The organism is Facklamia sp. P12950 (genome assembly GCF_050409465.1).
Taxonomy (GTDB): Bacteria; Bacillota; Bacilli; order Lactobacillales; family Aerococcaceae; genus Facklamia.
In genome coordinates this window covers 57,672-172,200 of the sequence record NZ_JBNUPK010000004.1, presented here as the reverse complement: position 1 = coordinate 172,200, position 114,529 = coordinate 57,672, and the positions used below count along the sequence as shown (strand labels likewise).

The following is a 114,529-nucleotide window of genomic DNA, read 5'->3' as shown; positions in this document are numbered from 1 at the left end:
CTCCTTTGTCGCCTTTTTCGCCTGGATCTCCTTTGTCGCCTTTTTCGCCTGGATCCCCTTTTTCGCCTTTTTCGCCATCTTTTACAGTAATTATAGTAGGAGTTTCACCTGGATTGGTAATCGTAATGGTATGAGTACCATCGCCATTATCTACGACTTCTGCAGTTGGTGATTTTCCATTTTGTCCATTTTGACCATTTTGTCCATCTGGTATAAAGATAGTTTTATCAGATTCATAGTCATCAGTGTTTGGATTGTAAATTTTAATTGTAACATAATTACCATTTCGCCCATCTTCTTCACCCGGAGTAATTTCCACAATTGGTTGGGATGGTAAAAGCGGCTTTTCAGGATCAGCAGGTTTTTCAGGCCCTGGTATCACGGTAGACGTTCCATTATTATAATGAATCTCTACCCCACCGTCTTCTTTTTTAGTCGTTTTAGTAATCGTTACGAAATTATATTGGAAAATGTCTGGTCTGGCTTCTTGGATCGTCTCACGTGAAACTTCTTGCCAATATTTTCCATTTATTTCTACAAAGTTTTCATAAAAACTTCCATCTGAGTGTGTTGGTATTTCCTCTGGGTTAACATGCTTATATAAAACACGATATCTACCAGATCGACCCTCTTGAATCTTTTTGATAGTTCCAGGAGCTAAGTCTTTATTATATTGGAACTCAGAACCAAAACCTTCATCTTCAACTGTCATCTCATAAAGTTCATCTTTGACACTCGGATTAGGATCGGGTTCAGGCGTTGGAGTTTCGTCTTTTTGATACACATAGGTTATTTCAATTGTCTTCTCTGGTTTATAACTTCCTGTAGCAGGGCTACCATCCTCATTATATTTTGGATTGTTAATTAAATTTTTTATCTCAACAAGTTGATAGCCCTCTTTATCTTGTTTTTGCGTTCGATAAAACTCGTTCCATTTACCAGTTTGAGCCGACTTATCATCTTTTAAATCAATCACAATCGAACCGTCTGATTTTTTTGTTTGATAAATATGATGTTCTATGAATGATCCGGTTTCTTCTGTACTTTCACCTGTAGAGGATACACTTGTTTTGCCTATAAATGAACCACCCTGATCAATAGGGTTACCGCTTGGATTAGAGTCCTTATGAAGATAAGTGGTTACTCTTGGTTTTTCAAGTACATCAGAAGCACCTGGCGCATCCTCTACAAAGGTCATAGTGACTATGTAACGTTCATTTGCTAACATTGTTCCTAAATGGATACGGCTTTTATTGCCGTCATTCAAAATGTTACCTTTTTCTTTAGTTACCCTATAATTCTCACTATCGCCATTAAGGTCAGGGATTAGGCTATCGCGCATAATTTGAGAAGGATAGGCTGAATTATTTGATTTCTTAGGTTTCACTTTGTGAACTTCCAACGAATCAGGGTCAATATGGAATTTATCAGCTAAAAGTCGAATATCTGAATACCTTCCAACTTCTTCCCCACCATTGTTTAGATAAATAGTATATTTAAATAACTTCCGACCCTCTGAATCTTTCCCTAATTCACTAATTGCTTGAACTACTTTTTTATTCTTATTATTTCCATAATCCACAATTATATCTTGACTCTTGGTTTGATTTCCAATAATTACTGTAACAGGATACGATTTCTTATCAACTACAGCTGTATCTCGATTGGCCACCAGTTGATCATTAAAAGATCCTTTTATATCCTTGTTATGATCCACATATTGAGTGAATATGTAACGAGTGGTATTGGATTCCGGATCATAAAATGCTTGTGCAATTAAATTGCCTTGACTATCTAGCAAATGAACACTATTTCGAGGTACATCTATGCCTCCAGGTAATACATATTCGCCGTAGTTAACATCAAAAAAATCGCCTGCTTTAATAGCATTGTCTAATTGGTACTTACCAGTAAACGCAATTTTCCCCTGTGAAGTCGGTTGCAATTCATTTGGGTTATTCCCACCAAGTATTTTAAATTGCAAATCACTAAATTGGATTAAATCCTTTACATCTCTTCCTGTAGCATTTTGGATAGCAAACATTTGAAAGCCAGAGTGTTTTTCAGCATAATCAATCCCAGCTTGAGTAATTTTCTCCATCAAAACTTCTGCGGACGCATTTTGAAGGGTCTCTTTATCAACGCCTGAAAGGATTCCTTCAATTTCTTCAGCACTGTATATCTCTGCTAATTGTTGACGGATCACCGCCTCGCGATCAATTTCACCATCAATTAATTGATGAAGTTCACTTAAGTGACCATCTGATTCTGCCAAACTTTTTTCTTCTGAATTAACGATGGAGTCTGACTCATTGACTACACTTTCTTCAATCACAGCGGCTTCTTCATCAATGATTAGCTCTTCCTCTGAAACTATTTCTTCTTCAGTAGATATAGATTCTTCAGTAGAACTCTCAGTTGTCTCTTCAACTAAGCTGCCGACTGTTTCTGGAATAGAAGTTGAGACGCTCTCCTGCTCTACTGTTTTCTCATCAGTTGATGATTCCACACTCATTTCGGTACTGTTAGTCTCTGCTAACACTTCTTCACTATGAATCTCGTTAGAATCAACTGATTCTACAGTTTCTACAATTGCTGTTGATAAACTCTGATCAACAGCCGATATTTCTGCATCATCAATTTTAATGACTGCAGGGGTTTCAACTTGTTTTTTTACCTCAACCGGCTTACTTAAAGGTTGAATACCTTGCTCCTTATCATCATATCCTAATTCTTCAATTTGGGAAGTTTCCGTAGTGTTTTCTGCTGCTAAAACACTATTCGAACCCAAAAAGAACATACTTGAAATAGCAACGGATGCTAAGCCTGCACTATATTTTCTTAAACTATAGATTTTTTTCTTTCTAGCATTTTTCTTTTGTAACTCTGTAACGTTATTCTTTCCTAACATATTATTCCTCCTTAAAATATAAAATTAAATAATTTATGTAATCTTATTTTACTCCAAGCATTTGATAAAGTCCATATCATTATACTGAATAAAAAATAATGTCTCTAAAACATTGAACAACACCGAACTTTTTTAATTTAAGAGAAGAAAAAATCGTCGGATACTTTCCCAAAGTCTTATGTTGCGATTGGATAAATGATAAAGACGCGCCTCTCAAATAAGTAAAATACATTACTTTAAGCGCCCTAACTAGTCCAATCTATCAACCACTTCCAGTCGATAAATCTTTTATGAATGTGCGAACGACTGACTTCGTTAAAAGACTCTTTCGTCCTAATTCTCAAACTGCTGAATTAACAAGAACGATGATTGAATCTGCTTATCAAACCAATGTGATTGCCGATCACTCAAAAACTAATAATCAGACCCTACTCACTCATACAGCCACCCTCTTCTTTTGCTGGCTTCTTAGGCAGACTTTATCAAACCAAAAGACCCCCAACCGTTAGACAAAAAGCTAACGGTTGGGGGTCGGTTCCTATTTGCTAGACATAAAACTTATTGATCAGATCGAGCATAGGCATTCTTCATGCCATTGGAAGCAATATCTAATACCTTTTTAAGCGTCTGATGTGTTTCTTCTTGTAACATAGCGACCAGTTTATGATTGGCTTGCTCACATACTTGCTGACTTTGAGAGCTAGGGCTTGTTGCAAGTTTTTGATCATAGGCTTTAATGATTGCTAAAGCTTGATGGTCCACCTTGGACTGATAAGACTCTATCACTGTTTGCGTTTGATAATAATGCGCGTCCGCTAAAGCAGCAATCATTCTAGCAGACCAATACAGACTGTCCGTTGTGATTTGATCATCCGTCTGACTAAGATAGGCTGGAAATTCACTCGCTTGAGGATATAGAGGAATCATGGCGTTAAAGACATTTGATCCAAAAGCCATCCATTGTAGACTGCGATTGTTTTCCGGTATATAAGGCCGAATTTGAGTTAGACCTAAAAAATTATTGCGATTGATTCCAATTGTCCGGTAAGCGCCTCGCATTTCGCTTGAGCCCTTAGTAAGATATGGATCATACGGGGTTCCTTGGTAATGATTGGAAAGGATCTCTTTTATTTCTTGGACAGTAATTTTATGTTCAGGCACAAAGGACCATGGGATATCAAAGGATTGTGGTGTGTAATCTGCCTCTGAGCCTTCCCACTTATAAGTTGTTGGATTGAAAAAGCGTCCCATTACCCAAGCTCGTGGCGTGTTATATACTAAATCTGCGCCAGTTCTTGAGCCAAAGGCCAAACGTGGCTGAAATGGACCATCTTTTGATAAATCTAAGTGATTTTCTTGAATAAACTCTTTTAAATCAGCTGAACACATATGCTCTTTTTGTTGACCGAATGCATCTTCTAAATCAAAGGAATCTATTCCAAATTGATTAGGCATCACTACATAGGAATCATCTGGTACCCGTTTAGCTAACCAATGATGACCCCCTATTGTTTCCAACCACCAAATTTCATCGACATCTTGAAAAGCAATCCCATTCATCTCGGAAGTGCCGTATTCTTCTAACAAACTTGCCAACCGCTTTACCCCTTCACGAGCAGACCGTATAAAAGGTAAGACGAGCGATACCATATCTTCTTCTGAGATACCTCCAGGAATTTCTGCTTGATAACTATCGCTCCCCTGCTCACCCCTAGCTTCTTGGTAGCTTACCAATGGGTCAGCAGCTAACACTCGCGCATTGGAAGTGATCGTTTCGGTCGCAGTCATGGCAACATTTGCGGCATTGACCCCACACGCTCCCCAAACTCCCTGGTCTCCTACAGCATCAGGGGTCATACTATAAGCTAATGGGTCACTTGGCAACTCAATTTCTAAGTGAGCTAACACCGACCGATAGTGAGACGGATGTCCTTGACTATCGACTTTGACCATTTTTTTAACATTAAATTGTCCCGAAACAGAGTCTTCGTTTCGTGCGACAAGCGTTGACCCATCATAAGAGGCTTTTTTACCTACTAAAATTGTTGTACATCCCATATTAATCCCTCACTTTCATACTCCTATCTTATGCTTCTTACTTCTAAAAATAAAGTCTGAATAATGTATTTATTCTTAAGTATTAAAAAACTCCTCATTAGTTAGGTCGCTGGCTAACTAATGAAGAGCTTATTACAGTGCTATTTTTAGCTTTTAATCTTATCGGAATATATTTTATCAATAAAAACTGCTATGGCATTATCTCCTGAAACATTCGCTGCAGTACCAAAAGAGTCTTGAGTTAAATACAGCGAAATCATTAATTGTTGCATAGCATCTCCAACAATTCCTACCATTGGTAAGAATGGTACAGCTGACATAATAGCTCCTCCAGGTGCTCCTGGAGCTGCTACCATCGCAATACCTAACATGCAGATAAAGCCAAAAATTACACTAAAGCTGTGCGGAAGATCATACATTAATAATAAGGCTGTCGCACAGGAAGTAATAGTAATCATCGAACCTGCTAAATGAATAGTTGCACATAGAGGGACAACGAAATTACGAATTTCTTCAGATACACCATTATTTTCTGCACAATCTAAGTTCACCGGAATAGTTGCAGCAGATGACTGGGTCCCAACTGCCGTCATATAACCTGGAATTTGATTTTTAATGAGTCGTAATGGGTTTTTTCCAGCATAGCTTCCTGCACCAATGAATAATAAACTAACATAAAGTAAATGCATAATGATGACAATAACGAATACTTTCCAGAAGATAGATAGTACTGCAAATACCGATCCAGAATAAGACATATTTGCAAAATTTCCTAGAATATAAATTGGCAACAAGGGAATAATTACCGTTTCTAATACTTTAACTACCACTTCTTCAAACTCAACAGTCAATTGGTAAAGTACCTGTCCAGAATTTCGATTAGCCCGTAACCACGAAATAACAAGCCCCATCATAAAAGCCAGCACAACCGCTGTTGTAACTTCTAAAATAGGCGTTATCGGAACCGTAAAGAATGGAGTAGCTCCTTCTCCTGCTTCAGTAATCTTATTGACTAAATCACTGGTAATAAAACTAGGGAAAATACTTGTTGCCACAAAGTAAGCAAAAGTCCCCCCTATAAGGGTTGATCCATAAGCTGTTAAAGCTGTCATACCTAGTAATTTGCCTGCTCCTTCTGTAAGATCTGCAATTCCTTTAGTTACTAAACCAATAATCATTAAAGGAATAAAGAAACCTAAAAAGGCTGAAAACAGGCTAGATAAAGTAACTAAAATTCTAATAAACCATTCAGGAACAAATGGCAAACGCCCAATCAAAATACCCATTGCAATAGCTATCAGCAACCGACCGACTAAACCCGTTTTGATTTTAATTCTGTCATTTTTATTCTCTGACATTTTTTCCCCTCCATTTGGAATTTTTTAGCAAACTCGAGTTATTACTATGCTTATATTATACACGAAAAAAAGTTATATGAAAGCGTTTTTTAAATTATCTTATTTTTTAACTGTATTTTGCTGAATAGTAATAATTGTAGCTCTTTTTAAGAAATTTTATTTTAAAAACAGTAATAAAATACTCTTTTTAAAATGTTTCCTATCTCATAAAATTCTTTAAATTATTTTCGCTATTGACACGAACATCCGTTCGTATTAAACTGTTGCTTACAGGAGGAATTTGTAATGACTATTATTGATTATAGCCGTGAACCTAAATCTGATATTGCTTTTATCGATATGAAATCCTTCTATGCGAGCGTAGAGTGTGTTGAGCGTGGCTTGCATCCTCTAAGAACAAGCCTTTGTGTCATGAGTCAAACAGACACTTCTCAAGGTCTGATTTTGGCTTCTTCTCCCATTTTTAAGCAAGTTTTTGGGCGTAGCAATGTGGGACGAACTTATGATTTACCCTTCTCTCTTCATAATCGACGATTCAACTATCGCAACGCTCGACGTAATGGCTTACGAACGGATCCTGCCTATGTTCGTTATATTGAATCTTGGGCCAAACGTTCATTATTTGTGCCACCCAGGATGGACCTTTATATTAAAAAGAATATCGACATTTTAAAGCTGTTAACCCAGTATGCTTCTGAAGAAGATATTCTCCCCTATTCAATTGATGAAAGCTTTATTGATTTAACGCATGTTTTGAACTACTTTATTCCTGATCGTCAGGTGTCACGTCGAGACAAATTAGAAATGTTAGCTAGTAAAATTCAACTGGATATCTGGCGTAAAACAGGAATCGCTTCAACCATTGGTCTTTCTAATGCCAATCCTTTATTGGCTAAGCTCGCTTTAGATAACGAGGCTAAAAAGAAGCCGACCATGCGAGCAAATTGGTCCTATGAAGATGTTGCAAGCAAAGTATGGGCCATTCCAAATTTAACTGATTTTTGGGGGATTGGTAAGCGCACAGCCAAACGACTCAATCAGTTAGGGATTCATTCCATTTATGATCTAGCCCATGCTAATCCTGAACAATTAAAAAAGGAGTTCGGTGTAATTGGCTTGCAATTATTCTTTCATGCTAATGGGGTCGACGAAAGTAAAGTTAGTGAGCCTTATCGTCCGAAGTCTAAAGCTATCGGTAATTCGCAAATTTTACCCCATGATTATACTCAGCAAGCAGATATTGAATTGCTTTTGAGTGAAATGGCAGAACAAGTGGCCATTCGTTTAAGACGGGCTGGCAAAAAAGCACAGCTGGTCTCTGTCTCTGTCGGTTATTCCAAAGCAGTTGACCTATCTCCTCTTCGAGCTCAAACCAAAATCGATCCTAGCCAGCAAACAAAAGTCTTAACAGCCACTGTGATTGAGCTCTTTCGCTCTAAATATAAAAACGGACCCGTTCGCCATATTGGTGTTCGTTATTCGGGCTTGGTAGAAGAAAACATCCATTACTTTTCGCTTTTTGAAGAGCCAAGACAAATATCAAAAGAAGAGCGCCTCGATAAAACAGTAGATGCTATTCGAAAACGTTTTGGCTACGTCTCTGTTTTAAAAGCTAGCGCCTTACTAGAAAGTTCTCGTTCCATTGCTCGAAGCAAGTTGATGGGTGGTCATGCAGCAGGCGGAGCAGGCGGATTGGATGGTTTAGAATGAGTGTAGATCGGTCTTACTTATCATCTAAAGCTGCACGTCAATATCAAGATCGCAAAATGGCTAAATGGATGGGCTTTTTCTTATCAGAACATAGCTCTGCTCTGTCACACAGCTTTACTGACTCAAGCCCGGCCAGACTGTCTCCTAAGGAGAAATTTCTTTTACTCAGCCAAGCCTATGTTCAAAAACTCTCCATTAGCCTTATTTATCAAGGCAATCATCCAAATAAGGCCCACCAATCATTTACCGGCACTCTTAAAGAGCTAAATCTAGACCATTGTGCGATTGAAGACCCCCTTTCTAGAAACTATCTCCTTTTAGCTTTTGAACAAATTATCGATATTACACTTGCTGAGGAGGTGGAATAATGAAAACCAATGACTACCACCATAATCAAACACAATTTGATTATTTCAGTGAAAATTATCAACGATTTCAAGAGGATTTCTATCGTTATTCTAAGCTGAAAGTTCCTCTTGCTTTTCTAGAGGATGAGTTATTACGAATGATGTCGGCATCAACCATTAATTATTTTCGTATCCCTCAAAAACACAGTCTCGACCAACGTACTCACACTTTTGTTTTCAAGGTGCGTACCGATAAGCGCAACCATTTAATTCGCATTTACCAATATCAGTATCATTATGTTGATTAAAGTTCTACCCTCAATCCCAGCCTATCAAGCTAGGATTTTAGTGCTATCCATCTTTCTATTCAAAAAGCCCACTCATTTGAGTGAGCTTTTTTCTAAGCTTGATTAGCAAACTGACTTTAATAGCCGTCTGCATAACATCCATTAGCTACTTAAAGCAAATCATGTTTCCTTTTTCACTAATATTACCATTCTTCATCAACAAGATAATATCGGCATTACAAATGGTCGATAAGCGGTAAGGCATTACGAAGGAGGTCCCCCTCCCTTACCTTATCCATACCTTCTTCATTTAATCTTTCTAAAAAACTATCGACTGAAGAACGTACTTCATCCAATGCTAAGATGGCTGGATTAAAGAGCACAGCTCGATCAATGGTATCCATTGCTTTTGAAGCAGGGAAATATTATTAGCTTCTTCATTTATTTCCTTATGTAGCAAGATAAAAACTCGATTAAAAAGGGGGCTTCACCTTTCAATCGAGTTCCTTAGATCAATTAATTACTAATGGTTAATGGTATCTATTTTTGTGTGGACTTTCATAGGAAAAGAAGGTGAATCCTTCACCAATCACTTGTTGAACGTCTGAAATAGTGACGAAGGCTTTGGGGTCAATTTGAGTCACTAATCTTTGTAATTGAACAACCTGATTACGATTCACTATTGCCAGTAAGACTTCCCTTTCTTGCTTAGAATAGTAACCATATGCCCTAAATACAGTGATACCTCGCACCATCTCTTTAATTACTATATCCGCAATTTCTTCTTTCTTAGAGGAGAATATCATCACGGACTTTCGACGGTTGACCCCATCTGTCACAAAGTTTACGGTCTGACTCGCAATAAACATCATCATGATCGTCACAATCGTCATATCTACTCCAATAATGAAGCTGGAAGCCAAAATAACTAGCATATCACACATTAACAAACCAGCAGAGAAACTGATTCCTAGATACTGCTGCATAATCATTGCGACAATGTCCGTACCAGCAGTCGTCCCGTTGCCTCTAAGAACTAAACCAATACCTGCTCCTAAAAGAACTCCACCCGCTACAGCTGGAATAATAATATTAGTTGCAATATAAGGGGCTGGTTGGATAACATTTAAACAAAAACTTAAACAAGTTGAAGCATAAATTGTATAAAGCAAGGTTCGCCTACTTAGATATTTCCATCCAACCACTAATAAAATGGCATTAACGATGAAGTTGCTTGTACCGGTTGGTATTTTAAGTAAATAATAGGCCAACATAGAAACACCCGTTACACCACCGTTACCAAAATGATTAGGAATGAGGAAATAATTAACCCCATAGGCATAAACAATGCAACCTAAAGTCATTATCAAAACAGAATAAAGAATCCCTTTCGGTGTTATTTCAAAATAGTCCATTACTTTTTTTACCATTGCCACCACTCCTTTACTATCAAGGATATTATACCCTTTTTTGACAAGAATGTAATCACTTTCAAGTAGGTTTTTAAAATCTTAGTAAATTATAATCAATCATTAATTTATTTTATTGTTTCAATAGTTATTGACAGCGCTGAGTTACCATTCCTAATAATTTGCAAAAGTAATGATGGTATATTTTTTCTCTTGTTAAGACTTTTATTTAAGTTAAAAACAATAAATTTTTATACAACAAATTTAATTATTTATATTTTTTAAAAAAAGAATTGTTATATCTGATTTTTTTGTATATACTATTAACAATAAATTTTTGAAAGATGGTTGGTGTTGATGTGTGCAAAGAATAAGTTGAGTGTGATAGCAGTAAGTTTAATGATAATGGTAAGTTCTCTCTTTAATTTTGATGTTAATGCCCATGCAAGTACTTCAATAAAGGAAACAGCTAATGTTAATGATAATGTTGTAATGGATTTTTATAAAGAAAATTCAGAGTATTTTGACACTTCGGAAAATGGTGATGAGACAGTTGTAACTATCACAGATGATAAACTTATAAAGTATTTTAATGATCTAGGAATAGATACTTCTAAATTTTCAAATGATAGTACTAGCATGTTAAGAAGACAAAGTAACGGGGTAACAAAGTTGGTATGGCATGGAAAAGCATCAAAAGGTAATGTGGATGTATATATAAGTGTGTCAACGTTTAGTATTCTAGGTGGAGCTGGTACGGGAGTTGCAACAAGATTTATACTTATGTTGTTACCACCACAATTTAAACTTGCAGCAGCGGCTATAGATGGAGCTATTGGTGCTATCGGTTTTTCTGACTATGCAAGAGTATTTGTTGTAAGAGGATTTCGTTATCAATACAATTATTTACAATAATCGTAACTTAAAAGGATCATTAGGTGAATTTTATGAAGAAACTAAGCAAAATAATAAATGAGTTACTTTTTGTAGGAGTATATATTTTGGTAAGCGTATTAATATCATTTTTCCAAGGGAAATTAACGATTTCATATTTTTTTGATAACTTATTGTATAGAATAATAGGATTTGTGTTTGTGTATTCATTATTTTATTTTGTAGATAAAAAACATAGAAAGGAAAATAATTATGAAAAAAAATAATTATATAAAATCAATATTAATTCTAACTATATTTTTAGGTCTATCAACTATATCTGTTTCTGCTGAGGAAAACGATCTAACAAAAGAGGATTATATAACTACATAATCTGTTTCTGTTGAAGATAATGATCTAACAAAAGAGGATTATATAACTACATAATCTGTTTCTACTGAAGATACAGATGTAACAAAAGAGGATTATATATTCAGGTCGAAAGTTTGGCCTCCGCGTACTCTTTTTGTAGAAGTATGGAAAGTGGTACCAACTGACCCGGGTCCGGTCCCTAGATCCTATAAACAATGGTATGTAGAGTATAAGAACGGCATAAAATATGAAGGATATATATCATGGACAGGTGCTAAAAAAATATATACTGTCGCTCCTGTTAAATTACAATTTTTATTTAGAGGTATCATAAGATTAGCAAAAATTTAGCAATACTAAAAAGCAAGATAAATTATTAATTTAATTCATCTTGCTTTTTTAATATTTATTTTTTCAAAAAATGGCTTTTCGAATTGACACTATATTAAATAGCTTTATTTTCGGTGTTACGACAAACTTCTTTTGTCATTTTTCCCTTTTAATAAATGTATCATAAGCTAATCATTCGTCTTAATCCACTTTTTTAGTTTTACATAATTAGTTTATTTGTTGGAAAAGCCCGCTTACATCGTTGACATCGATAGTAAAAAGGATTCCCTTACCCGGTTGGTCAATATCCATGGCTTTAGAAACTTTTTCAATGATTTCAGGCACTTTTTGTGTCTCAACAATCATTAAGACAAGCTCTTTTTCCGGTTCAATTTGAACATTAAAAATCTTAGGAGCTTTCTTCGAACCTAGTCCTCGACCATGGAGGATAGTTGCTCCACCTGCTCCTTCTTCACGAGCAGTTTCCACTACTTCATCCCCTGAATCACGATCAACAATTGTAGCTACTAATTGATACTTACTCATTTCTTGACCTCCCTCATTAAATTCATGCATTAACTGGTGACTGCCATAGACACTACTTGTATTAATTGAAAAGAGAATGCCCTTTCCTTTTTTAGGTAATTCACACTTTTCGGTTAAGACTTGATGAATTCTTTCTTCATTTGAATGATCAACCAACATCAATAAGGCTTCACGCTTGGAATCATTCAAACCTAATAAATCTAAGAAAGGATTGGCAACTGTTCCTTCTGCTTGAAAGATCGTTCCACCGGTGGCTCCTGCCAGGCGTGCCTGCTCAAGGTAATAGGAGGCTGTACCCTTCTTAACAATTGCAAAAAATAAGACTGTCTGCATAAATACCCTCCTATGCTATTTTTTCTTGTTTTAATTTCCACTTATAGATGATTCCGAGTAATAATATCATGACGATTGGCGCCATTGCAACCGTTGCGATGACACCAAAGCCATCCGTTACCACATCTGCCGTTGGAATCCGATCCGCTGCCCCTTGTGCAAAGGACAGGATGAAAGTTGCCGTCATTGGTCCGGAAGCTACGCCTCCCGCATCAAAAGCAATCCCTCCAAATAAATCATCTACAAAAAAGGATAAACAGATGGCTAAAAGAAAGCCAGGTAATAAATAATACCAGATTTGAATACTAGGCACTAGGATACGAACCAGTGACCCACTGACAGCTAGGCCTACTCCAATAGATAGAAAGACAAGTAAAAGTTTATTCTTAATAAAACCACCCGTTACCGCTTCAACTTGGTCTCCCAATACGTGAACGGCTGGCTCAGCCAAAACAATCACCAAGCCCATAATCAAACCAATTACGGGTAACCATGCCTGATAGTCACGCGCTAACATATTACCTAGAAAACGCCCCATATCCATAAAGCCTTGATTGACACCTATTAGAAAGAGAACCAGTCCAATCAAAGTGTAAGTAACCCCTTTGATAATCCGTTTGAGTTCACGCTTTTTGAGCTTAAATTGTTTCCAATTCATAATCGCAAACAAAATGGCTAAGGGAGCGAGGGCCATTAAAGACTCAAGCAAGGTGTGTCCAATAGCCAAAAAGAATGGGGCAATAATTCCCTCCGTATAACGATAAACTTCTGCTTGCCCTTGGAAACTTACTCCTGTAATAACTGATAATAAAATAACTGCTAAAATTGGCCCGACACTCATGGCACCTACTAAACCAAAAGAATCTTCCTCAGCCATGTGCCCCCCTTTACGAGATGAAACAGCCGCTGACAATGCTAAGATAAAAGGTGTGGTTAAGGCACCTGTCGTGGCACCTGACGCATCGAAAGCAATGGCTATAAAATCATTAGAAACCAATAAGGCCATTAAGGCGATCAACCCATAAGCAATTAAGAAAAAATACTTAATCGAAAAGGAAGACAAAATCCGCACGATACCAAAAGCAATTAAGAAGCCGACACCAAGTGAGACCATTGCAACAATCACCGTTGAAGTAAGAGCTCCTCCCATCGCATCAGCCACCTGTTGGCCTAAAATAAGTAAATCAGGTTCTGCGACCGTGACCGAAAAACCAATTACAAAGGCTAGCCCTGTAATGGCCCAAATATTGGGAGCATCTGCTACACTTTTCCCCATCAAATCTCCTATAGGACTCATACCAACTTCCACACCAAATAAGAAGATCGTTAAACCTATAATTAAAAAGACAGCCCCTATTAAAAAACGAATCATCATATCTGCCGACACATTGACCATGGTCAATGAAATGATCACAACTATAAGTATAATAGGCAGTACAGAAGCTAACACTTCTTTTAATTTATCGACTAATAAATCCATAACATTCCTCCTTCATAAATATTATTTCTCCTTCATCATACCATAGCTTAGCTTGACTTTTGCTTAAATCTTTATCACCATTCATTCCGTTCATCTTTTACTTGCATTTTTACCTTCATACCTTGACTTAAAAGTGTATGACTCGTATAATACACTTAAACAAGCTGTATTATGATTGTGGGACACATCTTGGAATATAATAAAGCTTTAATGGAGGTAAAATAATGAAACTTGCACCCAATCTACCCATCTATACCCAAATTATTACTTGGGTAAAAGATCAGATCATCACAGGCAAATATACGCCGGGTTATCAATTGCCCTCAAGAAGACAATTAGCAAAGGAATGGAAAGTCAATCCCAATACCGTTCAAAAGGCATTTAAAGAAATGGAGGACTTAGGTATGATTGTTACTCAAGCTCAAAGACCTAGCACCATAACAACTGACACGCAATTAATTTCTCAACTTAAATATGAATCCATTGATCAAGCCATCGAAAACCTAGTCGATGTTTTAATTCCCATGGATTTGCAATTAGAAGATATCATCCAACGCCTTACCCATAGCTATCAAATTAAAAAGGAGGCCATTAACCATGATTAAAATCGAAAACCTCAACAAGTCTTTCAGTAAGCATAAGGTCCTTAAAGACATCAATTTAGAAGTTAAACCAGGTGAAATCACTGGATTGATCGGCATTAATGGTACAGGAAAATCGACCCTCATTAACTGTATTGCCAGACTTTTGCCTTATCAAGGGGAAATTTATATTGATGAAATAAAATTGCGAGATGCTAAAGCTAGAATATGGCATGTTCCCGATTACCTCAACTTTCCCCCTTCGATGACGGTTAAAGCATGCAAAGAATTTATGTACAATCTCTATCCTGCTTGGAATCCTACTAGAGCACAAGATATCCAAGATTTTTTCCAATTAGAAGATAGTAAGCGCATTAAAGAACTATCCAAGGGGAATCAAGCAAAACTTAATTTAATGTTAGGCTTATCTTTAGAGGCAGATTATCTTCTGTTAGATGAACCCTTTGCTGGCATCGATGTCTTTAGCCGGGAAGAAATTCTTGAACTCTTTGGTTCATTTATCCAAAAAGACTGTGGTGTCTTAGTAACCACTCATGAACTTTACGATGTCGAACACTTTATCGACCGAGCCGTTTTAATGAGTGAGGGCCAAATCAAACACTCTATCTATTTAGAAGATATGCGTGAAAATGAAGAACTATCCTTAGTTGAATGGTTAAGAAAGGAGTTAAATTAAATGAAAGAAATATTAAGTTTAACTTATTTTGAAATACAAAGACAGAAACTTTACTGGTTATCCATCGCTTTAATCTATCTCGTCCTATCCTTAATTTCTATTAATAATAATATACAAAGCAATTTTCAACAAAATATGGTTATTCAGCCAAGTATATTGCTGAATATCATAAATATCGCCTTTATTATCGGAGTTATTAGTACGGCCATTGCGACCCTTTTAGTCTGGTTAAAAGATTGGTTTAGCCAAGGTAAAATGATTTCTCGCTGGTTAGCTGGCCCTTTTAAACGCTCCAGCCTCTACCATGCAAAATTTCTAAGCCTCGTCTTTTATTTTTTCCTGAATATTTTATTCGTTTATTTTACAGTATATGTTTTTCATTTTCTCTTACAAATGATCTTACAAGAGCGGTATTCAAATGATATGCCCCTCTATCTCGTTTTCAACTTTTCTTATTTCACCAATCTTTTCACCGAATCCATCTGGGTATCGCTTGTTAATATCTTAGCCTGGCTTGCCTTGATTCCAATCACCCTTCTATTTGTACTGCTTGAACGCGCCTATTCCTGGAAATGGTCTGTCCTCTACTTGCTCATCCTAGTAGCAGGAACATATCTTACTGGAAAACTCATAGCTTTTGGTATGCTACCTACTAATCTCGAGTTTCATGCGTTTTATCCACTCAGTTTTATCCTTGTAGGAAGTATCACTTACTGGATTGGCAGTCAATATGTCGCAAAAGATCTGCATATTTAAAGGAGGTAGACAGATGAATTATTATAAACAAATGATTAAATACTTTGCAATCATTGGCATGGGTTTAATCTTATTAGTAGGAAGTCTCTATGGTCTTAACTCGCCGATTATTGGGAAATTAACCTCAATAAAAGGAGATGAAAAACTAACCAATCTACCTGAAGAGTATGTCCAACTAAGTAGTCAAAACAGTTTCTTCTCTCTGCCAGAAGAAATGTTCCAAAATAAAAGTGGAGATTTTCAGTTGAGTCGTTCAAATCTTAAATTCAAAAGCCTTGATTTTGAGGGAAATAAAGAATTAAAAGCATTAGCTAAAGAAGCCCCCAACTTTTTCAAAGGAATAGATTCACTAGAACAAATCTATCAAGGAGATAAGCACTATTTCTGGATTGAAAGTGATTTGTTTTCTAATGAAGAAAAACCCATCAAAGTTCACTTTTTAGACTTTACAAATAAAAAGGAGCTTATCAAAGATATTCCTACAATCAAATCTTCAATTAAGGACTCGAATAAAATCTATCTGCAAAATGTTCAAGTCCGACAAGTTGATGGTAAATATTATCTAATGTGTCTTTACAATATCGAATCGGGAAACAGCAATAGCGACAAATTTTCCTTTAAAAACAAAATTACAATTTACCAACTTGATGAAGTCAACAAAGAAAACCAATTTAAACTCATTAATGAAGAAGACTATACTGTATATAGTGATGAGGAAACTCTAGCTAAAGATGTTTGGTTCAATAGTCCATTCTTAAGTAGTAACCTCTCTCTTGATGCTCCCTTTATTCAAACTAGCTATAATCTTGAAAATGACGAGAATGGTCCCTTCTTTCTGTTTGATTTTAAAGACCAATCATGGCAAGAAACTAAAGTAACCATTCCAAGTTCAAATAGCTTCGAAATCCTGACTGCTGACTCTAACCATATTTATATCATCGAATATCAAAAAAATAAGCCTCACTTTGGCCGCTACTCAATAAAGGAAGATAATTATATCGGTGAGATTCCGATTGAACATTTTGAATCTTTGGAAGTTGGGCTAGGCATTCAAGTGATTGACTATAACAGTAAGGGGCCATCTCTTCTCTCCCTCAATGATTCTGGCAAGAAATATTATGGCTATTACGATTTAAACACCGGACAAAGCCAGTCACTCTTTAGAATCGATTTTCCTAAAGAGTATCAGAATTATTTAGATCTTTTAATTTGGAATTAAAGAATCATACGCACCCATATTGTACTTTAAAGGAGGCTGACTAATGTCACAGCCTCCTTTTATTTTAAAAAAGTTATGCCTTTAATTTTAAAAGAAAACCATTTCCTTTTTATTACTTAAAGTTACATTATAATTAGATATTTATTTATGCTTCTTAGCTATATTCCCCATCAAATAGTCACTTTAAATTACTGGAAATATTTTAGCCATCAACTATTTAAAGAGGAAGTGAAATGAAAGAGGCTTTTACGGCTGGTGAGCATGATGACCTCGGGTGACACAACTGCTTTGCGCAAGGGAAAAAGAAAGCAGAAAACTAGAGGAAGAAATTTCAAAATTTGAGAAAATACTTCAATCAAAAAAGAGCAATTAAACAGTCAACAGAAGATGAGTTAATAGCCGATAAAAGCAAAGAATCAGAAAGTATTATTTTAATTGATAAGACAGACTTTTATAATATAGCATTCAAAGAAATTGAAATAAACGACCAATGATGACTACGGCTTAACTATCACTTCAACAAATCATTAGACAAACAAAAAAGCAGTCTTAGTTTAACTAGGACTGCTTTTAAGATGTTAGGCATTTTAAAAACTTCGATTAAGCTTCAACAGCTACTGGGTAAACTGAAACTTTCTTAGCTTTTTTACCCTTGCGTTCGAATTTAACGATTCCATCAATTTTTGCAAATAATGTATCATCGCCACCACGGCCAACATTTTCGCCTGGATGGATTTTTGTTCCACGTTGACGGTAGATAATTGATCCACCTGTTACTTCTTCACCGTCGCCAACTTTAGCGCCTAAACGCTTAGCAATGGAATCACGACCGTTCTGAGTAGAACCTCCACCTTTTTTAGTAGCGAATAGTTGTAAGTCTAATTTCAACATAGAGAGCACCTCCTATAGTATAGTTTGTTTAATCTGGATATATTCGGGATAAGCTTGTTCTGTCACTTCTAAAGCTAAAATTAAATGACGCATCAAAAGTTGCACATCATGTTTTAACTTCTTTTGTTCAATCCATGGTAGTACGAGCTTGAGATAACCACCTTCCATTTCATTAACAGTGGTTTCTACAGGCACTTGCAAGAGTTGGTAAAGAGAGTTTTCTACTGAAATAACTTGGCTAGATACTGCGGCACAGACAATATCTTGTCCATGTTCACCATAACCAGCATGTCCTGTCATTTCGATTTCTTTAACTTCTTGACCCTCTTTTGAAAGGCTGATTTGTACTTGAATCATGATTAAGCCTTAATCGCGTTAACAGTTAATTTAGTGTATGGTTGACGGTGTCCTTGCTTACGGTGAGAATCTTTACGACGTAAATATTTGAAAGTAACCACTTTCTTTTCGCGTCCTTGTTTCTCAACAGTCGCTTCTACACTTGCTCCAGCAACTAATGGTGAACCTACCTTTGTTTCACCTTCACCACCTACTAAAACGACTTCATCAAAAGTTACTTTATCGCCTTCAGCAACGTCTAGCTTCTCAACGAAGATTGTTTGTCCTTCTTCTACCTTAATTTGCTTGCCGCCTGTTTTTATAATTGCGTACATTCAAGCACCTCCTATTATTAGATTTTCGGTATAAATACCTACACTTAGACTCGCCAACTTGAGTGGCTAATGCACTTAAACTCAAGGATGAGCGGTTGCAGTTGTGGTGCTACACAAATACAACATTAGTAGGATATCAGAATTACTTTAGACTGTCAATAATTCTAAGGAAAGATATCTTTGGTAAATTACCAAATGCGAACGCGCTCCTCTGGAGCTAGCCACATGCCGTCCCCTTCTGACGTTTCAAATGTTTCATGAAATTCATCAAGATTCTTCACTTGGACATTGGCGCGTAATTCTGCCGGTGCATGAACATCTACTTGAAGCAACATTAATTCATACTCTGGACGCGCTTTTTGACACCAAATACGGGCCCAATTGATAAAGAACTCCTTATAATCTGTTTCTCCTTCATTTTTTAAGGCATTTAATGCAGCTGTCAAACCACCTCCATCTGCAATGTTTTCAGAAACGGTTAACTTGCCATTTACTTTCCCTTGGCCAAACGGTATACCATCCCATTGATCAACCACCGCTTGAGCTTTTTGGTTAAAAGCTTCAAAGTCTTGCTCAGCCCACCAGTTATTCAAGTTACCATTTTCATCAATTTTAGCGCCATTATTATCGAAAGCATGCGAAATCTCATGAGCTATGACAGCTCCAATTCCTCCATAATTCGCCGCTCTTGATTGATCCAGACTATAGAAAGGAGCTTGTAAAATAGCGGCTGGGAAACAAATATTGTTTAAAGTGGGATTGTAATAGGCGTTCACTCTATCTGCTGGCATCAACCATTTATCTCGGTCCACCGCTTGCTTGTATTGTGAAAAATGGTCCTTTTGATGAATCCTCTTTAACGATAAACAATTTTTAAAAAGAGAGCTCTCTGCATTCACTTTTAAGTCTTTATAATATTCTGGATAGTCGTTTGGAAAGCCAATTAGATAGTTAAATTTTTCTAACTTTCTAATTGCTAATTGAATGGTTTCATCACTTAACCATTGGTTCTTTTCCAATCTTTTTTTGTAAACTTCAATCATCGCTTTGACCATGCTCTCTATATCCCTACGAGCTTCGAATCCTAGATATTTTTTGCCATAATAGGTGCCTATCACTTGATCAAACAGATCCCTTACTAGGTAAAAATAAAATTTTTTCGCTTTCATCGGTTCAGGCGTTCCCGATAGAGCCAATGAAAACTCACTGCCTTTTAAACGAAAATCTTCACCTAACACTCCGGATAGGTCATTAATTGTGCTTACTATTATCCAAGATTTAAGAAGTTCAATATTATCCGACTGAACAATTTCATCTAGATGTTCAAAAAAAGAAGGTTGAGTAACAATAATTTTTTCTGGCACTTCTTTGATAATCTGCTTAATAAAAGAATCAATTGCAATTTCTTGACAATAATCTTTCACTTCAGCAATGGATCGTACATTATAATTTTGGGTATAGTCCGCTAATTCTTCTTGCGTTTTCTGATAGCTAGCTAATTTACGATCAAATTCTATACAGTTTTTTACCCATTGTTGACTTTGGTCCTTATTATAACCAAGACTTATTAATAATTTTTCGCTTTGTTTTTGGTATATGTTCAAAAGAAATTGTCCTTTTTCATTTTCTTCATCGTAATATGGAGTATCTGGCAAAATTAACCTTGGGACATCCATATAAAGGCAATTTTGTTCCGCATTTTTCATGTCTGGTTCAACGGATAAGTTAATTAACGAAGGTAATTTATAGTTTAATAGTTCCACCATTTTAGCTGTAATAGCTTGATAATCTGCTTGTGAAAGGATACTATTTAAAAAGTCTTTAGCTTCTGCCAAATTGTCTTTCTCTTGATGTTCAAAATCAAGTGCTTTTTTATAAAGCTTGATAAACTCTAACATTAAAGGATCCGTAGTAGTTAGTTTCCCTTCAACTAACGCGTTGATATCCTTCAAACAAACTTCTTCAACTTTCTCGGCTAATGACATAAATCCACCTGTAGCTGGTTTGTCTGAAGGAATCACCGCTTCTTCTAGCCATTCCCCATTTACCGCTTGATATAAATCATCTTTTAATAAAGAGTGATTGATCGCCATAATAATTCCTCCTCTTTTGTTGTTTTATTCTCTTAATTATAACATTTTATTTCAAATGCATAAAAAAACCGGGAAATAGTTCCCGATCTTCTTTTAAAAGATAATATGATCATCATAACCTAACCAACGCACAAGCAACCGATTAGGAAGATACATGAAAAAGGTTAAGGCCATATTAAAGATTAGAGTTGGTCCTAAACGCATCACAACATAGTCTTCAAAAAGAAGCCTACTTAGTCCTACTTGTTGATAGAAAAGATAAACAATGAAATCAATAATAGTTATTGAAACGATAAATAACATCATATGGATAATAGCGTTGCGTGGAAAGTGACGCCTGATTGAAAGAATAAAATATGCGATGAGAAAATAAAGAATGGCGTATAGGCCTAAAATGGTTGAATTATAAGCATCTGCTATTAACCCTATAAAGAAAGCATAGATCATAATTGAAGTATTACGTAAATAAAAGGAAAAGGTTACAATAAAATAGAGCAGTAGATGTGAAACAATGATTTGTTCATTTCCTAAAAAGGCTGTGGGAAAGATAGAGGGCAGGGCTGAATCGATTACTAAGGCAAAGAGTAAGACAAGTGGAACAATACCCACAATGTTTCTTTCTCTTTGATAGCCAAATTTAGTCGAAAAATTATTCATCTTGCTGAGCTCCTTCACGTAAGATCACTGTTACAAATCGAATATCAGTCATCTCTCCAGCCGGTTTTACTCTTACCGTTTGGAATAATCCTTGGGCATCCATTTCTGTTTGGGTAACTTCTCCAACAAAGAGCGAGGATGGTATTACCCCCCCTAAACCAGAAGTAATGACCATATCTCCCGCTTTTACTTTAGCATCTGGCAAAACTTGAGTCATGATGAATTCTTTGTCCTTCGGGTCATAGTCACTGATCACACCAATTGCAGAAGATCCATCTTTATCCGTTTGAACACGAGCCGATACCATACCGTCTTTTGATTGGTTGCTAGTTAATAAAAGAACCTTAGAAGATGAAGGATATACCTCTATAATACGTCCAATCAGACCGTTTCCAGCCATAACAGCCATATTTTCTTCCATACCCTGTTTGGAGCCTAAATTGATAATAAGGGTTTCTGTCCATTGATCAGGGTTTCTTGAAATAACAGTACCATGAATACTGGTGAATTTAGAAAGAGTTTCTGACAAGTCAAGTTCTTGTCGTAATTTTTCATTTTCAGTCTCCAAATCGGCAATACGCACTTGCATTTCATAAGATTTATCAATTTTTGATTTGAGTGCTTCATTTTCTTCAAAAGTATTGACTAAATCGTCCACAGAATTCACAAACTGAACCACCATGCTTACTGGTTCAGAAAAAACTCTACCGGTCCAGGAGATTGTTTCATTAACAGCTATTTTGACCACATTATTCGTTCCATTGAAAAGAGAATAAGCGATTAAACTGCTAATGACAATCCCACCCAGAAGAATTCCAATTAACTTCTTATTATTAAGCATATTTTGCCTTCTTTCTACTAGTAAACAATTATCTTAAACTCCGCTCAATCGCTGATGATTGACGATCCAACTCATTAAACATACGTCCTGCACCCATAGCGACACAGTCGATGGGTAAATCGGCTCTTCGTACAAAAAGGCCTAATTCTTTTTCAATTCGTTCTGGTAGATGTTTAAGTAAAGACCCGCCACCAGTCAAAATAATACCTGTTTCCATGATGTCTGCAGATAATTCAGGGGGGGTTAATTCTAACACCTGTTTTATTCCTAAAATAATTTGATGAATTACTACATCAATTGCTTTTGCAACTGTCTGAGTGGATACTTTGGCTTCATTGGGCACGCCGGTTATAACATCTCTACCTTTTACAATTAAATGATCATTTTCTTCTTTAGGATCATACAAGGCTTCCCCTATCACTATTTTTAAAGTCTCTGCCGTATAATTTCCTATAATTAAATTGTGTTCTTGGCGAACTTGAGATTGAATTTCTTCATTCATATTATTACTGGCTGCACTAAGCGTTAAGGAATCTACAATCTCGCCATATGATAAAGTGGCGATGTCGGTAGTACCTCCACCGATATCCACAATCATTTTTCCTCTTGCTTCTTCAATTGCTAAATTCGCTCCTAGAGCTGCTACAAAAGCCTCCTCAACAATCATTGCTCGGTTGATTCCTAATGATTTGATTGCATCAATTAGTGCCTTTCTTTCTACTTTAGAAATTTGGCTTGGCGAACTAATGACAACTTCTGGTTTTGAGAAGGAATGACGTAAGGCTTGAGTAATAAAATGGCCCAACATCATTTTGGTCATTGAGAAGTTAGCGATAACGCCCTTACGAATGGGGTAAATCATTTCATAACGGTTTGACGTTCTTCCAACTAGTTTCGATGCTTCTTTTCCATAGGCAACAACTTCTCCTGATTCTTTGTCAATTGCTACTATAGAGGGTTGGCGCAATGCAATACCCTTTCGTGCAATGTAAATGATGGTTGTTGAAGTGCCTAAGTCAATTCCAATTTGCTGTTTGCCAAAAATCCCCATGCATTCATCCGCCTTTCAAACAATAGCAATAGCTTTGTAAATTATAGCAAAAAAAAAGTTTAAAAACTAGCGAACCCTTTCTTTGCTCAACTGAATTTTAAATTTTAGAAATTTCATTTGGTTTTTAAACAACTGCTTGAGCACGATTATAGCTATCAAAAAATACCGCAAGGTTATTTAGTTCCCTTACGGTATTTTTTGATTCGATAGATTAGATTGGTCGAAAGTCTAGGCTAATTTTTCAACATTAACTGCTTGAGGTCCACGAGCGCCTTCCTCAACTTCGAATTGAACTGCTTGTCCTTCTGCTAAAGTTTTGAAGCCTTCACCTTGGATGGCTGAGAAGTGTACAAATACGTCTGAGTCACCCTCACGTTCGATAAAGCCAAAACCTTTAGATTCGTTAAACCATTTTACTGTACCTTGTTCCATTTACAAATATCCTCCTCGTGCCTAAGCACCTGTATTAATTATATTCTTGCTCTTGGTACGAAGTGGAATTCCCAAACTATGATACCCCTTACAAAAACATATCTAAATTCTAACATAGCTGGCTATTCTATTTCAATAGTTTTCAAGTATTTTATCATTTAGCATTTAAAGATAACTAAATAAAACAATCACTCGCTTCACGCAAACTCAAATAGCGATCGTTTCCAATAATCAAATGATCCAAAAGTTCAATCCCCATCATCTCCCCACACGCTATCATTCGCTTGGTAAATAGTAAATCTGCCTGTGAAGGATCTGGATTACCAGAAGGATGGTTGTGAGCAATAATTAGCCTTGCAGTTGGATATTTTACCGCTTCTTTAAAAATTTCTCTTGGGCAAGCTACCGAACTATTGACCGAACCGATAAAGATGGTTTGTTTTTTGATAATTTCATTCTTACTATTTAGAAAAAGAGCGACTAAATGTTCTTGATGAAGGTCTCCCATCTCTTTAATCAACCATTGCCCTGCTTGAGAAGTTGAAGTTAGAACGCCCTGTTTTTTAAATTGGGCATCTTGCACTCTACTCCCAAACTCAATCGCTGCTTTTATCTCAACTGCTTTAGCAGGACCAATTCCTTTAATCGATTGGAGTTCACTAAGTGAGGCAATTTTTAAAGTGTTGAGTGGTTCAAAATGACTAAGCAAACGAATGGCTAAGTTTAAGACATTTTCTTTTTTGCTTCCTGTTCTAAGGAGAATAGCCAACAATTCATGATTGGATAAATTTTTAGCACCGTATTGTCTGAGACGTTCGCGCGGCTGGTCTTGCTGGGTCATTTGACGGATACAAGAGTTATTCGATGACAAAAGAATTCCCCCTTACTGCTAGTATCAATAAATACAAGAAGTAAGGAGGAAAAGTGCTCGCTATTATTCAATAAGTTAAATCATTTGGTGAGCTAAGAGATAGGCTCTAGCTTCTGAGACAAAGTATAGAGAGCCCGTTATTAATAAGAGGGCCTGCTTATTATTTTGATTATTTAATTGATAATCATTCATCCAACTTTTCCAATCATCAACGTAATGGGCTTTATGACGATTGACAATTGATTTGGCTTGTAAAACTTCTGCAAAATCTTTTTCTTTCATAGCTTCGAAATGGTGGAAGGAAGTCAAATAAACTTTTTCGGCATGAAAATTCAACAATAAAGGAACTTGTTCTGCTTGATTTTTCTTCTTTAAACCTCCATAAATAATGGTGATCTCGAAAGCAGAAAAATTCTCATCTACCACACTTTTCAGTGCAGTCAGCCCTTCCATATTATGCGCCCCATCTAAAAAGATGTATGGATTTTCAAAAATCTTTTCTAATCGACCAATCCATTTTGTCTTTTGCAAAGCCTCTCTCGCTTTGGGCCAATCAATCGTTTGCTTTTGGTGAGCCATCCATGAAATAAATACTTGCAAAGAAACGGCCGCATTTCTCACCTGATGATCTCCCACCATATTTATTTCAAAAGCTTCTTGTGGAATTGCTTGACTGTCAGTCCAAAATTGGAATTGAGTCTTAAAAGGGCTTAACTTGTTAATATTTTTGACACCGAAAGTTTGGTCATAAGAGTGGTGGACAGCTGTGCGAGCATTTGCCCATTTATCAATAATGCTTAGAGGACTTTTTTGAATAAGTCCTGTGACAACCTCTTTTTGCGGCTTGATGATGCCCGCTTTTTCAAGAGCAACGGACTCTAAGGTGTCTCCTAACATATCCGCGTGATCCATACCAATAGAAGTAACAACGGCAATCTCTCCGTCTAAAACATTAGTACAATCCGACATGCCTCCGATTCCTGCTTCAATCAAGCAAACATCCGGTTTTTTTTCTTGAAAATATAAGCACATCATAATAGTAAATAGTTCAAAATATATTAAACGACCATAAGGAGAGTAGGCTTCCATGTAATCATTTAATTCAACCAATTGATTGGTTAAACGAATGAGCGCTTCGTCACTAATTTGTTGACCATCAAAAGTAATTCTCTCATTAAACCGCTCAATATGTGGCGAGGTGAAAGATCCTACTTTATAGCCCTGGCTCGACAGTAAATCTCTTAAATAAGCTACCGTTGATCCTTTACCATTAGTCCCGGTGATATGGATAATTGGTAAACCTTTGTGAGGATTTCCCACATATTCCAAAGCTTGATATATTTTAGTCATATCAGGTCTTGGGATAGGATTGATTTGGTTTAACAACCAATGAGTCGCCTCATCAACATTTGTAAACGTCATTTTGATTCCTCTTTTTCTAACTATTTAGATTAATGGTTTTAATTCTTCAATTCTTTCTTGCACTGCTTTTAACCTTTGTTCATATTCAGCTAATTTAGTGCGTTCACCTTCAACTACTTGAGCAGGTGCTTTAGCAACAAATCCTTCATTCGAAAGTTTCTTCACTAGACGTTCGACTTCTTTTTCTAACTTAGTGACTTCTTGCTCCAAGCGCTTAATCTCATCCTCTATTTTGACTAATCCAGCTAATGGGATGAAAATTTGTGCAAATGAAAGTGTCTGTGTAACCATTTCTCCTTCTATTTCAGGATTAGCGGCAATTTCTAAGTGGTCTGTGTGACAGAAACGATTAATGTATGCCCGGTTACTTTCTAAACTTTCTTCAATACCCTTATTTTGAACTTTAATAATCATTTTTAAAGCTTTAGATAATGGTGTGTTCATTTCATTTCTGATTTGACGCACCGCTGTAATGACTTCAATCAATTCCTGCATTTGTTTTTCAGCAATATCGTTTTTGTATTCTTCTTTAACGGTTGGATAAGCTGCTGTAACGATTGATGCAGCTTGTGGAGCAATTTGCTGCCAAATTTCTTCAGTTACAAAGGGCATAATTGGATGTAATAGACGTAAGAATTGGTCCAAGACATAAACAAGAACTGATTTAGTGGCAAAATGATCATGTTCTTGATCTTGCAACTGTTCTTTAGTCATTTCGATATACCAGTCACAGTAATCATCCCAAATGAAATGATATAAGACCCTACCTGCTTCTCCAAATTCAAAGCGTTCAAATAAACGGCTTACTTCTTCAATTGTTGTTTGTAAACGGGAAAGAATCCACTGATCGGCAAGTGTCAAATCTTGCTTGTTTTCTAAATTTTCAATGGTTAAATCACCCACATTCATTAATACATAACGTGAAGCATTCCAGATTTTATTAATAAAGTTCCAAGCTGCTCCCATCTTTTCAGTGGAGTAACGAATATCTTGTCCGGGAGTCGACCCTGTGGCTAAGAACCAGCGAAGGGAATCCACCCCATATTCATCAATAACGTCCATTGGATCAATTCCATTGCCTAGCGATTTTGACATCTTACGCCCCTGGCTATCACGGATTAATCCATGAATTAAAACATTTTGGAAAGGTCGTTTACCCGTAAACTCTAAAGATTGGAAAATCATACGCGACACCCAGAAGAAAATAATATCATAACCGGTCACTAGGGTACTGGTTGGGAAGTAGCGACGATAATCGTGACCTTCTTCTGGCCAACCCATGGTTGAAAATGGCCACAAGGCAGATGAGAACCATGTATCTAAAACATCCGGATCTCTTAACCAATTTTCTTCATCACTGGGGGCTTGTTCGCCAACATAAACTTCACCTGTTTCTTTATGGTACCAGGCTGGAATTTGATGTCCCCACCAAAGTTGACGTGAGATCACCCAATCATGAACATTTTCCATCCAAGTTTGGAAAGTTTGATTAAAGCGTGGTGGGTAAAATTCAACTGCTTGATCGGTTGCTTGATTAGCCAAAGCTTGCTGGGCTAAAGGTTTCATCTTGACAAACCACTGAGTAGATAGATAAGGCTCTACGACCGCCCCAGAACGCTCAGAATGGCCCACTGAATGCGTATGTTCTTCAATCTTAACTAAGTAGCCTTGCTCTTTTAAATCTTTTACAATTTGCTTGCGTGCATCGAAGCGATCCATGCCTGCATATTTTCCACCTAATTCGTTAATAGTGCCATCTTTTTTCATCACATTCATTCGTGGTAGATGATGACGGTTACCGACTTCAAAGTCATTCGGGTCATGAGCTGGGGTAATCTTCACTACACCTGTACCAAATTCTCGATCCACATACTCATCTGCTACGACAGGAATTTCACGATTCATTAATGGTAAGAGTACTTTTTTACCGATCAAATGTTGATAACGCTCATCAGCAGGGTGTACAGCAATCGCTGTGTCGCCTAAAAGTGTTTCAGGACGGGTGGTGGCAATTTGAACCACTTCATCACTACCAACCATTGGATAATTAACATGATAAAAAGCACCTGGTACATCTTTATGGATCACTTCAATATCGGATAGAGCCGTTTGGGCTTTTGGATCCCAGTTAATAATATATTCTCCCCGATAGATAAGTCCTTTTTCATAAAGTTTAACAAAGACTTTATTAACTGCTTTGTTTAAACCGTCATCCAGCGTAAAACGTTCACGCGCATAATCGACTGAAATACCCATTTTCCCCCATTGCTGGCGGATAATGGTTGCATATTCTTCCTTCCAAGACCAAGTTTTTTCTAGGAATTTCTCTCGCCCTAAATCATGACGACTTAAGTTTTCATCTTCTGCTAAACGCTCTTCCACTTTAGCTTGAGTCGCAATTCCAGCATGGTCCATACCAGGTAACCATAAAGTATCATAGCCTTGCATTCTTTTAGAACGGATAATCATATCCTGCAAAGTCACATCCCAAGCGTGACCTAAATGTAATTTACCCGTTACGTTAGGGGGTGGAATTACAATTGAATATGGCTCTGCTTTAGAATCTCCTGAAGGCTTAAATACACCTTGTTCTATCCATTTTTGATATTTACCTGCTTCAACCGTCTGAGGTTGGTACTTACTTGGCATTTGCTTCGTATTTTCTACCATCGTTACACCTTCCTTAATTCATTTTCATAAAAAAAATCCTATGCTTTGCATAGGACGTCAATTACGTGGTACCACCTAAATTTAATCAAGTAAAAAAGTTACTTAATCACTCTTTCTTGTTAACGGAGCAGACTCCGTAAGACACTATTGTTGATTTCTCATGTCTTATGACTCCAAGCTACCTTCATTCATCGAGAAACTTTCAGCGCAAGGTTTCCTCTCTGGATGGTGATGAATTACTCTTCTCTTCTTAGTCAAATTAAAATTTAAGTTGGACTTATTTTATCATTCTTTACAGCTTTGAACAAGGCCTTCGCCATTTAATCATTATTTGCTAAATAATCTTTCACTAACTGAAAAACTGCCTCAATTTTATCTTCAAAAATCAAAGAATTGGGCTTGCTAATTAGAATTGGTGTCTGATTAATGATTACTTGAGAATTTCCTCTAAAATAATGAATAAATGAAGCGGCCGGATAAACATTTAAGGAAGTTCCTGCGATAATCATGAGGTCTGCTTGACTAATGGCTTGGATTGATTGATTAATGGTCTCTTCATTCAAGCTTTCTTCATATAACACCACGTCCGGCTTAATAATCGCTTGATCTTTAGGACAGCGTGGAATGCCCTGAGCATCTTTTTCTAATTGATCCAGAGCATAGTAGCTACCACATTGCGTACAATAATTATTTAAAACAGACCCATGAAGTTCTAAGACTCGACTTGAACCAGCCTTTTGATGGAGGCCATCGATATTTTGGGTGACAACTGTCACTTCTTTTCCTTTGTTTTCTAATTCTTTTAGAAAAAAATGAGCCAAATTGGGTTGTATTTCTGGATAGACTAAATGCTCAAAATAGTATTCAAAAAAGATTTGAGGATGTTGTTTATAGAAGGAATGCGAGATTATTTCTTCCGCTGAGTATTGGTAATTGGTTTCTTGCATAAACAAACCATCTGCAGAACGAAAATCTGGAATACCAGATGCGGTTGAAACACCGGCTCCACCAAAAAAGACAATCTTGCGACTTTTCTGAATGATTTGAGCAAATTCTTTGATCTGATTTTCGATCATTATTTTCAATCTCCTTTAAATTTTAAAAAAGAACCGTCAACAACCACTTACATCAGTCGTTAGACAGCTCTTTTTAATATCTTATAAATTATAAACTAGCGATTACTTCAATTTCTACTAAAACATTCTTAGGTAAGGTCTTAACAGCCACTGCTGAACGAGCTGGTTTGGATGTGAAATATTCAGCATAAATTTCATTAAAAACGGCGAAATCACCCATATCTGCCAAGAAACATGTGGTTTTTACAACATTTTCTGCAGAGTATCCTGCTGCATTTAGTAGAGCATCGATATTAGCAATTACTTGCTTTGTTTGATTTGTTATTTCTTTTGCTTCTATTTCACCTGAGGCTGGATTGATTGGGATTTGACCTGAACAGAAAAGTAGCTCTCCTACTTGTTTTGCTTGAGAGTATGGTCCAATTGCTGCTGGGGCTTTTTTTGTATTGATTGTTTTAATTTCTGTCATAATTACTCCTCTTTCTTAATGAATTCTTGCGACAACAACTTATAGTAAATCATTGAAGGCTGTAGCCGCTTCGCTTTGATAACTAGCAGTGATTTCACTTGTCTTGATATTTTCCAAGGCTTCTTTCACTAGTTGGTCAATTGGTAAGAGCGCCTCATACTCTTTAACAGTATGAAGTCTAGGCTTAGTCCAAGGTGACTTTGGTGCAAAGACCGTACAGCAATCTTCATAGGGCTCATTAGAAATATCGTAAGTTCCAATGGTTTCAGCCATTGCTATTATATCATTTTTATCAACTGCAATTAAAGGTCTTAATATTAAAGAATGGGTCACTTCATTAATCACTTGCATCGATTGTAAAGTTTGTGAGGCAACTTGACCTAGCGACTCCCCATTAACAATTGCTCGGGCTTTATGCTCTTTTAACAAAGCATCCATTAGGCGTAACATGATCCGACGCATAATAGTCATGGATAAATTGTCGGGAACATGTTCTCGAATCGCCAACTGAATATGAGCAAAAGGAACCTCGTGAAAAGTAATCGCAGTGGCGTACTGAGCGAGAACTGCTGTTAATCGTTTAGCTTTTTCAAGCGCTTGTAAAGAAGTATAAGGTGGACTGGCAAAATGAACCATTTCCAACTTCATTCCCCTTTTTATCATTTGATAACCAGCAATCGGTGAATCAAAACCACCCGAAAGCATTAATAAGCCTTTCCCACTTGAACCATAAGGTAAGCCACCCATACCTGGATAATTTTTTAAACTGAGATAGGCTATATCTTGATGGATGGATATGACCACTTTGTGTTTAGCTTTTCTCAGATCAACCGTTAATTCCGGATGGGCTTGCAGAATGATGCTCCCTATTTCTCTTTGAATGGCAATACTATCATGCTCAAAGCTTTTATCCGATCGCTTAGCAATTACTTTAAAGCTATCTCCCGGTTGAGCATTTAACTCAGCAAAAAGTTCAAGGGCTTTTTTTCCAATTTCTTGAAGATCCTTTTCAACAGGAAAAACAGGTTCAAACCTTTGAATTCCTGGAATTGTTTTAATGATTTCAATCAGTTCATCGTAAGCTGTTTCGTGCCAATAAAGATGCATGAAATCATGATGTGCATGTATTTTAATTTTCTCTAAATGTTTGGTTTTATAGCGTATATGCTCAGCAATTTTATTTTGAAACATTTTACGGTTACGCCCTTTTGTTGAGAGCTCCCCATAGTGAATTAACATCTCTTTCAATCTTTTAGGCTCCTTTCAAATCTTGCTTAAACTTTGTTGAAATCTCATGGATTGGTTTAATTAATTGATCTACTTCTGCTTGGCTGGTTGTCTGCGATAAAGAAATTCTTATTGAAGAATTAGCTAAATTGTTATCAATGCCCATCGCTTTAAGGGTATGATGGTCATTTTTCTTACGACTTGAGCAAGCAGAAGTTGTCGAAATCATGATATCAGCATTGGAAAAAGCTTGAAGTAATACCTCGCCTGGCACACCTGGAAAGGCCGCACAGATAATATGTGGACTCACTTGCTCCTGGCTACCACCAAAGACTTGCCAATTCATTTTTTTAAGTGCTTGAGTTATTTGAGTGCGATAATGATTTATGTGTTTGATACTTTCTGCTTGGTTTTCCCAAGCTAATCTTAAAGCTTTGGCCGTTGCTACAATCGCTGGTAGGTTTTCAGTAGAAGAGCGCATACCAAACTCTTGACCGCCTCCAAATAATAAAGGTGCTTTCGTAACACGTTGGCGAATGGCTAAGAGTCCCACCCCTCTTACCGAGTGAAATTTATGGCTAGAAAGAGTTAATAAATCAATTCTACTATGATGCATAGCTTTCATCCTACAAGTTATGGCTTGAACAGCGTCAACATGCCAAAGGATTTGTGGATAGTTTTCTAATTTTTGTGCCAATGGTTCAACTGGTAAAAAAGATCCTACCTCATTATTGACTAACATAGTAGAAACAAGTAATACTTGATCACTCAGTAGATTTTCAAAGCTGTTTAAATCCAATTGACCATTATGATCCACCGGTGCTAGGATTACTTCAAAGCCTCTTGTTTTTAAGTGGTCAATTTGCGAGCGAATAGAAGGGTGCTCAATAGCTGATAGGATAATTTGTCGCCTATTAGGATGAAGCTTAGCGTGAGCTGATAATAGACTTTGAAGTGTCCAATTGTTAGATTCAGTCCCTGATGAGGTACAAAAAATTTCATTGCTTTTAAAAAGTAATAAGTCTGCAATTTGTTGGCGAGCATTATTCAACAGACTGTTGGCCTCTTGACCTAATTTGTGGGCACTTGAAGGGTTAGCAAAATATTTTTGAGCTACTTGATTGTAGGTGTCTAAAACAGTAGCACGAGCTGGAGTGGTTGCGGCATGATCAAAATATAACATCTGTAATCCTTTCTTACTTCTATTTAGTAACGACAATTGACTCAAGAAAAAACCGAACAGATCCCAAAACCAAGGAATCTATTCGGACTTTACTTTTAATAAAATCGGATTTGTTTTTCTTGATGATACATCCTTCGAACTTGCGTCGGTGCATCTGGATCGACTTGACGAAGGACTTTTTCAATGGTTGCCAAAGCTTCACGGTAACGGAATTCTTGGTGGAAGTAGTATTGCGCTTCTTTAATTGCTTGGTCTACCTCTGGGTAATCGTAGCGAAAACGATTGGAATGTTGAATCATATATTCGGTGAGCATGGCTGAATCGATGGTTTCTTCAGTCATAGCCTCCAATTCATCTAAACCTTGTTCTAAATTACCTTCCATCTCATCAATTTGATTCATATCCACTCGGACACGATTGAGTTGTTGAGAGAGGTTCTCAATATGATCAGTTACCTTATAAAACAATTCATAATAGCTATCATGTAAGCCAGGTAAATGGTTTTTTTCTAACTTACGCTTCATATTTCTAAGGTCTAATTCATATAAATCAAGATTTGATTTAGCTTCTTTCTCTCGACTGGTTAAGCCAGCTATCGATTTTACTAACTGATTTTGTTCATCTGCTATTTCTTCAATAGAACGCTCGATTTTACGCATTTTGCTTTCTATTTGAGTAAATACGGCATGATTTTGTTCAATATCAACTTCCATATCTTTGAATTTTTGATACTCTAAGCGAATTCTTTCGGTTAAGTCATTGACTTGGTCTAATTCATTATTATGTAAGATGTAAGATTGAGAGATCCGATCGACTTCTATTCCTGCATAACGATTGTTTTCAGTTACTGCTTCAATTCGTCCCTTCAATTGATGAAGGTGACTATTCACATATTCTTTAGCCATAATTTCTGATTCTAACTGATCGTATAAGGAATTAATTTCACGCTCTGCTTTGTCCATTAAGGTTTTAGCGTCAGCTAAATCAGCATTTTTAATCTCGTTTTTGGCTTGGTTTAACTGCTCTTGAATTTTATCAATTTCTTCTAAAACATTAATATTATCAAAGTTAAAGCGACTAGCCACCATTTTTTCGTAGCCATCTCTAATATCTTCAAGTGAATCTTCATATTCACTTTGAATCTTATCGTACATACTTGGAATTTTTTGTAAGATTTCTTCAAATGACGATAAGTCAGCCTCTAAGTTATCTAGCATATCTTGAGCATCTAGATGATCACCGTTAGCAGTTAGTTCATTATATTTAGTGAAGTTCAACTCTAAATATTGAAGGTTTTTTTCAAGCGTTTCAATCGCTGGCCCATAATCAAAAGAATGATTCACGACACTTTTGCGAGCAGTTTGATAACGTTCAAGTAAGGCTTCATAACGTTCTTGATTTTCATCCTCTGTTGCCAATAATTCTGTTAATTCCTGGTGCAATTGATGAACTTGAATTTCTGTTTCATCAAGAATTTCACGTGCTTGATTTAGTGCGTTTTTTGCTCTCACTAGATTCATTTGTTCTACAAATTGTTCAGAACCTACCAAAGCGGCTTCTATTTCAGTAAATTGAAAGTTGGTAATGGTTTGCCAAGTAGCCACTAAACTTTCATATTTTCTTTTTGTTTGACCAGATAGATTCATATTCTTCAAAGTAAAGAGCTGGTCAGCAACAGAAATAGACATCATTTCATCTTTACGTTGTTCCAAATCTTTAATTTCTTTCTTTCTCTGTGTACGGAAATAATAAATTAATCCATAGATTAAGAGTATTGCTACAATGATCAAGAACAGGATGTCCGTGAATTTAATACTCATTCCTTTTCGCTCCTCTACTTATTTCTAATCCCCTGCCTATTGGCCTTTTGCATAAATAATCACCATACATTATAACATTTGAAGGCTTTCTTTTAAAGGCATTGTTCAATAAAAAAACTTCCTTAGGCTCTAATGGAAAAAAATAAGATTGGGAAAGCTCCCAATCTTATGTAACAATCTCTTTAAGATTTAGCCTAATTTATTGTAGTATTCTACGACTAGGGCTTCATCAATTTCAGCATTTAATTCGCTACGTAATGGTAAACGAACTAAGCTACCTTCTAATTTATCAGCATCAAAGTTCACAAACTCTAAACGAGTAACTGTTGTTTCTAATGCTTCCTTGATGATAGCTAAATTACGTGAGCGTTCACGAACACTAATTACTTGTCCTGGTTCAACAATATATGACGGGATATCTACACGCTTGCCATCAACAGTAATATGGCCGTGATTTACTAGTTGACGTGCTTGACGACGAGTAGTAGCTAAACCTAATCGATAAACTAAGTTATCTAAACGACACTCTAACATAACCATGAAGTTTTCACCATGTTTACCTTCGGAGATTTTGCCAGCGCGATTAAATAAAGTGCGGAATTGGCGTTCATTTAATCCATACATAAAGCGTAATTTTTGCTTTTCATTTTTTTGTAAAGCATATTCTGATAATTTTTTACGTTGATTACCGTGTTGTCCTGGTGGGAACGGACGTTTTGATAACTCCTTACCAGTTTCAGTTAATGAAATTCCTAAACGACGAGATTGTTTCCATGAGGGTCCTGTATAACGTGACATTAAAATTCCTCCATAAAATATGTATTGGAGTAAAATAAGTGGTTAGAAAATCGAATGCGTGCAGTTAGTTTTTCACCTTGTGCAGCCGTGGTTACTCATTAACGTTGACGTTACTAACTGTTGACGCGCTTTCTTTTTCTATGCTGCATTATTTTACACTCTTTTTATTATACCGATTAATAAAAGATTAGCAAGTTTTTTTAATCAATTTTACTCAGTAAATCGATTACCATCTCAGCTGATTTGCGTCCGGCCAATAAAATAAATTCATCAAAACTTATTCCAGCTTCTTCATCTGCTTTATCGGAGATTGAACGAATGATAATAAATGGTGTTTTTAGAATATAGGCAGCTTGTGCGATAGCCGCTGATTCCATCTCAACTGCTTTTACGTTAGGAAAAACTTGACGAATATTGTTTACTTGTTGACTGTCACTAATGAATTGATCTCCTGAAGCAATCAGTCCTCTAATTGCGGTTTGTCCTTTCTCTTTAGCCAATCGATAGGCCAATTGACTGGTATCTTCATCTGGTTGATATATTGTCGGCATGCCAGCCATTTGACCTTGGTCGTATCCAAAGACTAAAAGGTTTACATCGTGGTGGATTAAACCATCAGCAATCACCAAGTCACCCACTGATAAGTCTGGTGACAGACCTCCGGCACTTCCAGTGTTTATAATTAAATCCACTTCAAAATGATCAACCATTAAAACAGTTGAAAGGCTAGCATTAACTTTTCCAATTCCTGATTGAACTAGAACAACTTCTTTACCACTCAATCTTCCTTGATAAAACTCAAAGCCATAGTAATTATGAACTTCTAAATTTGATAGTTCATTTTTTAAGAGACGAATTTCTTCTTCCATTGCACCAATAATTCCAATTTTTTTCATCTAACCACCCCTCCTATGCCAAAAAAGCGATTAACAAAACTAAGACTAATAGAACACCTACTATGATAATGCCATTATTTAAAAAACGGTCAATTTTAGCTGAATATTTAGCTCTTTTTCTAATAGAACTAATATCTTCCCCCATTGATTGATGGTGATAATCCTCGAGTGAACTTGCTTGGTCTTTATCAACTGATTGCTCATTAAAAGCTTTGTATACTCCATCTCCTTCTGCATCCATCTCATTAGTCATGTCAAAGTCATTCTGACTATCAAATTGTGAAGTCACTTCCTCATAATAATTTGGATAAGGTTGTGAATCATCCATGGCTTCTGCCCGATTAATAAATTCATGGTAGAGCTCACTATCTTCTGAATAGATCGACCGATCAAAGCAATCCACTTGGTTGTTTGAAGAAGGCTGATGATTTAAACGATCATTTCCTTCTTGCTCATAATTTAAATAAGCTTGATAATCGTCGTGTTTTTTCTTTTTGCTTGAAAATAGTCCCATAACTAAACCTCCAAACTATTTAACCAAATGCTTAAAGCATATAAAGTTTTTAAATCAATGATTTCACCATTCTTAATCATTTCCCTCACTTGTTGGGCCGTAAATAAGTAATGCGAAACTTCTTCATTTTCATCTTGATCTAGCTTTTCTTTTGCCTCTTCAATGGATTTAGCAAAGAAAAGGTATATGGCCTCATCAATATAACCCGGTGAAATATAAAATTTAGAATTAAATATCCACTCTGCTGAAGCGTAACCAGTTTCTTCATTTAACTCACGTTTGGCAGCTATAAGAGGCTCTTCGAGTTGACCTTCTACTTGATCGATAATTCCAGCTGGAATTTCGTAAATTTCATCAGCAATAGCAGGACGATACTGTTTAACCAGGACAACTTCATTATTTTTTGTTTCAGCTAATATACCCACTGCTGGCAGGTGATGAATCAACTCACGTTTTGCCGTTTGACCGTTGGGTAGACGTACTTCATTTTGATAGAGTTGTAAAATGGCCCCATCGTAGATTTGGTTAACAGATAGTGTTTCATTATTTTTGATAAATGAAATTGTCTCTGCCTTATCTTTCATAATTTTCACCTCTTAAAACTATTTCCTTAGCTATTAATTCCTACTTAGTTTAGCGACTACTATTCTTTCTTTCAAGTCTTTTCAATGGTTAAGTTTAAGAATAGGCCTCAAGTCCGATAAGACTTTTTTCTAGTTATGATATTCTAAAATTAAGAAAAGGGAGGTTGCAATCATGTTAGCTTTAATCAATATAATTTTTATATTCTTATTAGCAGGCCCTCTGCTAAATATTGTTCGCAAATTCAATCATTTTGTTAAAAAAGGAAATCATTTATCCGATATTTGGACGGTTACTTTGAAGAAAAATATCCTTGCCTTACTTACTTTAATTGTGATGGAGCATGTTTTAACATTCATTTTTTATAATAGCCACTATATAATGGCCCTCGTCTATTCCACTTTAGCTATTGTTGCCGGATGGCTTCTCTTAGCCTTTCTCTTTTACTTTATTCGTAAAATAAATTCTGCGGCATGGATTTGGTTTTTCTATTATGTTGGTCAAGTCCTTACCTTATTAGTGGGTCTGGCTATTGCTAGTAAATCTTATGGTTATATTGGTTTAGAGAGTTATTTTACTGCTTCTGCCATTAGCTTATATTATCTAAGCATTGCTATTCTATTTTGTTCAGCTGGGGTTGCTTTTTTAGCGCTTATAACAAAACCGAATACATTTAAAACCCACAGGAAGTCATTTTTCCATCCTACTCACAAAAAGCCTAGTCGCAACATGCTAGAGCATTATCAAGCAGCAGGCTTAAGTAAACAAGAAATTGAAGCTTTCAGAAGTCAAATGGCTGATTCGCGTAAACAGATTATTAATATTGAAGCCAACTTTCAAAAAACGGCTAAAATGCGCGCCATTGAAATCCGACACAATATCGTCAAAGTTTCAAAGAATTACTTTAAAGATATCGTTGAAGAGCCCAATCGTCGACTGGATGCTTCTGATTTCCTCATCAATTATCTTCCACAGTTAGACGATCTATTAGAAAAATATAATGAAATTAATTCACATGTGGCAAAAAATAAGCAAAGCTATTTAATTTTAGAAAAAAGTGCCCAAACAATCGATCAGTTGAGTCAAGAAATTGTTGAGGATTATTTGAAATTTCACTCCGAAACCTATCAAGAATTGGAAGATGGCTTGAAACTAGCCGACCGAATGTTACATAATGAATCTAATAATCAAACAAATCGATTCAGCCAAAATTCAAAAAAATCTAAAATGGATAATTTTGATATGGATGACCCTTTTGAAGAGCTTAAAGAACTAGATAATGAAGGAGAATAAAGCGATGAATGAACTAAACTCAAATAATCAGGATTTAACTCAAACCACTTCTTTTGATGAAATTGATGATCTTCTGACGGATCCCTTTGACCAAGAAGAAGATCGGATTGAACCCATTCAATCTTTGCAAAGCGAATTATCAAAAGCTTCAATTCTTTCACAGAAAAAAGTTACCAATGAGAAAACAATTGACCGCTTGAGTAAAAATCGTCAAGCTCAAGCACGTAAACTCGCCCAGCAGATTGACGAGAAAAACCTTTCTGCTGTTATCACCTATGGGGCTAAAGCACAAAAGCGTTTGTCAGAATTCTCCCATTCAATGCTACATAATGTCCAACTTAAAGATACGGGTGAAGTCGGTGATGTTTTAACGGATTTAATGACTACCTTACAACAGTCGAATCCTAAGGAGTTAACCAGTCGACCTAATCTTTTTCAAAAAGTTTTTGGCCAAGTCCGTACCTCCATCTCTGATACCCAAATGAAATATCAAAAAATCGGTAATCAATTAGACAAAGTCGTTATTCGTTTAGAAAGAGAAAAAAACGAATTACTCAATGACAATATGATGTTAGAAACACTCTATCAAAAGAACAAAGACTACTTTGAGGCTTTAAATGTCTATATTGCAGCGGGTGAAGTTAAAATTGAAGAATTACAATCCAAAACGATTCCTCAAGCTATTAAAAAAGCTCAAGAAAGCAATAGCCAAATGGATGTGCAGGAAGTCCATGACCTTAACCAATTTTTAGATCGTTTAGACAAACGCACCCATGATCTAAGACTTACCCGTCAAATGACTATCCAGCAAGCTCCACAAATTCGGATGATTCAAAATACTAACCAAGCCTTGGCTGAAAAAATTCAAGCCTCTGTTCATACCTCTATTCCTCTTTGGGAAAATCAAATTACCATTGCCCTTGCACTTTTGAGACAGCAAGACGCTGCCACTTCTCAAAGAATGGTCTCAGAAACAACCAATGATTTGTTACGTCGCAATTCCGCTATGTTGAAACAATCGGCCATTGATACAGCTAGAGAAACTGAAAGAGGTATTATCGATATCGAAACCTTACAAAAAACGCAGGCTGATTTGATCGAAACGATTGAAACAACATTACAAATTCAAGCTGAAGGACGACAGCAAAGACAAGCCGCTCAAATAGAATTAGAATCAATGGAAAGTCAACTGCAAGAACGGTTATTAGCTATTTCAAATGAACAAAAACAACAAGCTATGAATCCTAAAACGTCACAAGATAATTATTTTGATGATTTTTAATTTTTACTTTAAACACTCTTTAGGAGTATTAAAAGAAACTAGGTAAAAAGTCCTAAATACGACAAAAACAGTGGCGAATCTCATATCAATTCGCCACTGTTTTTTAGGGCTTTGGCCCTGTCTTTTTTTATAAAGTTATTCCTTATTCTCAAAATATTCAGGATAGTCCGCTTTCACAATTTCATGGCAGCGATGACAAAGTTCTTCTGCTCCTTCAATTGTGCCGACTTCTGGTCTTACTGCACGACAACGATCACAAACATCTCCTTTTGCAAAATCAACTTTCACGGCATAATCTTCAAACGAATGTGCATCTTGTGGTGCTTGATTAATGGATTGAACGTTTAATTGTGATACAGTAAATAATTGTGCAGGCTGATCACTTAGTAAATCGAAGGCTTTTTGATCTTCTTCATTAATATATAGTGAAACGGCTGCCTCAAAGGATTTCTTAATTGCCTGTTCTGGCTGATTCTTAGCTTCTTCGAGAGCCTTGTTTACTCCTGTTTGTAATTTAAAAAAGACATCCCATTTAGCAACAATCTCTCTAGCTTGCTCAAGCTGTTCTGCCTTAGGCATTTCAGCTAATTGAATAAAACCATCTACCGCTGGTAAATCTTTCCATGCTTCTTCAGCTGTATGTACAATTAATGGTGTCAATAAAATTAACATATCATGAACTATTTGATAAATCACTGTTTGCATAGAACGACGCGCATGGCTATCTTTAGCTTCAATATATACAATATCTTTAGCCACATTTAAATAGAAAGCTGAAAGATCAGAAGAAATAAAGTTCATAGTGCGCTTATAAAGTTCTGGGAACCTATACTTGTCATAAGCTTCTAAGATATCCGCTTTAAACAAGTTAAAGTTAGCATTCATATATTGATCGAGATTGGTGAGTTCTTCCTTAGGAACGGCATTTTCAGCTGGATGATAATCATTCACAAGACCTAACATAAAACGAAGCGTGTTACGAATCTTACGATAGGATTCAGAGACTTGTTTGAGGATTTCATTAGAGACACGTACATCAGCTTCATAGTCCACAGAAGCGACCCACAAACGAATAATATCTGCTCCTAAATCATTCATTACTTCAACTGGATCAATAACATTTCCTAAAGACTTAGACATCTTTTGACCCTTACCGTCATTTACAAAACCTTGTGAAAGAACCGCCTTGTACGGTGGAAAACCATTGACAGCCACAGAGGTAGTGAACGATGAGTTAAACCAACCACGATATTGGTCAGAACCTTCAAGGTATAAATCAGCTGGGAAGTTTAAATCTTCTCGCGCTTGTAAAACGCCAGCATACGATGTACCCGAATCGAACCATACATCCATAATATCCATTTCTTTTGTAAATTGACCATTTGGCGAAGCAGGATGTTGGAAGCCTTCTGGTAAAAGGTCTTTTGCCTCCCACTCAAACCAAATGTTCGTTCCATGTTCTTCTACTAAATCGGCTACATGATTGACAATATCTAATTCTAAAATAGCTTCTCCGTTTTCTGCGTAGAAAATTGGTAAAGGCACTCCCCAAACACGTTGACGAGAAATTACCCAGTCGCCACGGTCACGAATCATATTATAAATACGACGTTTACCCGATGGATGGTGCCAAGTGACTGCATTTTCAACATTATCAAGCAGTTCTTCACGGAATTTATCAATCGAAGCAAACCATTGAGGCGTTGCACGGTAGATAACCGGCTTTTTAGTTCGCCAATCGTGCGGATAAGAGTGAACAAATTCTGAATAATGCAAGAGGCTACCATTTTCTTTTAAGGTCTTAACAATTTGCTTTTGACCTTTCAGATAAAAGACACCTTCCAAACCAGGCGCTTCTTTTGTAAAATGTCCTCTGCCATCTACTGGCGACAAAATATCCAAACCGTACTCTAAACCAATCCAATAGTCATCTTCACCGTGACCAGGAGCCGTATGAACTAATCCCGTACCTGTTTCTAAAGTAACATGATCGCCTACCATTAGTAAGGATTCACGGTCATAGAATGGGTGTTGAGCAGTCAAACGGTCAAAATCTTGCCCCTTATAATGTGCTTCGACTGGATAATTTTCCCATTCAAGCGTCGATGCTACTACTTCTAATAAATCTTCAGCGACAATAAAGTGACGGCCGCCAACTGCGACTTGCACATAATTAGCCTGTCCTAAAACAGAAATCCCTAGGTTAGCAGGTAATGTCCAGGGTGTAGTCGTCCAAATAATAAATTCTGCTTCTTGAGGAAGGATGCCACCACCGTCTTTCACTTTGAAAGCTACATAAATTGAAGGTGAGCTTACGTCTTGATATTCAACTTCAGCTTCAGCTAATGAAGATTCTGACGACCAGGACCAGTATACCGGCTTCGCACCTTTATAGATATAGCCTTTATCAGCCATTTGTCCAAAAATACGTAATTGCTGTGCTTCATATTTAGGTTGCAAAGTTAAGTATGGGTTTTCCCAATCTCCATTAACTCCCAAGCGCATAAAGCTTTCTTTTTGACCTTCAACTTGTTTTAAAGCATAGGCTTCGCAAAGTTTACGAAATTCTGCTGTTGAGTGTTCTTTACGGTTCACACCTTCATTCTTCTGTAAGGCTGACTCAATTGGTAAACCATGAGTATCCCAACCAGGGACATATGGAGAATAATGGCCTGTCATTGAACGAAAACGTGTAATAAAGTCTTTTGAAACTTTATTGAAAGCATGTCCCATATGTACGCGACCATTGGCATATGGCGGACCATCGTGTAGAATCCATGGTTCTGAATCCATATTTTTTTCTAACATTTTGTGATAAACATCAGCTTCTTGCCATTCCTTTTGTAAGCTTACCTCTTTAACAGGAAGATTCGCTCGCATATCAAAGGATGTTTTTCCAAGGTGCAAAGTATCTTTTAATTTCATTAGTTTTCTCCTCTCTATAAAAAAAGCCCCTTCCTAAGAAGGGACGTCAAATACGCGGTACCACCCAATTTAATAGTTAAACTATTCACTCTTCATGATAACGCTTTTGAAGCGGATCTAGCTAGTCAACTTTGACTCACTAGTCATTGAATAGAATGATAAAGAAAGATACAGGGACTCTTGAGCTTGCACCATCCTCAAGTCGCTAATGTATTATATCCATCTTCTTATTTCTATCTCAGCTTTTACCAATAATTTTCTTAATTATATTAGTCTTCTGTTGGAAGGTCAATACGAATTGTTTCACCATGTAAGGCTTCATCAGATTTTTCTGCTTCATCAGAGTCTCTTTCTGATGAATGATTTCGTTCAAAAGCCTCTAATTCTTCACGACTTAAAGGCATAGTTTTCATAGACTCAGAAGAATCTTCATCTTTTTCATCCACATGAATTTCCCTTAAGTCATTCAAATCAAAAACTTGCGTCATAGATAAATCTTCATTTTCTTCACTATCTATGGCTTCAAGCTTAGCATTTTGTTCTAAATCTTCCAGACGATTACTCGTTACTGATCTTTGTTCACGTGTCTGAGCAGGTGTTAAAGCTGTACCATCAAACAAATCTTCAAATGAAGTGTTATTTACAATGGATAATTGATTTTCAATTAAACGACGTAATTCTTGACGATATTTTTTCGTTACACTTCTCAACCTCTCTGCCTCTTCAAAAATTTCATTTGATTGCGCATTCGCTTCATCAATTACTCGTCCTGCTTCACTTTCAGCTTCATAGAGAATTAATTCTGCTTCCTTACGAGCATTTTGTTTTAGACGTTCTGCTGCTTCTTGTGCAATAATAATTGAAGAATTTAAAGATTCTTGTAATTGTGAAAAATAGTCAATTTTATCTTTAGCTTCTGCTAAATCACGCGTTAAATTGTGATTTTCTTCTAGTTTTTTCTCTAACTCTACGCGCACAATATCTAAAAAATCATTTACTTGTTCTGGATCATAGCCACGGAACTTATTATTAAATTCTTTTTCTAAAATATCATTTGGTGTAATTGTCATAAAGATCCTTCCTTTTTTATAAATTTTACGATACTTTTAACAAATCAATGGATAGTCTAAAATTATCTTTTTTCGTTTTACCATCTACTGACTGAATACGAAAGCGCCCAAAATGCCTGAGTGAAACAATATCAGAAATACCAACCAAAGTATCACTTCGATCTATCTCAGTAAAATTAATTTTAACTTGTCCTGCTTTAACTGCATCCTTGGCTCTTTGGCGCGAAATATTATATACCTTAGATATTAAACTATCTAATCTCAGAGAAGATACAATGACTGTTGCTTCTTCCCATTCATCAATCGATTGCAAAAGGTTCCCTCGTTTTATGGGGTTCAAATGGACTCCTACATTGGCTATCTTTTTTACTTCATCCATTAAATAAGTTTGCATTTTTAAATCAACTACTAGCTGCCATGCCTGACTATCAGTGATAATATCTCCTATCCTTCCCCGCTCAATCCCTGTTGAGAGAATGGTTCCAAGTATTTTACCATGAGACAGTTCAGCAAATTTAATAGGGTAAGTAATTTCTAAGAATCCTAATTCTAAATCTGCTAAATCCAATAGATAGTAGTTAGGATAGATTAAGGCTCTCTTACGCTCACTATCTTCATATCCTCCATCTAAATGATAATTCATCTCATCACGGCCGTTAACAATGTTTTTTAGAATAGTTGCTTCTCTCGGCGTTAAAAAAGATGTTAAGACGGGAGTATAAAGACGGTCAACTTGATCGATCCAATCATAAACTTGGTCTACAAAAGGAATTTCTTCCTTACGATAATGCTGATAAATAGACTCTTTCATTTACTAGCCTAAAATGGTAATAATCAGCCAAATGACGCCCTGCTCAATAAAAGTCAATGTGAAGAGAGCGATGATCACATTGATTGAAATAGGACCAATGGGTGGAATATAGCGATCAAAAATATCGAGATATGGACTTGCCAGACAATCAATCATTCGTCCAATCGAACTTTCTCTTGCTCCAGGTAACCAGGAGAGTAAGGCATAGAGTATCAAGACCCATTGATAGACACGAAAAATTGTAGACACAAATTGGATAATTGCATTTATATTCATAATACCTCCGACTTTATTGCTAAAAATTGGTGAAAAGAGGAAACACTGCTGCTTCCTCTAAGAAAATTAATGACGATTTCTTTTACGGAAGAAAGGAGGTGTTTCTAATTCGTCTTGCTCGTCAGATTCCGCTTGACGTACCTTACTTTCTGATTCCGATCTTTCAAAGGTTCTTTCAACCTTTTTTTCCTTAGGTTCAATATCTGCCACATCACGGGTAATTTGTTCGCGTTTAATATCCCAATCACTGAATAAATCACGTTCAGTCTCTTTTTGATTTGCTTGTTTTAAGTTGATTGAGCGGTCAGATGAATTCATCGATGGGGAACTTGATGCAGATGGGGTACTTTCGTTTGTCGGGAAAGTGTTGTTATGAGAGAAATTCGGACGGTTTTGACGCATTGCTTGTTGTTTATTGATGGTATTCTTTTCAGCATCAATTCCGGTAGCAATTACAGTAACAACCACCTCATCACCTAAGCTCTCATTAATTGAAGTACCAAAGATAATATTGACATCTTCGCTAGAAGCAGAAGAAATAATATCACTTGCATCTTGTGCTTCAAATAAGCTTAAGTCCGGTCCACCTGTTACATTCAGTAGAATTTGTTGAGCTCCATCAATTGAAACTTCTAATAATGGAGAAGAAATAGCTTTCTTAGTCGCTTCTGCTGTGCGATTTTCCCCGGCAGCTGTACCAATTCCCATTAAAGCTGTTCCTTGATCCTTCATAACGGTTTTCACGTCTGCAAAGTCCAAGTTAATAAAACCAGGAGCGACAATCAAATCAGAAATCCCCTGAACACCTTGGCGTAAAACATTATCTGCTTCAGAGAAAGCCTCCATCATTGGTGTTTTTCGATCTACCACTTCTAGCAATCGATTGTTTGAGATGACTACTAAAGTGTCAACAGCTTCCTTGAGGTTTTGTAATCCTTCAGCAGCAAAGCGACCGCGTTTTGGACCTTCAAAAGTGAAAGGACGGGTTACGACTCCAACTGTCAAAGCACCTAATTCTTTTGCAATACGAGCGACAACAGGCGCAGCACCCGTTCCAGTTCCTCCACCCATTCCAGCAGTGACAAAAACAAGGTCTGACCCTTCAAGGACTTGTCGTAATTGCTCTTCTGATTCTTCAGCAGCTCTTAATCCTATTTCAGGAATCGAGCCAGCTCCTAAGCCTTTAGTAACTTTTGGACCTAATTGAATTTTAGTTTCTGCTTGAGAACTTTTTAAAGCCTGTGTGTCAGTGTTAGCGACGATGAATTCAACTCCTTGAACATCTTCGGAAATCATTCGGTTGACAGCATTGCCACCCGCTCCCCCTACACCAATAACTTTGATAACTGCTCCTTCAGGATTAACCGTTGGATCAAATGATAATTCCATTAATAAATTCCTCCTCTTGTGCTGTCTTAATTAGTCAAAAAACGTTTGAAAATATGCTCTTAATTTATTTACAAAACCACCTTCGTTAGTTGATGGGTTTTTAGTCGAAGCATCCATCCATTCTTCTTCAGAATATTGGTCTTCTGATGGATAATTATTATAAGATTGCGCTTGGCTATCGTTGTAGGCATAATAATCTGAGTGACTGGAATTATTTGAAAAAGCTTGACCATTAGGATGGGGTTGCGATAATGAAGGACTTTTAGGTTTTTGTCGAGCTTGACTTTGATTACTAAATCCTCCTTGAAGCCCTCCTCGTTGTCCGCCGCCATTACGAGCTTGATAATATGAGTTATCTGACTCACCATAAGGACGACCTTGGCCCCCGTCATACGGATTGGAAATTAGTGGACCAGCATCCCTAGCTGCAGCGTGCTGAACCCTTTGTGCTCGGAAAGTTGCCTGAGCGATTTGATGCACTTCGTCTAATTTTGACACATATTCAACCATCCCCATACTGGTCGTATAGACAGGGTTGCGCAGTCCCATTTGTTCTGGGATATATACACGAACTTGTGGCCCAAAGTACTTTTTGGCCAATTCTAATACGCCTGGTAAAGAAGAAGCGCCCCCAGTTAAGACAAAGCCTCCCGGTAAATCCAAAGCATCAACAGCTTCAAGATCCTCATGAATAGTTTCAAAAATTTGAACTAAGCGAGCTTCAATAATTTCAGATAAATAGCGCTCGTCTACACGAACAGGTTCTTTACGGCCGACTGTTTCAACCGGGAAATACTCTTCTGGTGAAGTTTGACTAGAAATGGCATAGCCGTATTCACGTTTTATGCGTTCAGCAGAATCTAGTGAAGTATTTAAAATAACCGATATGTCCTTAGTGACATAGTCTCCGCCTTCTTGATCTACAAAGGAATATTTCAATTGATTATCGTAAATAATTGAAGCTGAGGTTTGGCCGCCCCCCATATCAATAATCACTGTACCAAATTCTCGCTCATCTTGATTTAAAGCGGTGGTTGCAATTGCTTGAGGCTGAATAACAAACTCAGAAATTGAAAGACCTGCTTTTTCAACACACCGTCTAATATTATGAATAATGGTACGTGGCCCTGTCATTAACCGGGCATAAAGTTCTAAACGAACGCCAATCATTCCGCGAGGATCACGAATACCATTGAAACCATCAACAATGAACTCTTCGGGTAGAATGGCAATTACTTCTCGCTCAGGTGGAACAGAACGTACTTTTGCTGCCGAAATAACATTATCTACATCGCGCGAGGTTATTTCGCGGTTCTCACTTGCTACAGCTATCATGCCATGACAGTCATCAATAGCTAACTTGTTACTAGGCACCCCAACGACCACTTCATTAATTTTAACATTGGCTTTACGCTCTGCTTGCTCAATAGCTTTTTGAATCGAAAGAACTGTCTCATCGATATCGACAATAACTCCACGACTTAAGCCACGTGATTTTTCATTACCTACACCAATTATATTTACATGTCCGTTCATATACTCAGCAACAACAACTTTAATCGATGTTGTTCCGATATCTAAACTAACAATTATCTCTTGATTTCTCATCCAGGTGATGAACCCCCTTCATTTGCACAAAACATGAGTTTTTATCACATTATAGTACTTTTATATTAACACACCCATAAAGCCAATGAAATTAAAAGAAGTCCTTGTTATCAATTCGTAATCATACTTATCTTAATTATTATTAAGCTTGACTGAATTAGTTTCATTTGCCATAGGCGTAAAATAAGCTCCCACTTCAAGATCAATAATTCCTTTACGATTGTTGAGTTGTTCTAACATTTTAGGATAATAATTTATTTTTTCCACTACTGTTGAACTCACTGCTTTTATGAGATTACCATCCTTCATCTTGATTTCGATATATCCCTCTTTACCTGGTTTGGAAGAAGGTGTTATTTTCTCAACCCTTTCTAAAATGCTTGTGTCGAACTGATCTAAAGCAATAGCAAGTTGTTTAAGTGCTGTTTCTGAAAACTCCCCTTCAATTAGAGGAAGTTGAGCCATTTGTTCAGCAATTAATTGATTTTGAATAACAGCTTCATCTGAAGTATAACCTTTACTCATCAGCGCATAATTTTTACCATTGCTAGAGTAAATACCAACAATTTTTTGTTCTTTAACAATAATGTTTATTGCCTTCCAATCGTCGCGCTGAATACGAACATCCTCCAATAAAGGATTGTTAGTGAGTATATGGTCTTCAATTTCTTTGCGCCATTTTAAAATATCTTTTGCCTTATCCATCGAATGAATCTTAACTCCATTGAGAATTGACTCACTCTGAAGGATTTGATTGCCCGAAACACTTAGTGTATTAACATTATCATAAGGTAATATTTGCCATCCAGACCAAACCATTAAACTGTAAATAATTAAATAGAGAATAAAAATTTTTCTCTTTCCTTTAGGAAACCCTTTTAACAATACTTCTTTACTTGGTAATCCATCTAACCAATAGCTAGGAGTGGGATTATGAGGGGTTATTCTTTGACCATCTTGTCTATTTTTAAAAACAAATGACTCTTGAGAATTAGCGTCTATACGATAATTTTGTGAAGATCTTACTCGATAATAAGGCTCATTCATCGAGCTATTGTAATAATCAAGCTGTTGACTATCTCGATAATCATTTAAGGAATATATATTGGATCGATTTAAACGCTCTTGATTAAGCGAATGTTCAAAAGAAGTCGGAAGAATAGGTTTACCTTGAGAATCCAAACGATAATTCCCCATAGGGGCTGTTACTGGCTGATTATTTCTTTCTGAAATTGTCCTTTTATTCTGCCGATTCTGGTTCTTATCTGGTAACCGGTAATTAACCATCCCTATTCCTCCTCTCTTTTAAAATAGTTATACCATCTCGTTCATCATTTGAATGATTCGATCACTTGCATCCGTAATTCCCATGCTTTTAGCCGCCTGACCCATTACTTTTAAATCTTCAGGGGCCACCATTAATTGGCTAACTTCTTGATATAAAGACTGTCCACTAAGCTTTGACTCCTTTATCATAACAGCCGCCTTGTTATTTACTAAAGATAAGGCATTATGTTCTTGGTGATTATCTGTTACATAGGGACTAGGTATTAAAATACTTGGCAAGCCAAGAGCTGTTAACTCAGTTAAAGTTGTTGCTCCAGCTCGACAAACAACCAAATTAATAGCTTGAAAAACACTTGGCATATTATCGATATATGGAACGATTCGAACATTATTACTCTGATTAATTTCTTCAACCATCTCTTCATTCAGTTCTTGGAAGTGATTTTGTCCCGTTGCAATAATCACTTGATAATTAGCGCTTAACCATTTATCCAGCGACTCAATTCCTGCTTGATTAATAGCTGGTGCTCCACGAGAGCCTCCAAAAATTAAGACTGTCGGTTGATTATCTTTTAACTCAAATTGTTCAGACAAACAGTGAGGCATTGCCGGTGTCGATATCACTTCTTGCCCTCTAGGGTTTCCTGTTAAAACTACTTTATTTTGGTTTTTGCCAAATTGATGGCTCGCTTCTTCAAAACAAACAGCAATTTTATTAACAAAACGAGCTAAAAATTTATTCGTAATTCCTGCTACTGAATTTTGCTCATGAATAATAGTCGGAACTTTAAGCATACTGGCAGCTAATAAAACAGGTCCACACACATACCCACCTGTTCCAAGTACAATGTCCGGTTGGAAATCACGGATCATTTGCTTTGCCTTATGAGTAGAATGAAACATTTTAAAGATTAATTTTAAATTATCTATACTAATTGACCTTTTTAAACCTGTAATTTCGACTGCTTTAAAAGGTATTCCCGCTCGAGGAACAATTTTCGACTCCAATCCTCTTTGTGTTCCAATATAAAGCACTTCCACATCGGATCGTTCTTTCAATACTCGATACAAAGCTAATGCTGGATAAATGTGCCCTCCGGTTCCACCACCCGAAAGAACAATTCGTTTCACTTTATTCATTTCTTTCTCCTTTATTTTGATGCACTTTTAAAAGACTCGACCTGCTCGATAAACCGATCACCTCTAATTTCATAATTCTTAAATTGATCCCAAGAAGCACATGCTGGTGAAAACAAAACAATTTGTCCTTCTTTAGCATAAGCAAACGCTGCTTGACTCGCTTGGTCTAAATTTTCAAATAAATTGATTGTTTCGATTTTAGCTTGTCTAAAATCTTTTGCCATTTTTTCTCTCGATTCACCGTATAAAAAGGCTGCTTTCACTTTGTTTAAATAAGGTATTAAGTCCTGAAAATCATTTCCACGATCTAGACCCCCACCAATATAAATGATGTCTTGGTCAAAACTTTTAAGGGCTGTAATGGTTGCAGCCGTATTGGTTGCTTTGGAGTCATTATAAAATTCAATCCCCTTGATTGTACCCAGAGCTTGGATACGGTGACGAATACCAGTAAAGTTTGCTAATTTTTCTTGAATAGCTGTATTATCTACCCCTTGAATTTTTGCAATAGCAATTGCGGCTAGCGCGTTTTCTAAATTATGCTGGCCAGGTAGATTAAACTGCTCGATTAAAGCGACTTCTTGACCTCGAAAATAAAAAGAATGATTTTTAATATAGGCACCCGCTTTTACTTGTTTGTGACGAGAAAACGGAACCTTTATCGCTGGAGAATGCTTCAACCATTCTTCAAGTTCAGCTTGATCGGCATTATAAATTAAATAATCTCTCTCGGTCATTTGCTGAATTAGTTTTAATTTTGCTGCAATATAGTCTTGCCTGGTTCCGTGGTAATCTAAATGTGCTGAATGAATATTGGTAAAAACCGCAATATGTGGATGAAATGAATGGATACCCATTAATTGGAAAGAAGATAGTTCCATTACGATTAAGTCCGTTTCATTTACTTCTTGAGCCACTTCAATTGACGGTACGCCCACGTTTCCTGCTAATTCAACTTTACCTTTCCATGAACCTTCTAGAAGATGGTGGGCTAAGCAAGTCGTGGTTGTTTTTCCATTAGAGCCTGTAATGCCGATAATAGGCGCTAGACTTTCACGATATGCTAGCTCAACATCCGTATAAATAGGTATCCCACGATGCTCAGCTTCTTGAATAAGCTCTAATGAATAAGGTATCCCAGGTGTCTTAACGATAAAGTCAATTCCTTCTAATATTTCGAGCGGGTGTCCCTTATCCACTACTCTAACTCCTGACTTTAATAGCAAATTAACCGACGGGTCCTGAGAAAGGTCCCCTCGGTCATTAAGCGTAATTTTTGCGTTTTCTTTTTGTAAGTAATTCACAACACTCTTGCCAGTTAGGGCATAACCCATAACTAGAATATGTTGGCCAGCGTATTTATTTGTCATTTGTTTTCACACTTTCTCGCTTATTATGCCTATTATAAAATGAAATAGAGTAAGCTAGCAAGTAATCCTACTGTCCAAAAAACAAGCACGACTAGCTCTTCAGACCAGCCAATCATTTCAAAGTGATGGTGAATGGGTGACATCTTAAAGATCCGCTTTCCTCTGGTCTTGAAAGAAGCAACTTGTAAGATAACAGATAAAGTTTCTATTACAAAAACCATGCCGATGATTAATAGGGACCATGGGTTGTTTAAAAGTATTGAAATAATTGCTAATCCTGCCCCTAAAGCTAGCGAACCCACATCCCCCATGAAAATTTGAGCAGGTTTGCGATTAAATATTAAAAAAGATAAAAGGCTTGCTGTAACAATTAAGCAAGCCATAGCAACGGATGCTTGCTCTAGGCGAATAGCCAACATAAAGTAGGCTCCATAGGCAATGATATTTAACCCTGTGGCTAAACCGTCTAATCCATCGGTTAAGTTAACAGCATTGGAAAAACCAGTAATCCAAAAGAAGGCAAAAGCTATTACAACTATTAAATAGTTAATTTCCAAAGAGAAAATAGGCAATACAAATCTTTTACCTAAAACATAACCCGCTAGAACGACGATACCAGAAAATAAAAGCTGTAATAGAAATTTTTGTTTAGCAGTTAGCCCTTCATTTTTACCGGTAAAAATAGATATAAAATCATCGGCAAACCCAATGCCACCAAAAAATAACCAAGTTAGCACAATCATCAAGAGATTGGCATCTAGTAGATTAAATAGCCAGCCAAACATCAAAGTAATCATTATAGATACTGCAATAAACACCGTTCCTCCCATAGTGGGAGTACCTGTTTTTACTTGGTGCCATGAAGGGCCTTCTTGCCGAATAGCTTGTCCCATTTTCTTATTTAAGAATAAACGGATAAAAAGGGGCACTAAAGCCAGGGTTAAGAGGCCTGAACTAATAAAAGCCATTAATAACTGCATCATCTTTTCCATTTGTTTTCTAACTCCTCTTCTACAATCGCAACCTCATCATAAGGTATATAATCATCACCAATTACTTGATAAGCCTCTCCTCCCTTACCAGCAAAAAGAAGTGTATCATTAGCTTCGGCATGATTTACTAAATGATGAATGGCTTTTTTTCGATCTTCAATTAAATCATAAGGAACTTCTTGATGATCTCTTACCATTTCAGAAACAATCTTTTTAATGGGTTCATTTCGAGGATTATCTGCCGTAAATACAATATGATCCGCCCACTTAAATAAAATATCGCCCAAATCAGGTCGAGCAGCCGAATCTCTATTACCTCCGGAATGCCCAAACATTACTCTTAATTTTCCGTTTGAGGTTTCTTTTAATTCACTTAAGACATTTTCTAAAGCATCTGGTGTATGTGCAAAATCAATCACCACTCGATAATCTTGACCCTTATCAATAACTTGCATTCTTCCAGTGATACCTTTTAATCTAGGTGTCAAATCAACTATTTGTTCAGCTGAATAGCCATAATAAACTACCAGACACAAAAAGGCTGCTAAATAATTCATAACATTATAAGCACCAATCATCGATAAAGCAACTGGATAAGTTCTAGCTTGATAGTGAAGCTTGAATTTTTGTATTGAAGCTTCTGTCGTCAGCTCATCCACATAAACTGTGGCCTGAGGATCTTTCATACTATAAGTAATTACAACCGCCCCAGTAGCTCGACTCATTACATCTGCATAAGGATCATCTTGATTAATAATCGCTAGTCTTGGTTTTTGATGGTGAAAACTCTGTCCCAATTGTGCAAAGAGCAAACTCTTAGCATAAGCATAATTGTCCATAGTTTTATGAAAATCCAAGTGTTCTCGAGTTAGGTTAGTAAAAATTGCACAGTCCACATCGGTATACCAAAGACGGCCTAAGGACAAAGCGTGAGAAGAGGCCTCAATTATGATATCACTGCAACCCTCCTCGACCATCGACTTATAATACTTTTGTAAACTAACTGCTTCTGGCGTTGTATTAATAGCCGGAAGCAGACGCTCGCCAACTTTGTAATGCAGGGTGCCTATCACACCTGTCTTATGATTCAATAATTCTAAAAATTGAGAAATCAAATGTGTGGTGGTCGTTTTTCCGTTAGTCCCAGTAACCGCTACTAGAGGAAGCTGGCTAGATGGTTGACCGAAAAATTGATGAGATAGTATTGCTTGCGCTCGATAAGTTGAAGGGACTTTGACTAGCGTTATTTTTTTATTCAAAGCCTTTTCTATTTGTTTAGAAGAGAATTCTTCGGCTACTATCAGTGAAATGTTTTCTTTCATCAGCTGATCAATTACTGAATGGCCATCAAACCTTTCACCTTTTATAGCGATAAAGGCAGCATTTTCAGTTAGCTTTCGACTGTCATTGGTCAGATCGTATATTTCTTTATTAAGATCTAAATCACCTAAAAGTTCGTAGTTAATTAAAACTGATATTAGTTTATTTAATCGCATTTCATTTCCTTCTCTCTACTGCTTGATTAATATAGACTCTAACATTGGATGAAAAACTTCGGACAGCATCTGAGTTCCATAAATACCATAGTCATTTTGTGGCCTTTTAATAAATAAATATAACATGTATTTAGGTTCTTCAGCAGGAAAGAAACTGATGACTGAATAAAAATAGTCGTTTTGTCCCGTTAGATAGCCTGTTCCCTCTTCGTTAGCAATTTGAGCCGTTCCGGTTTTTGCCGCCACTCTGACTATGTCAGATTTAAAAGGTCTTGAAGTCCCATTTTGATCCTCAACCGCTTTAGTCATCAAGTCAATAATATAGAAAGTTACTTCAGGTTCAATAACTTGCCCTAAGTTTTGTTTTTGATAGCTTTGTCCGCTTTTATCAATATGATCAATATATTGAATTTTCATCATTTGCCCTTTGTTAGCAACCGCACTATAAGCCTGCAAAAGTTGCATCGGTGTAGCTGAAAATGCTTGGCCAAAGCCAGACATTATTCGTGATGTAGGGTTAGTGAAATCGAGTGAACCGGGATTTTCATTCGCTAGTTTACTATTTGTGCTAACGCCAAAACCAAATTTTTTTAATTCTTCAGTCCAAACTTGGTCTCCCATACGATTCACTAATTCGACCATTGCCACATTTGAAGAGCGAATGAAGCCATCTTCAAATGAAATTTGTCCCCAACCGAATTGGTTATGGTCTCTTACTTCACGATCAAACACTTTTACCATACCCGATAAGAACGTTTCTCCCGGTTGATAAACACCCATTTCTTTTGCTTTAGCCATGGTCAAAATCTTAACAGTTGATCCTGGTTCGTTAGCTGTTTCAACTAACAAATTCTGCCAAAGAGAGTCGATTCCTTCTCTGGTATTTAAATTAAATGAAGGTCTTTGAGCTGAGGTTAATAATTTACCAGTTTCTAATTCAACCAAGTAAGCCCCCATTGACTCAGGTTGATATTTCTTAAAAATCTTATCTAGAATAGTCTCGGTCTGATTTTGGATACGACTATCTAAAGTTAAATAGATATCATTAGCCAATTGAAGGTCAGTTGAATTTTTGCTTGATTTCCCACTCGATAATATATCATCAAATGCCGCTTCAATACCCATGGCTCCAACTAAACTTGATTGAGAACCTTCTTGGTTACTTTCATTAACTTCTGCATAACCTATTAAGTGAGAGGCAAAGTAGTCATTGAAATAATAACGGCTCACCTGACTAGTGAAAAAGATTCCCGGTAAGTTTTCAGCTTCAATTGCTAATTTTGTCTGTGCTGATATGTTTTTAGAAGCTGAGCCAAACTCAACTTGATTGACATTATCACTATTTAATTGCGTCCATATTTTTTCTTTCGGCATATCGATATATTTAGCAAGAATGGTCGCCGTATAATCAATGTCTTTAACCGTTTCACCTTCTGCCCAATCAGCATCTAGAACAGCGTACATAGAATAAGAAGTAGTATCCATTGCAATAGGCTGACCAAACTGATCATAAATTGTGCCTCTTTTTGCTTTAGCAATACTACTTCTATTGTCTACTTGCATTTCTAGTTTAGTTAAATTAACACCATTTACTTGTTTGAATAAAGCTATTTGTGCCATTCGACCAATCATTACTAAACCGATTAAAATTACAATGATAGCTAAAAAAAACAAATTCATCCCTTGATTATTATTCGCATTATTATTAGTCATTTTGATCGATATCCTTTACGCGATCCATTTCTGCCTTCATACCGTTGGCTTCTGCTACAAGCTCAATATTTTTATACTTTAAGTTTTCAGCCTTTTCAACCATTAACATTTCTGTTTCTTTGACAAGCTCAGCCTCTTCCAACTGGATCTCTTGAATCCTTTGGTTAACCTGGTTGACTTGCCAATGAATATAAAGACTCGCAAAGCAACAGCTAACCATTATAAAAATACCTAGCAATGCTAAGTTTCGATTCGTTATAATCGTTTGCCTTTTTGATCTCCTATCTTCATTATCAAACCAATCAGATTGATGGGAAAGTTCCCACTCTTCAATCTTTCGGACTGCTGAGCCATCAAACGTATCAGTAGATTGACCGACTAGCGATTGGGCTTGGTCTTTATTATAATAATTTCTTCTTTGATAACTTTCAGTCACAATCGCTATCCTCCTCAATACTACATACTAATTCTTTCAATAATTCTTAATTTTGCTGATCTTGAACGATTGTTATTCTTTAACTCTTCTTTTGAAGGTAGTATCGGTTTTCGATTAACTATTCGATAATCTGCTTGTTGATTACTTAAAACAGGTAAATTTCTAGGTGTTTCTGGTAAGGTGGATACTTGCTTAAACATTTGTTTAACCAATCGATCTTCTAAGGAATGGAAGGTAATAACTGCCATCCTGCCACCTACTTTTAACAGTTTTAGCCCCTGTTCAATTGAACTTTCGACTGCGCCAAGCTCATCGTTAACAGCTATTCGAATGGCTTGAAAAGCTCGCTTAGCTGGATGTCCACCGGTCCGACGTGTCGCGGCAGGAATCGCTTCTTTAATAATCTCTGCTAATTGAGTAGTTGTTTCAATTGCTTGTTTTTTACGACTTTGTTCAATATTTCTTGCAATTCTTTTAGCAAATTTTTCTTCACCATACCGGAAGATAATACGCACCAAATCATTATAATCCCAAGTATTTACTACTTCATAAGCATCGAGCTCTTGCCTTTGGTCCATTCGCATATCTAGCCTTGCTTCTTGATGATAGGAGAACCCTCTTTCCGCAATATCTAATTGTGGTGAAGATACTCCCAAATCATAGTAAATCCCATCAATTAGGTGAATTGATTGCTCCGATAAGGCGACTTCTAAATCACGAAAATTTCTTTCAAAAAAAGTTATTTTTCCTTGGGATAATTGCTCTTTTAAAGTTACTTTAGCATTATTAATTGCCATAAGATCTTGGTCAAATGCCAATAATTTTCCACGGTCTGAAAGAAGGCTTAATAAGTATTGAGCATGTCCAGCGCCACCCAATGTACAATCAACATAAATTCCATTGGGATTCACTTCTAAACCATCAATTGTTTCCTTTAGTAAAACTGTTTCGTGCTCAAAGGACATATTGTCACCTCGTTATTTTAAAATCCAAAATCAATCATTTCTTCTGCAATATTTTCAAAATTTTCCTCAGCATCCTCTGCAAAATCTTCCCAAAGCTCACTGCTCCAAATCTCGATACGGTCTGATACGCCAATCACACGACATTCCTTATCAATCTTAGCGAACTCTATAAGATTTTTTGGTAAATTTATCCGTCCTTGCTTATCGATTTCTACTTCGGTGGCAGCCGAATAGAAAAAACGAGTAAACTTACGTGCGTCTTTTTTAGCTAGAGGTAATTGTTTTAATTTTTCTTCAATTGTTTCCCATGCATTCATGGGGTAGCCAAATAAACAGCCATCCAGACCTCTAGTTACTATAAAAGTCGAACCTAGTTCTGGACGAAACTTAGCAGGCATAATCAAGCGGCCTTTGGAATCGATATTATGTTGATATTCTCCCATTAACACGACTTGTTCACACTCCTCTCCTAAGTTAGATTAATTTTACCACATACTCCCACTTTTCACCACCTTATAGACAAAATTGAATAAAAAAACAGGTTTTGCTAGAAAGCAAAACCTGTTAAAGCTTGATATTATGATCATTTAAAGCTATTAAAAAAGTGGTGGGGTAATTAGAAAAAAATCGTCCACCATCTTAAAATAATCATTCCCACTAAATAAAAAACCAAGAAATAAAAAAGTAATTCACTTGCAGGCAAATAAAATTGCTTAAAATAGAAATGGTCGATTTCTTGTATATATTTATGTAATTGAACACCGATTGCAAAAGAAGAAAATAAAATAATAAATGGTAGCACATTAAAACCAAAAATTAACCAGCCAAAACCGTATATTAAAACCAATAAAGTGGGTAATAAACAAATGGCTAATGTTATAGGCCAATTTTTAAAATAGGTTAAATAAGGTCTCCCATATTTTTTAATTAAAAAAATCATAGTTAGAGGAATGATATAAAGCAATAACTCAAATACAGAAAAATCACTTGTCTGCAAAGTATCCCTTCTTTCCTCTAATGAATATTTCCTTTTAATATTATTCAATAAATGTCAATAAATGCAACCAGGTATCTTGATTAAATACTTCCCAATAATTTCCGTCTCCTAAAACAGCGTAACCGATAACTAAACCCATTCCAAAGACAATAATTAAAAGGATGATAAAGAAAAAAACTTTGAAGATCCCTTTCATAACTTGTTTAAATAGTGGATATTCTAAATATTTTAACTTCTCTGCCATTTATTCACCCCTAGTTTATTTCCAAATGGATTGCCACAATCTCATAAAGAAATTTGGCTTACTTGGTTTTTTATTATTTTTGTTTGGATCAATTAAACCGGATTCGACCCAATCCATCATTATACCAGTTCCTAATGCTACTGCATTCATGGGTTGGTCAGAAGGAATAGCTGAGACTTTTATCTGCTCAGTGATTAACAAATCTAGATCTTGGATCATAGCGCCCCCGCCTGTAATAACCAGTCCTTGATCATGGATATCTGCGATTATTTCTGGAGAAGCTTGTTCAATCACTCTGCGTATTGTTCTCACTATTTGATCTAATAAATCTTTTAATGCCCGATGTAAATCGTTAGAGTCAACATTAATTGCTTTTGGTAATCCTGTAACAAGATCGCGCCCCTTTAACTCTTGGTTATGAACATCTCTTCCATCCACCTTTTTAGCACAGGCAAGTTGCATTTTTATCCTCTCAGCTGATTGGATCCCAATGAGTAGTTGGTAATGGTCCTTAAAATACTGGATAATTGCTTCATCAAAGTCATCACCAGCTATCTTAATCGATTCTGCGTGAAGAATTTCACCTGAAGCAATAATTGCTATATCCGTCGTTCCTCCACCAATATCTACAATCATACTTCCTTTGGCTGATAAAACATCTAGGCCCGAACCGATAGCCGCTACCATCGGTTCAACTTCTACTCGAACCCTACCCGAAGTAACTTTTTGAACTGCCTCGAATAGTGAAAGTTGTTCTATTTCACTTACATTGGTTGGCGTTGAAATTAAAACATTTGCCTTTCTCAAGCCACGTCGAATGTGTGCGCGCTTGAAAAAGTGAAGAAGCATGGCTTCGGTTAAGTCATAGTCTGATACCACTCCACCTTTTAAAGGTTGTATAACTTCAAGAGACTTTGGCACTCTACCCCGCATTTCATAAGCTTCTCGTCCCACTGCCATTACTTCTTGAGTCGATTGATCTACAGCAATCACTGCGGGCTCATTTAAAATGATTCCTCGGCCTTTAAGATGGATTAATACATTGGTTGTTCCTAAATCAATACCTATATCTCTAGCCATTATACTCATCCTTTCTGGATGATAGTTAAGCAAACACAGCTTTTACAGCTGGTTTATTTTGAATGGATGGAATTGGCTGGATATTAACACGTTCGATGTTTGCTCCTAAGCGAGCTAGCTTTTCATGGAAGAGGTAATAACCACGATCAAGATATTTCAACTCAGAAACCCTTGTCAATCCTTTAGCAGTAAGTCCTGCAATAATAAGAGCAGCTGCCGCACGAAGGTCTGTCGCTTTAACCTGAGCACCTGATAATTCTGCAGGTCCGTACATTACAACTGTTTGGCGTTCAATTTTGAAATCAGCGCTCATTCGACGCAATTCTTCAAAGTGCATGAATCGATTTTCAAAAACGGTTTCAGAAAGTGCTGAGTCTCCCTTAGCTAATAATTGAGCAATCGACATTTGTGCCTGCATATCCGTTGGAAAGCCTGGATAAGGCATGGTTTTAATGTCTGTGGGTTTCAAAACCTTGGGACCAATTACCCTTAGCGAAGAATCAAACAGTTCAAAAACAACGCCCATTTCTTGCAACTTACTAATTAGCGGTTTGTTGTGATGAGCAATCGCTCCTTCAATCATGACATCTCCATTAGTCACAGCAGCCGCTACCATAAAAGTACCGGCTTCGATACGATCTGGCATAACTTCATAGTCCGTAGCCAAAAGTTCTGAAACACCTTCGATACGTATTGTCTCCGTTCCAGCACCTGAAACTTTAGCACCCATTTTATTTAAAAAGTTAGCTAAGTCAACAATCTCTGGTTCTCTAGCAACATTTTCAATCACTGTTTCGCCTTTAGCTAAAACAGCAGCCATCATAATATTTTCAGTGGCTCCCACCGAAGGGAAATCCAGGTAAATATTGGCTCCGATTAACTGGTCTGCTTTTGCTTCAACATATCCTGCTGCATTTTCAATAGTAGCTCCTAATGCTTCAAATCCTTTTAGGTGCAAATCAATGGGACGTGTACCGATTGCACAACCGCCTGGCATGGCCACACGCGCATGACCAAAACGTGCTAACATTGGTCCCATTACAACGATCGAAGCGCGCATTTTACTAACAAAGTCATAGTCCGCCATAGTTTTAACCCGACCTGTCGCATCGAGCGTCATCTGATTATTCGCTTGATTGAATTTAGTCTCTAGGTCAATATTCTTTAGCAATTCGTTCATTGTTAAAACGTCTGATAAAACAGGCACATTACTTAGTCGTGTAATTCCTTTCGACGCCAAAATAGAAGCTGCCAGAATTGGTAAAACTGCATTCTTAGCACCTTCAACCTTGACTGTACCCTCCAAACGGTTGCCACCTTGTACAATAATTTCTTCCATTTTAAATGAATCCCCTTTTGAAGACTATCGCTTTGGAGTAGGCGAGAGACTTATACACATGATTAGAGAAACGCTGACATCAATAGTAGACGTAAGGTTTCAATGATTGTTATAAAAAACGAACTTGTCAAATAGCCCAAGCCAATACTACATAAAATACATAGGTATCGGTCCATTGCTTGGTGTTGAGGTTGTAAAACACTCCTCCAATTAACTTTTGACAGAGCCATATAGGCTAGGATGACAAAGAAAATGCGAAAAAACAGTACTGCCATACCATTTATAATTGCATACATTTAAATCACCCTTTCATGTTCGTAATCATCATAGCATAAATAAGAAGTAAGTAAAATGACTATAAAGCAAAAATACTATCAAAAAGAAATAGGGCTTAACTTTTCACAATAAAAAAGCTATCCTGCTAATCTTTGACAGTATGAAATCTATTTATTACTTTTTAAAGTCATTTTGATGACTAGCATTTTGTAGATAATAACGTCGATGGTTATCAATCTTAGCCAAATAAAACTCTCCTTCATGAACACTTGGATCAAATTCAATTATTTCGTCACTAGGCTCAATGGCTTCTAAGTATAGCTTTTCATATTCCTCAATGCTTAACTTTCGACGTTTCTGGAACATTGCTTCAATTTCATTCAAGAGTATAGCCTCTCTAAAACCTGGCTGTAATGCTCCAAAAAAACATTCAGCAACCGCACCTGAACCATAAGAAAATAGGGAAATCTTATCGCCTTTTTTAAGACTTTGATCATGAACTAAAAGTGAAATTAAGCCTAGATAAAGCGAGCCAGTATAAATGTTGCCAATATGTCTTGAATATTGAACAGCGTGATCGTAATGTTTATCAAAACGGTCTAAAGCCTTCAACTTCTGATCTACATCTTTGAGTGTATTTGTTGAATCATTTAAATACTGACGATAGTTTTTAATCGACTTACGACCCATTTTGGTAAATGGTAAATGGAACAATTGTACTTGATAAGCATCCCAAAAATCCGGTTTACGCTTACCTACTTCTTCCATAATATTCAAAAAGGTCTGATTATATAGATTGGTAGAAAACTTACCGTCTACACGTGGATATATGTCGTATTGTGGTCGCCAAAAATCAAATTGATTGTCAGTATAAGCAATGCTTTCTTCTTCAATAGCTAAAATCGCTGGATCAGCAGTTATTAACATAGCCACTGCTCCTGCTCCTTGAGTCGCTTCTCCAGAAGACGCTAGACCATATCGAGCAATATCGGTTGTAACGACTAACACCTTTCTTTCGGGTCTTAAGCGCACATAGTCAACAGCCGCTTGTAAAGCTGCCGTTCCTGCATAACATGCCTCTTTGATTTCATAGGAGCGTGCAAAACGGTTAATCTTTAATGCTTGGTGCAAATATATTGAAGCTGCTTTAGAATAATCAAAAGACGATTCAGTAGCTACAATCACTTGGTCAATTAAGTCCCGATCTTCTTTTGAAATAATTGGTAACGCTGCATTAATGGCCAATGTAACAATATCTTGTTTGTAATCCGTGACAGCCATTTGACTTTGGCCGATTCCAATTGTAAATTTTGCTGGATCAATATCTCTTGCTTGAGCTAATTCCTCCATGTCTACATATTGGGGTGGTATATAAAAATGAATACGGTCGATTCCAACTTTTGTTTTCATTAATTCCCTCCTCAGTTTTTTCAATCATAATAGACATTATCTTACGAATTTCTCATTTTGTCTAGTAAATCCCTTGCAATCTGAGAGTTAAAGCTTTCTCTTACTTTTAACAATTTAACTAATAGGTCGATTTCATCGGCTTTGGCTCCCACTTGTATCGCTAAGCTACGAGCCTGCAATCCCATATGACCCTTTTGTATACCTTCGGATACGATGGCTTTTAAGGCTGCAAAGTTTTGGGCTAAACCGACAGAAGCAACAACTTGAGCTAACTCTAAAGCATTAGGATTTCCCATTAAATTTAAAGACCACTTTGCCATTGGATGAATGGATAAGGTCCCCCCCACCGTAGCGACTGGAAGAGGAATGTCCATATGTCCGCTCAATTCGGCCTTCTTAGAATCATAAAACCACTGACTTAAACCTCGATATTTTCCTTCTTTACATGCAAAGGCATGAACACTCGCTTCTACCGCACGCCAATCATTTCCTGTAGCAATCAAAACCGCATCCACTCCATTCATAATCCCTTTATTATGAGTTGTGGCACGGTAAGGATCCAATTGGGCATAGTCACTAGCCATAGCAATTTTTTGGGCAATAGGATGGGCTCTATCTAAATTTATATCTATACGCTCAATAGAAAGAGTCGCTTCCACCTTAACAAAATTTTGTGGATTGTAATTTGAAAGAATTGCCATTAAAACCTTGCCACCAATATCTTTTTTTATCTCAAAGGCTAATGCTTCCAAAACAGTATTTAAAGAGTTGGCTCCCATAGCTTCACAAGGGTCAAATAGTAGATAATAGGAATGGTAGAGCGTCTGATTGCTGCGATAAGCCGAATACTCAATATCTAAAGGTCCCCCTCCTCTTTCTACCATCCGATAAGCTACTTTTTTAGCAAAGCTCAACCACCCCTCTTTATGCTTGTTAAGAGCTTGTTTCGCTTCAGCTTCTGTCCAATCAGTTAAAACAATTTGTCCTTTAATTGTTTTACGGTCTAAATGCGCTTTAATATTACCCAGATGTTTGGCGCCATTGGATGCCGCAGCTATTACCGATGGTTCTTCTGTTACCATCGGAACTATGTAGTCCTTTTCGTTCACTTGAATAGTCGGTAATATCCCCATTGGAAGGCCATAAGTGTAGAGATAGTTTTCAATCATCTGATTGGCTCTTTTTTCATCTAATATAGGAAAATCCATCTTATTTTCTAAATAAGGGGAAATATTTAAACGTCTTTCCTGTAATGATTGACGGTAAAATTTCTTAAGTGTCATTAAATGCTCCTCATAAAAAAACACAGGTAGAAAAATCTACCTGTGCAAGTAATTTAAAAATTATTTAGTCCCGAAGATACGGTCACCAGCATCACCAAGTCCTGGTAGAATATAGGAATTCTCATTTAAGCGCTCATCCAAGGCAGCTGTAAAGATATCAACAGTTGGAAAAGCTTCTTGCAAAGCCTTCACTCCTTCAGGAGCAGCCACTAAACATACAAATGTAATGTGCTGCTTATCAACGCCATATTTCTCAGTTAATTGTTTAAGAGCCGAAATGGCAGATCCTCCTGTAGCTAACATTGGATCGACTACAAATACTTGGCGATCTTTAATATCAAGAGGAAGCTTAGCAAAATATTCAACAATCTCTAATGTGTCATGCTCACGATACAAACCAATGTGACCCACACGAGCAGCGGGGACCAAAGATAAAATTCCGTCTACCATACCTAATCCTGCACGAAGAATTGGAACAATAGCCATTTTCTTACCAGCAATTTGTTTTTGCTTAGTAACAGCTAGTGGTGTTTCAATTTCAACTTCTTCAAGCGGTAGGTCGCGTGTGATTTCATAAGCCATCAACATAGCAATCTCATTGGTTACTTCACGAAACACTTTAGTTGAAGCGTTCTTATCGCGAATAATGGTTAGTTTATGTTGAATTAAGGGATGATCAACTACCGTAAATTTTGCCATTCTTTTTCCTCCTAATCTAAAGTATCTTAGTGATAAGCGTTAAGAGGCTTGTCAGCTACAATTGCTTCTGCTTGCTTACGTAGTTCAGCAAGTTCAGACTCTTCGGCTTTAAGAGCCTTAACAATAATTTCAGCAATTTCACGTGCTTGATCTTCTTTAATACCTCTTGAAGTAATTGCTGGTGTTCCCACACGGATACCTGATGTTTCAACAAATGAACGTTGGTCATTTGGAATAGAGTTCTTATTAACAGTGATTGCAACTTCTTCTAAACGGTTTTGTGCCCACTTACCAGAAACATCAAAGCTTGTTAAGTCTAATAACATTAAGTGGTTATCTGTACCACCTGAGATAACGCGTAAGCCACTCTCGTTAAATACTTCTGCCATAGCAGCAGCATTCTTAATAACTTGTTGTGCATACTCTTTAAATTCAGGTTGTAAAGCTTCACCAAAGGCAACTGCTTTAGCTGCAATAACGTGCTCTAAAGGTCCTCCTTGGATTCCTGGGAAGATAGCAGAGTTTAATTTCTTACCATATTCTTCTTTAGCAGTTAAGATCATGCCACCACGAGGACCTCTTAAAGTCTTGTGAGTAGTAGTTGTAACTACATCCGCGTAAGGAAGTGGATTTGGATGTAAACCAGCCGCTACTAAACCAGCGATATGCGCCATATCAACCATTAAAATAGCGCCAACTTCTTTAGCAATCTTTGCAAATCTTTCAAAGTCGATTGTACGTGAGTAGGCAGAAGCACCCGCAATAATCATTTTTGGCTTCTCTTCACGCGCAATTTTTTCTAAAGTGTCATAGTCTAGCTGTTCATTTTCATCAAGACCATAAGCTAACATATGATATGATTGACCAGAGAAGTTAACTGGTGAACCGTGAGTCAAGTGCCCACCTTGAGATAAGTCCATACCTAATACTTTATCTCCTGGTTCTAAGAAGGCACGGTAAACAGCTAAGTTAGCTGAAGAACCTGAGTGAGGTTGAACGTTAACATAAGTTGCGCCAAATAATTCTTTGGCACGATCAATTGCTAATTGTTCTAGGATGTCTACGTATTCACACCCACCATAATAACGACGTCCTGGATATCCTTCAGCATATTTATTGGTTAGGATTGACCCTTGAACCTTCATAACATCTTCAGATACAAAGTTTTCTGAAGCAATTAATTCGATACCATGCGTTTGACGTTGGCGTTCTTTTTCAATTACCTCAAAAACTTCTGCATTAATATTTGACATATATACACCCTCCAAAAAAATAGTTACAACATTTAGTTGTAGTTTAATTATAACATAAATGACGACGCTTTCGTAACCCTATTCATGAAAGCAAGTGTTTTCTCATCGTTTTCTAATCCTTGAACATAAATTTTCTCTGCCGGACCTTTTTCTAGAGCCCTAAGTCCAGAAAATAAATGTTGTGAAGCGCTCTGCCAGTCATTCGGTTGACCCAATGAATAACTATCGACAACCTGGGGCCGTTCTTTCAAACCATCAATAATAGCATTATCAGCCAAAATGCCTATCTTCATCGATTCTTTATTGACTAATTCAACCCATTCTTCTATTTTTCTCGGAAATGCTATCAGGTAAACCGGTTGTTTGGGACTATAATGACGATATTTGACTCCTGGGGAAGCTACATTTAAATTAGCCAATTGCATTTTTTCAGAAACAATCTGAACAGGACAGGCTGTTTTAGCTTGAATCTGACTAGGCGTGATATGTCCTGGTCGTAAAACATCCACTCTATCCTCATGGGGATAGACAACTGTCGACTCAATACCCACCTCCGTTAAAGCTTGGCCATTATTTAGAATTCCAGCAATTACACCTCTAAAATCATGTAGTACATGCGCCAAGCTCGTCGGACTTGGTTTGCCAGATAGATTTGCTGACGGACCTACTAGTGGGGTTCCCACTAAGCCAATTAATTCTAAGGTGAGAGACTGATTAGGCATCCGAATAGCTACACTTTGCTTACCGCCAGTCACGTTATCAGCTACTTTCCCTTTTTTAAGTGGAAAAATAATCGTTAAAGGTCCCGGCCAGAAACTATCCATCAATGATTGAGCGATGGGGGAGATTTCATTCACTAGTTCTTCAACTTGATCTTGATTGGCAACATGCACGATTAAGGGGTTGTCATTAGGACGGCCCTTTGCTTTAAAGACTTTTGCCACAGCTACTGGATTTGTGGCAATAGCCCCTAATCCATAAACCGTTTCGGTTGGAAAAGCGATTAATTCCCCCTTTTTTAGTAGTTCTGCTGCTTGAGGCAAGCTTTGCTTATCAAAAATTAGAGTCTTCATTTAAATCCTCCTCTCGCATCAAAGATACATATCGATCTTTACCCGCAAAATCACGTCCAATTTGAATAAAAGCCGCTGGAAAAGCGTCTTGTAATATCGTCTTAACAGCCAGACCTTGGGCAAAACCTATTTCCAAAAAAACACCGGCTCTTGGTTTTAAGTGTGAAGGTAATTGCTTAGCTAAAGCTTTATAAATGGCTAAACCTTCATCTTCCGCAAACAAGGCGGATTGTGGTTCATATTTTTTTACAGAAGCATCCATTAAATCCAACTCACTTTGAGCAATATATGGCGGATTAGAAACGAATACATCAAATTGAAAATCTGGCTTAAAGGCTTGCATCAAGTCTGAATGGACAAATTGAATATTCACTTGATGGTCATTAGCATTTTTCTTAGCTAGTTGAAGGGTTGCTTGTGAGAAATCACTAGCATATACTTCCCAAGTTGGTAAAGCTTTCTTTAATTCAATAGCAATTATGCCTGAACCGGTTCCTAAATCGATTACTTTGCCTGGAGGCAGCTGACGCATATAAGCCAGCGCTTTTTCAACTAAACCAGCCGTTTCTTCTCGTGGGATCAAGCAAGCCGGACTTACCTGATATTTGTGGTCCATAAAATAAATGTAGCCGCTAATATACTGTATCGGTTCATCATTTACGATCCGGTGGAGAGCAGAATCAAATTGGCTGGCTAGACCTTGTGAAATCGGTTGATTTAAAAACTTGACGGTCTGACTTAAATCCCAATCAAACAACTGCATCCAATAATAGCGCGCCAAATTTGCATCGTGGCCGTGTTGATTCAAAAAAAATGAAGCCTTTTGGAGGGCTTCATTTAAAGTTAGTTCTTTATGCTCCTTGACCATTGAGCTCCTCCAACTTTTGCGTTTGGTCATATACAACAAGGGCATCAATGATTTCATCGATATTGCCTTGCATAATAGAATCGAGTTGCTGAATGGTTAAGCCAATCCGATGGTCGGTCACACGGTTTTGTGGATAATTATATGTGCGAATTCGTTCAGATCGGTCTCCAGTACCTACTGCCAACTTTCTTTCAGAATCAAAAGCTTCTTGCTTTTCAGACTGCAGAATATCGTAAACACGTGTTCTTAATACTTTCATGGCTTTTTCTCTATTTTTTAATTGTGATCGCTCATCTTGCATAGCTACCACAACTCCTGTTGGGATATGGGTCATTCGAACAGCTGAAGCTGTCTTGTTAACGTGCTGTCCACCAGCACCAGAAGCATGATAAATATCCACACGGATATCATTTTCATCTAAATCAAAATCGATTTCCTCTTGTTCAGGCATTACCACTACTGTAGCAGTGGATGTATGAACCCGACCTTGCGATTCGGTTTCTGGTACACGTTGCACTCTATGTGCACCGTTTTCGAATTTTAGTTTGGAGTAGACTTTTTCGCCTGTAATCATTAAGGTTACTTCTTTGTATCCTCCAATGCCTGTAATATTGGCTGACATTAGTTCGACTTTCCAGCCCTGGGCTTCAGCAAACTTGGAGTACATGGTTAAAAGATCCCCTGCAAATAGTTGTGCTTCATCCCCACCGGCTGCTCCTCGAATTTCCATGATAATGTTTTTGCCATCATTAGGATCTTCTGGCAACATCATCAATTTAATTTCTTCTTCTAATTGATCTTTTTCTTCCTTCAAATCAGAAAGTTCTAACTTGGCTAATTCTGCCATATCAGGGTCTAAATCGCCCGCTAACATTTCTTCTGTATCTGATAGTTCTTCATTGACTTGTTTATAACGACGAATTTTAGCTACCTTAGGTCTTAAATCGGATTCCTCAATCGATAACTTTCTTAATCGATCCGAATCAGATATAATTTCTGGATCACTCATCATTTCGATTACTTCCTCAAAACGGAAGATTAATTGATCTAATTGTTCAAACATGACATTCTCCTCAATCTACTTATTAAAGTCTTTTTTTAAATTTTTCCAGGGTTTTTATAACATTTACGACAAACAGGTAAATAAGCTTCATTGCCCCCTATTTGAATTTGGTCTCCTTCATAAACTGGTTGACCATCAAGAAACCTTAAATTCATAGTGGCTTTTTTATGACAGAACCAACAAATTGTTTTAATTTCTTCGATTTTATCAGCATAAAGGAGCAAATATTTTGACCCTTCAAATAGTTCATTGGTAAAATCATTTTTCAAACCAAAGGCCATGACCGGAATATTTAACTCATCGACAACCTTAGCTAATTCAATGATATGGTGTTTCTTTAAGAATTGTGCCTCATCAACCAAGACACAAAAAAGGCGGTCTTTTTGGTGAGAAGCCTTAATCTTTTCATAAAAGTTATCCTCATCAGAAATCGGAATAGCTTGTCGATTGAAACCTGTTCGTGAAGAAACAATCCCTACCCCGTCACGGTTATCTATTGCTGAAGTATAGATTTGCACAGCTTTGTTTTGTTCTTCATAGTTATGAGCAACTTTAATAATTTCTATTGATTTACCTGAATTCATTGCTCCATATTTAAAATAAAACTTAGCCATTACCATGCTCCTCTTGTCTGTAGTTTAATTCAACCTATTCATAATAGGTTATTTTTATTTAGAAAGTCAATCCTTCACACACTATTCTATTCTATCACATCCTATCACTTGTCAAAAGAGATTCTTTCTTCCAAATTTACTTGAGGACTGATAGAATAATATTACTTGTATATTATGAAAAGTTGAGGTGGTAGCATGCCATTACGTAGCCAAATCGCTCGTATTATTGGAAAGACAAGCCGTTATTTATTAACTAAATTCACTCAAGGAGGGTCCTCCTTACCTGGAAAAATTGCCCTTACTATAGAACCCGATCTCTTAAAAGAATTAGCCAACAATTATCAAGTTGTGGTTGTTACTGGCACAAACGGAAAAACGCTAACAACCTCTTTAATTGTTGAAATTTTAAAAGAAGTAGAGCCCTTAGTCATTACCAATCCCTCTGGATCAAATATGCATCAAGGAATAGTAACTACGTTTTTACAAGCCCCTCGCTTAAAAGATGGCCAAAAAGGAATAGCCATTTTAGAAGTCGATGAAGGCTCTTTAAGCCATGTGGTTAAAGCCATCCAACCGGAGTATTTTGTTTTTACAAATATTTTCCGCGACCAGTTGGATCGTTTTGGTGAGCTTCATACTATTTTTGATTTATTAAAAAATGCTGCTAAAAGTGTGCCTACAGCCAAAATTATTGCCAACGGCGATCTACCAATGTTTAATTCATTAGAAATAGAAAATGAGAAAATTTTCTTTGGTTTTGATCATCAAAAGGATGAACGGATTGTTCCGCATCATAATACCGATGGTTTACTTTGCCCAATATGCGATCATATCCTAACCTATAAAATGATTACATATGCTAATTTAGGTAAATATTATTGCGAACATTGTGGTTTTAAACGTCCCAAATTAACTTATACCGTCGATCAAATTAATGAGCTGGCGCTTACCCACTCCCAATTTTCGATTAATGGCCAGTCCTTCACTTTACCAGTTGCTGGTAAGTATAATATTTATAATGCTTTAGCCGCTTATTCATTGACTAGAGAGCTAGGGTTAGATGATAGTGAGATTCGACAAGCTTTTGAAAAAGCTAAGAAAGTATTTGGTCGACAAGAAAGTATTCAAATAAAAGACAAAAAGGTTCTACTTAATTTGGTGAAAAATCCGGTTGGTTTAGATCAAGTACTAGAACTGATTACTTTTGATCATCAACCCTTCACTTTAGTCAATATTCTAAATAATCAATATGCTGATGGGACAGATGTTTCATGGATTTGGGACGGTAATTATGAACGATTAAAGACCATGCCAGTCGCTGAAGTCATCACCGCTGGTGATAAAGTAGATGATTTGACCAAGCGAATTATTGTTGCGGGAATTGATGAAAATCAAATTAAAAAAGCTCACTCAATAGAAGAAATTTTCCAGCTGATTGAGCAAGCCAACACAGAAAACATTCATGTTTTAGCAACTTATACTGCCATGCTTCAATTAAGAGAAGAACTAAAAAAGCAGGGCTATCTAAATCATTGAGAGGAAGAAGTGAATGAGAACTTTTAGAATTTGTCACTTATATGGTAATTTACTTAATACATATGGTGATAATGGAAATTTACTGATGCTTCAATACCATGCCCAAAAAAGAGGGATGGATGTATTAACTGAAGTGGTAACAATTGATGACCCTTTTGATCCTACTGCCTATGATTTAGTCTTTTTTGGTGGTGGACAAGATTACGAGCAAAAGGTAATTGCTAAACAGATCCAATCCATCCGACCTGGTTTGCAAGAATTCATTGAAAAAGATGGTGTCGTTCTAGCAATTTGTGGTGGTTATCAACTCTTAGGTCATTATTATGTTAATGCTAAAGGAGAAAAATTACCGGGACTTGGTATTCTTGACCATTTTACTGAAAGACAAATTAACCACCGCTTTACCGGTGATACCAAAATCTATTCTGACTATTTTAAGCGCGAACTCATCGGGTTCGAGAACCACAATGGTGTGACTCATTTAGGAAAAAATCAAAAAGCTTTCGGAAAAGTCATTCAAGGATATGGGAATAATGGTAAAGACCAAACTGAAGGGACCCATTACCGCAATACTTTTGGCAGTTATTTTCACGGTCCCTTATTAGTTAAAAACGATTGGTTGACTGATGAGTTAATTGATTTAGCTCTTTCTAATCAACAGACTCCTAAAGTTGAAGCCTAAGGCAATTAAAGCCAAAGGCTTCAACTTTTTTCTAGTTAGCTTTAATAAGAGTCACCCTCATGTTAAAATAAATGATAATGATTCTAAAAAGGAGTATATTATGTCAAATATTCTTACAGTCAAAGATCTTACTATTCAAAGTTCAAAGAAAACAATTATTTCTGACTTGTCTTTTAAGATTGAAAAAGGGGATTTTGTTTCTATCAATGGCCCTTCTGGATCAGGAAAATCAACCCTCTTAAAAGAAATTGTTTACTTAAATGCCCCTAACCTAAGCCGATCAGGGTCTATTTTTTTTGAAGAGAAAGAAATTGACCAGTATCCACCCATTGAACTGAGACAAAAAATTTCCTACTGCTTCCAAACAGCTCAATTGTTTGGTCGAGATGTATGGGATAATTTGTCCTTCCCTTATGAAATTCGCGATTTACCCGCTGATAAAGATCGTATTGTTCAATTATTGCAAGAAGTAGAACTTTCAAGCGATTATTTAAGCAAAGAAATTAATAGTTTATCTGGAGGAGAAAAACAACGGGTTGCTCTTATTCGAAATTTAATTTTTCCGCCGGAAATTTTATTATTAGATGAAATTACCTCTGCTCTTGATCAAAGAACCAGAGAAATACTATGGCGTTGGCTACTCAACTATATTGACAAAGAAGGAATTACTACTCTTTTAATTAGTCATTTAGACAAGGACCACCAGCTTGCTAATCGCGAAGTTTATATATCGAAAAATATCGATGAAAGCGAGGAAGAATAATGACTCAGAATCTTCAAGTTAGTCCGCTTACTTTAGCCCTTTCTTTTTCCCTTGTTTTAATAACCTTTTATATTTCATATAAAGAACAACTGGACCTTTGGAAAGATTTATTGATTGCCATAGTAAGAGTTATTTTACAATTATTAATTGTAGGCTATGTCTTAGAACAAGTCTTCTCTATCGATAACGCTTTGCTTACTGTAGCCATGGTTGCGGTTATTATTTTCAATGCCGCTTGGAATGCTTCTAAGCACGGTAAAGGAATAAATAAAGCCTTCGCCATTTCTTTATCAGCAATCGGAATTGGATCACTCACTAGTTTAGCAATATTAGTCTTATCTGGTTCTCTAAAATTTACCCCTTCCCAAGTGGTTCCAATCACAGGGATGATTTCTGGGACGGCCATGACGGCTCTCGGTTTAACCTATAGAAATTTGAAACAGCTTTTTGAAGATCATAGACAGGCATTTCTAGAAATGCTAGCCTTAGGAGCAAGTCCACAGCAAGCTAGCACGCATATTAAAAAACTGGCCGTTAAATCTGGTATTCAGCCAACCATCGATAGCGTGAAAACTACAGGAGTTGTCACCTTGCCGGGTATGATGTCGGGTTTAATTTTTGCCGGTGTCGATCCAACCAAGGCAATTATGTATCAAATGATGATCTCCTTTACTCTATTAGGTACCACTTCACTGGTCTCAGCAACTTCCGCTCATTTAGCTATTCGTACTTTTTTCAATGATCGCTATCAATTAACCTTCATGCCAGAAAATGATAAAAAATAAAGTAAAATAAAATCCCCAAGAGGGGTTTCTTGGGGATTATTCTATACTCGATATCTTAATTGGCCATCTAAGTAGGTTGCTTGTAAGTCAGCATTTTGATTAAGAACAATAAAATCAGCTGCTATATCTTTTCTTATTGAGCCACATTCAGCTTGAATTCCGACAGAACGCGCTGGATTTAGACTCGCCATCCGAATTGCTTGGTCGACTGTTGCTAGTTCCCATTTAATCATGTTTTGAACGCCTTGTATCAGTTCTAGAATAGAGCCCGCGAGGCTTCCTCCTTCAACTAATCGCGCTGTTCCTTCGCTTACCATTACATCAAACTCACCTAAACGGGAGATGCCTTCTCCCATGCCACCGGCTCGCATACAATCAGTAATTAAAACTGTCTCTTCTAGTCCTCTAGCTTTAAGTGCAATTTCAATAGCAGCTGGGTGAACATGGTGGCCGTCGGCTATGATTTCAGCAAAAACATCTTTCAAGCTAAGTGCCGCGCCAACCATACCAGGATTGCGATGGTGCAAACCTGACATACCATTGTATAAATGAATAAAAATATCAGCACCTGCCTCTACTGCAGCTTTTGCTTGATCATAACTAGCATCTGAATGGGCAAGTGCAGTATGGACTCCTTGGGCTTTGGCATATTCAATAAATGGAATGACTCCTTGACGTTCTGGTGCAATTGCAATTTTATTGACTAAACCCCCTGACAATTTTATCCATTCACTTAATGCATCAATCGAGGGATCACTCATGTATTTGGGATTTTGTGCCCCTTTATATTTTTCTGTAAAGAAAGGTCCTTCTAAAAAGATTCCTCGGACTTTAGCTCCCTGACAGGTTTGATAATTTGTTTTGATCATCGAACATACTGCATTTAAACGCTCAATCGAATCGGTTAAAGTTGTTGGCAAAAAGGAGGTCACTCCGCAAGTCAATAATTGGTCAGAAATATGGCGCAGACCTTCAGGATCATTATCCATAATATCGTAACCTTGATAGCCGTGGATATGTGTATCCACTAAACCAGGAGCAATTATCAGATTCTCATAATCTTTTATTCGCTCAACATTTGCTGGCAAATCACTCACAATTTCGCCAAACTTACCCCCATCTGTTACTTCAAGAAAGGCTTCCTCAACTACTGAACTATCTAATATAATTTGCTTTGCTTTATAGTATTTACTCATACCATCACTCCTCTTACTACATATTATACTTGTTTTTGAAAATTATAGAATAATTTTGCTAATAACTATGCTGTGATGAGATAGATAAGTTTATATAGGAGTTTAAAATTGATTAAAGCAATAGGTTTTGACTTAGATGATACACTCTATGATCGAAGTGCCATTTATCAGTAGGTATATGAAGCCTTTCAATCAGACAACCCTTATAACATCCCCTTTGATTCTTTTAATCCTGTCTACCAGCATTATTCGAAAAATCTTTACCAATCCTTTATTGCCGATAACTGTAGTAAACTTCATTATCAATTGCAGCGGACTATTGATGCTTTTAGCACTTTCGAGCATGAAATTCACTTAGATCCAGCTCATAGTTTTCTTGATCTATACAAGGATTGCAAAAAATATCTAACGCTTCGTCCAAATTTTCATGAATGCTTGCTCCACCTTAAAGAAAGTTCTGTAGAACTCTTTATACTGACTAAAGGAGCCAATGCTGGTCAAAGGAGTAAAATTGAAGTGCTCGGCTTAAGGCAATACTTTGATGAGGATCAAAATTTCATATCGGAAAACTTGGCTTATTCGAAAGCTGATGTTGAAATTTTCAATAAAATTACTAACTCACTTGCTTGCGCAAAAGATGAAATTATTTATAGTGGAGTTGATTGGACCAATGACATCGAAGGATCTTTAAATAGTGGTTGGCAAGCTATTTACTTTAATGTCCATAACAAACCTGGTAGGAATAATCATCCCTATCTTAAAGCAATCCAATTTGAAAAGGACCTTTGTAATTTACTATCCAATCTTTAAAAAAAATCCGAGCAAATTGCTCGGACTTTTTTTACGTCTATTCATATAAAATTATTGTTCAGAAGTTGTTTCTTCATTTTCTTCTGTTGTATCTGAATCTTCATTTTCATCAGATTCTTCTGTAGTTGTTTCTTCATGTCCTTCAGATTCCTCTGTAGTTGTTTCTTCGTTAGAAGGAGCATCTTGACCACCATTGTTTGACTCTTGGGGACTAGTTACTGCATTCCCTTCACTATCTACCGCTTCTTCAACTTCACTGCCTTCAACTTTTAGAACTTCTAAAGTTGTAGCATCTAAAGTAATGGTCATCATTTTTCCTTCGGTTGGTTCTTCAGTGTTTTCATAAACAAATACGGCCACTTCAGTGACATCTGTTTCTTCATTAACTGAATAAACAAATTCTAATGCTTCACCCATGCCAGCTTCTTCTTCAGCGGCTTCTTTAATTTCGTCAAAACCAGCAAGATCTTCAAAATCAATAGTAGCTAAAGGCTCATCAGACATTTCCTCTTCAGTATCAGATTCGCTTTCTTCATTGTCTGACATCATATCATCCATTGCATCTTCTGCATCTGACATCATATCATCCATTGCATCTTCTGCATCTGACATCATGTCATCCATAGTATCTTCAGCTTCAGACATCCTATCTTCAACTTCGTTTTCGTCTTCAGGGATTTCTTCTTTCGTACGAGCATCATAAGAAACAGTTACATCTTCCATTGCTTCTTCATCTGTACCTTCAATCGTAATTTCAAATGGATCTACCTCATCCATTTCGTCTTCAGTCATTTCTTCATCTGACATTTCATCTTGGGTCATTTCTTCTTCAGATTCGTCATCAGCCATTCCCATTTCTGACTCGACTTTGACAGATAGATCATCTTCTTCATCTTCTTCTAAAGGTTGGATGATAATACGATTAATTCCAACTTCTGGATAATCTTCTTGATACTTTTTAACGATTTCTTCCAAAGCTTTCTGCATTGGACTTACTTCTTCATCTTCTTCAACTGTTGTTTCTTCCATAGAATCTTCAATCATTGAGTCCACAGTTGTTTCACTATCTTCTTGAGCAAAGATAGATACAGTTGGAGCTATAGCTCCTAAGGTGATAGCGCTCATTGAAATTAAAACTAATTTTTTAAAAGATTTTTTCATTATAAAATCGCTCCTTTGTTCTTCTAGTATGTCTTCATCATACATCCTATATTCTATTTATGCTAGTAATTTGCTTAGAAATAATGATGATTTTTTTAAGAATATTATTCCCATCCCTATTGTAGATGCTTTTATATCAGTGTTTGTCGGAGTTTACTTTTTAATCCACAAACGAACACTCTTCTAATTTTGTTCACAATTTATTCATAATTATTATTTATGAATGAAAAATAGCGTTGGCAAACAAGCCAACGCTATTAAGTCAAAAATTATTGTTTAGCTTTTAATTTCTCAAGCATATCCACTGTCATCTTATCTAAATCATATTCTGCTTTAAAGTTCCATTCTTCTTTAGCAGCTGAAATATCCATTTCATCTGGCCAAGATTTCGCAATGCGCTCTAAAGTTGGATTCACATCGTAAGTCATTTCGAAGTCTGGCATGACTTTACGGATTGATGCCGCAATTTCTTCAGGCTCGAATGACATACCTGAAATATTGAAAGCATTGCGATGAACCAATTTATCAGCATCAGCTTCCATTAAATCAATGATTGCTTGAATAGCATCTGGCATGTACATCATGTCCATTTTTACACCTTGAGGAATATTGCAGACATATTTACCATACTTAATCGCATCATAATAGATTTGCACTGCGTAGTCAGTTGTTCCACCTCCTGGAGGTGTTACGTAAGATATTAAACCAGGGAAACGTACGCCACGAGTATCCACACCAAAGCGAGTATAGTAATAATCACACAGTAACTCACCTGCTACCTTAGTAATTCCATACATTGTTGTTGGGCGTTGAATAGTATCTTGAGGAGTACCAACTTTTGGTGTGTCTGGACCAAACGCACCAATAGATGAAGGTGTAAAAAATTGAAGCTCTAATGAACGAGCAACTTCTAATCCATTTACTAAACCTTGCATGTTAATATCCCATGCTAATAAATGCTTTTCTTCTGCAACAGCTGATAATAAAGCAGCCATATGAATTAATGTGTCTACTTCGTGATTTTTAGCAATAGCCATAAATGCGTCCATATCCATTACATCTAAAATAGCGAAGTTAGGATGATTACAGACTTCATTTCCCTCTACTACACGGATATCTGTAGGTACGACATTTTCTTCACCATACATATCATTTAACTTAACAACTAATTCCGAACCGATTTGGCCTAATGCACCAGTAATTAAGATTTTTTTCATGATTCCCTCCTAGATTACGCCTAATTCTTTACCAACTTTTTCGTAGATGGTAATTGCTTGGTCTAACATCTCTTTAGTATGTGCAGCTGTTGGCATATTTCTCACACGACCAGTTCCGAGTGGTACTGTAGGAAAGACAATTGATTTAGCATAGACTCCTTCTTCTCTTAACCGTTTAGAGAAGGCTTGAGCTAATTTTTCTTCACCTAAAATAACTGGTGTAATTGGTGTTTCCGAGTTGCCAATATCAAAGCCTAATGCTTTTAATTCTGCTTTAAGATAGTTACCATTCTCCCATAGGCGATCGTGTAATTCTGATGATTCCATTAAGATATTAATCGATTCAGTAGCAGCTGCAGCATCCCCCGGTGTTAATGAAGTTGAGAATAGGAATGGACGTCCAGCTACTTTTAACCAGTCGATTAATTCTTGCGAACCCGCAACATATCCACCTACTACACCAAGAGCTTTTGAAAGGGTTCCAATTTGTAAGTCAATCTTATCCGATAGACCGAAATGCTTAACTGTACCCGCACCTTTACCCATTACTCCTGAGCCGTGCGCATCATCAACATAAGTAATTAAGTTGAATTCTTCTGCAATTTCAACAATTTCTGGAATATTAGCTACGTCGCCATCCATTGAGAAAACACCGTCTGTAATGTACATTACTTTTTTGTATAAGCCTGATTCTGTTGCCTCTTTAGCTTTTGCACGTAAATCATCCATGTCTTGATGTTTCACTGGAATGATTTTAGCACGTGATAAACGGCAGCCGTCAATGATTGAAGCGTGGTTTAATGCATCTGAAAGAATAGCGTCTTCTTTGTTCATGATGGCAGAAATAGCAGCCATATTACAATTGAAGCCTGATTGAAAAGCTATTGCAGCTTCTGTTTTCTTAAATTCTGCAATTTTCTTTTCTAGAATATTGTGGACATCCATCGTACCATTAATCGTACGAACCGCACCTGCTCCCACTCCATACTTATCAATAGTTTTTTTAGCTACCTCTTTTAAACGTTCGGAAGTTGCTAAACCAAGATAGTTGTTTGATGATAAATTAATGAGCTCTTGTCCGTTAATTTCGATGATTGGGCCGTTTGCAGAAGATAAGGCTTCGATTTCATTATAGAGATTCTTTTCTTTCTTTTCTGCAATTGCTGCTGATAAAAATTCATGTAAGCTTTGTACCACTTATAGTTCCCCCTTAATACTTTTACTATATTATAAAACGCTTCCAGATTTAAAGCAAATACAATCGTAATTATGATTAAATCCTTATTGATTTCTCATTATTTTCTTATTCTAAAGCTAAATTAAACTAGTTCCGCTTGTTACTAAAATGTCGCGTCGACTGAACAGCCCTTCTCCAACCTTCATATAAATCTTCACTGCGATTTATTGACATTTTCGGTTTAAAAGTTATAGCGGGTTTAACTAAGCTTTGGATTTCTTCAATAGACTGCCAATAGTCTACTGCTAAGCCTGCTAGAAAAGCAGCCCCCAATGCCGTGGACTCAAGATTGGATAAGCGTGTTACTGCCGTATTTAAAATATCTGCTTGAAACTGCATCAAGTAATTATTTTTACAAGCGCCTCCATCGACTTTTAATTCTGGAATGACGACCCCCATTTCATCCTTTATTACATCAATGATGTCGCGCACTTGATAAGCTAAAGATTGCAAGGTCGCTTTAACGAAGTCAGCTTTATCAGTGCCACGAGTTAAGCCAAACACAGCTCCTCTAGCCTGAGAATCCCAATAAGGAGCTCCTAATCCCGTGAAAGCTGGCACCACATATACTTCATCTTCGTTTTTTGAATGTTGGGCGAGTTCCTCAGATTCAGAAGATTCTTCAATCATCCTTAATCCATCTCGTAACCATTGAATAGCTGAACCCGCTACGAATATAGAGCCCTCAATACAGTATACTGGAGATTGGTTAGGAAATTTATAAGCGATAGAAGTAGATAGCGCATGCTTAGACAGCTTTAGCTCATTCCCAATATTCATCAATATAAAGGCACCTGTTCCATAAGTTGATTTAACTTGCCCTTTATCAAAGGCGAGTTGACCAATCAATGCTGCTTGTTGATCTCCAGCCATACCAGCTAATGGTATTTCGTGACCGTAAAAATGATAGGTGGCTGTTTTTCCGTATATTTCAGAATTTGATACCACTTGGGGTAATAGTTGAGCAGGTATATTGAATATGTCTAAAAGCTCTCGATCCCATTCCAGCGTTTCAATATTAAATAAAAGGGTACGCGAAGCATTAGAATAGTCCGTAATATGGTGTCTGCCACCTGACAATTTCCACATCAACCAAGAATCTATTGTACCAAAGGCTAAGTCGCCAGCTTCTGCTCTTATTTGAGAAGTTGGAAGATGGTCTAAAATCCAACGAATTTTACTCGCTGAAAAATAAGGGTCAAGCGGTAAGCCTGTCTTTTTCTTAATAATATCTTCATAGCCACTCTTTTTAAGCGCTTGGCATATTTCGCTTGATTGCCGCGATTGCCAGACAATCGCGTGATAGATAGGCTCTCCGCTTTCACGGTCCCAAATGACTGTCGTCTCTCTTTGATTAGTGACTCCAATTGCTACTATCTGCTTAGGTTGAATATTACCATTAATCAAAGCTTGAGAAATGACGGACTGAACGGATTGCCAAATCTCATTAGCATCTTGTTCTACCCAACCAGATTGAGGAAAAAATTGTTGAAATTCTTTTTGAGCACTGGCTATAAATTCACCTTGATGGTTCACTATGACTGCTCTAGTAGATGTCGTTCCTTGATCGATTGCCATTATATATCGGTCGTTTAACAAAATAAAGCCCCTCTCTTTAATCGCTTAATTGAGTGATTGTATTATAGTTCTTGTCAATATACTTCTCAAGTTTCGTTTAAATAAGACTTGTATTCTATTAATTTAAAGGTATAATTAAGACAAGAATCTTAAATAAGGACAATTGTTGTCAGTGGGAGGTATTATCATCAGACTCAACTCAAATGAAAAGCGTGTTTTGGATTTAATTAAGCAAGACCCTTTTCTTACTCAAACTAAACTTGCTGAAATTTTGAGTATTAATCGATCTACTCTAGCTAATATTGTGTCATCACTTACGCAAAAGCGCTACCTGCAAGGTAGAGCCTATATTGTCAATGAACCAGCTGATATTTTTTGTATTGGAGCTATGAATATTGACCGTATCTTTCAGTTAAAAACACCTTTACTCAAATCCACCTCTAATCCTGTTAACTCAACAGTAACTGTTGGAGGGGTTGCACGAAATGTAGCAGAAAACCTCGGAAGGATGGAACTCTCAGTGAGTTTACTATCTTTAGCAGGTATCGATGCTGATTTTGAAGAAATTAAGGCTATTACTCAGCCCTTTGTGAATTTAGACCATGTGAAATCCTTAGAAAATCACAATACGTCCTCCTACACAGCCATTCTCGATGAAACAGGTCAAATGGAAGTAGCCTTTGCTGATATGGAAATCTGTGATCAAATGAATGCTGAATGGATTACTAGTTTCCATTTACAAATTGAAAATTGTCAATTCATTGCTATGGATCTTAATCTCACTCAATCTGCCGTTGAACAAGTGATGAATATAGCAAAAAAACAGCAAATACCTCTGGTGGTTATTCCAGTTTCCGGACCGAAAATGAACCATCTGCCAGAGAATTTAAAAGGAATTACATGGCTAATTGTCAATCAGGATGAATCTGAAGAATACTTTAATCACAAAGTTAAGACGGAAGATGATTTTATATATCTCGCTGAGCTATGGATTGATCGAGGAGTGGAAAATGTCATTATCACTCGTGGTACTAAACCATTGCTATACTCGAATCAAAAGAAAGAGTTTCTATATTTTCAACCTCCTAATAACCCTCGATTAGTTGATGTGACAGGGGCTGGCGATTCTTTTGTAGCGGGATTAATATACGGGCTCAAAAAAGAATATGCTCCAAGTGAAGCCATTCATTATGGTATTACTAACTCTTATTACACTGTACAATCCCCTTCCACAGTCAGAAAAAATCTTAATGCGAAACTGTTTGAAGAAGAACGTCAATTGATTGGAAATTGTCAAATATTTTAAAGAAAGAGGAATATAACTATGAATCAACCATATAATAAAGAAACAGCTAATGCTATGAATCATCCCCTATTATCCATCTCTAAAGAGGTTCAAGCAGCAATCATTCAACAAAAACCGATTGTAGCCTTAGAATCAACTATCGTTTCACACGGAATGCCTTATCCACAAAATGTTAAAATGGCACAAGAAACGGAACAAATTATTCGTGACCACGGAGCTGTTCCAGCAACCATAGCCATCATGAACGGGCAGTTTAAAATTGGCTTAGAAGAAGAAGACTTGGAAATCTTAGCTACAGCAAAAGATGTGGTCAAAGTATCCAGACGAGACTTAGCCGAAGTAATTGCCAATAAGCAATTAGGAGCCACTACAGTGGCTACAACCATGATTGGCGCTCATCTAGCCGGGATTAAAGTGTTTGTAACCGGTGGAATTGGTGGGGTTCATCGTGGATATACTGAACACATGGATGTATCTGCTGACCTTGAAGAGTTAGCCCAAACTCCTGTTACCGTGGTATGTGCGGGAGCTAAAGCTATTTTAGACTTACCAAGAACCTTGGAATACTTAGAAACTAAAGGGGTTCCGGTTACTGGTTATCAAACCGATTACCTGCCAGCCTTTTATTCTTCAACCTCACCTTACCGCTTGACTAGTAGGGCAGATTCTGCTGAAGAAATTGCCCAGCGAATGGTAGCCGCTGATCAACTAGATTTACAAGCTGGTTTATTGATTGCAAACCCAATCCCTAAAGAATACGAAATCCCTAACGATGAAATCAATGCTATCATTGATCAAGCTTTAATTGAAGAAAAAGAAGCTGGCGTTCATGGTAAGGAATCCACCCCCTTCTTATTAGCAAAAATTGTTGAATTGACTGAAGGACGCTCATTAGAAACTAATATCCAATTGGTTTATAATAATGCAAAATTAGGTGCAGAAATTGCGGTTCAATACCAATTGAAAAACTAATGTGTCTTCCAAAAATATTTTTAGCCTCTAGTTTGGGTTGTTCCTGAATTGGAGGCTTTTATATGTGATCATGAGTGATTAACTTAGAAAGCAAACGCTTGCTTTATCGACCTTATAAAGGTATATTATAGTTAAAACAAATGGAGGTATTCTATGAAAAAATTATTAACACTATCGGCAGCTGCCTTAACACTAGGTGCAGCTACATTACCTTTAGCAACTGTTGTTGCTCAAGAACAAATTTCACCAGTAATCATTACTGACGTTGGTGGAGTGGACGATAAATCATTCAACCAATCTGCTTGGGAAGGTTTACAAGCTTACGGTGAAGAAAATGAATTAGAAGAAGGCCCTGGTGGCTACTTCTATCTTGAATCTAAGTCAGATTCAGATTATGTAACAAACATCAATGCAGCTATCCAAGGTGGATCAAACCTTATTTTTGGTATTGGTTATAAGTTACAACCGGCTATTGATGAAGCAGCTGAACAAAACCCAGATGGACATTTTGTTATCGTAGACTCTGTTGTTGAAAAAGACAACGTAGCTTCTATTACCTTTAAAGACAACGAAGCAGCTTTCTTAGCAGGTGTTGCTGCAGCTATGACTACTAAGACAGACCACATCGGTTTTATCGGTGGAGTTGAATCTGAAGTAATTGACCGTTTCGAAGCTGGTTTTGTAGCTGGTGCTAAAACAGTTAACCCTGATATCGAAATATCAATCGAGTATGCTGGTCACTTTGCAGATGCTCCTAAAGGAAAGCAACTAGCAGCTTCAATCTACTCTAGTGGCGCAGACATCATTTATCATGCTGCTGGTGGAACTGGCCAAGGTGTATTCTCAGAAGCTAAAGACCGTGTATCAAACGATCCTTCTCAAGAATTATACGTAATTGGTGTAGACTTAGACCAAGACGCTGAAGGCTTAATTGAAATTGACGGTGAAGAGCGTCACTTAACATTAACATCTACATTGAAACAAGTTGGTGAATCAGTGAAAGCATTTGCTGAAAAAACACAAGCTGAAGGTTTTGAAGGTGGCGTTCAAACTTTAGGTTTAGCTGATGGTGGTGTAGACCTTACAACTGAATTCTTAACTGACGAAGTTAAGAAAGCTGTTGAAGACTACAAACAACAAATCATCAATGGCGAAATCGTTGTCCCTGAAAAACCAGGTGAAGAGATGACCTCTAATGAAGATGCTGATGCAGAAAAAGCTGAAGACGAAACAGAAGAAGAAACTGCTGAAGAAACTGAAGCAGAATAATAATTTAAAATTAATTACAAAAAAGAGCAAGCTTGATTTATCTCAAGCTTGCCCTTTTTTCTATTTAGAACTACTTAACGTATATAATAGAAAGTCTTTTGATTGGATTAATTATATTCGACTATTACTTCTAGGAACAATTAGGATAATGTTTTTCAACTATTGACTTATATTTCAAAATTGCGTAAGATATATGTGTATTTCTATATTGGGGGCGTAGCTCAGTTGGGAGAGCGCTACAATGGCATTGTAGAGGTCGTCGGTTCGAGACCGATCGTCTCCATTTACAGTAATAAAGGGAATTAACTACTGATAAAAAGCTTGATATTATAAGCTTTCTAGAGGTGGTTATTTTATTTTGTTTCAAATAGTAGTAATCAACCCACGTAAAAAACCACGTAAGATTTAAAATAAACCCCGACTAATTAAAAAACCTCCTTCTCGAATGAGTGGGAGGTTTTTAAATAATTACCTTGGTTTTAATGAGCATAAATAGCTTTTTTAAAAGTTTCTGATGAGCTCGGTAGTTTAACCCATTCATAAACTAATTTGAAAGGCGAAGATTTTCTTTTTATTTTCTTGCTCTCACATAAAATTGGTGAATATCCAGTCGCTTCTAACTGCGCAGCATTTTCTAATAATAATTCACTGAAGAATATCAGACTTTGTTTATAATTTATAAAATAGAGACCTATAAATTTTAACTTTTTTGACCAAGCGTTACTGAATCTGTTAGCAACTTTTATATGTAATTGTAATATTATTAAAGGAAATACTAGATATGATAGAAGATTTGCAAAAACTATGCCATCTCTTTTGAACCGATAAAAAGTAATAACTGATAAATATGAAAACCATAATACAATAGTACTTAGCAGAGCTATTATTATCATAAATCATCGCCCCTTTCTATATTTGTAGGTTTTTTCTTTTATAAACTCTTTACTTTTTTCCTTATAGAATTCTTCTCTATCACGTTGAAGTTGAAGACTATTTCCATAAGATTCTCTGATAATATTTCTAGAAATTTCCTCATTTTCAATATCTTGATCAGTTTTTTCGAGGCCATCAAGTTTCCCACTTAAATAAACTGTATAAAGTCCTAACATAACTACTATACTTTTTAAAATTACATCTATTAATATTATATTAGGTTCTAAAAATTTAAGTTTATGTGAATAACTCACGTATATAAATATGATAGCTATTAAAATAAAATCAGCTTTAAGTGTTAAAATCCTCTTGTTTTCTGTACTTAATATTTCTTGGAATTTCTCATTTTCTTTATCTGGATTTTTGTTAATATTTTTAACTTCTTTAATTATCTCTCTATGGGATAGAGTAACAATGTTGTTCAAAATATACATTATTATTGTAGCTGAAAAAGAGACTCTTTCGACAGATAAATACATTGATATGCAGAAAATTATTAATGAACTCACGCTTAATAGTTGCATAAAAAAGACTTGTTCGGCATTTTCTCTCCTACAAAAGGTTTATTAACTACATCATAAAACAACCAATTTATAAATACAATAGATTCGATGAAGAATTTCCGTCAACGCTCTAGAATTGTCAAACATATGTTACACAAGCTGCTTGATTACTAAAACAAAACCTACTATTGCAACTATTGTTAGAGCAATCGGAGCTATAGTAGCTAACGAGGCTTTGATAAAGCCAAAAATCAATAGTTGAGCCGCAGTTGCTACGGCTAATAACACCATAAACACCGGGGCTATGACCCCTAAGGCGGTCACCAGCAATCCCATGACAATTGCAAACTCTTTTGCGGGCTTAGGAAGCTTAGAAAACTATTCTCCAATTGATTGTAAGATATCAGCTACAACTTGCAATATCAGAGCTAGTACTTTGCCTATTTCATCTCCAAAGTCACTCATTAATAATTATAGTTTGTTTTGAGCTTTATTTAATTCACTTATTGAATCAAGTGTATCTTCATAAGTAGATTTAAGTTCCCTGCTGCCTCATGCTGGCCTCTCGATAGGTTTCTCGCTAATCTTCAAGCTGCTTAGAAAACAATAAAATAAGAGAGACAAGCACATACAACATGTACTCATCTCTCTGGTCCAACTTCTTGGGTCACTATAATCAGTAGACTCTTTATTAGTTTAATATTGTAAATTACAGGCTAAATTATTTAATAACAACTTGATCTTGTTCTAATTCTTTTTCTGCACCCATCTTACCAGCGTAGGCAGAAATTACTAATCCCAAAACAGATCCAATGAAAGCATAGATAGAATATTTAGAAGCTTCATTTATAACATCATTTGTTGTTTCGACACCTTCGTCAATTGCTTGTTTTGTTCCACTTTCTAAGCGATTCATTTCAGTTTCAGCGCTAGCAAGTAAATATTTCGCTTGAGCTTGAGCTTCTTCATATGATTTCATAATGTGAGCTGTAGCTTCTTCTGCTTCTTCATCATTTAAATCAGTATTATCAGCAATAGCATTCGATAAAGCATCTTCATCTAAACCTTCGTCAATTGTAGCCATACGATCTTCAATGTTTGTATAAACATCTTTCATCGCTTGCTCAACAGGTTTTCCATCAACTACAACGCTTTTAGCTGCATTTTGAATATCAGTTACCGTTTCATCTAACTGATTTTGTAAATAACCTGGTTGCAACTGTTCAATTTCAGTGTCTTCTAGTAAATCTTGTACTTCTTGGTCTAAGTTCGATGTATCAAGCTGTAAGTTATCTGTTACAGCATTAAATGCTTCTTCAGATAAATTACCTGCAGCTTTTGAAACATTTCCTATTGCATCTCCAGCAGCACTAGTTGTCGCACCAAACATAGCACCAATTGTATTGAAAGTTCCTGTCACTGCTGATGAAGCCAATACTACTGCTACTATTAGGCCTGTAGCCCATGTCAGGAAACCATGAACCATACCAGCTCGGTGTGCAGTGTATCCTGCGATAAATCCTCCGCCGGCTAAACTTAAAATTAATGACACAATCGTCCAAATGATTAAGCCCATTCCAACTCCATCTAATGGATTAACAGCGGTTAAGTCAGTAGCTCCAAGTCCGATAGCTGCCCCAATTAAAGAGAACAACATGCTTAAAGCGACGAAAGTCACTAATCCAGCGAAAACGGCACGCCACGATAAGTTTTCTCCTATCCGATGATGATGTCCTATATGGTGATCATGATGTGAGGTATAAGTGTGGTTGCCAGTATCCTTAGTAGCTTCCTTTACAACGACCTTACCCTGACCTCCAACAGTAGGCTCAACATTGTGCTTATCTCGTTCATTATTCATATAAATCCCTCTTTCTTAAAGTTTTAACACTCAAGGTGCTTTAAGGTACAATTTATCTTTATAGTGGTGATAAATACTATAAAATAATTGCTTTAGACAAATCGTTCTTTTAGAACTTTCCTTATCCTTAGCATACTAACTTATTTGTAAAAATTCAAATATAACGCTTCTAAAGACCAATATAATCATAGCAATAGCGTCAGTCAATGGCTTGATGACCCAATCTAAGGTTGGATCATCGCTAAGATTCCAAGCGATCATTTCAGAGTTAAATAAATCCATAATAGGGCTTAAATAAGCAGAATTTTTCCCTAATTTAACTTTCAGTTGCCATTCATTTTACACTAAAGCGACGATTGAGGTGGTTGGGAGCATTTGTTCCCACAGTGCCTTCGTAAGAGCTATAGCGACGTGACTCCGCCAGAATTTTGTACGTTTCAAGCCGAGCTTACCCCTGATTCGTAAAACTTTTCTTAGGGCTAATTTTTTGGTTCTATAATTTATAGGGTTGATGGCCGAAGGCCTCAACTCTATTTTTTACTTTAGGGTACAAAAAGGACAGATCTCCTGTATATTATAAGCGACTAAACCACAATAAAGGAGAGCTGTCCCATGTCACACATTATATCATCTTTACTCGGATTAAACGATAAAAACATCACAATTAATGACCAAAAATTTTCAAAAATTTCGATTAAAGGCCGTTTATCTTTCTTATTAACAGGTCAATTAATAGAGCCTATTAGTCATTGCCCTTGTTGTGGGCAATCAGCAATTAACTATTCAATCGTTAAAAATGGCTCTCGTACATCGCGCATTCAATTAATACCGATGGCAGGTTATCCCACTTATTTAGATTTAAAAAAACAGCGTTATTACTGTAAATCTTGTCACCCATCCTTTACCGCTCAAACGCCTGAAGTCGCTCGTCACTGTCATCTATCTAATCATTTGAAACGATATATCGCTGATCAGTTAACACATACGATATCAGAAACTTATATCGCTCAACTGGTGCATGTATCGATTCATACAGTCCGTCGTGTGACGAATCAAATGGCACAGCACCTTCAATTCAAACCGCTACATTCCTTACCACAACACCTTTGTTTTGATGAATTTAAAAGTGTTCGAACGATTGATGCTGCGATGAGTTTCATTTACTGTGACGCTAAAACGCATCGATTAGTTGATTTGTTCTTTGATCGCAAACAGTCTTCATTAATCCGTTATTTTCAACAATTTCCGTTGGAAACCCGTCAATCGGTTCAAACGATAACGATTGATATGTACCGACCGTATATGGATTTAATTCAAAAAGTTTTTCCAAAAGCACAAATTATTATTGATAAATTCCATCTCATTCAAGCTTTAAATCGTGAGCTGAATCGGACACGAATTCATGTGATGAACACCTTCCGAAACAAAGACAATCGACTGTACAATAAACATAAACGCTACTGGCGCCTAATCATGACACCAAGAAATAAATTACACACCACTACTTATCAGCGCTATCGATTATTTGATTGGATCACAAACACCAGTGGTATCGTTGATTATTTATTAACATCAAGTAGCGAATTAAAAGTCACTTACGAGGTCGTTCATCATTTAAGAGAAGCCCTTCAAGACCTTCGAATCGATCGATTTAAGTTTTGGGTCAACTATGGCCTAACATTACCCGTTTCAAAAAAATTAAAGACCGTTTTAAGAACCTTTAAACGCTATCACACTTTTATTCAAAACACCTTTAACTATTCAACCTTAACGAATGGCCCAATTGAAGGGCTAAACAATAAAATCAAGGTGCTGAAACGAAATGCCTATGGCTATCGTAATTATTCACATTTTAAAAATAGAATTTTATTGATGATGCGCTTATACTTGCCCAATCAATCATCTACGTCGGTTGCTTTTTGACAATTTATCTCATAATAAAACCGGTCGATCATTCATGCGCTTATAATAATTGTTGATCTGTAAAAAAAGAGGTGAAGTAACCAGTCGGTTACCTCACCTACTCATCAACCCTATTTGACAAAGAGCCAATTTTTTGATGGCATGTTTTGTATAATTAAGCTTTAATTCATCGATAACCAAGAGTATATGTGTCAAGAAGAAAAGAAAAGGAGACCAAGCAACCATTAGTTGCTTAATCTCCTTGGATAGCATCAACCCTATTTGACATAAAGCCAATTTATATAAAATTACTCACCAGTAACTTCTTTTGATAACTCAATTGCGATATCGGTAGTGTCTTCAATCTCATGTTTTAAATTGGCGAAACTTTCAAGAATTTCTTCAAATGATTGTCCGATTTCTTCTTTTAATTCATTAGCTGAATGAGCTAAGACTTCTTTAAAATCAGAATCATCATTTTGATTAGCAAGAGAATGCTGCGTTTCTTCAATTGAACTAAATAATTGATTTTTCAAGTTGGTTAGAGAAAATTTTAATTCTTCTGCCGTTTCTGAAAAAGATACTTTAGCATCTTCACTTGCTAAAGCAGCAACATCAGATAACTCTTGACCCTTTTTAAGAGCAAGCTCTTTATAAGAAGCCAATTGATCGCGCGCTTCCACACTCGATTCTGATAATTTCTTACGATACTCCTCTGTTTTTTCAGGGTATAGATAATTAACTACCGCATAGGCACCTGCAAGACCTGCTACCATACCGATAACTGTTTTTAATTTGGTCATATTTTTTCCACTCCTTAAATCTTTTTTAAGAAGAATTCATTTTAAAGACCTTCTTAATACATAAATATTAACAGATAAAGCCTTTTCACTCAAGAAATCTGCTTAAAAATACACCCCTAAACTACCTAAGGGATGCAGGATGTCTGAAAATAAGCTTAACGCTTATTTTTATTGCCTTTGTATACCATTGCAATACCACCGATTAAAGCAATCGCTGCGATCACGATCAAAAACCAAGTAGCCATTTCGCCTGTTTGTGGTAACATTTTTCTACCTCATTTCTAAATGATATATTAATTTTACACTAACTTATAATAAAAGAAAAGCCGAGATTAAAACCTCGACTTAAACTCTTAATGATACATTTCCTGATATTTAGCCAATTCAGCTTCATTACAATAAATGTAGTGTTCTGGGAGTACTTCACGTACTTTTGGTATATCAGTTGAATAATCATGCATTTCAGGATCATAAACTTTCAATTTAACTTTACGAGCAAGCTCTGGGTCTGGAATAGGTACAGCAGAAAGTAAAGCTTGTGTATAAGGATGAATTGGATTACGGAATAATTCTTCAGTTTCCGCAACTTCAAGAATACGACCATTACGAATTACTGCTATTCTATCAGAAATATAACGTACGACTGATAAGTCATGAGCAATAAAAATATAAGTTAAGCCATTTTCACGTTGAAATTTACGGAGTAAGTTAAGAACTTGCGCCCGAACAGAAACATCTAAAGATGAGATCGGCTCATCTGCAATAACAAGTTCTGGTTCCATAATAAGGGCTCGAGCAATCCCAATGCGTTGACGTTGTCCACCTGAGAACTCATGAGGATAACGATACATATGCTCAGATAAAAGTCCAACTTCTTTAAGCATATTCTCAACTTTTTGCAAGCGATCTTCTTCATCTTTAAATAAATTAAAGTTATAAAGTCCTTCTGAGATAATATACTCTACTGTTGCACGGTCATTCAAAGAGGCAGAGGGATCTTGAAAGACCATTTGAATGCTTCCAATTAGCTCTTTACGCTCTTTTTCAGATAATTTAGTATTAATTCTTTTACCTTTAAAGAGGATTTCTCCTCCTGAAGTTTTATTAATACCATTAATTGCACGACCAATAGTTGTTTTACCAGATCCAGACTCACCTACTAATGATAAGGTTTCTCCTTTAAATACATGGAAAGTGGCATCTTTAACAGCAACGAACTTGTCTTTGCCTTCACCAAAAGTGATTTCAAGGTCGTTTACTTCAACTAATTTTTCTCTATTTTTCTCCATTTGCTAACTCCTCTCTAAGAGCTGCATCTGCACCATGAACTTTCTTCAATTTTTCATGAAGGTTATGAATAACAGATGGTTTTTCAGCTTCCGGTGCTCGAGGATCTAGTAACCATGTTTTAGCGTAGTGAGTGTCTGAAACTTTAAACATAGGTGGTTCAGCTTCATAGTCAATTTGCATTGCATAAGGACTACGTGGAGCAAAAGCATCTCCTTCAATTTTTGTATAAAGAGAAGGTGGTGTACCTGCAATTGAGAATAGATCTTCTTCCGGATTTGATAATTGTGGTAATGATGATAAAAGTGCCCATGTGTAAGGATGTCTTGGGTCATAGAAGATATCTTCTACTGTTCCTGTTTCAATGACTTGTCCCGCATACATTACTGCAACACGGTCTGCAATTTGAGCCACTACACCCAAGTCATGAGTAATAAAAATAGTTGTAAATTCATATTCTTTTTGTAATTCTTTTAGTAATCTTAGAATTTGAGCTTGAATAGTAACATCCAAAGCAGTCGTTGGTTCATCACAAATCAATACTTTAGGACGACATGCCAATGCAATTGCAATGACAATACGTTGACGCATTCCACCTGAATATTCAAACGGATAATCATCAAAACGTTTTTCAGCGTCACGAATACCAACACGCTCCATTAAATCAATCGCTACCTCTTTTGCTTCTTTTTGCGAAGCATTACGATGCTTAGTAATAACCTCTGTTATTTGAGTTCCAATTGTTAAGACTGGATTCAAAGAAGTCATTGGATCTTGGAAAATTGTTGCCATTTCTTTACCACGATATTTTAACCATTGTTTATCTGAAGTAAAATTTTGTAACTCATCGCCTTTATAGATAACTTTACCTTCTGGAATACTACCATTTTTTTCAAGCATTCCTGTAAATGTTTTCGTTAAAACTGACTTTCCTGATCCAGATTCCCCTACTAAAGCAAGAACCTCACCTTCATAAAGGTCTAAATCGATACCACGAATAGCAGTCAATTCAGAGTCACGCACCTGGAATTTAACAACCAGATCTCTTATTTCTAATATCTTTTTCTTTTCTGTCATTTCAATTGCCTCCTATATGTGATTCTTAGGATCAGTTGCATCAGCTAATGCTTGACCCACAATGTAAAGAGAAACTGAAATCAAAGCAAGAACAGATACAGGAATCCAGAATAAGTACGGTTTTGAAGCGATATTTGTGGAATACTTCTGAATTAATCCACCTAAAGAAACAATATCAGCTGATAAACCAACTCCAATAAAGGATAGGAAAGTTTCAGTCGCAATAAATCCTGGTAAAACTCTGGAAACGTCTGTAGTAATGATTGATGTTAAATAAGGCAAAATGTTTTTAAAAATCATTCGTCTTGCTGGTGTTCCGAGAGTTCTTGATGCTAAATTATACTCTCGATCACGCATAATCATTACTTGTACACGAATAAAGTATGCCGTAAAAATCCATGAAGTGAGGGTCATTGCAAAAAGTAAATTCCAAAAACCATTCCCTAATGAATAGGCTAATACCATAATAATTAATAACGGTGGAATATTAGCAAAAACATTATAAACCTCTAGCATGAAAACGTCTATTTTTTGTGACATTCCCCAGAATGCACCGACAACTACACCAACCGTCGTAGTGACCAAAGTCGCTAAAACTGTGATTGAAATGGATGTTTTTGCTCCAGACCAAGTAGCATCAAATAATGATTGTCCATTAGCATCTGTACCAAACCAGTGCTTTGCACTCGGTTCAATATAGCGTGCTGATAAATCATTAATTTTAGCAGTATCCATTGGATCATAACCAGAGAAAATAGGTTGGATAAATGACATTAAAATGATTGCTGTCATAAGAAATAAGAAGAAAATAGCAATCTTATTTTTACCAAAAGTTCTCCAAACCGATTGCCAATAAGAGTATTTTGGTGAATTAATTTTTTCAGCTTCTTTTTCATTTGTTTCTACAAAACGAAAAGAAGCATCATTAATATTAGGTTGTACTTCCATTATTTATCCTCCTTCACTTCTAGGCGGATACGTGGATCCACAAGAGTCATCGCAATATCGCCTAACATGATAGAGACAACCCCTAAAACTGAGAATATAAAGATTAATCCAACAGTGATTGGGTTATTATGAGAAAGAATTGCATCTGGCAACATTTTACCCATTCCAGGAATGGCAAATACTTGTTCAGTGATTGTGGCTCCAGCAATTGAGAAAATAATTGCTCCAGGAACACCGTTCACAATTGGTATAATCGCATTCCTAAATATATGTTTGCGAGATATTTCTGATTGACTTAAACCTTTCGCTTTAGCAAATTTAACATAATCAGATGACTGCTGATCGACCATATAGCGTCGAATCCACATTACAGAACCAGATAGAGCTAATAAAGCTAAAACAATAACAGGCATTATATAGGATTTAATATTCCCAGGTCCAAAAATTGGGAATAAATCAGGTAGCCCAAAGAACTTATTACCAATATATCGTCCAAAGAAAATGAAAGCAACTGAAGGTACTGAGATTAAGAGTGTGATAATTGCAGTTCCTAACTTATCTACCAATTGACCTTTGTATCTTGCCATAGCCATAGCCATTGGTATAGCAATAGTATACATTAAAATAATTGAGGCAATGCCGTTTCTAAATGAAATCATCATCATAGATGGATCTTCGTTATTAGAATCAGCCCCTGCATAGTTTGAACCTTCAAACATACGTTTTTCTGTTAAAGAAAGTTCAGCTGTTGGTTTGTAGTAACGTGTGTAAGGATTAATGGCAGATTTAAAGGTTTTACCATCTGGCATAGTAATTTCTTCTGTTACTGAACGACCTTGTTTGTCCGTAATAACATCCACAACAGGCTTCCCTGCAAAAGTAGGGTATGAAACTCCTAAATTAATTTTAAGGAAATTTTGGTGGATAAATGGGAATTTATTATTGAAGTAGATTTGGTAGTAATATTTTGTACCTGAACCAGTTAATGCCCAACCAGCTGTTGCGTCGTGAGTGATTTTATATCCACGCTTTAGATCAGGATTTTCCGGGTCTTTAATACGCCAAGGGTGATCAAACTCAATCAAATTTTTATAAAAATTTAAGACCCTTGCACCAATTGAAACTTCATCGGTAGCAAAATAGCCTCCGCTTATCGGAAGTTGACCTACTTCCCAATTTTGGTTATTTTCTTGCCATTTGTCTATAATTGCTTGATTCTCGGGACTTTCTTGATTTGTAAATTCTGGATAGTCTTTTTGAACTTCCTTTTGAAAGTCACGTTGATTTAAATAATTAATATACCCCATTCGGTCAAAAGCGCTATTTTGATACTCTAAAAGTTGATCGGGTTGTGACTTTAATTTAGCAATTGCAGGGTCATCTTTGAAGATTGAATTTCTCGGCACCAGTGAAAAAATGGCTAAATACACTAAAGTAGTAACCATAAAAATCGAAAATAGTGACCGAAGAATTCTTTTGAATAAGTATTTTTTCATTTGAATCCTCCTATAATAAATGAAAAAGGCCAATTTCTCAGCCTTTTTCATCTAAGATTACATTTTCTTTTGACTATTCAGCCGCTTCTTCAGTTTCTTCAGCTGATTCATCTTTCATTTCTTCAGTTTCTTCAGTTTCTTCAGCTGACTCGTCCATCATTTCTTCTTCAGTTTCTTCTTTAGAAGCAGACTCATCAGTTTTGCTTCCACCAACTTCACTTGAAACACTTGATCCGTCTAACTTATTAGCTGACCAATTATCGTAAGCCGCTTGCCATTGTTCATATGAAACAGGTTCAGATTGAACTTTCAAGAACTTGAATCTACGTTGACCAGTACCTGCAAATGAGTAAGGACCAGAGAACGGAACAATATTAGTAACTCGTAGGTGTGATCCTAAAGTGTTAAATGGAATTGCGATTGCAGAATCTGTTAACCAAGCTTGTGCCTTAGCATAAGCATCGTAACGAGCATCTAAATCATCATTAATAGCATCAGCTGCTTTGACCAATTCAGCATATTCGTATAATCCTGAAGCTTCACGTGCTTCTGCATATGGATCTTCTTGTCCTTCTTTAAGAATTGGATCAAAACCAATTGGAACTAAGAAAGTACCATTAGTAGGTAAATAAATATCTAAGAATGTTGATGGGTCTAAGTAGTCAGGAATCCAACCAGATTCATTAGTCATATCATAATCAACTTCTGCAGCAACAGTAGCGTTGAATGTTGCGTTTAAATATGTATCTTGGTTTAGAAGAACTGGATTAACTACAACATTTTCAGAACCTAAAACTTCTTCAAAAGAAGCTTTTAAAGACTTAGCAAAGTTGACAGCCACAGGAACTGTTTCTAGAACTGGAATATCTAATTGAATTGGGTAGTCTACGCCTTCTAATTCAGATTTTGCTTGTTCAATTAATTTTTGAGCTTTTTCTGGATTGAAGAATGCATCTTGTCCATCTTCCAAGTTGATTCCTTCATAAAGTTCCGGATTCATTTCTTCAAGGTGACGTGCTACTGCTTCTCCAAATGACTCTTCTTCTAACATAACAAATTCTGGTGCAACTAATAAGTTACGAATATCTGTATCAGCAAATTCTTCACCGAATTTTTGTGTCATGTAAGTGTGTTTATCGAAAGCAAACATAATTGCTTGACGGAAAGCTTTATTTAAAAGTGCTTGGTGAGTGTCTTCATGTTGCTTTTCAGTAGTTTTACCAGTTGCTTCATGCTTCAAACGGTTTAAGTTAAACTGTAATAAGAATGAAGATCCTTGACGTTGTTGTTGTGTGATATAACCGTCGAATTCTGCTTTAACATCGTCATAGATTGGTAAAGTAGGATTTACTGTAAAGAACGATACAGCTCCATCTTTGTATAGACGGTAGAATACTTCTGGATCAGAACCATCATTGTAAGTAAATTGAACTGTGTCTAAGAATACATTATCAGCATCCCAATAATTTTCGTTCTTAGTGTATTCAATTTCAGATTTAGCAGTTAAGTTAGAAAGTAGGAAAGCTCCATTGTATAAAATTGAGTCTGGAGTTAATGAACCGAAATCATCTCCAACAGAATCTAGAAACTCTTGATTGATTGGTTATAAAATACCATAAGTTGTTTTTGAGTTGAAATATGGTTCTGGTTCTTCGAGAGTATATTCAAGGGTATAATCATCAATCGCTTTGACCCCTACTTCAGCAAAATCAGTAATTTTACCATTTACATAGTCGTTAAGACCTTTAATAGATGATTGTACGATTGGTAACATTTCTGATTGAACCTCTACAGCGTGTTTTAAACCAGTAACAAAATCGTGAGCAGTTGTCTCAGCCACTTCGTTACCGTTGTTATCAAACCACATAACTCCTGGACGGATTTTATAAGTATAGACTAAGCCATCTTCTGAAACTTCATGAGACTCTGCAACTGATGGGATGTAGTTACCGAATTGGTCGTTTTCGTATAATCCATCGATGAAGTTAACTGTATGACTTGTATTTGAATCACGCATAGAGAATGTATAGTCCAGTGAAGTAGGATCCCCTAAATAAGTAGCTTTATATTCTGGAACTAAATCACCAACAATTTCATCTTGTGCTGAAGCCAATAATGGTGATACTGCGGAACCTAGCGTCAAAGCAGTTACAAAAGAAACAACTACTTTTCTTAACGATTTCTTCATTAATTTTCCTCCTTAAAAATGTACAAAGCGACAAACAATAAAGTTTTTCTGAGTATACTTCCCTCACTTTCAAAAACTGTAATTGCTTACATTTTACCAATTAGTGAAAACGCTGTCAAGCCATTTGATTTTAAAGTTTAAGTCTTGCAGCGATTGTAAGTCAGTTTACTTTGTTTTAGTATGAAATAGAAAGAGCAAAACTAGAACGGTTGATTCTTTCTAATCATTCCTAAGAGGGTGTAGAAAATGTTATCGTTTTCTCACTCCTGTCCTTAATATTAAACAATCTTCCAAACAATTTCCATATTAGTTTGATTAGAATTTGATTTGAAAAGCGCTGCATCTTCTAATAATCTCAACTAAGATTAGCGATGGTTAGCGATTAATCAAACTTTACTATCTATATATTCTCACAAAGCAATAAACTAATAACTATAATTATATAATTTATCAAAATTTAGTTAATAATATACCTATTGGGTTATTACCCCTTCTTTAATTGACGGGTGTAGTTTAGTAAAAAGGCTGATACTATACTACCTATTAACCAAGATAGAATATACATGATTGGGTTGCTTACCCCACCTGCTGCTATCGCAAAAACACCTCCATGAGGAACTAAGCTAACACATTCAAAAGCCATTGAAAGTGCACCGGCTAAACCTGCACCTAAGGCTAGACAAGGAATAACGCGTAAAGGGTCAGCCGCTGCAAAAGGTATTGCTCCCTCGGTAATAAAGCTAGCTCCCATGGCATAATTCACATAGGCCGAAGATCTTTCTTGTTTTGACCACACTTTTGGTTTAATCGTAGCGGCTAAGGCAATAGCCATAGGCGGAACCATTCCACCAACCATTACTGCCGCCATAACATCTGAACCCGCCCCTTGAGCTTGAGTGACTAGAGCTGTTCCTGTAACATAAGCAGCCTTATTAATGGGGCCTCCCATATCAATGGACATCATAGCTGCTACTGCAAATCCTAATACAATGCCCCATTCTCTTGGAATTGATTCAATCGCATTCATTAATCCCGTCATCACCGCACCCATCGGACCATTCACTACAAATAGCATTAGCAGACCTATCATTAGAATACCCAGAACTGGGAATATGAAGATTGCCTTCATACCCTCAAGGGTTTTAGGCATCCACTTGAAGGCAATTTGCAGTCCTCTTATAATAGCGCCTGCTAAGAAACCCGCTATCAGAGCGCCAAGAAAACCAGAGGGTACTAGATTTTCAAAAATGCCTTGTGGTGCATAAGCAGCTAAAACACTAGGATTAGCAAAAATCCCACCCATTAATCCAACTATTAGTCCTGGACGATCTGCAATTGATTGACCGATAAATCCAGATAAAATTGGTAGCATCATGGCAAAAGACATTCCACCAATTGTTTTTAGTATTTGAGCAAATACATTATAGTCTGAACTGCTTGGGTCAGCAGAATTTATACCCCAGAAGAAAGAAAGTGCAATCAAAATCCCACCGGCCACAACGAATGGAAGCATATGAGAAACGCCATTCATTAAATGTTTGTAGAATTGACGACCGATTGATTCTTTCTCACCAGAATCTTCTATCTCATTTACCTTTTCTCCCTTAGCGTGAAAGATAGGAGCGTCGAGACGAACGGCCCTATTTATTAATTCATCGGCCTTATTAATTCCATCTGAAACTTTAGTAATGATAACCGGCTTGCCATCAAATCGATTCATTTCAACCTGTTTATCTGCCGCTACGATAATTGCATCGGCCTTTTTAATATCCCCTTGATTAAGTTTGTTACCGATACCGGCTTGCCCGTTTGTTTCCACTTTAATACTGATCCCAGCTTTTTTAGCTGCTTCTTTTAACTTTTCTTCAGCCATAAAGGTGTGTGCTATCCCTGTTGGACAAGCGGTAACTGCTAAAATATAAGTATCTGATGATTCAGAAATTATATTTTTTTCACTTTTAGCTTGAGCAGTTTCTTTTAAATCTGCTTCTTCAGAAAATAAATCAACCACTTCATGAGCATTCTTAACAGACATCAGTTGATCAATCATTCCTTCTTCCATCAATTTTTTTGACAAGGAAGCAATTGCCTTCAGATGCTCATTTGATGAGTTTTTTGGCATTAAAATCATAAAAATTAAGTGAACATCTTTTTCATCTAAAGCTTGCCAATTAATGCCTGCTTGGGAACGCGCAAAAATAATAATTGGCGTTTTTACCGTTGATGATTGAGCATGCGGCATGGCCACACCGTTACCAACTCCAGTGGTTGAGAGTTGCTCTCTTGCTTGTAGCGATTGAAATAATTCTTTTGGATCCGTTACTCCTCCGACTTGATCGAAATTATTAACAAGACTCTTTAAAGCCTCTGATTTATTACGAACAATCAGATCAAGATCCATCACTTCAATATTTAATAATTCTGACAGCTGCATAACTTTTCCTCCTAAAGTTCTTGTATTTTGATTTTATCCACTAAAGAGTCCATTAACTTTCGCTCAGCTATACCTAAAGAAAAAGCTGTTGCCGCACCAGCAGCCGTTCCCACCTTTAAGGCATTCTTAAACGACTTTGAAGATTGGTATTCAGCCATAAAGCCTGCTAACATCGAATCGCCTGCTCCCACAGAATTAACCAATTTTCCTGGAGCTGACTTGGATCGATAAATTTTACTATCGCTAGTTAACAATATAGCTCCGTCAGCCCCTAGGGATACTAATACATTTTGAGCACCTTGTTGCTGTAAACGTTTGGCATATTTTATGACATCCTTGTCCGTGTGAATAACTGAATTGAAAATATCAGCCAATTCTTGTTGATTCGGTTTAATTAAAAAGGGACGATAGGTTAAGCATGATGTTACTAATTCCCGGTTTGAATCTAATATGAAATTGACCTGGGTTTTTTGGCACAGTTCGCCTATCCTTTCGTAATCTTTCGCTTCCATACCTGGAGCTAAATTCCCTGATAAAAATACGGTATCACCTTTTTTTATTTTTTGCTTTAATTGACTAAAGAACGCCTCATATTGAGGTCTCAATATTTTAGGACCTTTGGCATTTAGTTCTGTTTCTTTCTTACTTTTCAGCTTCACATTGATACGTGTTTGACCATTCACTTCAATAAAATCATGTGCAATCGAATGTTTTTTTAATAAATTGGTTAAATAATTCCCAGTGAACCCACCCATAAATCCCAAGGCACAAGAAGCTATTCCAAACTCTGACAATAATAGTGAGACATTTAAACCCTTACCTCCAATAAGATAGGTTTCTGAATCTATACGATTTAATGCTCCTTCCTTGAAGTCCCTGGTCTCTATAAAATAATCGAGGGCTGGATTAAAGGTTATAGTGTAATTCATAGACTCCCCCCTTAAAAATTTATTAGTTAACGAACAAAATTTTAAAGTTGCTTTAAGTAAGCGTTTCCTGATTAATGTTTACATTATAGAAAAACTTTACCTTTGTTTCAATATTTCATATAAATTTTATTTATAAAGCTAGACAAAAAAGCAACTAGCCTATGCTAGTTGCAAAAAGAATTATTGACAGTGATTCTGACGTAATTGTTGAGCGGCTTTAGACATATTTGTTAATTTGGCTTCGATTATTTCTTCAGGATTTAACGGACGATTGGCAAATGTTGCAAAGCCACAATCCGGATTCAGCCAAATTCTCTCTGGTGGCAAGAACTCTAACGCTTCTTCAGCTAGAGCCATAATTTTTTCAACTGATTCAACCTCATCTGATCGCGGATTAATGACACCTAAGCCTAGTATAATTTTCTCATCTAAAAAGTTATTATAAAATAACTTGGATATTTCACCAGCTCTTGGGGTTGAAAACTCAAGAGCCAACATGTCGACAGTTAATTTATTAAAGAAGCTACCTAATTTATCGTACGCTCCCTCTAATAATACACTCTCATCTTTTGTCCAATTTCCTCGACAAACATGGACAGCTGATAAGCAACCTTCCAAACTATTTATTTCATCTAGAACAGGTTGAATAAGAGACTGAGCAAACATTAATTCTTGGTCAACCTTGACCTTTGCAGATAAGGTTCCTCAGTAGAAGGAGGTATCCCCTTGGGCTCTTTGAAAAACTACCTCTGAAAGAATCGGTTCATCAATTTGGATGACGCGCGCCCCATTATCATATAAACGATGAATGGTGTTTTTCAATAATTCAACAACATCTTTACCCAATTGACGTCTACTCGCATAAGCTTGATCACTTACTCCTTCTACCCACATTGATCGGGTTAAAAGGTATGGACTAGGAAGAGTGATTTTATAAGGTTTATTAGTTAAGCTTTTAATTAACTCCTGCTCTTGAGTACATAAATCGGCTTCCAAATCGAGCTTACCGACACAGACTGGACTATTCATTGAGTTATCTGAAGCATCCATCTCTTCTAAGGATTGCACATAATCCTCATTATTTCCAAGCAAGTCATTAATTTCCTCTGTAGAAAAAAGTTCGATACCTTCAACTTTTTCAGCAACATAAGACATAAAATTATCTCTTGAAATTTCTCCACTTACAACTACATCAATGCCCGCACGCTTAAAGAGGTCCATGACCTCTTTAGTTTCGTCATGAACCAGCTGATTGTATTTATCACACTCACCAAAATGTTGACAAGCTTCCTTGGCAGCGAGTAATTGAGGCGACCGTGGCATCGATCCAATTAATGTCGTTGTAAACGGCTTAAAGGTCGTTTCCATTATTTTACCTCACATTCTTTTTTAAGGTTCAATTACTAATTCACTTTCAGTTAAAATATCAACAACTTCACGCATTGTTGTAATTTGACCAACCATAATATACTTTTCTACTTCATAGTATTCAGTGCAAATACCGCATGAAAGAACTTTGGTTCCTTTATCTTCCATTGCTTTCAAATCTTCAATTGAGTCTGAGCCCTTGCAAGCTAACTTAACAGCTTCACCATATAAAAGGATATGCTTTGGCGCTTTATCAGTGTTAGCTAGCGTATTTAAAAAACCTTTCATCAAATTTTCTGTTAGAGGTTTTTCACCTTCACCCATACCAGTACCACGTAGAACGATATCATAAGCTTTTGACATGTGATTAATCTCCTTTTTGTTTATTTATAAACTTAGTATACTCAATAAAATTTTAAATATTAAATTAGATTATTAAATAAATAACCGTCATTTATGAAAAATTTATATATATAATTTTTTTGAACATACTTTCATATAAAAAAGCTATACTAATAGAGAATAACTTTGCAGAAGGAATCTTTATAGGACTGATTATCGTAAAGGTTTAGAAGAAGTGGGTGCCAATACACAATTTTTAACAGAACTTAATCCTGAATACCTTCAACATTATAATCAGCTTGCTGCCATCTTAGCAAAGCCCTCGGCTCCAGATGCAGTTACTAAAGAGTTAATTATTCTTGCTGTTGCTATTAATCAACGCTGTGAGCCATGTATTGCTGTTCATGTTGATCAATACATAAAAGCAGGAGGAAATTACGAGCAATTATCGGATTTAGACAATATTGCTATTCTTATGGATGGTGATCCAGGTATGGCCTTTGCCGGTAAGGTGTTAGATTGCTTCGATCGGTTTTTAAAATATATTAAAAAGCCAGAGGCATTTGCTCTGGCTTTTTAAGCATAATGAAAATTTATTGAAAAATAGTTTGAACCAATACCATATACAAAACTGTTCCTCCCAAAATGGAAAAGACAGTAGAATGTCGCCATTTATGTAAAACGAATACCAAAAAGCAAGATATTATAGCCGCTATCGTTCGCTGAGAAGTATAGGCAATATCTTTAAATGAATAAATCAATAAGATTGTCATAATGGCATAAGGAAAAACTTGCCCCAAATAAATAATCCAAATAGGAGTTTTCCTTTTGAAAATAATAAAGGGAGTAGCTCTAATAGTGATTGTCACAATGACCATAACGACAATCAACATGATAGAATGAAGGTTAGACATAATCTGGTTGGCCTCCTTTAAGTCTATTTTCAATTAGTAGAAAAGCAATGACAACAAGCATTGACGGCAGCATAAAATTATCTGGTCCAAATATTATGAAAAATATAAACCCAACAGTCATCCCTAAAAGAGCAGGCTTGTGATTATTGGTAGCTTCCCACTGATTGAGAACGACGACAAAAAACAATGCTGTTAGAGCAAAATCAATGCCCTCCGTTGAAAAAGGTAAGAGATTTCCTACTAAACTACCCGCTACACTACCAAGTGTCCAATACATATGATTGAGTACTGTGACATAAAGGGAATACTTCTCACGTTCAATTCCTTCAGGTAAGTGGTCTGTACATACCAAAGAAAAAGTTTCATCCGTAAGGCCATGAATTAAATAGAGTTTGCGCCAACCTTTTATCTTTTTGTATCTTTCCAACTGACTAATACCATAAAATAATAAGCGAAAATTAACCATAAAGGTTAAAATAACTGTAGCAAATAAGCCAGTGGATGAAGAAAGAATGACTGGTGCTAAAAACTGGATAGACCCTGAGTAGACAAAAAAGCTCAAGCATAATGCCCAAATCCAACCAAAGCCTTTAGCCTGCATCATAATACCAAAACCTAAGGCTAGCATGAGATAAACGATACCAATTGGCAATGTCTTTTCAAAGGCATATCTCCAATGTTTTTTATCCATTTTCTAACTCCTTTAACTTAATGACGTAAAGTAGCTTTAATACGCTCAGGCTTAAGCAAGATGTTAAGCGCTGAATGAATATTAGGTGCAATAATATCGGCATTACGAATACTAACAGTGGATAGCCCTTCATTTCCTATAACAGCTATTGATAAAGCAGCTACACTCATCATTTCTCCATCGTTATAGCCATTGCCTATACAGGCACAGCTTTTAGAATCTAATTCTTCAAGCAGTAGTTTCTTGGAGATAGCTGCTTTACTCGAAGGAAAGGTAGCCAGTTCAACTGGAAGTTTTTGACACTGTTGTTTAACAGTTCCATAGGTATCAGCAGTGGCGATAAAAATTTTAACATTTTCTGAAAGACTCGAAAGAAGTTCTTCCACTCCTTCAATTAATTTCCCGTCTTCAGCGATGGTGCCGTTAAAATCAATAATCACATTAGATATTTTGATCACTCCATTACCTGGAATTTCGTATTTTATCATCTTTATCTCCTTAAACACATCTTTATTTGAGACCGAAACGCAGAGCGTTTGTAAGCGTTTTCTCGAATGCTTTTAAAAATAAGATTACGTATTAAAAATACTAAAACGCGCTCACTTATAAGTATACTATTATTTAATCAAATATCTCTTAAATTTGAATGAAAAGTCCCTAAGAAAGTTCTCATATACTTTCACTAGACAAATTAAAACGACCTCTATTAAAAATAGAGGTAGATTTAGTTCTCGATACTCATTTAGTGGTTTTCAATTTTTAAATTGAATAAGTTCGCGTTAAAGCGTATTCGACGACTAAATAAAAAGTGAATAAGCTTATTACAATAATAGCTCCTTTTTTAAGTACAATTTTCACTTCAGGATCCGTTCTATAATAACGCGCTCGACTAACTATCCCTTTCTCTATATTATTTAATTTATTCTCTGGCAATTGTTCCATATAATCTAATTTTGAATCAATATCATCTTCACCCTCATAACCATGTATTTTAGACAGCACAGACACGGTTGAATAATCGTTCTCCTTATAAATAATATAAGAATCATATATCGGTTTTACTAGTAAATACGCAAGTGTACTGATTATTATAAAAAAGAATAAAGCTCGAATCTTAAAATTTGAAAAATATTTCATTTTTCTCCTCCTTATTGCTACTCTTTCATATTTTCAAACAGCTATTAGAATAAAAAGCCCGATTTACTTATTATAAACTCAAAAAGCAGATATGGAATTATTAACATTGATATAAGAATCCCACCACGTTTCAAAATAATTTGTTCTTTGGAGACCCCATGAAAATAATGAGCCAAATCAATTTTAGCTTCTTGATCATAGGTGAAATTTTTTGACGGTTGCTTATCAATAAACTCTAGTACAGGATCTGATTCCTCTTCTCCGTCATAACCATAAGCCCTAGCAATTAAAGTAACCGTTTCTAAATTATTTCGTCTCTGTTCGTCCATCTGCTGCAAGTATCGATCCACATTTTGATAGGCAAATAAGAAAATTAAGATTGAGATTAAAGCTATTCTTATTCTTGTGTCTTTTAACAATTTCATAAAAGCACCTCCGAAGCATTTAATGCTATCCTACCAGTTTTGTAAACGTTTTTCCATTAAAATTTTTCTTTCTTATTATCTTTTAATAAAAATATTTTATTCATTAAATCGTTCTGTCATTATTTATTATTTTTTCTAATAAATTTAAAGCTAATCTTGCTAAATCATTGATACAAATGTATTAATAAAGACTATAAATAAATTTTTAAGATTGTTTTTCAATTTGAATAGCGAGGTAAGCTTACGTAAAATAGGGATGTTGAACAATATTTAATGTTACAAACTTATAAGAGAGGATTATCCAATATGTTAATCGACCTACATATGCATGAGAAGACATTTTCACCCGATAGCTTTATGAAAATTGAGCAGATTGTCGAAAGAGCCAAACTAATCGGACTTGATGCCGTTTGTATTACAGACCACGACTCAATTGGTTTCATGACTTTAGTTGAAGAGGCTCAACAACGTCTCGATTTTCCAATCTTTGTGGGGGTGGAATATCTAACTACTGAAGGCGATGTCTTAGCCTATGGAATTGACGAATTGCCTGAGCCGGGCCTATCAGCTCAAGAATTCATTGATTACGTGAATAAAAAAGGTGGAGCTTGTACAGCCGCTCATCCCTATCGTAATAATAACCGAGGCCTTGGTGACCATATTTATAAAGTTAAAGGCCTTCATGCAGTTGAAGTGTTAAATGGCAATTCAACTTTAGAAGAAAATCAACAAGCCTTTATTACAGCCAAAGAACACGGTCTACAATGTGTTGGTGGAAGTGATTCTCATCATTTTGGCCAAGTAGGCGTTTACGCGACATATTTTCCTAACCAGGTTTCAACTATCCATGAACTTGCTCAAGAATTAAAAAAAGGAAACTGTCAACCAGTTATGGTTAAGGGCCATCAAATTATCGAAACAGTCACTGCATAAGCAGAAAAAGAGCTAGCTCAATGTACTGACCCCCTAAAGTTGGACCATGAAATCCAACTTTAGGGGGTCAGTACATTATGCAGATCTTTTTTTGTTAGTTTTTTTATGTATGGCTGGCATGAAAATTTCTCCTCCTCTGTCTTCAAATTAAACGAAAGCCAAAAAGGCTGGACTTAAAAAGAGGGATAAAATAATTGATACAAAAGTTAGTTTAGAAGCCAAAGCGACATCTAAATCGTATTTAGCCGCTAAAATAGGCGTGGTAGCCCCGGCGGGCATGGTCGCCATCACCACACACATACCTGCTATTTGCTCATCTACTTGCAGAAATTTTAAGCTCAGCAAAACGATTAAGGGTATAAGGAGCATTCTAACACCTACAAACCGTATAACCGCTTTCTCAAAAAGAGCCTCCATTTTAACCGAACCAATAATTGAACCGATGGTAATCATGGATAAAGGAGTAACTGTGCGACTCAAACCATCAAAACTATTCATGATAAAGCTTGGTATAGGAATTTGGCTTAAACCCAGCACCAATCCAAAGATAACTGCCAAAATCATTGGGTTTTTTATAAAAGAAAGAAGCGTCTCTTTAAAACTCTTTTCTTGTTTTACTAATAAAGAAATACCAATTGTATAGGTAAAAATGCGGTGAGGTATTAAATAAACGGCGGCTAAAATAGCGCCTAATTCACCAAATAAGGATGTAACGATGGGTAATCCAGCAAAACCGGCACTGTTACAAAGGGTCGCATAATGTAAAATTTTAGCTTGTTTTTCCGGCAAATCCCGAAAAAAGAAGCCGCCGAAAAGGGTTATCGTTGTATAAATAATAGTAGCAATGATTAAAGTTTGAAAGCTTAGCTCAATAATGTTCCAAGTTATATTAAAAAACGACTTAAAAATAAGTGCGGGAACAAGTATCTCAACAATTAATTTAATTAAAGCTGGACGATTCTGATCCGTAATCATTCTTTTTCTATAGGCTAGCACACCTGCTAAGACATAAACAATTAGAACTATTTGGATGCTCAGCATCTCAAAAAAAGTTGCCATTAATGATCCTCCCTATACCTTTTTATTAACCCCCTCATCTTAACATAGTTGGTTTGCAAACTGAATATCTTTCAAACACTTTCAAGGCATCGATCAATGAAAATATTATTTCTTAAGCTTTGCCATAAAACGCTCGATATTCACAACAATTCTTTGATGAGTTGCTTGACCAATTAATTGTTCTTTATCATAAGCTTCCATATCTAAAGTGAATACTCTTCCTTCTCTTTTACATTTTGTAATAATAATCTCAATTTCGCTCATAGTCGAACTCGCTTTTAAATGTTTGACTTCAAGAAAGATACCTACTGTGGTTTCTAAAGTTGTATCTTCAATATTTTTCTGACAAAGCTCATAAGCTGCATTTTCCATATAAGCAATCATCGAAGGTGTCGATAAGACTTCTAAAGCACCTGATCCAATTTTAGCAGCTGAATGTTCATTCTTTACAGAGTATTTTTTGGAAAATTTTGCTTTCATTTTTATCCTCCTAAATTATTTTCAGTAAAATTATAGCATACAGATAGGGCTAGTTGTTTTTCCTAAAGAATTAATAGAGGATTCCTGTATTATATTTGCATCCAGCCTCATTTATGGTAATCTTTTAAAGATTCTATTTTTACAAAAATAAGTGAAAGGAGTCCTAAACTATGCCACAAAACTTCTGGCAAAACTTACCCAAACCCTTTTTTGTTTTAGCCCCTATGGAAGATGTAACCGATGTTGCTTTCCGACATGTTATTGCTAAAGCTGGAAGACCTGATGTTTTCTTCACTGAATTTACTAATTCTGAATCCTACTGCCATCCTCTAGGCAAAGAATCCGTACGAGGTCGTTTAATCAAAACTGAAGATGAACAACCCATAGTAGCCCATATATGGGGTGACCGGCCTGAATTCTTTGAACAAATGGCGCATGGAATGGAAGAAGAAGGCTTCGCAGGTGTCGATATTAATATGGGCTGTCCAGCACCTAACGTCTTTAAACATGGTCGTGGGTCTGGTTTAATTTTAAGACCACAACTAGCTGCTCAATTAATCCAAGCCAGTAAAAAAGCAAACCTTCCTATTTCAGTCAAAACGCGTTTAGGCCATCATCAAGTGGAAGAATATAAAGAATGGCTGAAGCATTTATTTGAACAAGGTATTGCCAACCTCTCCATACACTTAAGAACAAAAACAGAAATGTCTAAAGTGCCCGCTCATTGGGAACTAATTGGGGAGATTAAAAATTTGCGTGACCAATACGCCCCACATACCCTCTTAACTGTAAATGGGGATATTGCTGATCGGCAACAAGGATTGGAATTATACAATACTTATGAGATGGACGGTATTATGATTGGCCGTGGTGTTTTTCAAAATCCATTTGCTTTTGAAAAAGAACCACGTCATCATTCTGCTAAAGAATTGATTGATCTTTTTCGCTATCATTTGGATCTCTTTGATTATTACGATCTCCACCCTTTCCCTGCTTTAAGAAGGTCTTTTAAAATCTATTTAAGAGAATTCAAAGGAGCACACGAATTAAGAGTCCAACTAATGGAAGCAGAGGATTCCATTCAAGCGCGTGAAATACTCATTGCTTTTGAAAAACAACACTTATTATAGAAAACACCTAACTAACAGCTTTTTATAGTTATAAACAGCTTATCATTCCAAACCGACATTAAAAATGTTAAACTAAACTCAAAGGAAGGTGGCTTATATGTCAAAAAAAAAATGGATAGTAATCGCTTTTGCACTTGTTTTAATTGTCGCTTCTAGCTTATCGAAAGTTTATAATGAACCCGCTGATATTACCTACAGTGAAAAATGGGCGAATGAAAGACTAAACTCCTTGCTAGGCATTGGACAAGATTATATAGAAGAAATTCGAGAAGATGGCTCTGTAGATCAACGTATTCTAGTTATCCCTATTGAAGGAGTGATTGGAATAGCGTCTCCTACTTATGATCAGCAACTTATTATGGATACCATCGAACAGATTCGAACGGATGAATCTATTAAGGCTGTTTTATTCGAATTAAATACTCCAGGTGGAGGAGTATACGAAACCCGTGAAGCTTATGACTTATTTAAGGAAGTGATTGCCGAAAGAAAGATTCCTGTTTATGCTTCTATGGGGCAAGTAGCCGCATCAGGTGGCTTCTATTATGCCATGTTAGCCGATAAAGTTTATGCTACTCCTGAAACAATCACTGGCTCAATTGGAGTAATTATGTCTGGTTACAATATGAGAGAGCTTTATGACAAAATAGGTGTTGAACCCTATGTTTTTAAATCTGGAAAAATGAAGGATTTAGGCTCGAGTGCACGTAAAATGACTAAGGAAGAAGAGGAAGTATTCCAAGAATATATTGATGAAGCCTTTGATCGTTTCGTTCAAGTGGTTGTCGATGGTCGTGATATGTCAGAAGAACGGGTGCGTGAGCTAGCAGATGGTCGTATTTATACCGCCAAGCAAGCTAAAGAAAACGGCTTGGTTGATGATATTCTATACTATCGTCAAGTAATCGATCTTATTCGCGAAGAAAATGACTTAGCAAATGCTCAAGTTTTTGAAAAAGCAGCCCCTCAAGACCAATTTGCCTCATTCTTCCCTACATTTATGAAATCAGAAGATAATTATGCAAAACAATTTGATCAAGTTCTTAACCGTGTAAAAGAAGAAGTTCTTCCTCAGATTGAGTACCGCTGGGAAGGTGGTAAGTAATATGACATCAGTTAAATTAGATAAAGAAGAACTTAAGACGCTTTTAAATCATTCAAAAGAAGAAAAAAAAGATTCAACTAAAGTTATTGAAGAAGTTCCTCAAGATAGTACAGTCATTATTGAAGAGCAAACGGACCACTCTAAGGACAACAATATAACAAAAAATAACTCGTCTTCTTTAAATTCTAGTCAAGCAAATCATTCCGGACTCAATCCATTCAGCAATCATGCAGCAAGAGAGGAAGCTTTCAAAGAGACTAAGCAGTCTGACATTGATCCTATTCAAATGAAAATTGCTGACCAACAACTGAGAGAAAATGGCTACGACTATCTTCCTAAGGAGGTTTATGCTGGGTTCTGGCTTCGTTTAGCAGCTTATATGGTAGATTACCTATTCATTCTTCTCCTGACTAACCTTATAACGAACATTGTAGGAGAAATGAATAAAGACTTATTGTGGGGTGTTTTACCTATGTTCTTTAACTTAGCTGTATTTTGCCTTTACTTTTTCCTAATGACTTTCGGTCTGAATGGCCAAACACCCGGAAAAATTTTATTTAATTTAAGAGTTGTGCCGATTAATACCCAATCGAATAAATTAAATATATCCACTTTATTAATGCGTGAATTTTTTGGTCGTGTTATTTTCTACTATGTACCATTTATTGCCGTCATCCTTATCTTCACAAGCAAACATCAGCACCCTTTAGATATGCTGACTGATACGACAGTGATTAATGAACGTTATCTAACTGCCTTTGCTAAGTGGAAACTCGTTTAAAACAAATAAAAATCACTACGCTATCTTTAGCGTAGTGATTTTTTATGTTAACGAATTTCTACATTCTCTGCCTTTTCTAAAGCTTTAATCACTTGATCCATTGCCTTTGTCACTTCTTCATCTTTTAAAGTTTTATCTGGATTTTGGAAAGTTAAGTGATAAGCTAAAGATTGTTTATCTGCTGCTATATTCTCGCCAGTATATCGGTCGAATAATTCGACATTTTTCAAATTATCTCCAGCATTTTCATAGATTAAATCTACCAAGCTTTGGTGACTGGTTGATCGATCTACTAAAAGAGCGATATCACGAGAAGTTGATGGATATTTTGCTAAAGGGGTCTGTAGCAATAAGTCTCTGTTAAATCCCACTAAAGCCTCAAAATCTAACTCCGCAAAGAAAGTCTCCTTATCTAAGTCAAACTCTTGCGATAATTGGGGATGTAATTGCCCAATAAAACCAATTTTTTGACCGTCTAATAAGATATTGGCTGTTTGTCCTGGATGCATAAAGTCTAAATTTTCCATACGTTCAAATGATAAATGATTTCCTAAACGTAATTGGTCCATAATTTGTTCAACGATACCTTTGAGATCGTAAAAATCATAATTTTGACTTGCACTTTCCCAATTGGATGGACTCTTTTCACCAGAAACAAAGAAGCTAAGCATTTCTTTTTCTTCAGGTTGACGGTTCCTTTCAGTCGCTAAGAAAACTTTGCCCATTTCATAGAAAGCTATGGTCTTATTGTGACGGGCTTTATTGTAACGAGCAATCTCCAAGAAAGACGGTAACATTGATTGTCTTAAGAGTGATCTTTCCTCAGACATTGGTAAAAGTAATGAAACATAGCGATCTTTATTTGCATTTAATTTTGCAAACTCAGGTGAGATTAGAACATAAGACACTGTTTCATTTAAGCCTAACCCTTCAGCTAAAGAGCGTGTTGCTCTTTTTAATTTTTGTCGGCTATCTAATTGGGCGGGACGATTAGGAACCGCAGGTAGAGTAACAGGAATTTGATCATAGCCATAAATACGAGCCACTTCTTCTAAAATATCAGCTGGAATAGTAATATCCCAACGACGTGGGGGAATCGATACTCTCATCTGGTCATTTTCAAAAGCGACTCCAAAACCTAAGCGGTCAAAAATGGCTTGAAGCTGCGATTGATTCACTTGAATGCCTAATTTTTCTTCAATCATTTGCATAGGCAGTTCTACCACTTGATCATGCACATCATCGGCTTTTACTTCTAAGACTCCCTTTTCGATTTTACCCTGTGTTAATTGCGCCATCAAAATAGCAGCTTGGTCCCCTGCTTCTGAAAGAGTTGCTGGATTAATTCCTTTTTCAAAGCGAGCAGATGATTCTGATCTTAAGCCAAGACGTCGAGAAGTTGAACGAATGGCCTGAGGGTTAAAAACAGCTGTTTCTAATAAGACATTTTGCGTCTTTTCGGTTACATGGCTATCTAGCCCACCCATGACACCTGCTAGAGCAATTGGTTGATCGTCAGAAGTAATCACTATATCTTTTTCTGTTAGATTTCTTTCGATTTCGTCTAAAGTCGTAAGCTTTTCATTTTCTTTGGCATAGCGCACACCAATCTTTTTGCCTGGTAATTGATCCAAATCAAAAGCATGCATAGGTTGACCATATAGCATCAAATAGTAATTGGTCACATCCACTAGGTTATTAATAGGACGAATATTAGCTTTCATCAAACGGCTTTGCATTTGAATCGGGCTTGGCTTTACTTGAATGCTTTTCAACACTCTTAACTGATAGTGACTACTTAAATCATGTTCTGTCATATCCAATTCTAAATTTTGTAATTCATCAATTGAAACTAATTGACTTTCACTGATTTTTAAAGCTTCAAAATGTGGAGTCTGAGAAACAATCGCTCCCACCTCGTGAGCTACTCCACGCATCGATAAAGCATCTGCACGATTAGGTGTAATGGATAATTCTAAAATCGGATCATCAAGCTCCATGTATTCAACGATATTTTGACCGATTGGAGCATCCTCTGCTAAGAGATATATGCCATCCACAAATTCCTTCGGTACCACCTTATCAGCAAATCCCAACTCTTGTAATGAACATAGCATTCCTTGAGAAACTTGACCTCTAAGTTTTGACTCTTTGATTCTTAAATCTCCAGGTAAAATACAGCCTTCTAAAGCAGTGATTACTTTAGCACCTTGCTTAACATTAGACGCACCACATACGATTTGCTTTTTGCCGTAATCTGCTACATTGACTTGAGCAATTTTTAAATGATCGGAATCAGGATGGTCCTCTAATTCTTCAACTAATCCAACTACTAGAGGACCTTGAATAGAATCGGCCAGATTTTCGACTCCTTCAATTTCAATACCCGTTCGAGACATTTTCTCTGCTAATTCCTCGGCAGGCATTTTATTTAAATCTAATAATTCATTTAACCAATTATATGAAACATACATTAGTTTTGACCTCCTTTGAATTGTGTCAAGAAGCGTAAATCATTTTGGTAAAAATGACGGATGTCATCAACGTTATGCTTTAACATGGCTACACGGTCAATTCCCACACCAAATGCAAAGCCGCTATATTTATTTGAATCAATGCCTGACATTTCTAGTACATTTGGATGAACGAGTCCTGCTCCTAAGACTTCAATCCATCCGGTACCTTTACAAATACCACAACCTTGCCCTCCGCATTTGAAACAGGACACATCCACTTCAACAGAAGGCTCTGTGAATGAGAAGAAGGAAGGTCTTAATCGAATCTCACGTTCTTCGCCAAAGAAGGCTTTAGCAAATTGTAAGAGCGTTCCTTTCAGATCTGCCATAGTAATCTTTTCAGCAACTACTAAGCCTTCCATTTGATGAAACTGATGAGAATGAGTCGCATCATCATTATCTCTTCTAAAAACCTTCCCGGGTGAAACCATCTTTAAAGGGCCATCTTTTTCAAAGTCATGCTTTTCCATTGTCCGAGCTTGCACAGGCGAAGTGTGTGTTCTTAATAAAACTTCTTCAGAGATATAAAAGGTATCTTGCATATCCCGAGCAGGATGATTTTTAGGCAAATTCATTTTTTCAAAGTTATAAGAGTCTAACTCTACTTCTGGTCCTTCAATAATTTGATAACCCATCCCTAAGAAAAGATCTTCTAATTCTTCACGCGTTTGAGTTAATAAGTGGCGACTACCAAAGTTCTGCCGTCTTCCAGGCAAGCTAATATCGATTGTTTCACTAGCCAGTTGAGCAGCTAATTCTTTCTGCTTTACTAGCTCTTGTTTTTTCTCAATATGGTCATTAAACGATTGATGGAATTGATTAATTAGCTGACCTAAAATCGGCTTTTCATCTTTTTCTAAATCTTTCATTTGTTTTGATATTTGCGTCAATTCACCTTTTTTACCGGTATATTTCACGCGAATATCCTGAATCATTTTACTTGATTCCGCTTGCTTGATTTCTTCAATTGCCTTTGCAACTAAACCATCGACTTGTTCTTTAATGACTTGTAATTTATCATTCATCATAATCCTCCTAGCAATTAGCACTTTAATATTCCATCCAACAAAAATAGCCCGTCCCTAAAAGGGA

The 114,529-nt window shown here is 36.5% G+C and carries 109 protein-coding genes, 1 tRNA gene, 1 pseudogene and 2 other annotated features; of the genes and pseudogenes, 27 read left to right on the top strand and 84 right to left on the bottom strand.

Going from position 1 to position 114,529, the window contains the following annotated elements; all coding sequences use genetic code 11:
- On the bottom strand, window positions 1-2,911 hold a 2,911-nt coding region (locus tag ACQV2Q_RS05215), incomplete at its 3' end, for an Ig-like domain-containing protein (protein ID WP_428882136.1).
- A 230-nt stretch (window positions 2,912-3,141) separates the two neighbouring features.
- On the opposite strand from ACQV2Q_RS05215, the gene ACQV2Q_RS05210 reads away from it, so the two are divergent.
- Entirely contained in the window at window positions 3,142-3,420 is a 279-nt protein-coding gene (locus ACQV2Q_RS05210) for a hypothetical protein (protein ID WP_428874424.1), read from the top strand.
- A gap of 49 nt (window positions 3,421-3,469) precedes the next feature.
- Here the strand turns inward: ACQV2Q_RS05210 and ACQV2Q_RS05205 are convergent, their stop codons facing one another.
- Window positions 3,470-4,969: a C69 family dipeptidase gene (locus ACQV2Q_RS05205; RefSeq protein WP_428882135.1), complete on the bottom strand. Its 1,500-nt coding sequence runs from the start codon at window positions 4,967-4,969 to the stop codon at window positions 3,470-3,472.
- Window positions 4,970-5,115: 146 nt separating this feature from the next.
- Window positions 5,116-6,327 (bottom strand): dicarboxylate/amino acid:cation symporter, encoded by a 1,212-nt coding sequence (locus tag ACQV2Q_RS05200; RefSeq protein ID WP_428876048.1) that lies wholly within the window; start codon window positions 6,325-6,327, stop codon window positions 5,116-5,118.
- A gap of 285 nt (window positions 6,328-6,612) precedes the next feature.
- Here ACQV2Q_RS05200 and ACQV2Q_RS05195 point away from each other — a divergent pair, with 285 nt between their 5' ends.
- The 3 genes from ACQV2Q_RS05195 to ACQV2Q_RS05185 are packed head-to-tail and all read left to right on the top strand — an operon-like array spanning window position 6,613 to window position 8,692.
- Complete coding sequence (locus ACQV2Q_RS05195; protein WP_428882134.1) at window positions 6,613-8,037, top strand: Y-family DNA polymerase; 1,425 nt, start codon at window positions 6,613-6,615, stop codon at window positions 8,035-8,037.
- A complete protein-coding gene (locus tag ACQV2Q_RS05190; RefSeq protein WP_428874405.1) occupies window positions 8,034-8,405 on the top strand; it encodes a hypothetical protein in 372 nt (123 codons plus the stop codon). The genes ACQV2Q_RS05195 and ACQV2Q_RS05190 overlap by 4 nt, the downstream gene beginning before the upstream one ends.
- Window positions 8,405-8,692, top strand: a complete 288-nt coding sequence (locus tag ACQV2Q_RS05185) for a DUF5960 family protein (RefSeq protein ID WP_428874407.1) — start codon at window positions 8,405-8,407, stop codon at window positions 8,690-8,692. Before ACQV2Q_RS05190 ends, ACQV2Q_RS05185 begins: the two co-directional genes overlap by 1 nt.
- Window positions 8,693-8,907: 215 nt before the next feature.
- Here the strand turns inward: ACQV2Q_RS05185 and ACQV2Q_RS05180 are convergent, their stop codons facing one another.
- The gene (locus ACQV2Q_RS05180) at window positions 8,908-9,075 is read right to left on the bottom strand and encodes a hypothetical protein (protein ID WP_428882132.1); all 168 of its coding nucleotides are present in this window, start codon (window positions 9,073-9,075) and stop codon (window positions 8,908-8,910) included.
- Between the two features lie 126 nt (window positions 9,076-9,201).
- Window positions 9,202-10,101, bottom strand: coding sequence for a YitT family protein (locus ACQV2Q_RS05175; protein WP_428882131.1), 900 nt, complete (start codon window positions 10,099-10,101; stop codon window positions 9,202-9,204).
- Window positions 10,102-10,461: 360 nt separating this feature from the next.
- On the opposite strand from ACQV2Q_RS05175, the gene ACQV2Q_RS05170 reads away from it, so the two are divergent.
- The gene (locus ACQV2Q_RS05170; RefSeq protein ID WP_428882130.1) at window positions 10,462-10,995 is read left to right on the top strand and encodes a hypothetical protein; all 534 of its coding nucleotides are present in this window, start codon (window positions 10,462-10,464) and stop codon (window positions 10,993-10,995) included.
- An 888-nt stretch (window positions 10,996-11,883) separates the two neighbouring features.
- On the opposite strand, the gene ACQV2Q_RS05165 is transcribed toward ACQV2Q_RS05170, so the two are convergent.
- Both ACQV2Q_RS05165 and ACQV2Q_RS05160 read right to left on the bottom strand, forming a co-directional pair.
- Window positions 11,884-12,534, bottom strand: coding sequence for a P-II family nitrogen regulator (locus tag ACQV2Q_RS05165; RefSeq protein WP_428874413.1), 651 nt, complete (start codon window positions 12,532-12,534; stop codon window positions 11,884-11,886).
- A gap of 10 nt (window positions 12,535-12,544) precedes the next feature.
- Window positions 12,545-14,014: a DUF1538 domain-containing protein gene (locus ACQV2Q_RS05160; RefSeq protein WP_428874995.1), complete on the bottom strand. Its 1,470-nt coding sequence runs from the start codon at window positions 14,012-14,014 to the stop codon at window positions 12,545-12,547.
- Window positions 14,015-14,238: 224 nt separating this feature from the next.
- Between ACQV2Q_RS05160 and ACQV2Q_RS05155 the strand changes: the two genes are divergently transcribed.
- The 5 genes from ACQV2Q_RS05155 (at window position 14,239) to ACQV2Q_RS05135 (ending at window position 17,761) form a co-directional block, all read left to right on the top strand.
- Window positions 14,239-14,619, top strand: a complete 381-nt coding sequence (locus tag ACQV2Q_RS05155) for a GntR family transcriptional regulator (protein ID WP_428874417.1) — start codon at window positions 14,239-14,241, stop codon at window positions 14,617-14,619.
- Window positions 14,612-15,292, top strand: a complete 681-nt coding sequence (locus tag ACQV2Q_RS05150; protein WP_428874418.1) for an ABC transporter ATP-binding protein — start codon at window positions 14,612-14,614, stop codon at window positions 15,290-15,292. The genes ACQV2Q_RS05155 and ACQV2Q_RS05150 overlap by 8 nt, the downstream gene beginning before the upstream one ends.
- Window positions 15,293-16,048, top strand: coding sequence for a hypothetical protein (locus ACQV2Q_RS05145; RefSeq protein WP_428882128.1), 756 nt, complete (start codon window positions 15,293-15,295; stop codon window positions 16,046-16,048).
- Between the two features lie 13 nt (window positions 16,049-16,061).
- Window positions 16,062-17,267, top strand: a complete 1,206-nt coding sequence (locus ACQV2Q_RS05140) for a hypothetical protein (protein ID WP_428882127.1) — start codon at window positions 16,062-16,064, stop codon at window positions 17,265-17,267.
- A gap of 338 nt (window positions 17,268-17,605) precedes the next feature.
- Window positions 17,606-17,761: a hypothetical protein gene (locus tag ACQV2Q_RS05135; RefSeq protein WP_428874421.1), complete on the top strand. Its 156-nt coding sequence runs from the start codon at window positions 17,606-17,608 to the stop codon at window positions 17,759-17,761.
- A gap of 106 nt (window positions 17,762-17,867) precedes the next feature.
- Here ACQV2Q_RS05135 and rpmA read toward each other — a convergent pair whose 3' ends face one another.
- The 20 genes from rpmA to ACQV2Q_RS05035 all read right to left on the bottom strand — a co-directional run bounded on the left by rpmA (window position 17,868) and on the right by ACQV2Q_RS05035 (window position 37,433).
- On the bottom strand, window positions 17,868-18,158 hold the full coding sequence (gene rpmA, locus ACQV2Q_RS05130; protein ID WP_090290150.1) for a 50S ribosomal protein L27: 291 nt from the start codon (window positions 18,156-18,158) through the stop codon (window positions 17,868-17,870).
- A 12-nt stretch (window positions 18,159-18,170) separates the two neighbouring features.
- Window positions 18,171-18,515 (bottom strand): ribosomal-processing cysteine protease Prp, encoded by a 345-nt coding sequence (locus ACQV2Q_RS05125; RefSeq protein WP_428882126.1) that lies wholly within the window; start codon window positions 18,513-18,515, stop codon window positions 18,171-18,173.
- Window positions 18,516-18,517: 2 nt separating this feature from the next.
- Window positions 18,518-18,829, bottom strand: coding sequence for a 50S ribosomal protein L21 (gene rplU / locus ACQV2Q_RS05120; RefSeq protein ID WP_258436143.1), 312 nt, complete (start codon window positions 18,827-18,829; stop codon window positions 18,518-18,520).
- A gap of 36 nt (window positions 18,830-18,865) precedes the next feature.
- Window positions 18,866-18,936: a sequence feature (ribosomal protein L21 leader region), on the bottom strand.
- Window positions 18,937-19,017: 81 nt separating this feature from the next.
- Window positions 19,018-20,922, bottom strand: a complete 1,905-nt coding sequence (locus ACQV2Q_RS05115) for a M13 family metallopeptidase (protein ID WP_428882124.1) — start codon at window positions 20,920-20,922, stop codon at window positions 19,018-19,020.
- Window positions 20,923-21,015: 93 nt separating this feature from the next.
- The gene (mreD, locus tag ACQV2Q_RS05110; protein WP_428882122.1) at window positions 21,016-21,579 is read right to left on the bottom strand and encodes a rod shape-determining protein MreD; all 564 of its coding nucleotides are present in this window, start codon (window positions 21,577-21,579) and stop codon (window positions 21,016-21,018) included.
- Complete coding sequence (gene mreC / locus ACQV2Q_RS05105) at window positions 21,572-22,420, bottom strand: rod shape-determining protein MreC (RefSeq protein ID WP_428882120.1); 849 nt, start codon at window positions 22,418-22,420, stop codon at window positions 21,572-21,574. The genes mreD and mreC overlap by 8 nt, the downstream gene beginning before the upstream one ends.
- 28 nt (window positions 22,421-22,448) lie before the next feature.
- Window positions 22,449-23,471, bottom strand: a complete 1,023-nt coding sequence (locus tag ACQV2Q_RS05100) for a rod shape-determining protein (RefSeq protein ID WP_428882119.1) — start codon at window positions 23,469-23,471, stop codon at window positions 22,449-22,451.
- Between the two features lie 228 nt (window positions 23,472-23,699).
- Window positions 23,700-23,903, bottom strand: coding sequence for a cold-shock protein (locus ACQV2Q_RS05095; RefSeq protein WP_428873890.1), 204 nt, complete (start codon window positions 23,901-23,903; stop codon window positions 23,700-23,702).
- Window positions 23,904-24,078: 175 nt separating this feature from the next.
- Complete coding sequence (gene radC / locus ACQV2Q_RS05090; RefSeq protein ID WP_428873899.1) at window positions 24,079-24,744, bottom strand: RadC family protein; 666 nt, start codon at window positions 24,742-24,744, stop codon at window positions 24,079-24,081.
- A 105-nt stretch (window positions 24,745-24,849) separates the two neighbouring features.
- A complete protein-coding gene (locus tag ACQV2Q_RS05085) occupies window positions 24,850-26,196 on the bottom strand; it encodes a bifunctional folylpolyglutamate synthase/dihydrofolate synthase (RefSeq protein WP_428882118.1) in 1,347 nt (448 codons plus the stop codon).
- 24 nt (window positions 26,197-26,220) lie between these two features.
- On the bottom strand, window positions 26,221-28,866 hold the full coding sequence (locus tag ACQV2Q_RS05080) for a valine--tRNA ligase (RefSeq protein WP_428882117.1): 2,646 nt from the start codon (window positions 28,864-28,866) through the stop codon (window positions 26,221-26,223).
- A gap of 47 nt (window positions 28,867-28,913) precedes the next feature.
- Window positions 28,914-29,127, bottom strand: a binding site (T-box leader).
- Between the two features lie 59 nt (window positions 29,128-29,186).
- Complete coding sequence (locus ACQV2Q_RS05075; protein ID WP_428882116.1) at window positions 29,187-29,942, bottom strand: NAD-dependent protein deacylase; 756 nt, start codon at window positions 29,940-29,942, stop codon at window positions 29,187-29,189.
- An 88-nt stretch (window positions 29,943-30,030) separates the two neighbouring features.
- On the bottom strand, window positions 30,031-30,411 hold the full coding sequence (locus ACQV2Q_RS05070; RefSeq protein WP_428873886.1) for a RidA family protein: 381 nt from the start codon (window positions 30,409-30,411) through the stop codon (window positions 30,031-30,033).
- A gap of 39 nt (window positions 30,412-30,450) precedes the next feature.
- Window positions 30,451-31,650 (bottom strand): tRNA uracil 4-sulfurtransferase ThiI, encoded by a 1,200-nt coding sequence (gene thiI / locus ACQV2Q_RS05065; protein WP_428882138.1) that lies wholly within the window; start codon window positions 31,648-31,650, stop codon window positions 30,451-30,453.
- 13 nt (window positions 31,651-31,663) lie between these two features.
- A complete protein-coding gene (locus ACQV2Q_RS05060; RefSeq protein WP_428882114.1) occupies window positions 31,664-32,866 on the bottom strand; it encodes a cysteine desulfurase family protein in 1,203 nt (400 codons plus the stop codon).
- A gap of 50 nt (window positions 32,867-32,916) precedes the next feature.
- Entirely contained in the window at window positions 32,917-34,641 is a 1,725-nt protein-coding gene (locus ACQV2Q_RS05055; RefSeq protein ID WP_428882112.1) for a septation ring formation regulator EzrA, read from the bottom strand.
- Between the two features lie 189 nt (window positions 34,642-34,830).
- Window positions 34,831-35,439 carry a 30S ribosomal protein S4 gene (gene rpsD / locus ACQV2Q_RS05050; RefSeq protein WP_428882109.1) on the bottom strand — a complete coding sequence of 203 codons (609 nt, stop codon included), beginning with the start codon at window positions 35,437-35,439 and terminating at the stop codon, window positions 34,831-34,833.
- Window positions 35,440-35,639: 200 nt separating this feature from the next.
- Window positions 35,640-36,335, bottom strand: a complete 696-nt coding sequence (locus ACQV2Q_RS05045; protein WP_428873882.1) for a 5'-methylthioadenosine/adenosylhomocysteine nucleosidase — start codon at window positions 36,333-36,335, stop codon at window positions 35,640-35,642.
- Window positions 36,336-36,348: 13 nt separating this feature from the next.
- Complete coding sequence (locus tag ACQV2Q_RS05040) at window positions 36,349-36,849, bottom strand: hypothetical protein (RefSeq protein WP_428882107.1); 501 nt, start codon at window positions 36,847-36,849, stop codon at window positions 36,349-36,351.
- 2 nt (window positions 36,850-36,851) lie between these two features.
- Entirely contained in the window at window positions 36,852-37,433 is a 582-nt protein-coding gene (locus ACQV2Q_RS05035; RefSeq protein ID WP_428882106.1) for an NUDIX hydrolase, read from the bottom strand.
- A gap of 172 nt (window positions 37,434-37,605) precedes the next feature.
- On the opposite strand from ACQV2Q_RS05035, the gene ACQV2Q_RS05030 reads away from it, so the two are divergent.
- Together ACQV2Q_RS05030 and ACQV2Q_RS05025 are read left to right on the top strand one after the other, a co-directional pair.
- Window positions 37,606-38,724 (top strand): 5-bromo-4-chloroindolyl phosphate hydrolysis family protein, encoded by a 1,119-nt coding sequence (locus tag ACQV2Q_RS05030; protein ID WP_428882105.1) that lies wholly within the window; start codon window positions 37,606-37,608, stop codon window positions 38,722-38,724.
- Between the two features lie 4 nt (window positions 38,725-38,728).
- Window positions 38,729-40,006, top strand: coding sequence for a toxic anion resistance protein (locus ACQV2Q_RS05025; RefSeq protein WP_428874981.1), 1,278 nt, complete (start codon window positions 38,729-38,731; stop codon window positions 40,004-40,006).
- A gap of 135 nt (window positions 40,007-40,141) precedes the next feature.
- Here the strand turns inward: ACQV2Q_RS05025 and ileS are convergent, their stop codons facing one another.
- The 28 genes from ileS to ACQV2Q_RS04885 all read right to left on the bottom strand — a co-directional run bounded on the left by ileS (window position 40,142) and on the right by ACQV2Q_RS04885 (window position 69,683).
- Complete coding sequence (gene ileS / locus ACQV2Q_RS05020) at window positions 40,142-42,931, bottom strand: isoleucine--tRNA ligase (protein ID WP_428873877.1); 2,790 nt, start codon at window positions 42,929-42,931, stop codon at window positions 40,142-40,144.
- A 269-nt stretch (window positions 42,932-43,200) separates the two neighbouring features.
- Window positions 43,201-44,001, bottom strand: a complete 801-nt coding sequence (locus ACQV2Q_RS05015) for a DivIVA domain-containing protein (protein ID WP_428874980.1) — start codon at window positions 43,999-44,001, stop codon at window positions 43,201-43,203.
- 25 nt (window positions 44,002-44,026) lie between these two features.
- Window positions 44,027-44,812, bottom strand: a complete 786-nt coding sequence (locus ACQV2Q_RS05010; RefSeq protein WP_428874979.1) for an RNA-binding protein — start codon at window positions 44,810-44,812, stop codon at window positions 44,027-44,029.
- A 3-nt stretch (window positions 44,813-44,815) separates the two neighbouring features.
- Window positions 44,816-45,088: a YggT family protein gene (locus ACQV2Q_RS05005; protein ID WP_428874978.1), complete on the bottom strand. Its 273-nt coding sequence runs from the start codon at window positions 45,086-45,088 to the stop codon at window positions 44,816-44,818.
- 66 nt (window positions 45,089-45,154) lie between these two features.
- Window positions 45,155-46,477 (bottom strand): cell division protein FtsZ, encoded by a 1,323-nt coding sequence (ftsZ, locus tag ACQV2Q_RS05000; RefSeq protein ID WP_428882104.1) that lies wholly within the window; start codon window positions 46,475-46,477, stop codon window positions 45,155-45,157.
- Between the two features lie 30 nt (window positions 46,478-46,507).
- Window positions 46,508-48,085 (bottom strand): cell division protein FtsA, encoded by a 1,578-nt coding sequence (gene ftsA / locus ACQV2Q_RS04995; RefSeq protein WP_428873872.1) that lies wholly within the window; start codon window positions 48,083-48,085, stop codon window positions 46,508-46,510.
- A 132-nt stretch (window positions 48,086-48,217) separates the two neighbouring features.
- Window positions 48,218-49,372, bottom strand: coding sequence for a cell division protein FtsQ/DivIB (locus tag ACQV2Q_RS04990; protein ID WP_428874976.1), 1,155 nt, complete (start codon window positions 49,370-49,372; stop codon window positions 48,218-48,220).
- A 27-nt stretch (window positions 49,373-49,399) separates the two neighbouring features.
- Window positions 49,400-50,512, bottom strand: a complete 1,113-nt coding sequence (gene murG, locus ACQV2Q_RS04985; RefSeq protein WP_428873870.1) for an undecaprenyldiphospho-muramoylpentapeptide beta-N-acetylglucosaminyltransferase — start codon at window positions 50,510-50,512, stop codon at window positions 49,400-49,402.
- An 11-nt stretch (window positions 50,513-50,523) separates the two neighbouring features.
- Window positions 50,524-51,882 carry a UDP-N-acetylmuramoyl-L-alanine--D-glutamate ligase gene (gene murD / locus ACQV2Q_RS04980; RefSeq protein WP_428882102.1) on the bottom strand — a complete coding sequence of 453 codons (1,359 nt, stop codon included), beginning with the start codon at window positions 51,880-51,882 and terminating at the stop codon, window positions 50,524-50,526.
- Between the two features lie 32 nt (window positions 51,883-51,914).
- Window positions 51,915-52,874: a phospho-N-acetylmuramoyl-pentapeptide-transferase gene (mraY, locus tag ACQV2Q_RS04975; protein ID WP_428873868.1), complete on the bottom strand. Its 960-nt coding sequence runs from the start codon at window positions 52,872-52,874 to the stop codon at window positions 51,915-51,917.
- Complete coding sequence (locus tag ACQV2Q_RS04970; RefSeq protein ID WP_428882100.1) at window positions 52,862-54,370, bottom strand: UDP-N-acetylmuramoyl-L-alanyl-D-glutamate--2,6-diaminopimelate ligase; 1,509 nt, start codon at window positions 54,368-54,370, stop codon at window positions 52,862-52,864. Before ACQV2Q_RS04970 ends, mraY begins: the two co-directional genes overlap by 13 nt.
- A gap of 15 nt (window positions 54,371-54,385) precedes the next feature.
- Window positions 54,386-56,083, bottom strand: a complete 1,698-nt coding sequence (locus ACQV2Q_RS04965) for a peptidoglycan D,D-transpeptidase FtsI family protein (protein ID WP_428873866.1) — start codon at window positions 56,081-56,083, stop codon at window positions 54,386-54,388.
- Entirely contained in the window at window positions 56,076-56,519 is a 444-nt protein-coding gene (locus ACQV2Q_RS04960) for a hypothetical protein (protein WP_428874974.1), read from the bottom strand. The genes ACQV2Q_RS04965 and ACQV2Q_RS04960 overlap by 8 nt, the downstream gene beginning before the upstream one ends.
- Window positions 56,520-56,539: 20 nt before the next feature.
- Window positions 56,540-57,484, bottom strand: a complete 945-nt coding sequence (gene rsmH / locus ACQV2Q_RS04955) for a 16S rRNA (cytosine(1402)-N(4))-methyltransferase RsmH (protein ID WP_428873864.1) — start codon at window positions 57,482-57,484, stop codon at window positions 56,540-56,542.
- A 17-nt stretch (window positions 57,485-57,501) separates the two neighbouring features.
- A complete protein-coding gene (mraZ, locus tag ACQV2Q_RS04950; RefSeq protein ID WP_428873897.1) occupies window positions 57,502-57,927 on the bottom strand; it encodes a division/cell wall cluster transcriptional repressor MraZ in 426 nt (141 codons plus the stop codon).
- A gap of 173 nt (window positions 57,928-58,100) precedes the next feature.
- Complete coding sequence (locus ACQV2Q_RS04945; protein ID WP_428873863.1) at window positions 58,101-58,529, bottom strand: hypothetical protein; 429 nt, start codon at window positions 58,527-58,529, stop codon at window positions 58,101-58,103.
- Window positions 58,522-58,725, bottom strand: coding sequence for a DNA-directed RNA polymerase subunit beta (locus ACQV2Q_RS04940; protein ID WP_428874971.1), 204 nt, complete (start codon window positions 58,723-58,725; stop codon window positions 58,522-58,524). The genes ACQV2Q_RS04945 and ACQV2Q_RS04940 overlap by 8 nt, the downstream gene beginning before the upstream one ends.
- A gap of 15 nt (window positions 58,726-58,740) precedes the next feature.
- The gene (locus ACQV2Q_RS04935) at window positions 58,741-59,805 is read right to left on the bottom strand and encodes a rod shape-determining protein (protein WP_428873861.1); all 1,065 of its coding nucleotides are present in this window, start codon (window positions 59,803-59,805) and stop codon (window positions 58,741-58,743) included.
- 25 nt (window positions 59,806-59,830) lie between these two features.
- The gene (gene murA / locus ACQV2Q_RS04930) at window positions 59,831-61,144 is read right to left on the bottom strand and encodes a UDP-N-acetylglucosamine 1-carboxyvinyltransferase (RefSeq protein WP_428882098.1); all 1,314 of its coding nucleotides are present in this window, start codon (window positions 61,142-61,144) and stop codon (window positions 59,831-59,833) included.
- Between the two features lie 62 nt (window positions 61,145-61,206).
- Complete coding sequence (locus ACQV2Q_RS04925; protein WP_428873896.1) at window positions 61,207-61,374, bottom strand: DUF1146 family protein; 168 nt, start codon at window positions 61,372-61,374, stop codon at window positions 61,207-61,209.
- Between the two features lie 220 nt (window positions 61,375-61,594).
- Window positions 61,595-62,830, bottom strand: coding sequence for a hydroxymethylglutaryl-CoA synthase (locus ACQV2Q_RS04920; RefSeq protein WP_428882096.1), 1,236 nt, complete (start codon window positions 62,828-62,830; stop codon window positions 61,595-61,597).
- 41 nt (window positions 62,831-62,871) lie between these two features.
- On the bottom strand, window positions 62,872-64,113 hold the full coding sequence (locus ACQV2Q_RS04915) for a hydroxymethylglutaryl-CoA reductase, degradative (protein ID WP_428873858.1): 1,242 nt from the start codon (window positions 64,111-64,113) through the stop codon (window positions 62,872-62,874).
- A gap of 60 nt (window positions 64,114-64,173) precedes the next feature.
- Complete coding sequence (upp, locus tag ACQV2Q_RS04910) at window positions 64,174-64,812, bottom strand: uracil phosphoribosyltransferase (RefSeq protein WP_428873857.1); 639 nt, start codon at window positions 64,810-64,812, stop codon at window positions 64,174-64,176.
- A gap of 26 nt (window positions 64,813-64,838) precedes the next feature.
- Window positions 64,839-66,065 carry a serine hydroxymethyltransferase gene (gene glyA / locus ACQV2Q_RS04905; protein WP_428873856.1) on the bottom strand — a complete coding sequence of 409 codons (1,227 nt, stop codon included), beginning with the start codon at window positions 66,063-66,065 and terminating at the stop codon, window positions 64,839-64,841.
- A gap of 47 nt (window positions 66,066-66,112) precedes the next feature.
- The gene (locus ACQV2Q_RS04900; protein WP_428882095.1) at window positions 66,113-67,138 is read right to left on the bottom strand and encodes an L-threonylcarbamoyladenylate synthase; all 1,026 of its coding nucleotides are present in this window, start codon (window positions 67,136-67,138) and stop codon (window positions 66,113-66,115) included.
- Complete coding sequence (prmC, locus tag ACQV2Q_RS04895; RefSeq protein WP_428882094.1) at window positions 67,119-68,006, bottom strand: peptide chain release factor N(5)-glutamine methyltransferase; 888 nt, start codon at window positions 68,004-68,006, stop codon at window positions 67,119-67,121. Before prmC ends, ACQV2Q_RS04900 begins: the two co-directional genes overlap by 20 nt.
- Complete coding sequence (gene prfA, locus ACQV2Q_RS04890) at window positions 67,990-69,069, bottom strand: peptide chain release factor 1 (protein ID WP_428882093.1); 1,080 nt, start codon at window positions 69,067-69,069, stop codon at window positions 67,990-67,992. The genes prmC and prfA overlap by 17 nt, the downstream gene beginning before the upstream one ends.
- 35 nt (window positions 69,070-69,104) lie before the next feature.
- Window positions 69,105-69,683 carry a thymidine kinase gene (locus ACQV2Q_RS04885; protein ID WP_428873852.1) on the bottom strand — a complete coding sequence of 193 codons (579 nt, stop codon included), beginning with the start codon at window positions 69,681-69,683 and terminating at the stop codon, window positions 69,105-69,107.
- Window positions 69,684-69,878: 195 nt separating this feature from the next.
- Here ACQV2Q_RS04885 and ACQV2Q_RS04880 point away from each other — a divergent pair, with 195 nt between their 5' ends.
- From ACQV2Q_RS04880 to ACQV2Q_RS04865, 4 genes are all read left to right on the top strand, one after another.
- On the top strand, window positions 69,879-71,219 hold the full coding sequence (locus tag ACQV2Q_RS04880) for a MurT ligase domain-containing protein (protein ID WP_428876000.1): 1,341 nt from the start codon (window positions 69,879-69,881) through the stop codon (window positions 71,217-71,219).
- A gap of 13 nt (window positions 71,220-71,232) precedes the next feature.
- Window positions 71,233-71,901, top strand: a complete 669-nt coding sequence (locus ACQV2Q_RS04875; RefSeq protein WP_428882092.1) for a type 1 glutamine amidotransferase — start codon at window positions 71,233-71,235, stop codon at window positions 71,899-71,901.
- Between the two features lie 100 nt (window positions 71,902-72,001).
- Complete coding sequence (locus ACQV2Q_RS04870; protein ID WP_428873849.1) at window positions 72,002-72,664, top strand: ABC transporter ATP-binding protein; 663 nt, start codon at window positions 72,002-72,004, stop codon at window positions 72,662-72,664.
- Window positions 72,664-73,449 carry an ABC transporter permease gene (locus ACQV2Q_RS04865; RefSeq protein ID WP_428873848.1) on the top strand — a complete coding sequence of 262 codons (786 nt, stop codon included), beginning with the start codon at window positions 72,664-72,666 and terminating at the stop codon, window positions 73,447-73,449. The genes ACQV2Q_RS04870 and ACQV2Q_RS04865 overlap by 1 nt, the downstream gene beginning before the upstream one ends.
- Window positions 73,450-73,490: 41 nt before the next feature.
- On the opposite strand, the gene nagA is transcribed toward ACQV2Q_RS04865, so the two are convergent.
- Complete coding sequence (gene nagA / locus ACQV2Q_RS04860; protein WP_428882091.1) at window positions 73,491-74,645, bottom strand: N-acetylglucosamine-6-phosphate deacetylase; 1,155 nt, start codon at window positions 74,643-74,645, stop codon at window positions 73,491-73,493.
- A 306-nt stretch (window positions 74,646-74,951) separates the two neighbouring features.
- On the opposite strand from nagA, the gene ACQV2Q_RS04855 reads away from it, so the two are divergent.
- On the top strand, window positions 74,952-75,455 hold the full coding sequence (locus ACQV2Q_RS04855; protein ID WP_428882089.1) for an HAD hydrolase-like protein: 504 nt from the start codon (window positions 74,952-74,954) through the stop codon (window positions 75,453-75,455).
- Between the two features lie 51 nt (window positions 75,456-75,506).
- Here the strand turns inward: ACQV2Q_RS04855 and ACQV2Q_RS04850 are convergent, their stop codons facing one another.
- The 4 genes from ACQV2Q_RS04850 to glpK all read right to left on the bottom strand — a co-directional run bounded on the left by ACQV2Q_RS04850 (window position 75,507) and on the right by glpK (window position 80,669).
- Window positions 75,507-76,616, bottom strand: a complete 1,110-nt coding sequence (locus ACQV2Q_RS04850) for a hypothetical protein (protein WP_428882088.1) — start codon at window positions 76,614-76,616, stop codon at window positions 75,507-75,509.
- 269 nt (window positions 76,617-76,885) lie between these two features.
- Window positions 76,886-77,833 (bottom strand): L-threonine 3-dehydrogenase, encoded by a 948-nt coding sequence (locus ACQV2Q_RS04845; RefSeq protein WP_428873844.1) that lies wholly within the window; start codon window positions 77,831-77,833, stop codon window positions 76,886-76,888.
- Between the two features lie 9 nt (window positions 77,834-77,842).
- Window positions 77,843-79,030, bottom strand: a complete 1,188-nt coding sequence (locus ACQV2Q_RS04840) for a glycine C-acetyltransferase (protein WP_428873843.1) — start codon at window positions 79,028-79,030, stop codon at window positions 77,843-77,845.
- Between the two features lie 127 nt (window positions 79,031-79,157).
- Window positions 79,158-80,669: a glycerol kinase GlpK gene (gene glpK, locus ACQV2Q_RS04835; RefSeq protein WP_428873842.1), complete on the bottom strand. Its 1,512-nt coding sequence runs from the start codon at window positions 80,667-80,669 to the stop codon at window positions 79,158-79,160.
- Window positions 80,670-80,820: 151 nt separating this feature from the next.
- On the opposite strand from glpK, the gene ACQV2Q_RS04830 reads away from it, so the two are divergent.
- From ACQV2Q_RS04830 to ACQV2Q_RS04815, 4 genes are all read left to right on the top strand, one after another.
- Window positions 80,821-81,954: a PfkB family carbohydrate kinase gene (locus ACQV2Q_RS04830; protein ID WP_428873841.1), complete on the top strand. Its 1,134-nt coding sequence runs from the start codon at window positions 80,821-80,823 to the stop codon at window positions 81,952-81,954.
- Window positions 81,955-82,008: 54 nt separating this feature from the next.
- A complete protein-coding gene (locus tag ACQV2Q_RS04825; RefSeq protein WP_428873895.1) occupies window positions 82,009-82,926 on the top strand; it encodes a pseudouridine-5'-phosphate glycosidase in 918 nt (305 codons plus the stop codon).
- A 153-nt stretch (window positions 82,927-83,079) separates the two neighbouring features.
- Window positions 83,080-84,195, top strand: a complete 1,116-nt coding sequence (locus ACQV2Q_RS04820; protein ID WP_428873840.1) for a BMP family lipoprotein — start codon at window positions 83,080-83,082, stop codon at window positions 84,193-84,195.
- Window positions 84,196-84,405: 210 nt separating this feature from the next.
- Window positions 84,406-84,478: transfer RNA gene (locus ACQV2Q_RS04815), tRNA-Ala, on the top strand.
- A gap of 196 nt (window positions 84,479-84,674) precedes the next feature.
- Here the strand turns inward: ACQV2Q_RS04815 and ACQV2Q_RS04810 are convergent.
- From ACQV2Q_RS04810 to ACQV2Q_RS04795, 4 genes are all read right to left on the bottom strand, one after another.
- Window positions 84,675-85,088, bottom strand: a complete 414-nt coding sequence (locus tag ACQV2Q_RS04810; protein ID WP_428874961.1) for a hypothetical protein — start codon at window positions 85,086-85,088, stop codon at window positions 84,675-84,677.
- 3 nt (window positions 85,089-85,091) lie between these two features.
- Complete coding sequence (locus tag ACQV2Q_RS04805; protein WP_428882087.1) at window positions 85,092-85,562, bottom strand: hypothetical protein; 471 nt, start codon at window positions 85,560-85,562, stop codon at window positions 85,092-85,094.
- 219 nt (window positions 85,563-85,781) lie between these two features.
- A complete protein-coding gene (locus tag ACQV2Q_RS04800; RefSeq protein WP_428882086.1) occupies window positions 85,782-85,922 on the bottom strand; it encodes a hypothetical protein in 141 nt (46 codons plus the stop codon).
- A 430-nt stretch (window positions 85,923-86,352) separates the two neighbouring features.
- Window positions 86,353-87,492, bottom strand: coding sequence for a hypothetical protein (locus ACQV2Q_RS04795; protein ID WP_428882085.1), 1,140 nt, complete (start codon window positions 87,490-87,492; stop codon window positions 86,353-86,355).
- Between the two features lie 612 nt (window positions 87,493-88,104).
- Between ACQV2Q_RS04795 and ACQV2Q_RS04790 the strand changes: the two genes are divergently transcribed.
- Window positions 88,105-89,415 (top strand): ISL3 family transposase, encoded by a 1,311-nt coding sequence (locus ACQV2Q_RS04790; protein ID WP_428882084.1) that lies wholly within the window; start codon window positions 88,105-88,107, stop codon window positions 89,413-89,415.
- Window positions 89,416-89,702: 287 nt separating this feature from the next.
- On the opposite strand, the gene ACQV2Q_RS04785 is transcribed toward ACQV2Q_RS04790, so the two are convergent.
- From ACQV2Q_RS04785 to yedF, 11 genes and pseudogenes are all read right to left on the bottom strand, one after another.
- Entirely contained in the window at window positions 89,703-90,197 is a 495-nt protein-coding gene (locus ACQV2Q_RS04785) for a hypothetical protein (protein ID WP_428874436.1), read from the bottom strand.
- A gap of 155 nt (window positions 90,198-90,352) precedes the next feature.
- The gene (locus tag ACQV2Q_RS04780) at window positions 90,353-90,463 is read right to left on the bottom strand and encodes an LPXTG cell wall anchor domain-containing protein (RefSeq protein ID WP_428874437.1); all 111 of its coding nucleotides are present in this window, start codon (window positions 90,461-90,463) and stop codon (window positions 90,353-90,355) included.
- An 87-nt stretch (window positions 90,464-90,550) separates the two neighbouring features.
- Window positions 90,551-91,486, bottom strand: coding sequence for an ATP-binding cassette domain-containing protein (locus ACQV2Q_RS04775; RefSeq protein WP_428874958.1), 936 nt, complete (start codon window positions 91,484-91,486; stop codon window positions 90,551-90,553).
- Window positions 91,473-92,561, bottom strand: coding sequence for an ABC transporter ATP-binding protein (locus ACQV2Q_RS04770; protein ID WP_428882083.1), 1,089 nt, complete (start codon window positions 92,559-92,561; stop codon window positions 91,473-91,475). Before ACQV2Q_RS04770 ends, ACQV2Q_RS04775 begins: the two co-directional genes overlap by 14 nt.
- A gap of 12 nt (window positions 92,562-92,573) precedes the next feature.
- Window positions 92,574-93,509 (bottom strand): oligopeptide ABC transporter permease OppC, encoded by a 936-nt coding sequence (oppC, locus tag ACQV2Q_RS04765; protein ID WP_428874957.1) that lies wholly within the window; start codon window positions 93,507-93,509, stop codon window positions 92,574-92,576.
- A complete protein-coding gene (locus ACQV2Q_RS04760) occupies window positions 93,509-95,005 on the bottom strand; it encodes an ABC transporter permease (RefSeq protein WP_428882082.1) in 1,497 nt (498 codons plus the stop codon). Before ACQV2Q_RS04760 ends, oppC begins: the two co-directional genes overlap by 1 nt.
- A 73-nt stretch (window positions 95,006-95,078) precedes the next feature.
- Window positions 95,079-97,022: pseudogene (locus ACQV2Q_RS04755) on the bottom strand (peptide ABC transporter substrate-binding protein).
- A 655-nt stretch (window positions 97,023-97,677) separates the two neighbouring features.
- Complete coding sequence (locus ACQV2Q_RS04750) at window positions 97,678-99,627, bottom strand: PTS fructose transporter subunit IIABC (protein WP_428882081.1); 1,950 nt, start codon at window positions 99,625-99,627, stop codon at window positions 97,678-97,680.
- An 11-nt stretch (window positions 99,628-99,638) separates the two neighbouring features.
- A complete protein-coding gene (gene pfkB, locus ACQV2Q_RS04745) occupies window positions 99,639-100,556 on the bottom strand; it encodes a 1-phosphofructokinase (RefSeq protein ID WP_428882078.1) in 918 nt (305 codons plus the stop codon).
- Between the two features lie 180 nt (window positions 100,557-100,736).
- The gene (locus tag ACQV2Q_RS04740) at window positions 100,737-101,924 is read right to left on the bottom strand and encodes a cobalamin-independent methionine synthase II family protein (protein ID WP_428874536.1); all 1,188 of its coding nucleotides are present in this window, start codon (window positions 101,922-101,924) and stop codon (window positions 100,737-100,739) included.
- Window positions 101,925-101,945: 21 nt separating this feature from the next.
- On the bottom strand, window positions 101,946-102,287 hold the full coding sequence (gene yedF / locus ACQV2Q_RS04735) for a sulfurtransferase-like selenium metabolism protein YedF (protein ID WP_428874535.1): 342 nt from the start codon (window positions 102,285-102,287) through the stop codon (window positions 101,946-101,948).
- A 214-nt stretch (window positions 102,288-102,501) separates the two neighbouring features.
- Here yedF and ACQV2Q_RS04730 point away from each other — a divergent pair, with 214 nt between their 5' ends.
- Complete coding sequence (locus tag ACQV2Q_RS04730; RefSeq protein ID WP_428875985.1) at window positions 102,502-102,846, top strand: carboxymuconolactone decarboxylase family protein; 345 nt, start codon at window positions 102,502-102,504, stop codon at window positions 102,844-102,846.
- Between the two features lie 13 nt (window positions 102,847-102,859).
- Here the strand turns inward: ACQV2Q_RS04730 and ACQV2Q_RS04725 are convergent, their stop codons facing one another.
- From ACQV2Q_RS04725 to ACQV2Q_RS04705, 5 genes are all read right to left on the bottom strand, one after another.
- Complete coding sequence (locus tag ACQV2Q_RS04725) at window positions 102,860-103,180, bottom strand: branched-chain amino acid transporter permease (protein WP_428874533.1); 321 nt, start codon at window positions 103,178-103,180, stop codon at window positions 102,860-102,862.
- Complete coding sequence (locus ACQV2Q_RS04720; protein ID WP_428874532.1) at window positions 103,173-103,871, bottom strand: AzlC family ABC transporter permease; 699 nt, start codon at window positions 103,869-103,871, stop codon at window positions 103,173-103,175. The genes ACQV2Q_RS04725 and ACQV2Q_RS04720 overlap by 8 nt, the downstream gene beginning before the upstream one ends.
- 17 nt (window positions 103,872-103,888) lie before the next feature.
- Window positions 103,889-104,359, bottom strand: a complete 471-nt coding sequence (locus ACQV2Q_RS04715) for an HAD family hydrolase (protein WP_428874531.1) — start codon at window positions 104,357-104,359, stop codon at window positions 103,889-103,891.
- 271 nt (window positions 104,360-104,630) lie between these two features.
- Entirely contained in the window at window positions 104,631-105,008 is a 378-nt protein-coding gene (locus tag ACQV2Q_RS04710; protein ID WP_428874952.1) for a hypothetical protein, read from the bottom strand.
- Between the two features lie 44 nt (window positions 105,009-105,052).
- Window positions 105,053-105,433 carry a hypothetical protein gene (locus tag ACQV2Q_RS04705; protein ID WP_428874951.1) on the bottom strand — a complete coding sequence of 127 codons (381 nt, stop codon included), beginning with the start codon at window positions 105,431-105,433 and terminating at the stop codon, window positions 105,053-105,055.
- A gap of 273 nt (window positions 105,434-105,706) precedes the next feature.
- Here ACQV2Q_RS04705 and ACQV2Q_RS04700 point away from each other — a divergent pair, with 273 nt between their 5' ends.
- A complete protein-coding gene (locus ACQV2Q_RS04700) occupies window positions 105,707-106,366 on the top strand; it encodes a PHP domain-containing protein (protein WP_428875984.1) in 660 nt (219 codons plus the stop codon).
- 147 nt (window positions 106,367-106,513) lie between these two features.
- On the opposite strand, the gene ACQV2Q_RS04695 is transcribed toward ACQV2Q_RS04700, so the two are convergent.
- Window positions 106,514-107,425, bottom strand: a complete 912-nt coding sequence (locus tag ACQV2Q_RS04695) for an AEC family transporter (protein ID WP_428882075.1) — start codon at window positions 107,423-107,425, stop codon at window positions 106,514-106,516.
- A gap of 105 nt (window positions 107,426-107,530) precedes the next feature.
- Entirely contained in the window at window positions 107,531-107,905 is a 375-nt protein-coding gene (locus ACQV2Q_RS04690; protein WP_428874947.1) for a thioesterase family protein, read from the bottom strand.
- 170 nt (window positions 107,906-108,075) lie between these two features.
- Between ACQV2Q_RS04690 and ACQV2Q_RS04685 the strand changes: the two genes are divergently transcribed.
- The 3 genes from ACQV2Q_RS04685 to ACQV2Q_RS04675 all read left to right on the top strand — a co-directional run bounded on the left by ACQV2Q_RS04685 (window position 108,076) and on the right by ACQV2Q_RS04675 (window position 110,921).
- A complete protein-coding gene (locus ACQV2Q_RS04685; RefSeq protein WP_428882073.1) occupies window positions 108,076-109,035 on the top strand; it encodes a tRNA dihydrouridine synthase in 960 nt (319 codons plus the stop codon).
- A 97-nt stretch (window positions 109,036-109,132) separates the two neighbouring features.
- Window positions 109,133-110,140, top strand: coding sequence for a signal peptide peptidase SppA (gene sppA / locus ACQV2Q_RS04680; protein ID WP_428874524.1), 1,008 nt, complete (start codon window positions 109,133-109,135; stop codon window positions 110,138-110,140).
- Window position 110,141: 1 nt separating this feature from the next.
- Window positions 110,142-110,921 (top strand): RDD family protein, encoded by a 780-nt coding sequence (locus ACQV2Q_RS04675; protein ID WP_428874523.1) that lies wholly within the window; start codon window positions 110,142-110,144, stop codon window positions 110,919-110,921.
- A 47-nt stretch (window positions 110,922-110,968) separates the two neighbouring features.
- Here ACQV2Q_RS04675 and pheT read toward each other — a convergent pair whose 3' ends face one another.
- Together pheT and pheS are read right to left on the bottom strand one after the other, a co-directional pair.
- A complete protein-coding gene (pheT, locus tag ACQV2Q_RS04670) occupies window positions 110,969-113,395 on the bottom strand; it encodes a phenylalanine--tRNA ligase subunit beta (RefSeq protein WP_428882070.1) in 2,427 nt (808 codons plus the stop codon).
- Entirely contained in the window at window positions 113,395-114,462 is a 1,068-nt protein-coding gene (gene pheS, locus ACQV2Q_RS04665; protein ID WP_428874345.1) for a phenylalanine--tRNA ligase subunit alpha, read from the bottom strand. The genes pheT and pheS overlap by 1 nt, the downstream gene beginning before the upstream one ends.
- Window positions 114,463-114,529: the final 67 nt, after the last annotated feature.

Bases quoted from the DNA above. Each gene is read 5' to 3' on its own strand.
- ACQV2Q_RS04785 (WP_428874436.1), bottom strand. From the start codon at position 90,197: ATGACCAAATTAAAAACAGTTATCGGTATGGTAGCAGGTCTTGCAGGT.
- ACQV2Q_RS04990 (WP_428874976.1), bottom strand. From the start codon at position 49,372: ATGGTTAATTACCGGTTACCAGATAAGAACCAGAATCGGCAGAATAAA.
- radC (WP_428873899.1), bottom strand. From the start codon at position 24,744: ATGACCCAGCAAGACCAGCCGCGCGAACGTCTCAGACAATACGGTGCT.
- rsmH (WP_428873864.1), bottom strand. From the start codon at position 57,484: ATGTCCTTTGAGCACGAAACAGTTTTACTAAAGGAAACAATTGATGGT.
- pheS (WP_428874345.1), bottom strand. From the start codon at position 114,462: ATGAATGATAAATTACAAGTCATTAAAGAACAAGTCGATGGTTTAGTT.
- ACQV2Q_RS04790 (WP_428882084.1), top strand. From the start codon at position 88,105: ATGTCACACATTATATCATCTTTACTCGGATTAAACGATAAAAACATC.
- rplU (WP_258436143.1), bottom strand. From the start codon at position 18,829: ATGTACGCAATTATAAAAACAGGCGGCAAGCAAATTAAGGTAGAAGAA.
- ACQV2Q_RS04760 (WP_428882082.1), bottom strand. From the start codon at position 95,005: ATGAAAAAATACTTATTCAAAAGAATTCTTCGGTCACTATTTTCGATT.
- ACQV2Q_RS04970 (WP_428882100.1), bottom strand. From the start codon at position 54,370: ATGCGATTAAATAAACTAATATCAGTTTTAATTAACTACGAACTTTTA.
- ACQV2Q_RS05025 (WP_428874981.1), top strand. From the start codon at position 38,729: ATGAATGAACTAAACTCAAATAATCAGGATTTAACTCAAACCACTTCT.
- ACQV2Q_RS05140 (WP_428882127.1), top strand. From the start codon at position 16,062: ATGAATTATTATAAACAAATGATTAAATACTTTGCAATCATTGGCATG.
- ACQV2Q_RS04780 (WP_428874437.1), bottom strand. From the start codon at position 90,463: ATGTTACCACAAACAGGCGAAATGGCTACTTGGTTTTTGATCGTGATC.
- ACQV2Q_RS05175 (WP_428882131.1), bottom strand. From the start codon at position 10,101: ATGGTAAAAAAAGTAATGGACTATTTTGAAATAACACCGAAAGGGATT.
- pheT (WP_428882070.1), bottom strand. From the start codon at position 113,395: ATGTATGTTTCATATAATTGGTTAAATGAATTATTAGATTTAAATAAA.
- ACQV2Q_RS05045 (WP_428873882.1), bottom strand. From the start codon at position 36,335: ATGAAAAAAATTGGAATTATTGGTGCAATGGAAGAAGAAATTCGTCTC.
- ACQV2Q_RS04875 (WP_428882092.1), top strand. From the start codon at position 71,233: ATGAGAACTTTTAGAATTTGTCACTTATATGGTAATTTACTTAATACA.
- ACQV2Q_RS04870 (WP_428873849.1), top strand. From the start codon at position 72,002: ATGTCAAATATTCTTACAGTCAAAGATCTTACTATTCAAAGTTCAAAG.
- ACQV2Q_RS05200 (WP_428876048.1), bottom strand. From the start codon at position 6,327: ATGTCAGAGAATAAAAATGACAGAATTAAAATCAAAACGGGTTTAGTC.
- ACQV2Q_RS04885 (WP_428873852.1), bottom strand. From the start codon at position 69,683: ATGGCTAAGTTTTATTTTAAATATGGAGCAATGAATTCAGGTAAATCA.
- ACQV2Q_RS04805 (WP_428882087.1), bottom strand. From the start codon at position 85,562: ATGTATATTTTGAACAACATTGTTACTCTATCCCATAGAGAGATAATT.
- nagA (WP_428882091.1), bottom strand. From the start codon at position 74,645: ATGAGTAAATACTATAAAGCAAAGCAAATTATATTAGATAGTTCAGTA.
- rpsD (WP_428882109.1), bottom strand. From the start codon at position 35,439: ATGTCACGTTATACAGGACCCTCATGGAAACAATCTCGTCGTTTAGGA.
- thiI (WP_428882138.1), bottom strand. From the start codon at position 31,650: ATGTTAATTCACTATGGGGAGCTCTCAACAAAAGGGCGTAACCGTAAA.
- ACQV2Q_RS05190 (WP_428874405.1), top strand. From the start codon at position 8,034: ATGAGTGTAGATCGGTCTTACTTATCATCTAAAGCTGCACGTCAATAT.
- ACQV2Q_RS05095 (WP_428873890.1), bottom strand. From the start codon at position 23,903: ATGGAACAAGGTACAGTAAAATGGTTTAACGAATCTAAAGGTTTTGGC.
- mraZ (WP_428873897.1), bottom strand. From the start codon at position 57,927: ATGGGAGAATATCAACATAATATCGATTCCAAAGGCCGCTTGATTATG.
- ftsA (WP_428873872.1), bottom strand. From the start codon at position 48,085: ATGAGAAATCAAGAGATAATTGTTAGTTTAGATATCGGAACAACATCG.
- ACQV2Q_RS04820 (WP_428873840.1), top strand. From the start codon at position 83,080: ATGAAAAAATTATTAACACTATCGGCAGCTGCCTTAACACTAGGTGCA.
- mreC (WP_428882120.1), bottom strand. From the start codon at position 22,420: ATGCTTAATAATAAGAAGTTAATTGGAATTCTTCTGGGTGGGATTGTC.
- ACQV2Q_RS05115 (WP_428882124.1), bottom strand. From the start codon at position 20,922: ATGGCGATCAATCACTCTTTATTAAAAGATGATTTATATCAAGCGGTA.
- ACQV2Q_RS04925 (WP_428873896.1), bottom strand. From the start codon at position 61,374: ATGGCTCTGTCAAAAGTTAATTGGAGGAGTGTTTTACAACCTCAACAC.
- murA (WP_428882098.1), bottom strand. From the start codon at position 61,144: ATGGAAGAAATTATTGTACAAGGTGGCAACCGTTTGGAGGGTACAGTC.
- ACQV2Q_RS05035 (WP_428882106.1), bottom strand. From the start codon at position 37,433: ATGAAAGATAAGGCAGAGACAATTTCATTTATCAAAAATAATGAAACA.
- ACQV2Q_RS04920 (WP_428882096.1), bottom strand. From the start codon at position 62,830: ATGAAAACAAAAGTTGGAATCGACCGTATTCATTTTTATATACCACCC.
- ACQV2Q_RS04795 (WP_428882085.1), bottom strand. From the start codon at position 87,492: ATGAATAATGAACGAGATAAGCACAATGTTGAGCCTACTGTTGGAGGT.
- ACQV2Q_RS05100 (WP_428882119.1), bottom strand. From the start codon at position 23,471: ATGGGGATTTTTGGCAAACAGCAAATTGGAATTGACTTAGGCACTTCA.
- ACQV2Q_RS05070 (WP_428873886.1), bottom strand. From the start codon at position 30,411: ATGACAGAAATTAAAACAATCAATACAAAAAAAGCCCCAGCAGCAATT.
- mraY (WP_428873868.1), bottom strand. From the start codon at position 52,874: ATGGAAAAGATGATGCAGTTATTAATGGCTTTTATTAGTTCAGGCCTC.
- ACQV2Q_RS04685 (WP_428882073.1), top strand. From the start codon at position 108,076: ATGCCACAAAACTTCTGGCAAAACTTACCCAAACCCTTTTTTGTTTTA.
- ACQV2Q_RS05015 (WP_428874980.1), bottom strand. From the start codon at position 44,001: ATGACAATTACACCAAATGATATTTTAGAAAAAGAATTTAATAATAAG.
- ACQV2Q_RS04810 (WP_428874961.1), bottom strand. From the start codon at position 85,088: ATGATAATAATAGCTCTGCTAAGTACTATTGTATTATGGTTTTCATAT.
- rpmA (WP_090290150.1), bottom strand. From the start codon at position 18,158: ATGTTGAAATTAGACTTACAACTATTCGCTACTAAAAAAGGTGGAGGT.
- ACQV2Q_RS04690 (WP_428874947.1), bottom strand. From the start codon at position 107,905: ATGAAAGCAAAATTTTCCAAAAAATACTCTGTAAAGAATGAACATTCA.
- ACQV2Q_RS04845 (WP_428873844.1), bottom strand. From the start codon at position 77,833: ATGAAAAAAATCTTAATTACTGGTGCATTAGGCCAAATCGGTTCGGAA.
- ACQV2Q_RS04865 (WP_428873848.1), top strand. From the start codon at position 72,664: ATGACTCAGAATCTTCAAGTTAGTCCGCTTACTTTAGCCCTTTCTTTT.
- ACQV2Q_RS04725 (WP_428874533.1), bottom strand. From the start codon at position 103,180: ATGTCTAACCTTCATTCTATCATGTTGATTGTCGTTATGGTCATTGTG.
- ACQV2Q_RS05160 (WP_428874995.1), bottom strand. From the start codon at position 14,014: ATGGATTTATTAGTCGATAAATTAAAAGAAGTGTTAGCTTCTGTACTG.
- ACQV2Q_RS05145 (WP_428882128.1), top strand. From the start codon at position 15,293: ATGAAAGAAATATTAAGTTTAACTTATTTTGAAATACAAAGACAGAAA.
- ftsZ (WP_428882104.1), bottom strand. From the start codon at position 46,477: ATGGAATTATCATTTGATCCAACGGTTAATCCTGAAGGAGCAGTTATC.
- mreD (WP_428882122.1), bottom strand. From the start codon at position 21,579: ATGAATAATTTTTCGACTAAATTTGGCTATCAAAGAGAAAGAAACATT.
- ACQV2Q_RS04850 (WP_428882088.1), bottom strand. From the start codon at position 76,616: ATGAAAAAATCTTTTAAAAAATTAGTTTTAATTTCAATGAGCGCTATC.
- ACQV2Q_RS04750 (WP_428882081.1), bottom strand. From the start codon at position 99,627: ATGCAGCTGTCAGAATTATTAAATATTGAAGTGATGGATCTTGATCTG.
- murD (WP_428882102.1), bottom strand. From the start codon at position 51,882: ATGACAAATAAATACGCTGGCCAACATATTCTAGTTATGGGTTATGCC.
- ACQV2Q_RS05195 (WP_428882134.1), top strand. From the start codon at position 6,613: ATGACTATTATTGATTATAGCCGTGAACCTAAATCTGATATTGCTTTT.
- ACQV2Q_RS04770 (WP_428882083.1), bottom strand. From the start codon at position 92,561: ATGACAGAAAAGAAAAAGATATTAGAAATAAGAGATCTGGTTGTTAAA.
- ACQV2Q_RS04825 (WP_428873895.1), top strand. From the start codon at position 82,009: ATGAATCATCCCCTATTATCCATCTCTAAAGAGGTTCAAGCAGCAATC.
- ACQV2Q_RS05005 (WP_428874978.1), bottom strand. From the start codon at position 45,088: ATGAATATAAATGCAATTATCCAATTTGTGTCTACAATTTTTCGTGTC.
- ACQV2Q_RS05080 (WP_428882117.1), bottom strand. From the start codon at position 28,866: ATGGTAGAAAATACGAAGCAAATGCCAAGTAAGTACCAACCTCAGACG.
- ACQV2Q_RS05030 (WP_428882105.1), top strand. From the start codon at position 37,606: ATGTTAGCTTTAATCAATATAATTTTTATATTCTTATTAGCAGGCCCT.
- ACQV2Q_RS04705 (WP_428874951.1), bottom strand. From the start codon at position 105,433: ATGAAATTGTTAAAAGACACAAGAATAAGAATAGCTTTAATCTCAATC.
- ileS (WP_428873877.1), bottom strand. From the start codon at position 42,931: ATGAAATTAAAAGATACTTTGCACCTTGGAAAAACATCCTTTGATATG.
- ACQV2Q_RS05125 (WP_428882126.1), bottom strand. From the start codon at position 18,515: ATGATTCAAGTACAAATCAGCCTTTCAAAAGAGGGTCAAGAAGTTAAA.
- upp (WP_428873857.1), bottom strand. From the start codon at position 64,812: ATGGCAAAATTTACGGTAGTTGATCATCCCTTAATTCAACATAAACTA.
- ACQV2Q_RS04675 (WP_428874523.1), top strand. From the start codon at position 110,142: ATGACATCAGTTAAATTAGATAAAGAAGAACTTAAGACGCTTTTAAAT.
- ACQV2Q_RS04800 (WP_428882086.1), bottom strand. From the start codon at position 85,922: ATGGTGTTATTAGCCGTAGCAACTGCGGCTCAACTATTGATTTTTGGC.
- ACQV2Q_RS05165 (WP_428874413.1), bottom strand. From the start codon at position 12,534: ATGCAGACAGTCTTATTTTTTGCAATTGTTAAGAAGGGTACAGCCTCC.
- ACQV2Q_RS04940 (WP_428874971.1), bottom strand. From the start codon at position 58,725: ATGGCAGAGAAGTTAAAATATTTAGAATATCCACTATTTAAACAAGTT.
- prmC (WP_428882094.1), bottom strand. From the start codon at position 68,006: ATGGTCAAGGAGCATAAAGAACTAACTTTAAATGAAGCCCTCCAAAAG.
- murG (WP_428873870.1), bottom strand. From the start codon at position 50,512: ATGAATAAAGTGAAACGAATTGTTCTTTCGGGTGGTGGAACCGGAGGG.
- yedF (WP_428874535.1), bottom strand. From the start codon at position 102,287: ATGTCAAAAGCTTATGATATCGTTCTACGTGGTACTGGTATGGGTGAA.
- ACQV2Q_RS04720 (WP_428874532.1), bottom strand. From the start codon at position 103,871: ATGGATAAAAAACATTGGAGATATGCCTTTGAAAAGACATTGCCAATT.
- glyA (WP_428873856.1), bottom strand. From the start codon at position 66,065: ATGTCAAATATTAATGCAGAAGTTTTTGAGGTAATTGAAAAAGAACGC.
- ACQV2Q_RS05040 (WP_428882107.1), bottom strand. From the start codon at position 36,849: ATGGGACTATTTTCAAGCAAAAAGAAAAAACACGACGATTATCAAGCT.
- ACQV2Q_RS05205 (WP_428882135.1), bottom strand. From the start codon at position 4,969: ATGGGATGTACAACAATTTTAGTAGGTAAAAAAGCCTCTTATGATGGG.
- ACQV2Q_RS04965 (WP_428873866.1), bottom strand. From the start codon at position 56,083: ATGACTAATAATAATGCGAATAATAATCAAGGGATGAATTTGTTTTTT.
- ACQV2Q_RS04700 (WP_428875984.1), top strand. From the start codon at position 105,707: ATGTTACAAACTTATAAGAGAGGATTATCCAATATGTTAATCGACCTA.
- ACQV2Q_RS04900 (WP_428882095.1), bottom strand. From the start codon at position 67,138: ATGAAGACTCTAATTTTTGATAAGCAAAGCTTGCCTCAAGCAGCAGAA.
- ACQV2Q_RS05010 (WP_428874979.1), bottom strand. From the start codon at position 44,812: ATGAAAGAGTCTATTTATCAGCATTATCGTAAGGAAGAAATTCCTTTT.
- ACQV2Q_RS05180 (WP_428882132.1), bottom strand. From the start codon at position 9,075: ATGGATACCATTGATCGAGCTGTGCTCTTTAATCCAGCCATCTTAGCA.
- oppC (WP_428874957.1), bottom strand. From the start codon at position 93,509: ATGGAAGTACAACCTAATATTAATGATGCTTCTTTTCGTTTTGTAGAA.
- ACQV2Q_RS05075 (WP_428882116.1), bottom strand. From the start codon at position 29,942: ATGATCGAAAATCAGATCAAAGAATTTGCTCAAATCATTCAGAAAAGT.
- prfA (WP_428882093.1), bottom strand. From the start codon at position 69,069: ATGTTTGAACAATTAGATCAATTAATCTTCCGTTTTGAGGAAGTAATC.
- ACQV2Q_RS05155 (WP_428874417.1), top strand. From the start codon at position 14,239: ATGAAACTTGCACCCAATCTACCCATCTATACCCAAATTATTACTTGG.
- ACQV2Q_RS04715 (WP_428874531.1), bottom strand. From the start codon at position 104,359: ATGATAAAATACGAAATTCCAGGTAATGGAGTGATCAAAATATCTAAT.
- sppA (WP_428874524.1), top strand. From the start codon at position 109,133: ATGTCAAAAAAAAAATGGATAGTAATCGCTTTTGCACTTGTTTTAATT.
- ACQV2Q_RS05055 (WP_428882112.1), bottom strand. From the start codon at position 34,641: ATGAGTATTAAATTCACGGACATCCTGTTCTTGATCATTGTAGCAATA.
- ACQV2Q_RS04880 (WP_428876000.1), top strand. From the start codon at position 69,879: ATGCCATTACGTAGCCAAATCGCTCGTATTATTGGAAAGACAAGCCGT.
- ACQV2Q_RS04775 (WP_428874958.1), bottom strand. From the start codon at position 91,486: ATGGAGAAAAATAGAGAAAAATTAGTTGAAGTAAACGACCTTGAAATC.
- ACQV2Q_RS04935 (WP_428873861.1), bottom strand. From the start codon at position 59,805: ATGGCTAGAGATATAGGTATTGATTTAGGAACAACCAATGTATTAATC.
- ACQV2Q_RS04710 (WP_428874952.1), bottom strand. From the start codon at position 105,008: ATGAAATATTTTTCAAATTTTAAGATTCGAGCTTTATTCTTTTTTATA.
- ACQV2Q_RS04915 (WP_428873858.1), bottom strand. From the start codon at position 64,113: ATGACACTTAAGAAATTTTACCGTCAATCATTACAGGAAAGACGTTTA.
- ACQV2Q_RS05150 (WP_428874418.1), top strand. From the start codon at position 14,612: ATGATTAAAATCGAAAACCTCAACAAGTCTTTCAGTAAGCATAAGGTC.
- ACQV2Q_RS05085 (WP_428882118.1), bottom strand. From the start codon at position 26,196: ATGACGTTTACAAATGTTGATGAGGCGACTCATTGGTTGTTAAACCAA.
- ACQV2Q_RS04695 (WP_428882075.1), bottom strand. From the start codon at position 107,425: ATGGCAACTTTTTTTGAGATGCTGAGCATCCAAATAGTTCTAATTGTT.
- ACQV2Q_RS05185 (WP_428874407.1), top strand. From the start codon at position 8,405: ATGAAAACCAATGACTACCACCATAATCAAACACAATTTGATTATTTC.
- pfkB (WP_428882078.1), bottom strand. From the start codon at position 100,556: ATGAATTACACTATAACCTTTAATCCAGCCCTCGATTATTTTATAGAG.